We start from the raw sequence: 114262 nt of genomic DNA, 5'->3' as shown, positions 1-114262 counted from the left end.
CAGGCTTGGGTGCGCACCTTGCTGACCTTGAGATGCGTGCCGCTCCTCATCCAATACGCGTGTGAGCATTTGTTTTTCGGAAGGGGACAACCAGCTGGCATGCTCGGGTTTGTCGTCCAAATAGAAAAACACGAAGACACCCAATAGGCAGCTGGGCAAGCCTTCAATCACAAACATCCATTGCCAGCCACGCAGGCCCCAGAAGCCATCCATGTTTTGCAAAATCAAACCAGAAACAGGGCCTGCAATCATGCCGGTGACCACCAGCGATGACATGAATAACGCAATGACTCGGGCGCGGTAGGTGTTGGGTACCCAGAAGGTCAGGTACAAAATGATGCCGGGGAAGAAACCTGCCTCAAACAAACCCAGTAAAAAGCGGATGACGTAGAACTGTGTGGGTGTTTGAACGAACATGGTGGCGGCCGATGTCAGCCCCCACAGCACCATGATGCGCAGAATGGTTTTTCTGGCACCAATGCGTTCCAGTAGGATGTTGCTGGGTACTTCAAAGAAGAAGTAGCCAATGAAGAAAAGGCCTGCGCCCAAGCCATATACCGCATCAGAGAAGGCCAGGTGTTGCTTCATTTGCAACTGTGCAAACCCGACGTTGATGCGGTCAAGAAAGTTGAAGATATAGCAAATGAACAGGATTGGCACGATGCGCCAGATCACCTTTTTCATGGGGGCGTCTAATGCATGGGGTGCTATCGCGGGGGAGTGAGAAGTGGTCGGCATGGCTAGTCTCCTTGGGGGTGTTTTTTTGTCTTCTCTAACGCATAAGGGGGAAGGTCGGGCGCGCAATGGATGCGACTGACCGTGCCAGTCGCATCCATTGCGTTCCTCTCAAGTTGTTGGGTTTGAGTTTGCAACGGCACCTGAGTGGGTGACGGCGCCGCTGTGGGCTGAACCCACCAGACGCGCATATTTTTCGTCTATGCCATTGATGGCATGGGCGCGTGCTCGTGGCGTCCATTGCGCTTTGCGCTGTTGGATTTCTTGCTCAGGCACCAGCCATTCCATGATGCCTTTGACCGCATCGACGCGAATGCGGTCGCCGTTGCGCACCAGTGCGATAGGCCCGCCTTGTGACGCTTCTGGCGAGACGTGGCCAACGCACAGCCCGCGTGTGCCGCCAGAGAAACGGCCATCAGTAATCAGCACCACCGACTGCCCGCGGCCCTGACCCACAATTGCAGAAGTTACCGAGAGCATTTCCCGCATACCCGGGCCACCATGCGGGCCTTCATTGCGGATGACCAGAACATCGCCTTCGTCATAAGCGCGTGCCTGGATGGCTGCCACAGCTTCGGCTTCGCTTTCAAAAACGCGTGCCGGACCTTCCAACGCCAAGGTGCTCAAACCTGCGATTTTGATCACAGCGCCATCTGGGGCTAAATTGCCTTTGAGTACAACCAATGCACCAGTTTCTCGGAATGGGGTGTTGTGCGCACGCACGATCTCACCGTCCGGTTCTGGCGCTTCCGATAAGGCATCTTGCAGTAAGCGGCCATCGAAGGTGGGCACGTCGCCGTGCAAGTAGCCTCCTGCCAGCAAGGCTTTCATGACTACCGGAACCCCGCCGATGCGGTGCAAATCAAACGGCACATACGGGCCACCGGGCATCAGGCTGGCAATGGTGGGCGTGCGTCGCAAGATGTCTTGCATATCAATCAGCGAGAAGGCGATACCTGCTTCGTGCGCGATGGCTGGCAGGTGTAAGGTGGCGTTGGTGGAGCCGCCCGTTGCTGCAACGATGGCGACGGCATTTTCCAGACCTTTTCGGGTCACGAGATCGCGCGGCAGTGGGCGACCGTTGCTTAGTACATTGCGCATCAACTGCTGGGCCGCTTGTCGGGCGACGGCCTGGCGCACCGAGAATGCAGCCGGAATACCGCTGGAGCCTAAAGGACTGAAGCCCAACACCTCGGCAATACTGCCCGCTGTGCCGGAAGAAAACTGGCCAGGGCAAGCGCCAGAGGTGGTGACAATATCGCGACCCAATTGCTCCAAGTATTCTTCTGACCATTCCCCGGACTGTACTTTGCCAACCCCTTCAAACATGCGCAGTGGGTTGACTTGCTCACCTTGGTGCCAACCCACCAGCATTTGCCCGCCATGCAGGAACAGGCTGGGTAGATTCAGGCGAACCATGGCCATCAACAAACCGGGGATGGTTTTGTCACAGGCGCCAACTCCCACCAATGCATCGTAGCGTTGGGCGCGCATCACCAGCTCTACTGAGTCGGCAATCACTTCGCGCGACATCAGGCTGTAGCGCATGCCATCGTGTTGCTGGGATAGCACGTCTGAGACAGAGACGGTGGAGAACTCTCGGGCAGTTCCTCCGCCCACTTCAATGCCCAGTTTTGCGGCTTGAACTTGGGATTGCAACGATTGTGAGCAAGGGCTGACATCGCCCAATGTGTGGGCTACTCCAATAAAGGGTTGCGCGATGCTGTGGTCGTCCAGGCCCGTAGCGCGTAATTGCCAGCGGTGTGGTGCTCGTGCCAGACCTTGAGTGACTTCTTTGGATCGCCAGGCGGGGTCGTAGTGCTCTGATGCTGAATGGTCTTCGTGGTTTTTCATGGTGCAACTCGTGGGGTGATTCAACGTTTTTTTTGCCCGCAGAGTCCGGATGCAAACTCTGCTCTTTTGTCTCAAGATGTGGCGTGAATCAAGTCTAGGACGAGGTGCTGGCGCAAGAATGTCAAGCACTTGACATTTGCTTGGCCTATTGGATTAGCGTTTTCCCGTGTGCAGCATGTACAGAAGACTATTTGCGTCATTGATGGTGCAAAGCAGCCAAAAGAAAGGGAGCCACAGGGCTCCCAAGAAAGATCGTCAGTGGCTGATGGCCATGGCATCAAAATGGTTTGACAACCACCAATACCACAATGGCGGTAAACAGCAGCACAGAGACTTCATTGAACCAACGAAACCAACGGTGGCTGCGGCGGCTATTGCCTTGGATGAATTTGCGCAGTAATACCCCACAGCCGTGGTGGTAACCCACGACCAACAGCACCAAGCCCAGTTTGGCGTGCAGCCACCCATTGCCTGGGCCTTTGCCAATACCTTCGCCTAACCATAACCACAGTCCGAGGCCGATGGCAGGGATGGCCAGCAAGGTTGAGAAACGCAACAGGCGTTGCCCCATGCCAATCAGGCGCTGGCGTTCGGCCACCGAGCCTTCAGGCACTTGGGCCAGATTCACCAAAATACGGGGCAGGTAAAACAAGCCTGCAAACCAGGCAGCTATAAAAACAATATGAAATGCTTTGATCCAGAGGTAGAGCATGGAGGTCGTGAGGTAGTTATAGAGTGCAGGTGCTTGGGTTGCGCAGACCGGTAAGGAATGCGTTTTTGACCCAGTGCACAGGCGTAGCGTAGCGTATTTGCGCGGGGCTGCATGTCAATGCATTGTGGCTTCAGATAAGCCTTGTGCGGGCGAGCGCGTAAAATACCGCGTTTTCTTGCGTGGCCCCGTGTGCAGGTTGTTTCTTGCGTGGTCGGCAAGCTGGTATTTTTTCTATTTCAACTTTCTTTTTCTCTGCTGGAGTGATCCCTCATGGCGAATACCACCGCAATGGCCAACGCAATTCGTGCACTGGCCATGGATGCCGTTCAACAAGCCAATTCAGGCCATCCTGGTGCCCCTATGGGCATGGCTGAAATGGCCGTGGCCTTGTGGGGACGCCATTTGCGCCACAACCCAGCCAATGCGTTGTGGCCAGATCGTGACCGCTTCATTCTCTCCAACGGCCATGCGTCCATGCTCAACTATGCATTGCTGCATTTGACTGGGTATGACCTGTCGATTGACGAGTTAAAGAACTTTCGCAAGCTGCACAGCAAAACGGCGGGGCACCCTGAAGTGGATTTGACCCCGGGCGTGGAAACCACCACTGGCCCTTTGGGGCAAGGCGTGACCAATGCCGTGGGCTTTGCTTTGGCTGAAAAACTGTTGGCCGCTGAGTTCAACCGTAAAAACCACAGTATCGTGGACCACCACACCTATGTGTTCTTGGGTGATGGGTGTTTGATGGAAGGTATCAGCCACGAAGCGGCTGCATTGGCTGGCGCTTGGAAGTTGAATAAACTGATAGCGCTGTATGACGACAACGGCATTTCGATTGATGGCCAAATCACCCCTTGGTTTGTGGACAACACTGCCGAGCGCTTCAAAGCTTACCAGTGGAACGTGATTGGCCCAGTTGATGGCCACGATGTGGAGGCCGTTGATGCAGCGATTGCCCAAGCCAAGACCAGCGCAGACAAGCCAACACTGATCATTTGCAAAACCCACATTGGTAAAGGCAGCCCGAACCGTCAGGACACCTCCAAGGCCCATGGCGAGCCATTGGGCGCTGACGAAATTGCATTGGTGCGCCAAACCATCGATTGGGCCCATGCACCGTTTGAAATTCCCCAAGCTATCTACCAAGATTGGGATGCCAAAGCCGCTGGTGCAAAAGTTGAAAGTACATGGCAAAAAACATTCGATGCCTATGCCAAAGCTTACCCTGAGTTGGCTGCAGAGTTCACGCGTCGCATGGCTGGCCAGTTGCCTGCCAATTTCCATCAGGTGGTGGTAGATGCAGTGGTGGATGCGCACACCAAAGCAGAAAAAGTAGCCACACGTAAAGCCAGTCAGATTGCCTTGGAAGCGTTTACCAAAGCCTTGCCTGAATTGCTGGGTGGCTCTGCCGACTTGACAGGCTCTAACCTGACCAACACCTCAAGCACGCCCGCTTTGCGTGTGGACGATAAAGGCCAAGTGGTCAAAACGGAAGCTGGCCAGGTGGGGCGCCATATCAACTATGGCGTGCGTGAATTTGGCATGGCCGCAGTGATGAACGGCATTGCCCTGCACGGTGGCTACATTCCTTATGGCGGCACGTTCCTCACATTCAGTGATTACAGCCGCAACGCCATTCGCATGGCGGCATTGATGAAGCGCCGCGTGGTGCATGTATTCACGCACGACTCCATTGGTTTGGGCGAAGACGGCCCAACGCACCAATCTATCGAACACGCAGCCAGCTTGCGTCTGATTCCTAACCTGGATGTGTGGCGTCCTGCTGATACTGCTGAAACCGCGATTGCATGGGCAGAAGCGCTGCTGCAAAAAGACCGTCCAACGGCCTTGCTGCTCTCGCGTCAAGCGGTTCCTTACGCAGCCAAGAAAGACATTGAAGACATCAAACGTGGTGCCTATGTCTTGTCTGAGCCCGCTGATATCGGTTTCAAACAAGCTGCCCAAGCAGTCATTTTGGCCACCGGTACAGAAGTGGCACTGGCCATTGAGGCGCAAAAGCTGCTGGCTGAACGCAAGATCGCCGTACGTGTGGTTTCCGTGCCAAGCACCAATGCATTTGATCGGCAAGACACCAAGTACAAGAGCAAGGTCCTGCCAGAGAATCTGCCTCGTGTGGCAGTGGAAGCAGGCGTGACCGATTTCTGGTGGAAATATGGTTGCTCTGCCGTGGTTGGTATTGACCGTTATGGCGAGTCTGCTCCCGCTGGTGATTTGTTCAAATACTTTGGCTTTACGGCAGAGAACATCGCCAACACTGTGCAAGTAGCCTTGCAGAAACGCCGTTAATCAGTCTGCGGCGTCAAATGCAACAAGGGCCTCCCCATATGGAGGCCCTTGTTGCGTTTGAAATGCTATTGCTGCGTACGGCAGCGCTTTGGTTCAATATAAAACTAGCATGCTGTGCGATGTTGGTTGGGCCGTGCGGATGATTCTGCTTTACTTTTTGGGCTCCAACCCGAAGGAAACGGTCCCAAAAAAACGTATTGCGGCGTTGCCTTTTTTGAGTCTTGAGCGATTGATGGGATATCTTCAACGCATTAATCCCTCAAGCCCAGCAGCAAGATCGAGCTAGCGTACGGCTGCTTAGCAATAGGCAGGCCCTAGCGAAGCGGGACAGTAACAGGACCACCGCCTTGCAGATAAAGCGCAGGCATGGACGTTGATGCGTTTTTGTATTGTTGGAGCGGGTGACGAGAATCGAACTCGCGTATCGAGCTTGGGAAGCTAGCGTTCTACCATTGAACTACACCCGCATAAGGTGCGCTGTTACTCAGTTGTAGCAGGGCGCTACGCAACAGGTGGGCGCAATTATATGCGTGTTGTGGCATTTCGGTGGGCATATTGCAGGCGATCGATAGATCCGTTGGTAGCAAAAATCTATAATCAGCGGTTTCGCCTTGGGCAAATGGGCGGTCTTTATGGGCTGCTGAGTGCTTTGGCGCGCACCATCTCGCGGTTGAGATGAGAGCAGAACTGATTTTGTTATGACCACACCACGCTTTACCGTTGCAGAAATTCGCCAGTCCTTTCTGGACTTTTTCGCCGAGCGCGGCCACGCCATTGTGCCTTCCAGTTCACTGGTGCCGGGCAATGACCCGACGCTGATGTTCACCAACTCCGGCATGGTGCAATTTAAGGATGTATTCCTTGGCACCGACAAGCGCCCATACAACCGCGCCACTTCTGTACAAGCGTGCTTGCGCGCAGGTGGCAAACACAATGATTTGGAAAACGTAGGCTACACCGCACGCCACCACACGTTTTTTGAAATGCTGGGCAACTGGTCGTTTGGCGATTACTTCAAGAAAGAATCCATTCAGTGGGGGTGGGAACTGCTTACCAAGGTGTATGGCCTGCCTGCCGAAAAGCTGCTGGCCACCGTCTACCATGAGGACGATGAAGCCTACGACATCTGGAATAAGGTCATCGGTCTGCCGCCTGAGCGCATCATCCGTATTGGTGACAACAAAGGCGGCAAGTACAAGAGCGACAACTTCTGGATGATGGCCGATACAGGTCCATGTGGTCCGTGCTCAGAAATCTTCTACGACCATGGAGCGCACATTCCTGGTGGCCCTCCTGGCAGCCCTGACGAAGATGGTGATCGCTTCATTGAAATCTGGAACCACGTGTTCATGCAGTTCGACATGAAGGAAGACGGTTCTGTGGTGCCACTGCCGGCCCCTTGTGTGGATACGGGCATGGGCTTGGAGCGCTTGGCCGCCATCTTGCAACACGTGCACAGCAACTACGAGATCGACCTGTTCGAGGCGTTGATCAAAGCCGCAGGTCGCGAAACCAACACCGCTGATTTGAGCAACCCATCGCTCAAGGTGATTGCCGACCATATTCGCGCGACCTCGTTCCTGATTACCGATGGCGTGATTCCATCGAACGAAGGCCGCGGGTATGTGGAGCGCCGCATCGTGCGCCGCGCGATTCGCCACGGCTACAAGCTCGGCCAGAAAACACCGTTTTTCTACAAGCTGGTGCCGGATTTGGTTGCGCAAATGGGCGATGCTTACCCCAAGCTGAAAGAGCAGCAAGAACATATTGCCAATACGCTGCGCCAAGAGGAAGAGCGTTTCTTCGAAACCTTGGCCAATGGCATGGACATTTTGGATAACGCGCTTGCGGGTGGCAAAACCACTTTGGCAGGCGATGTGGCCTTCAAATTGCACGATACCTACGGCTTCCCACTGGATTTGACGCAAGACGTGGCACGTGAGCGTGATGTGACGGTGGATGTGGCCGGTTTCGATGCCGCCATGAACCATCAGAAAGAACAAGCCCGCGCAGCCGGTAAATTCAAGATGGAAAAGGCGCTGGAATACACAGGTACCAGCACAACCTTTACCGGCTACGACAGCCTGCAAGAAAGCGCCAAAGTGTTGGCCCTGTATGCCAATGGCGTTGCTGTGAATGAGCTCAAAGAAGGCCAGAGCGGCGTGGTGGTGATTGATATCACCCCGTTCTATGCAGAGTCTGGCGGCCAGGTTGGCGACCGTGGTTATGTGCGTGCCAATGGCGCTTTGTTCCGTGTGGAAGATACACAAAAAATCAAAGCCGATGTGTTTGGCCAACATGGCGTGCTCGAAGCTGGCAGCCTGAAGGTGGGCGATAACGTCGTGGCTGAAGTGGATGAAGCCTTGCGCGCAGCCACCACACGCAACCACAGCGTGACCCACTTGATGCACAAGGCCTTGAAGGAAACTTTGGGTGAGCACGTGCAGCAAAAAGGTTCGCTGGTTGATGAAGACAAGACCCGTTTTGACTTTGTGCAAAACGCACCAGTGACCGACGAGCAAGTGCGCCAGATTGAGCAACTGGTGAACGCAGAAATTCTTGCCGATGGCGCCACCGAAATCCGCGTGATGGACATTGAAGCTGCCAAAGAAACCGGCGCCATGATGTTGTTTGGCGAGAAGTACGGTGAAACGGTGCGTGTGGTCGATATTGGCAACAGCCGTGAGCTTTGCGGCGGTACACACGTTAAACGCGCAGGCGAGATTGGTTTCTTTAAATTGGTCGCGGAAAGTGGTGTCGCTGCAGGCGTGCGCCGGGTGGAGGCGATTACGGGCCAGAAAGCGCTGGACTATGTGCAGCAGCTCGAAGCTACCGTGAACCAAGCCGCACGCACGTTGAAAGCCCCTGTGGCTGAGCTGCAAGCTCGCTTGGAAGCGCAGCTGGAACATGCCAAAGCGCTGGAAAAAGAAATCGCCGCACTGAAAGGCAAACTGGCCTCTAGCCAAGGCGATGAACTGCTCAGTCAAGCTGCAGACGTGAAGGGCATCAAAGTGCTGGCTGCAAAGTTAGAAGGGGCTGATGCGAAAACCCTGCGTGATGCGATGGACAAGCTCAAAGACAAGCTAGGCCATGCCGCTATTGTGTTGGCTGCGGTGGACGGCGACAAAGTGCAATTGGCCGCAGGCGTGACCAAAGACCTGATTGGTAAAGTCAAAGCCGGTGAGTTGGTCAATTTTGTGGCGCAGCAAGTGGGCGGCAAAGGCGGCGGCAAGCCTGATATGGCGATGGCTGGCGGCACCGATGCGGCCGCTTTGCCGCAGGCGCTGGAATCGGTGCAGGCCTGGGTAGCAGAGCGCGCTTGATCGTTTTGCCATACCTATGAACTAAAAAAACGGCCTCGTGATGTGGCCGTTTTTTTTGTGTGTACCTTCGTTCATCTGCACACTGTGCAGGCAGCAAACATTTTACAAACGTGTTTTATTTTTCCAGCGTGATCGCTTTGGCTGTGTACACGTTGGTGCCTGAGCGGTCAAATTCCACGCTGACCTTTTGGCCTTGTTTTAAGTTTGCAAATGAAGCAAGTGCTTCGTTGTAAGTGGTCTCAGCCGTAGTTTGGAAGGTGATGCCTGCCACCACCAAAGTTTTGTTGCTTTGGTTGGCTACGTCCACTTTGCCCTTAAGGGTTTCGGCAAAGACGCTGGGAGTGGCGCATGCTGTCAAGGCGACGCTGGCCAAAGCGGCCAGTTGCATTTTGGAGAGGAGTTTGGTCATGGTGCTGTCTTTCTCTGGTGCGTCGTGCACAAGCAGTACAAATCGGTTCAATTGGCGCTGATGGCGGTGACGAGGTAACGTGTGCCATCGCGGTTGAATTCAATGGTGATGCGGTCGCCTTGCTTGAGTGTATCCAAGCCAGCAATGCCATTGAAGGTGGTGCTACCGGTAGCTTGGAACGTGATGCCATTGAGCTGCACAGTGTTGGCGGCGCTGTTGACGGCATCGACACGGCCTTTCATGGTTTCGGCAAAGGCGCTGCCCGCGATGGCTACCGCCGAGGCCAACGCAGCGATGCGGATTTTCTGCATGGTGGAGGTGGTCATGGTGTGGTGTCCTTTCGGGGAATGGAAGTAGTCCCAGTGACAGGAAATTGTAGCGGCTCCATGCGCAGCGCATATGAAGCTGCCTGCGTCCCTTGCGTCTATAACGTAAAGCTGCGCATGGGGTTGACCATTGGTTGTTGTGGTGAGCCGGCTGCGTTACTCTTGGGCATCTGGGTAACGCACTTCGAGGTAGTTGGCGATCCATTCATGCAAGGGCGTGAGCATGTGTGTGGCCAAGGCTTCAAATTGGCCGCTGGCAAGAACTTCGTCAAATGCGGGCCATAAGCGAGACATATAAGGATTACGCTGGGCCTGGCCTGCAAAGTGCCCGCCGTCGTATGTTTGGCGGGCGGCTTGCAAGGCTTTGAAGGAGGTCTCCTCATCATCAGCCAGCACGGTCTGCCCGTTTGCTTCTGTGGATGAAGCCATCGTATTCCACCAACTTAGCGCAGTAGTGAAATCAAATGGCAATGGTTGTGTGATGGCCTGATTGGCTAGCGCAACAATGTCTGTCAGCCATTGCTGCGCCAGTGCGGGCGGCAGTGGCACGATGTCTACAACCGCATCTAAGGCCACGATGCGTGTTGGTTGCAGATGCGCATGCGCTGGGGCGCTGTGGTGGCTGCTGGCGTTGCCTACATCATGTGCGGACAGCAAGACGGCTTGTAACCACGGCACCAGTAAGCTGCGCACTTTCAGGGGACCACGTGCCTTTTGCAGAATGTTGTGCGGGTGTACGTTGAAGTAAATGCCTGAAGCGATCACTTGGGTGACCCTATCTGCTGAGGGCATGTAGCGCATAGGTGATGCCCAGTCTTCTACCAATGGGGCGCTGGTATGCGGCCATTGCAGGGGCGTGCGCTGCGCTAACAACTGAGGCCACGCTTGGAGGGTACTTTGCCATTCTTTCAGAAGGAAGGCGCATTCCTCTTGCCATTGGGTTTGCCATTGTTGCGCCAGCCCGCCTAGTGGCAAGTTGCCACTGCGTTGCAGGCGTTTGAAGTAGCTGCTGGTGATGTTGTGCAGATGCTCCGCAGATGCCTCTGGCTGCATGTGGGGGGCCAGTGTGTCAGTCAAGCCTTCAAAGATTTGCCAACGCTGTAAGCCATCTATCACCAATGGCTCTCGGTCGTCGAGCATTTCTGGCAATGGGTTAAAGCGGGTTTGCAGCCGCGTTGTAAACCATTTTTGAACCGGATTGCGCCACACTTCTGCTAATTCGCTTACGGTCCAGATGCGTGGGGTGTCGTCGGTTTGCCTTGCAGTGGTGGGTGGATTGTCTTGTGTAGCTGCGAGCGTGCTGCCTGCAGGTTTGGGGCGCCATTCTTCTGCCCAAGTATGCAATGGTGAGGTTGCTGTTGGTTCTGTGAAGTAGCGAATATTGAAGGGCTGCAACGGGTGTTCTGTGGTGCGCTCCTCCACCAACGCAGGGTTCCAGCGTTGGCTGAGATAGTCGCGCAACTGAGCCACCAAAAGAGAGGGTGGTCGTTCGGTGTTATCGCGTACGCTGCGGCCAACCCAACTGATGAGCAGTTGCTCGCGGGCCGAGAGCAGGGCTTCCAGCATGAGTTGTCGATCATCTTGGGCGCGGCTACGATCACCAGCGCGCAAAAGGCCGGGCAGGCGCATCAAATCCATTTCGTTCGGGGTGGCGCGGCGTGGGTAAACGCCCTCATTCATTCCCAGCAAGCACACGATTCGAAATGGAATGGCACGCATCGGCAATAAAGTGCAGAACGTCACTCCACCCGCATGAAAGCGTTGCTGACTTTGTGGGGCCTGCAGGTTGCTGAGCCATGCATGGCGAGCAACGGACAAGGGCACAGTGGCAGCATAGTTGGCTTGTTCGGTCGCATCCAGCCAGTGTTGCAGTGCAGCGTCGAGCAATTTCAAGGCAGCTTGGTCTGCGTCATCCACGGGTTTGAAGAATGCTGCCAACATGGCGCGCCAGCGTGCTGCCCATTCGATGGGGGTGGCGGGTTGGCTCAGTGTGTCCTGCCAATGCTGCAACTGACCAACGAGGTAAGCCAGTGCGCCGACATAGGCGGCAGCCAAACCGCCTACCTCTTCGTAAGGTTCGGTTTCGTTCCAGGGCGCATCGCTGGCAAACGCCAAGAGCATGCGCTGCAAACCGAACCAGGCAGTGTTTTGTGCGCCCATGGCGTGGATGCCCAATTGTTCGCGGTGCGCGGCATCAACGCCCCAGCGGATGCCGCTGCCTTGCATCCAGGCATGCAATTGGGCTACACCGTCTTCGTCGAGCCCTATGCGGGCAGCTACCGAGGGGACGCGCAGCAAATCAGCCAACTGCGCCAGGCTTGCGCGCTGCTCAGGTAAGTGGGCCAGCCAATCCATGGCTTGTACCAAGGTGCTGCTGCTTTGCGCATCCAAGTCGGCGATGTCGAAAGGGATGTGGCGACTGTCTTGCGGGCCGTATTGGCCAAAAATGGCTTCAATCAGCGGGGCATATTGGTGAATGTCAGGAACCATCACCACGACTTCACGCGGAGTAACGGGGGGGCTGGCGTGAGGTGCCTCGGTCGTTTGGCTAGGGCGCATCAAATCCAGCAGATGGTCGTGCAGGGCTTCGACTTCACGCACCGGGCTGTGGGTACATTGAAAGCAAATGCTGCGGTCTTCGCTGGGAATGTGCGTGCTGATTGGCTCACTGAGCGGGGTGAGTTCGCGAATGTGTTGTTGAACCTGTTGCAACAGGTTCGGTTGTGGCGTTTGCACATCGAAGAAGTCTACGCGGCGCAATTCTGCGTGTGTGGCCACATGCTCTTCATAGTGCTCCAGCAGGCGAATGAAGTCGCGCACTTGCCTGCCCCACATGGACAGCAGTGGGTTGGCATGGGCGTGCATGGAATGCAGAGGGGTATTGGCGATGGTTTCTGCGTGGTTTTTGCGCCCTTGTTGTGCCTGGCGATGTTGTTGTTTGCGCATGCGGGCAAACAGCTCTCGGCCATCCAGCGCGTCGCTCCAATATTCCTGGCAAGGGTTGGGAATGGCCAGTAACACTTGGCTGTGGTGCGCCATGTGCGAGAGCAGTTCCAGAATGGGCAGCGCGACATGCGACATGCCGAACAAACACACCCGTCTGGGCAGTGCCGCGACAGGTTGGCCTTGCTGGAGTGCTTGTAAGGCGCGTAGATGCAATTGGGGGCGAATCGCGCTGGCTTGTGCAGGGCTCTGGCTTGCTAACAGCAGGCGCCAAAGGGTAGGTTGCCAGAGGGCCTCTGCAGGCAGGGGCTGGTGCTCACCTTGGTTCGGCTGACTGAGTTGGTGTGGGCTGAATCTGGCCAATACATCGTGGCCTTGCGCCCAGTCTTGCAGCCAATCGGGACGGTAGACTTGGTATTGGTCTAACAGATCGGCGATACGCAAAGCCAGTTGGTAGGTGCTTTCAGACCTCTGGCCGTTTTGTTGCGCGACCACGTTGCTGGACCCCACGATGTGTAGCAGGGGTTGCCATACAGGAAGTGTGTGGCTGTCGCTGGCGAAAATCTCTGGCAGCAAGCGCATCAGTTGCCATAGCATTTCCTGCTTGTCCAGCGGGGTCTGGAAGGGCACTTGGTCGGCACCTAGAATCTGGCGGTACATGCGCCAGGCAAAACGCCCCGGCAATTCAACTTGAATGGACGCACTGATGCCGAGTTCTTGTGCCAGCACCATTTTTAGCCATTCGGCCATGCCGTTGCTTTGTACGAGAAACACCTCTTGCTCCAGCACTTGCAGTGGATGTTGTTGGGTCCAGTGCGCTAGGGCTTGCGCTAGCTTTTCTGTACGGTTGCTGTGCAGGGCCAGCAGCCCCGGGGCAATAGAAGACGTTTGTAGCATGAGCGAGCGTGGCGGGAATTTCAAGCAAAGAGACGGCAATAAGAAAAGGCCATGTGCGTGGATTGTGCCCGTGGTTTGCGCCATTGTGTGGCTATTGTCTGACCTGATACAGACGATGTTTTGTACGATACGGGCCCTTCACGACCGATGGAGAATGAACAATGAAGAGAAATTTTTGCGCTGCACTGGCTATCGCAAGCATGCTCGTGTTGCCGGTGTTTGCCGCCCATGCAGACGAGGCGAAGGCACAGGACCATGCCGCACATGTGCCTGTGCCAGCAGCCAATACCGCGCGTAGTGCTTACGACCAATCAATGGTGCGCATGCACGACGACATGATGCGTGGCATTGCCCATGACGATGCGGATGTGGCGTTTGCCGCAGGCATGTTGGCCCACCATGTGGGCGCAGTAGAGATGGCTCGCATTGAGCTGCAATACGGAAAAGATGCCATTTTGCGCAAGCTAGCTGAAGAGGTTATTCGTGCGCAAGAGGCGGAGATCGCGCTGCTCACTTCCTGGCTTCATGAAAAAGGGTTGTCTGCAGATGGCAGTGCGCTGCATAAAGCGGCTGATGCACATGCAGGCCACTGATGCATGAGTAGCGCGCCATGCCTGTGAACGAATACCCTTGTGGTGACGCCGTGCATGCGCACCAACACATGCGCTGGCAGGCCATGTCGGCGGCCGATTTGGAGAAGGTAATGGTGCTGGAGCAAGCCAGCCACAGCCACCCCTGGAGCCAAGGCAATTTTCGCGACAGTTTGCAAACGCCTGGTTTTTATTTACCCATGCTGCTTAAAGATCAGCGGTTATTGGGTTATTTGGTCGCGATGGCTGGTTTCGAAGAGGCGCATTTGCTCAATATCACGGTGGATCCACTCCTGCGAGGCAAGGGCTTTGGGCAATGTCTGATGCAGGTGCTCGATGTATGGGCTGTGCAGCACGGGGCACAGCAGATTTGGCTGGAAGTTCGTCAAAGCAATACCAATGCCCAAGGGCTTTATCGCAAGATGGGCTATGAACAAGTGGCCATTCGTAAAGACTATTACCCCTTGAATGCACAACAGAAAGAACATGCGGTGGTGATGCGAAAGGTGTTGCAGGCGCAAGCACTGTGATGCGCAGTTGGCCACGGTGTTTTCGCGCATCGGTGCGCGGGTGGTGTCAACACGTTCCAATGCCCGCCCCGGATTGAATGGCCATGCTTTTACAATGATGCTGGCAGTGCGTTCTGGCACTGCTTGTTCTCAGAACGTAAACACGTTCTTCACTGTCCTCCTCTTATCATCTTTGCCCAATGCAGACGTTGTCGCAGTCAATGGATTCCAGACGCCTTGCCATGCTTAAAGCCATGGGGGTGGAGTTGTGGTGGGCTAAAGCGCCTCCAGTCATCGCAGAAAAGGGCTTTGTTGCACCACAACAGATGTTGGCAGAACAGAATCTGCGCGTGCAAGCGATACACCCGGCGGTGGCGCCTACACAACCGCTTGCAGAAAGCGCTGCGTCAAAGGCGCAGCCACCAGTGGCACAGCCAGCGCAAGAGCACACCCAGCCAGCACGCGAGGCCAAACTTCGCAATGCCGTGCCTGAGGTGGTGTTGGGCCAGGCACGGTCAGCGGCAACCTCCATGGTGTGGACTGCGCCTGCGCGTTGGAATGCGCAAGCAGAAAAGACTGATACACCAGGTGTATTGCTGCTGGTTGATGATTTGCTGGTGCTGGGCGATACCGAGCCTGCTGCGCGGCAGTTGTTGGAAAACATGGTACGGGCCATGGGGCTCTCGCAGAGCAGCTCCGTATGGGTGAGCTGGGCACAAAAACAGGCCGCAACGGAAGACGTAGCGTCTAATGCAACACCGCCTTTGACACCGCAAGCGATGTTGATTTCTGGCGCTTTTCGGGTGGTGCTGGCCATGGGGCGGGACGCAGCCCAACATTGCTTGAATCAAACGCAGCCTCTGGGTGCCTTGCGACAAGAGGTCCATTCTGTGCATGGTGTGCCTACCGTAGTGACCTATAGCCCTGCTTATTTGCTGCGTGCTACGCATGCCAAGCGACAGGCTTGGGCAGATTTGCAGCGTGTGATGGTGTTGTTGGCCTCTCCTGTGTAAGTATTTCGCAACGGTTTTAATCAGTCGGCATGTATTGGGTGGTTGTGTTCTTAATGGCAGGTGATAGCGCTGTGATTGAGGAATAAAAGACAGCTTTTGTTTCCTTGCCACTGATGCATAGGGATGTTGCCCGCAGCTTGAGCAATCCAGTGCGATAATCCGCCCCTATTGCTGTGGCGTTGTGGTTGTTGCAGCGATAGTGAGCAGCAGCTTGGTGCTGTGTTCTAATTTTTATTGAAAGTCCTACCCAGTGGAAGCCATTCCGAGTTGGTAGCTTTCAGGCCTTGGCGAGCTCCCTGAAAGAGCGGTGTGGCTGAGGGCTGAAAGCACCCCCATTCCCCGCTTTTATCACCTTGCGCACAATTGAAGGGAGCATGTCGCATGCTGAACGTGTTCATTCTGGTCAACGGCCGCCTTGTACAAAAAGACATCGAAACGTTGCACGATCTGGCCCAGGTTCAGCCTGTCTGGGTTGATATGGAGTCGCCCACAGAAGAAGAAAAATTCTGGGTCAAGCAGCATTTTTCCTTATTGATTCCAGACGATGCGGTGGATGATGACATTGAGGAGTCTGCGCGTTTTTACGAGGAAGACAATGGCGAGCTGCACATTCGCAGCGACTTTTTGATTGATGATGAAAAACCGCGCTATGTGCGCGTGGCTTTCATCATGAATTTGCAGAACCCCAATTTGCGCAGCCACAACGTGTTGTTCTCGATTCGTGAAGACGATGTGCCTGTGTTTCGTCTGTTCCGTTTGCGTGCGCGGCGCATTCCTGGCTTGATTGAAGATTGCAAAGAAGTGCTGCTCAATCTGTTTGATACAGATGCAGAGTATTCGGCTGACTCGCTGGAATGGATTTATGACGAGCTTGATTCAGCGAGCCAAGGGATTTTGTCTGGCGTTCTCAGTGATGAGCAGGCCAGCGAAGTTTTGGGTAGCATTGCCCGCTATGAGGATTTGAACGGCAAAATCCGCCGCAACATGATGGATACGCGTCGCGCTGTCAGCTTCTTGATGCGCAGCAAAATCTTGAGTGCTGAACAGTTTGAAGATGCCCGGCAAATTTTGCGTGACATTGAGTCCCTTGACAGCCACACCGCATTCTTGTTCGACAAGATCAACTTCTTGATGGATGCCACGGTCGGTTTCATCAACATCAACCAGAGCAAGATCATCAAGTTGTTCTCGGTGGCCAGTGTGGCGTTGCTGCCTCCCACTTTGATTGCCAGCGTCTATGGGATGAACTTCCAGTTCATGCCTGAGTTGAGCTGGAAATACGGCTACCCTTTTGCAATTGCCATGATGGTAGCCAGCGCCTTGATCCCGATGATGTATTTCCGCAGCAAGGGGTGGTTGAAGTAAACGCGCTGCTGGCGCGCTTGTCTGTTGGTTCTTGGGTGAATCGTTTGGCTGGTGCCGCTCCTGTGCCCAGAAACTACCGTGCCATCCTTCATAGGCAGGAGGATGTCGCTATCATGGCGGCCCTTGCTCCCTAGTCTCTCTTTCAAGGCGTTGCCCGTATGTCAGTTGGTCTCAATCTTGCGCAAACACAAGCCGTTCACCATATCAGCGGCCCTTCGTTGGTGTTGGCAGGTGCAGGGTCGGGCAAGACGCGGGTGATCACCCAGAAGATCGCCCATTTGATTGAAAAAGGCCTGCAGCCAGGGCGTATCGCAGCCATTACGTTTACCAACAAGGCTGCTGCTGAAATGCGTGAGCGTGCCAAAAGCCTGATTGGGGGCAAGGCCGTCAAGGAAGTCATTATTTGTACTTTCCACTCGTTGGGAGTGCGCATGGTGCGTGAAGATGGCCAGGTGCTTGGGCTGAAAGAAAAATTCAGTATCTTGGACAGCGACGATGTGCTATCCATCATCAAAGAATGTGGCGGCACCACCGATAGTGCATTGGCACGGCAATGGCAGTGGACGATCAGCCGTTGGAAGAATGAAGGCTTGAGCGCAGACGATGCATTGAAAGTCGCCCAAGGGGATGTGGAGAAGGTTGCAGCTTTGGTGATGGCGCGCTACGAAGAGCGGTTGACGGCTTACCAAAGTGTGGATTTTGACGATTTGGTAGGTCTGCCGTTGCAGTTGTTGCGCCACCATGATGAGGTCCGTGAGAAGTGGCAAACCCGCTTGGGACATGTGCTGGTGGACGAGTACCAAGACACCAATGCCACGCAGTATGAATTGCTCAAACTGCTGGTGGGCGAGCGTGGCCATTTCACTGCAGTGGGGGACGATGACCAGTCCATCTATGGATGGCGCGGCGCCACTTTGGACAATCTGAAGAAGCTGCCGGTCGATTTTCCGCAGTTGCGCATTATCAAGCTTGAACAGAATTACCGTTCCACCAGCGCGATTTTGCGTGCAGCCAACAATGTGATTGGCCCCAATCCCAAACTGTTTCCCAAAACGCTGTATTCCGAGTTGGGGGAGGGCGAGCCAGTGCGTATCTTGGATTGCGATTCTGAGGACCACGAAGCTGAGCGGGTTGTGGCACGGTTGATGTCTTTGCGTGCAGGCAATCCGATGCCAGAGTGGCGTGACTTTGCCATTCTCTACCGTGCTAACCACCAAGCCAAACCGTTGGAAAAAGCGCTGCGCAAGGCGCAAATTCCGTACAAAGTCTCGGGTGGAACCAGTTTTTTTGATCGCTCTGAAATCAAGGATTTGTGTGCCTGGTTTCGTTTGTGGAGCAATGAAGACGATGACCCGGCATTCTTGCGTGCTGTGGCTGCACCGCGCAGAGGAATTGGTCACCAAACCCTGGCACAGCTGGGCGATTTTTCTGGGCAGATGAAAACCAGCCTGTTTGCAGCGCTGTTCAGCCCCATGTTGCCCACGCGTCTGAATGCCAGGGCTTTGGGCGGCCTTAATGAGTTTGGCCGTTTGCTTAACGATTTGCAGTACCGGGCCAGCCACGCGATTGGTCGCGAAGCAGCGCGTCAGTTTCTGACGGATTGGTTGGAAGAAATTAACTTCGAGAATTACCTTCTCGATAACTCTGATTCGCCCACGATTGCGTCCTCGCGTTGGGGCAACGTGCTGGAGTTTTGCGACTGGATGGCCCAGCGTGCGGGTGGCGATGTAGACCCTTCGGAAGGGGCGGGGGGAATCGCCACTGAGGCCAAAAGCCTGCTTGAAGTGGCACAAACCATTGCATTGCTGTCCACCTTGACCGAGCGGGAGAAAGACCAGAACGTAGTGACGCTGTCGACCTTACATGCCTCCAAAGGGTTGGAGTGGCCGCATGTGGTGCTGGCTGGCGTGAACGAGGGCATATTGCCATTCCAGCAGGGTGAAGAGACGCCAGTGGATTCCAGCCGTGTTGAGGAAGAGCGCCGTTTGATGTATGTGGGCATTACACGGGCGCAGCGCACGCTCGCAGTGAGTTGGGCCCGCAGGCGTAAAAAAGGCCGTGATTGGGTTGCAGGCAAGCCCAGCCGTTTTATTGGTGAAATGAATCTGGCTGCAGAAACGGCGCGAGAAGATCCTCGGGCAAAGTTACGTGCTTTGCGAGAAGAGTTTGCGAAAAAAGCGGCTCAAAGCGAACAACAAAACGTGCCTTGATGCGCGTTTGGCACGGCACCTTGCTGCGGTGCCGTAATCGTATCTCTTGGCGCAATTCCTGCGCCTTGCCCCTCTATTTTTCGGTATGCGGTCTGGATGGCAGAGGAATATCCAGGCGATAGTCTACAGAGCGTTTCTTTTTGCTTTGGCGCATCGTGCGTGTATCACTGAGCCAATGGATGTCGCAAATATCGATTTGGTGCTTTTCTTTGGCGTGCTCGATCAAGAATTCTTCGACTTGAATCTGGGGCTCTTCATTCAAGGACAGTGAAGGGTCTAAGCGAATCATGACCGAGACGGTATCAACTTGGTTGTTCACCGGGTTGATCCATACCTTGTATTGGTTGGTCATGGCTCCGGCGCGCACCATGGCTTCAGCCAATAAACTGCGAACTTGGGCTTTACAGGTTTGCCAGCGGTCATTGGTCAGCGTGCTGTCTTGGCCCTGTGGGGGAACGACGCTGCCATCATGGTCAATGAAGGCCACAGGTTTGGCTGTGTTGCTGGAGCGTTGCAGCAATGATCGCAGGGCACTGGTAATGGTCGCTTTCCACGGCATAGGATTGAACGGAATCAGTAGATTGTCATGGAAGCCGCGTGCAGGTGCTAGCGCGGGCGAATGTGGCAGTCAGCTTGGGTGAGCAGTGAAGATCGCATGCAAAGTCGTAGACCACGCACTTTGATTGGCTTGGGGGGCAGAATAATCTGTCTATCTACCCGGCGGTTTGGCTTGAATGCGCAGGCTTGATTCGATAAACGATGATTGTGAAAGAACATGAACGAGAACGGCTCGAATTCTCACATGTTTACAAAGAACTGTATAGGCCTCTGTAGCGCCAGGTGGACTATTCTTGCGCCTTATTTTTCATAAGCTTCCGAATGATTTCTAAGGAGAAGCCTCGACTGGTCATGAAGCGGATTTGTTTGGCCTGTCTTTTTTGCTTTTCTTGCCACTCCAGCGGTTCATCGGTGAGGTGCCCGAACTTTGATTCCCACAGGTCCTGAGCGCGCTGCCATTCACTCTCTTGTAAGGGGGCAATTGTTGCGTCAACCAGTTCTTTGCTGACGCCTTTTGCTATAAGCGCTTGTTGAATACGAGCGGTGCCGAGTCGGGCTGATTTTTGCCTGGCCATGGATTCCGCAGCACGCGCATCACTGAGAAAACCTTTGGATTGCATGGCATCTAGCACTTGCTCCAGTGCTTCAGGGGACTCGGCCCACACGCGAAGCTTGCGCTGAAGCTCCACTCTTGTGTATTCCCTGCGTGAGAGCGTGCGCAGCGCACGTGCTGCCAGTGAGGGCTCTTTGCGGGGATTAGGGGTGTTTGCTTTGGGTGGTAGCGCGGTATTTTCTGAGATTGATGCTTGCAGAGTCGGACTTTCCTCAGGTTGATGGTCATTGAGGAAATCTGACAGGGGAATGGGCCCACCTGGGGCCCATGTTTTAGGCGTGCGCACCATTACTCATCCAACAAAACGCCGTCTTCGTCGACGCCGTCAGGCAGTTCGGTGATCGCTGTGGCGACGACGCCTAGATTTTCACGAACCTTGTTCTCAATTTCGCGCGCCAACTCTGGATTCTCCTTGAGAAATTCCTTGGCGTTATCACGGCCTTGTCCAATTTTTTCACCACCGTAGGAGTACCAGGCACCAGCCTTTTCCACGATGCGCCCTGCGACACCCATGTCGATGATTTCTCCCTCGCGCGAGATACCGCTGCCGAACATGATGTCGAACTGCGCTGTCTTGAAAGGAGGCGAGACTTTGTTTTTGACAACCTTGACTTTGGTTTCGTTGCCGATGACTTCGTCGCCTTTTTTGATAGAGCCTGTGCGACGGATGTCCAGTCGCACCGATGCATAGAACTTCAGCGCATTGCCGCCTGTGGTGGTTTCAGGGCTGCCAAACATCACACCAATCTTCATACGGATTTGGTTGATGAAGATGACCATGCAGTTGGTTTTCTTGATCGTGGCAGTCAATTTGCGCAAAGCCTGGCTCATCAAACGTGCTTGAAGGCCTGGCAAAGAGTCACCCATGTCGCCTTCAATTTCAGCCTTGGGGGTTAATGCCGCCACTGAGTCAATGACCACCAAATCAACTGCGCCTGAACGAACCAGGCTGTCCACCACTTCGAGTGCTTGTTCGCCCGTGTCGGGTTGGGAGATCAGCAGCTCTTTGACATCTACGCCGAGTTTGCCGGCATATTGCACATCGAGGGCATGCTCCGCATCAACGAATGCGCATGTGCCACCCAATTTTTGCATTTCAGCAATCACTTGCAATGTCAGTGTTGTTTTGCCTGAAGATTCTGGGCCATAGATTTCAACCACGCGTCCACGGGGCAGGCCGCCGACACCCAAGGCCACATCCAGCCCCAGAGAACCTGTCGAGACCACTTGAATGTCCTGAGCGACTTCGTCTTCACCCAAGCGCATGATGGTGCCTTTGCCAAATTGTTTTTCAATTTGTGCCAATGCTGCTTGCAAGGCTTTGGCTTTTTCGCTGTTGGCGACGGTTGCATTCATGGTCTTACTCCTTGTGATGGGCGATGAGGTGGCCATCGGGTCAATGGTTTTTGAGGTATTGGCCAGCAATGGGTGCTGGGCTATTTGCACTGCGATGGAGAGAAGTGTAATGCCTTATATTTTTTAAAAATATATTTTTATAGTCAGTTTGGTTGACTATATGGCGGGTTTCTATTTTCTTTTTTAAGATAGCGACCATGCAAGAACATCTGATTCCGGTTCCTTGGGAGGAACCTGCTGCAGTAAGTGGCGCAACCCCTGCTGACGATATTTGGCGTCAAACTCATCTCGGGCGACTGCTTGGCCATGCCATGCGTTGTTTTGATGAGCGTGTGCTGCACTTGATGGCGCATGACGTTGATGTCCCATTGGCGTTGTCGAATTTGGCTGCACGCAACAAAGTCACGGCGGCGCATATTCACATCACCAGGCACTTGTCATTGCGTGGCGATCGCCTTGTGACCTTGGCACATCGGGCGGGCATGAGCAAGCAGGCCATGGCTGATTTGGTGGGGCAATGTGAAGCGTGGGGACTGGTGCAACGAGAGCCAGATCCCTTGGATCGGCGTGCCATCCGGGTGGTATTTACCCAGGATGGCCTGTTGTGGCTTCAGGCGTTTAAGCGCTCTGTTGCGCAGGCAGAGTGGGAATTCCGCGAGGCGGTTGGTCAAGAGGTGGCCGTGGTTGTGCGCATTGGCCTAGAGAGCTACGCTGGAGGTGCTTGAGTTGACAAAGATATTTAAACGGCAGCGCCCAGCGTGTGCTCGTACAAAATGATGGCGCCCACTGCGATGAGCACAATGCCTCCGGCGATCTCGGCGCGCCTGCCAAACACATTGCCAAGCGCTTTGCCAGCCATGATGCCAATCGTGACCATGACAAAGGTGCATGCACCAATGACTAGTGCTGCAACGAGAATATTGACGTCCACAAACGCCAAGCCTACGCCCACTGCCATGGCATCAATGCTGGTGGCCAGACCGGTCAACGCGGTTGACCATAAAGAGCGTTCCTTCGCCACATCTTCGGTGGCTGTGTCGTTGTGTGTAAGGGCGCCATGAATGGCATGGATGCCCAAACCTACGAGTAAGGCAAAGGCGATCCAATGGTCGTAGCTGTCGATTTGTTCTGCGGCCAGCGACCCCAGAAGCCATCCGATAACGGGTGTAATGGCTTCTACGATGCCGAAGATGGCGCCAATCTTCAAGGCCTGAGTAAGCCCTGGGCGGTTGAGGCCGGCGCCTTTTGCAATGGCCGCAGCAAAGGCATCGGTCGACATAGCCAAACCGAGCATTAAAAGAGAGAGGGGATTCATGGGGCGATTTGTAGTCATGATCGGTCAAAACAGCGAGCCCACTGCAGCCGATCGCGCCTGCGGTGGGCTCACTGGTCTCGCCTGGCCGATCAAGGCTGCCATCGCCACAGTCTATGAGACCGAGTATGTTGACGATGACGCTCCATCTGATTGCGGGCGGTTTGGCGCGCTGTATGTCAGAAGGTGCTGGCTACTCCCCAAAGAAGAGGTGCGATTGTAAGAGTAATTTGCAGAACGGGCGCAACATATCGGCACGAAGGCTAGGGTTTTCTCGCACTGTTGCGCAGCATGTTTGCAGTGGGGTTTTGGGGCCTAAATGGCGGGGAGTCGGCAACAAAAAAGCCAGCGTTGTGCTGGCTTTTTTTGTTCGTTTCAGTGCAATGAAAGTCTCATTGCCTCTGCAACATGGATTACTTGAGTTTGACTTCTTTGTATTCCACGTGTTTACGTGCTTTAGGGTCAAATTTCATGAAAGACAGCTTGTCTGGAGTTGTCTTTTTGTTTTTGGATGTGGTGTAGAAGTGACCGGTACCAGCTGTAGATTCCAGCTTGATTTTGTCGCGACCGCCTTTGGATGCCATGGTATTTCTCCTTCAGTCAATTAGGCCTGGCCACGAGCGCGCAGGTCAGCCAGCACGGATTCGATGCCGTTTTTGTCGATCAAGCGCAGAGCAGCGCTAGAGACGCGCAGACGCACCCAACGGTTTTCGCTTTCAACCCAAAAGCGCTTGTACTGCAGGTTAGGCAGAAAGCGGCGTTTTGTTTTGTTGTTAGCGTGGGAGACGTTGTTCCCCACTTGCGGGCGCTTGCCCGTGACATCACATACGCGAGCCATGGTAGTTTCCTTTTATATGCGGCAAAGCCAATCGATTCATGCGTTTGCCTCACCTCGCCAGATTCAGGGTGGCGGTATCCCTTGTAGCAACACATACCAACGATCTCATTTGGCATAGCGACAGCTACATGCGGAAAAGCGCAAGATTATAGCGTAAAACAGAATTTGCGCAATATTTGTGCAGCACGCTTATGGCAAGCGGTAGGTTACGTCAGCACGCTCTCCGCGTTAGTGCGCTTGCTCCATAAAGTTGCGCAGCATGGCGTGGCCATGTTCAGTCAGGATGGATTCTGGATGGAATTGCACACCCTCTATGGCCAGTGTTTTGTGGCGCACCCCCATGATCTCGCCATCTTCTGTCCAGGCTGTGACTTCCAACTCTTCGGGCAGACTGCTGCGTTCAATAGAGAGTGAGTGGTAGCGATTGACGGTGAACTGCTTTGGAAGGTTGGCAAATACACCTTGTTGCGTGGTAGTGATGACACTGGTTTTGCCATGCATCAACTCTTGCGCACGAATGATGTTGCCACCAAACGCTGCGCCAATGCTTTGGTGCCCAAGGCACACACCCAAGATGGGCACTTTGCCAGCAAAATGGCGAATAGCCGCCACAGAAATTCCTGCTTGTGCAGGGGATGATGGGCCGGGTGAGATGACCAGCCGGTCAGGGGCCAAGGCTTCGACTTCTTCAATGCTGATTTCATCGTTGCGATGTACGGCTACTGTTGCACCCAGTTCGCCAAAATATTGGACGATGTTGTAGGTGAAACTGTCGTAGTTGTCGATCATCAAAATGTTCATGGCTTCAATTTCTTGGTGTGGTCAAACACAGCATGCAAGAGCTCCAACATAGGAAATGGGCTCATTGATAATGAATTGTAGGCCTGTCTGTGCATAGCCGGTTGGCACGCATGGTGCATGCGTGGCCGCAAATCATGAAAAAAGCCATAAGGCGACTACCTTATGGCTCACGTGTGGGCATGTTTGCCTGCACCAGTTGGCGCTGCAGTTTGCAAAGACGCTGATTAGAAGTTCAAGGCGCGCTTGTCGACAGCCAATGCCGCTTCTTTGGTCACTTCAGACAAAGTGGGGTGTGCATGGCAGATGCGTGCGATATCTTCGCTACTGGCTTTGAATGCCATGGCAACAGCCGCTTCTGCAATCAATTCGCTCGCTTGTGGGCCAACGATATGTACACCCAAAATTTCGTCTGTGGTGGCATCCGCGATCACTTTGACCAAACCAGTGGTATCGCCCAGCGCGCGCGCGCGGCCGTTGGCCAAGAATGGGAAGCTACCAGCCTTGTATTGCACGCCTTCGGCTTTGAGTTGCTGCTCAGTGCGACCCACCCAAGAAATTTCTGGGCTGGTGTAGATCACGTAAGGCACGAGTGCCAAGTCCACATGGCCATGTTGGCCAACGATGCGCTCTGCTACTGCAACGCCTTCTTCTTCGGCTTTGTGTGCCAGCATTGGGCCGCGCACCACATCGCCCACTGCCCAGATGCCTGGCACGTTGGTGCGGCAATCGGCATCGACCACTACGCCACCACGTTCATCCAATTGAACGCCCACGGCTTCTGGCTTGAGGCCATTGGTGTTTGCGGTACGGCCAATCGAGACGATCAGCTTGTCTGCCTTGAGTACCTGTTCCTCACCTTTGGCGTTGGTGTAGTTGATGGTTACGCTGGTTTTGGCGGTTTTCACTTCGCCTACTTTGGCACCCAATTCAATTTTTAAGCCTTGCTTGTCGAAGGCTTTCTTCGCTTCTTTGGCAACCGCTTCGTCAGCTGCTGGCAGGAATTTGTCCATGCCTTCGAGAATGGTGACGTCAGCACCCAGACGGCGCCAGACAGAGCCGAGCTCCAAGCCGATTACGCCAGAGCCAATGATGGCCAATTTTTTCGGTGCGTTGGCGATATCCAAAGCTCCATCGTTGGAGAGCACTACTTGCTCGTCAAACGGCAGGTTAGGCAATGGACGGGCATTGGAGCCAGTGGCGATGATGACTTGCTTGCCCACCAAGGTTTCAGGCTTATCGCCAGCAACGTCCACTTCAAAGCCGCCTTCAACGGCTTTGCTGAAAGAAGCCAGGCCGTTGAAGAAGGTGACTTTATTCTTTTTGAACAAGTACAAAATGCCTTCGTTGTTTTGCTTGACTACCTGGTCTTTGCGCTCGAGCATTTTTGCAATGTCAATGCTCAATTTGCCAGTGGAAATGCCGTGTTCGGCAAAGTGATGGCTAGCGTGTTCGAAATGCTCAGACGATTGCAGCAGGGCTTTGGATGGGATGCAGCCGACGTTGGTGCAAGTGCCTCCAGGGGCGGGTTTACCGTCTTTGGTTTTCCAGGCGTCAATGCAGGCCACGCTCAGGCCCAATTGGGCAGCGCGGATGGCGGCGATGTAGCCGCCAGGGCCCGCACCAATAACGACGAGGTCAAAATTCTTGCTCATAAAAAATCTCCAGAAGAAGGGCCATGCGTGTTGTGCTAAAGAGCCATGAACAAAGCGCGCCCGCAACCTGATGGCTGTGAGGCGCGCTTGGACTCAATCAGTCAAGTGCATGGAAAAAAGCCAATGCAGTGACTGTTTGATTACAGGTCAAACAACAGACGTGCTGGGTCTTCCAGCGCATCCTTCATGGCCACCAGTGCCAGCACGGCTTCGCGGCCGTCGATGATGCGGTGGTCGTAGGACATGGCCAGATAGTTCATTGGGCGAACCACGACTTGACCGTTTTCCACCACAGCGCGGTCTTTAGTGGCGTGCACGCCAAGAATAGCCGATTGTGGTGGGTTGATGATTGGGGTGGACATCATCGAGCCGAACACGCCACCGTTGGAGATGGAGAAGGTGCCGCCAGACATTTCTTCAATGCTCAGTTTGCCTTCTTTGGCTTTGGCACCGAATTCAGCAATTTTCTTCTCAATGTCGGCAAAGCTCAGTTGGTCGGCATCACGCAGGATCGGCACGACCAGACCGCGTGGTGAGCCCACAGCGATGCCGATATCGAAGTAGCCGTGGTAGATGATGTCGTTGCCATCTACCGAGGCGTTGACCACAGGGTATTGCTTCAGCGCATGCACGGCAGCCTTGACGAAGAAGCTCATGAAACCCAACTTGACGCCGTGTTGTTTCTCAAATTTTTCTTGGTATTTTTTGCGCAAAGCCATCACGGGGGCCATGTTCACTTCGTTGAACGTGGTCAGAATGGCGTTGGTGGCTTGCGATTGCAGCAGGCGCTCGGCAACGCGGGCACGCAGGCGTGTCATAGGAACGCGTTGCTCTGGGCGCTCGCCGGCAATGGCTTGCACTACAGGTGCGGCGGGCTTAGCTGCAGTAGGTGTTGCTGCCAGTGCATCGCCTTTGGTTACTCGGCCGTCTTTGCCTGAGCCCGCTACGTCTGCAGCGTTGATGTTCTTTTCAGCTAGGATTTTGGCTGCTGCTGGCATGGCGATGCCAGCTTTGCTGTTCGATGTAGGAGCTGCGGCTGCAACTGGAGCTGCAGCAGGCGCTGGCGCGACGGCTGCCGGGGCTGGCGCAGCAGCAGCTTGTGCTGCACTGTCGATTTTGGCGATGACTTGGCCCGAGACCACCGTAGCACCGTCAGCTTGCACGATTTCAGCCAGCACGCCAGCGGATGGTGCAGGCACTTCGAGCACGACTTTGTCGGTTTCAATTTCAATCAGGATTTCGTCGGCGGCAACGGCTTCACCGGCTTTTTTCTTCCATTGCAGCAAGGTTGCTTCGGCAACGGATTCAGACAGTTCTGGAACTTTGACTTCAAAGATGGCCATGGGGTGTCTCTCGATCTGTAAAGGGAAAATTGGGAAATAGGATACTCAATAACCGATTTTGACAGGCAAGGCCATCGGGGTTAGCCGCTGGCCTGCTAGTATCAGACGGTTATTTGGTCAGCACAAAACCTTTGAGTTTGGCAAAGGCGGCGGCAACCAGCGCTTTTTGCTGCTCTTGGTGCAGGTGGGCATAACCGACTGCAGGCGATGCAGAGGCTGCGCGACCTGCGTAGCCGAGCTTTTGACCATCGAGCATGTTTTCGTGGATGTAATGTTGCACGAAGAACCATGCGCCTTGGTTTTGTGGTTCGTCCTGGCACCAAACGATATCTTTGGCGTTCGGGTAGCGCTTGATTTCAGCAGCGAATGCTTTGTGCGGGAAGGGGTAGAGCTGTTCGACGCGGATGATGGCCACATCGTCACCGCCCAGTTCTTCGCGCTTTTTCACCAAGTCGTAGTACACCTTGCCGGAGCAGGCGATGATGCGTTTGACTTTGGCTGCATTGGCCACGATGGCGCTGTTTTGTTCGCCAATGACCGTGCGGAATGTGCCTTCGGTGAACTCAGAAATAGGCGAAGTGGCGTCTTTGTTGCGCAGCAGGGACTTCGGTGTGAAGATCACCAGCGGGATGCGCAATGGGCGCACCACTTGGCGACGCAACAGGTGGAAGATCTGGCTGGCCGTAGTGGGCTGAACCACCTGCATGTTGGTGTCAGCTGACAACTGCATGAAACGCTCAATACGGGCAGAGCTGTGCTCTGGACCTTGGCCTTCATAGCCGTGTGGGAGCATCATGGTTAAGCCGTTCAGGCGACCCCATTTCACTTCACCAGACGCAATGAATTGGTCAACCACGACTTGCGCGCCGTTCAAGAAGTCACCGAATTGGGCTTCCCAGATCACCAGGCTGTGCGGGTCGTTGGAGGCGTAGCCGTATTCAAAACCCAGCACTGCTTCTTCAGACAGGATTGAGTCGATCACGTAGTAGGGCGCTTGGTTCTCCGCAATGTTTTGCAGCGGAATGTACACGCCTTCGTTGTAGACCTCGCGCTTTTGATCGTGAATGACTGAGTGGCGGTGGCTGAATGTGCCGCGGCCACTGTCTTCACCGGAAAGGCGAATGGGGTAGCCACTGGCCACCAAGGAGGCGAAAGCCATGGATTCACCCATGCCCCAGTCCACCGGAATCTCGCCACGGCCCATTGCGGCGCGGTCTGAGTAAACCTTTTTGACCAACTGGTGTGGTGTCACATCTTCTGGCAATGTGGTCAGGCGATCAGCCAAGCGCTTCCACTCGGTCAGCGGGATGGCTGTGTCGGCTTCGTCAGTCCACTTGCGGTTCAGGTAAGGAGACCAGTCCACAGCGTATTGGCGCTTGAAGTTGGTCAGCACGGGGTCAACCGTGTGTTTGCCTTCTTCCATCGCGGAGCGATAGGCCTTGGCCATCTCATCTGGACCTTCGGCCTGCAATACGCCTTGCTGCACTAACTTATCAGCGTACAGTTTGCGTGTGCCTGGATGCTGGCTGATTTTTTTGTACATCAGCGGCTGTGTCAGCGCTGGTGTGTCTTGCTCGTTGTGGCCCAATTTGCGGAAGCAAATGATGTCGACCACCACATCGCGCCTGAAGGCCATGCGGTATTCAAGGGCCAACTGGGTGGCCAGCACTACGGCTTCTGGATCATCGGCGTTGACGTGCAGCACTGGCGCTTCAATCATCTTGACGACGTCAGTACAGTAGTAAGTCGAGCGTGTATCGCGTGGGTCAGAGGTTGTGAAACCGATCTGGTTGTTAATCACGAAATGTACCGTGCCACCAGTGGTGTAACCGCGGGTCTGGGACATGGCCAGTGTTTCTTGCACCACACCTTGGCCGGCAATGGCAGCGTCACCATGCACCACTACAGGCAGCACTTGCTGTCCATGCGGGTCGTTGCGGCGGTCCATGCGTGAGCGCACAGAGCCTTCCACCACGGGGTTCACAATTTCCAAGTGCGAGGGGTTGAAGGCCAATGTCAAGTGCATTGGACCACCAGGTGTTGGTACGTCGGAGCTGAAGCCTTGGTGGTATTTCACGTCACCAGCGGGCAAATCTTCAGGCGCAGTGTGTTCAAACTCAGCGAACAGGTCCTTAGGCATTTTGCCCAAAGTGTTCACCAATACGTTCAAACGACCACGGTGGGCCATACCGATCACGACTTCTTGCACGCCGTTTTCACCGGCTGCATTGATCAAGGCGTCCATCGCAACGATGAAACTCTCGCCGCCTTCGAGTGAGAAGCGTTTTTGACCCACGTATTTGGTGTGCAGAAAACGCTCCAGGCCTTCAGCAGCAGTCAAGCGACCCAAGACGTGGATTTTTTCTTCTGCGTTCAGACGTGGGTTGGTTCTGGCGCTTTCGAGTTTTTCTTGCCACCAGCGTTTTTCAGTCTGGTCGGTGATGTACATGTACTCTGCACCAATGGTGGTGGTGTACGTCTCGCGCAGTGCGTTGAGCAGTTCGCGCAGAGGCATCGACTCTTTGCCGAAAAACGTATTGCTGGTGTTGAATACGGTTTCCATGTCTGCGTTGGTCAGACCATAGAACGCAGGGTCAAGCTCAGGAATGTTGGGGCGAGGAATGCGTTTGAGCGGATCCAGATCTGCCCAGCGCTGACCGATATTGCGGTAAGCGGCAATCAACTGCTGGACGGCAGTGCGCTTGCGACCCAGTTCGGTATCAGCGCCGCTGGCAACCACTACTTGTGTGTGGCCTTGGCGAGCACGCTCGGCAAATGCATTGATGACAGGCTGGTGTGCGATGTCGCGCCCCAGGGATCCGTCTGCACCAGGCGTGTTCTGCAGTGCATCGAAATATTCGCGCCAGCTGTCAGAAATGCTGTTGGGGTCGGCCAAGTAGCTCTCATACATTTCTTCAACGTAAGGAGCATTGCTGCCAAAAAGATAGGTGTTACCCTGGTATTGTTTATACAGGGATGATGAATCACTCATGATCCGCAAAACCTCCGCACTTCTTCAAAGTGCATTAGTTGGTTTAATAGTAACCTCCCGCGACACGGCTGGACCGATTGGCGGATGCGACAGTGGCGTTGGAAGGCGCCTGAAAGCCAGTCATTGTGCCACCAGCGGATTTGTTTTGTGTGGCGTTTTTTTGAATTTGTAGCTAAGGGCAAGGGTATTTGCGTGCGTTTCACGCAAATCACAACAGCCGGGCGGGGCTGTTGCAATGAAAAACAAGTCAGCGGTAGTGCCTCATATACAGTTCGTGTTGGCTTCGGTGTCAATGCAGGGAGCGCGAGTGCGGCTTGAGGTGCAGCCTTATTCTCCGTGGGGCATATGTCGTTGGGTGACCGTCGGGTTCAATGATTCAATGAGGGTGTATGGATAAGAATTCTTTACAAAGTCGCACGTTTTTGGCCATTCTCGTGGGGGTAACGATCGCGTTTTTTGTGGTCCTGCGGCCGTTTTATGGGGCGATTTTCTGGGCCGCCATCTTGGCTGTTTTGTTTTGGCCTGTGCACCAGCGCCTGTTGGCTCGAATGCCTGCACGACGCAGTTTGGCATCCGTTTTGACCGTGGTGATTTGTGTGCTTGTGGTGATTATTCCGTTGTCACTCATTGCTACCTCACTGATTCAGGAGTTGCTGCAGTTTTATGCGCGGATGAGCCATGAAGACAATTCTTTGCGTGACTACTACCAGCAAATCATTGGGGTGATTCCTGAGCGCGTGTGGAGTTTGCTTGATCGTGTTGGCTTTGGCTCTTTTGCTGAAATGCAACCGAAATTGCTGGAAGCTGCGAATCAAGCACTCAAATTTTTGTCTACGCAGGCAGTGTCATTTGGGCAGAACACATTGCAGTTTGGTCTGGCCTTTGTTTTGATGCTGTATTTGCTGTTTTTCTTCTTTCGTGATGGGGCTTCACTGATTGCGATGTTGCGCCATGCCATCCCCTTGGATAAGCGTTACTCCGGGCAATTGGCGAGCAAGTTCAGCGCGGTGGTGAAGGCCACTGTCAAAGGCAATATTGCGGTTGCTGCAGTGCAGGGCGCACTGGGCGGGCTGATGTTTTGGGCAATGGGCATCCAGGGGCCGGTGTTGTGGGGTGTGGTCATGGCCATTCTCTCGTTGCTGCCTGCTGTGGGAGCCAGTTTGGTTTGGGGGCCTGTTGCAATCTATTTGCTCAGCACCGGCGATATGGTCAAGGGCGTGGCGATGATTGTGATTGGGGTGGGCGTGATAGGCTTGGTAGACAATATCTTGCGCCCGATTTTGGTGGGTAAGGAAACCAAAATGCCCGATTATCTGGTGTTGCTGTCGACGCTAGGGGGGATTTCTCTGTTTGGTCTGACAGGATTCATTGCAGGCCCTGTGATTGCAGCACTGTTCATGGCTGTGTGGGCCATTTTTGTGACCAAGAAGGACGAGGGCAGCTTGGACCGATAAAGTTTTTGCAAGGGGGCATCACTCTGCAATGCATCAACGATGCTTTTGCATGGCCTTTGACATAGGTTTTGCGCTTTCTGTGAGGTGTGCTGGCACTTCGGTAATCGTTGACCAAATCCGGCCTCAAGGGTGAAATCAGGCAAAATGCGCGGTTGTTTTGATTTTTTGTCCATGGCGTAGGGGTGTCTGCGGGGTGTTGGGGGCGGCTGATAGTGTGTTTTACCTCTCTATTTCTAGCCCCGGGAAATCCTCGTGGTGGTGATCGCCAACGGATCATGAGACAGAAGTTGGCCAAGAGGCACAGGATGCGAGATGGAAACTGAAGTGGCGCTGTATGACTGGAGTCCGGTGCTGCATATGCTGCTTGTGGGCGGCCTGATTGCTGTAGTGCCTTTTGTGTGGGTGTGGCAGCGCAACCGTGAGCGAGGGCCAGGCGGGCTCATCCACGCTTTGGTTTTAATGACCTTGGTTTTGACCTTTGATTTGGTGATGTTTGGTGCCTTCACGCGCTTGACTGATTCGGGCTTAGGCTGCCCTGATTGGCCAGGTTGCTACGGCAAAGCCAGTCCTTTGGGAGCGCATCAAGAAATCAGTGCGGCCCAAGCTGCGATGCCTTCTGGTCCAGTGACGCACCAAAAAGCCTGGATTGAAATGGTTCATCGCTATTTGGCAACGTCGGTTGGCGCCCTGATTGTGGTAATCATGGTGCTGAGTTGGTTGCGCTGGAGGCGCACAAGAGCGACAAGCCATGCGCAAGCAGGCGCACGCGCAGGGCCTGAACTGGCGTTGCACCCGATTTGGTCCATAGTGACATTGGTATGGGTTTGTTTGCAGGGCGCATTTGGGGCGTGGACGGTCACGATGAGGCTTTTTCCTGCCATTGTGACCATGCATTTGCTTGGTGGCATGGTCTTGCTCATCTTGTTGTGCATGCAAAAAGAGCGATGGCGTCAGATTACCAGCCATACGCCTGCACGTGCGGTTTCGCGCGGGCTTAAGGTGCTGGTTGGCTTAGTGTTCGTGGTGCTCTTGTGCCAAATCGCTTTAGGCGGCTGGGTCAGTACCAATTACGCGGTTTTAGCTTGTTCGACATTTCCTGATTGCAACGGCGTTTGGTGGCCAGAAATGCAATTGCGCCAAGGATTCACGATTTGGCGTGAATTAGGATTACAGGCCGATGGCAGCTTATTGGAGTTCCCTGCTCTTGTCGGTATCCATTACGTTCATCGATTGTTTGCGATGGCGGTGCTGCTGCTGGGGGGGGGACTCGTTGTTCGCCTTTGGCAGGATGGGGTTCGCCTGCGTCAATTGGCCAAATGGTTGGGCATGTTGTTGGTGCTCCAGTTGTTGACGGGACTTTCGAATATCGTGCTCGATTGGCCATTGGTTGCGGCTGTTATGCACACTGGTGGGGCTGCCGCATTGGTTATTGTGATGACATTGATCTGGACTACGACACGTGTGCGTGAGCCGGTTGTGGTCACCCCTTTGTTTACTGAGTCGAATTTGTCTCAACAAATCGACACTTACCGAATTCGTGAGCACAAGCGAGGAGATATCGTGTCATGACACAAGCCGTCATGCCTGTGGCCAAGCGGTCAAAATGGTCTCAATTTTGGGTGCTGTCCAAGCCCCGTGTGGTGCAAATGATTGTATTTTGCGCCTTGATTGGCATGGTGCTGGCTGTGCCTGCGGTGCCCAGTCTGGCGCAATTGCAATTGATGGTGGTAGCCTGTGCAGGGATTTGGTTGGTGGCTTCGGCTGCGGCTGCTTTTAATTGCCTTGTTGAAAAAGCCATTGATGCACGCATGCACCGCACATCGTGGCGCCCCACGGCAAGGGGCGAATTGTCGGATTGGCAGGCCTTGTTGTTTTCAGGGGCTTTGTGCTCGGCAGGCTGTTGGTTGTTGTGGTGGTTTGTGAATCCGCTGACCATGTGGCTGACGTTTGCCACGTTTGTCGGGTATGCCGTAATTTACACCGTCATTCTCAAACCCTTGACGCCGCAGAATATCGTCATCGGTGGGGCCTCAGGGGCAATGCCGCCTGTTCTGGGGTGGGCGGCGATGCGTGGTGATTTGGCACCAGATGCATGGTTGCTGTTTTTGATTATTTTCTTGTGGACTCCTCCCCATTTCTGGGCCCTCGCACTCTATCGCGTAGAGGATTACCGTAAATCTGGTTTACCGATGTTGCCAGTTACACACGGTCAGCCGTTTACCGCGCTACAGGTGTTTTTGTATACCTTGGTATTGTTTGCCACGTGTTTGCTACCAGTGGTTTATGGCATGAGCAGCTGGTTTTACTTGGTGGTGGCAGTGGCGCTAAGTGGTGTTTTTTGCCTGTATGGATGGGCTTTATGGCGTAACTACTCTGACGCATTGGCCCGGCGCACGTTTCGCTGGTCGTTATGGCACTTGGCTGGAGTGTTCGGGGCTTTGCTGGTGGACCATTTTCTGGTGATTGGTGGGGTGCTGTAGTGCGTCTTCAGCTTCCTTTGTTGAGGTTTTGCTTTGTTGTTTTGCTGGCGGCAGGTTTATGGGGATGCCAACAAGACGATGCCCCGCGACCAGCCGCTTTTCATGGCATTGATGTCACTGGTGCCAGTTATGCCAAGGATTGGTCTATGCCTGATGCGAATGGACAGATTCGTTCTTTGGCTGACTTTGCTGGTAACGCGGTGTATGTGTTTTTTGGCTTTGCCCAATGCCCTGATGTATGCCCGACCACTATGCTGGAGATGGCTGAAGTCAAACGCCAGCTCGATAGCGATGCAGGGCGTTTTCAGGTGGTATTTGTGACCGTCGACCCTGAGCGCGATACACCAGATGTTATGCGCGCATACCTCTCCAGTTTCGATGAGCAAGCGGTCGCCTTGATTGGCAGTGCTGAGCAATTGGCACAAATGGCCAAAGACTTCAAGGTGATTTACCAGAAAGTACCGTCTGACCGTGGCGGTTATACGATGAACCACACGGCAGCAGGCTTTTTGTATGACCCTCAGGGTCGCTTGCGTTTGTATATGCGCTATGGAACGCCAGTCAGCGATGTGCTGGCCGATGTTCAGCAGCTGCTGGCAGGTCAGTGATGCGTTGCAGGCCGCATAGGCGTTTAATTTGCTGGGCGGTATTTGCGAATGCCTACAGACCCATTAGCTGTCCAGACGAATGTTTTGCTCCTGAATGATCGCTCCTAGTGCTTGTGCATCGGCTGCAATACGCTGGCGTAAGGCCTCAGCGCTGGTACCAGCTACTACCCAACCTTGGTCCAGCAATTTTTTCTGCGTGTCTGGTTCAGCCAGCACTTTGGTGATGGCGTGGCGCAATTGTTCTTGGATGGACTGCGGCATGTTCGCGGGGGCGGCTACAGCGTTCCATACTTCGAGGTCAAGGCCCTGCATACCCAATTCTTGCAGTGGTTTTAGGTCGCCAGTTAATGTATTGCGTTTGGCCGAGGTAATGCCAATCAGGGCCAGCTTGCCAGCCTTTTGCTGTGGCAAGGCCATTGCCAAGGGGAGTAGCGACATTTGAATCTCACCGCCAATGAGTGCCTGCATGGCTTGTGGGTTGCCTTGATAGGGCACGTGGATCGCTTGCAGCTGTGCGCGACTCTTGATCAACTCCATCCCTAAATGGGCAACAGTGCCCAAGCCTGGCGAGCCATAGTTCCAGGCGGAGCCTGCGTTTTGGGCTTTTGCCAGAAATTCTGCAGGTGATAAACCTTGGGCCAGTTCTGCATTGGCAGCCAATACATAGGGCGCAGAGCCGATCAGCGCAATCGGGGCAAAGTCCTTCAATGGATCAAAGTTGAGCTTGGGGTTGAGCAATTTGGCAATGGTGAGGTTGCCGTTGATCATCACGCTAATGGTGTGGTTGTCTGTTGCACGGGCCAAGGCAGAAGCTGCAATATTGCCACTGGCGCCTGCGCGGTTGTCAACTACAAATGCTTGGTTGTTCAGGGTTTGACTGAGCCGTTCCGCCAAGACGCGAGCGGTCAAGTCTGGTGACGATCCACCCGGAAAACCCACCAAAACATGCACGGGGCGTTGTGGCCACGCGGCGGCCCCTTCTTGTGCGATCGCAAACTGTGGAGTACCGACGGCCCATGCGGCCAGGCCGAGTGAACTTGCTTGCAAGAAATGTCTGCGGTTAGTGGTGGCGTGTGAAATGGACATACAAATTAAAAGAGAGGCTAAACAGCAATGCCCGTGAAGGTAAAAAGGCTACACGCATTGTGCAGCCTTTTGAAAGAAGAGGGCAAGTTGCTGTGGTGACTACTACAGCGCTGTATAGACCAGCCCGTGGTTCGGTGTGATTACGCGGCGGTTTCGGCTGACATGGCTTTTTTCATCTTCTTCATGGCTGCCACTTCAATTTGGCGAATGCGCTCAGCACTCACACCATACTCGTCGGCTAGCTCATGCAGTGTCATGCCACCTGTGCCGTCGTCATTCACGTTCAGCCAGCGTTCTTGCACAATGCGGCGACTGCGATCATCTAGCGTCTCCAAGGCCATTTGAATGCCATCGGTGGCAAGGTAATTGCGTTCACGTGTCTCCAGCACTTGGGAAGGCTCGTGTGCGCTGTCGCTCAAGTAAGCGATGGGGGCGATGTAGCTGCTATCCTCGTCGTTGGGAGTGGGATCAAGCATCACATCCCCGCCAGAGAGCCGTGTTTCCATCTCAATGACATCTTCGCGTTTGACATTGAGTTGTTGTGCGACCTGGTCGATTTCCTGCTCACTCAATGTGGCGCGGTAAATCTCGCCATCGGTCATGGCGTGGTTGCTTTTGATTTCTTGCTTGAGTGAGCGCAAATTAAAGAACAGCTTGCGCTGTGCTTTTGTGGTGGCCACTTTGACCATACGCCAATTTTTCAGGATGTACTCATGGATCTCGGCTTTGATCCAGTGCAGTGCATAGCTGACCAGACGCACGCCTTGCTCCGGATCAAAGCGCTTGACGGCTTTCATCAGGCCTACGTTGCCTTCTTGAATCAAATCACCCTGTGGCAGGCCATAACCCATGTATTGGCGTGATACGGCCACGACAACACGCAGGTGTGACATAACCAATCGACCAGCGGCATCCACGTCATTGTGTTCACGCAATTGTTTGGCGTAGCGCTGCTCTTCTTCAGGGGTGAGCATGGGCATCCGGTTGACGGCCGAGATGTACGCATCCAAATTGCCCAGCGCAGGAATGGTTGCCCACTTGGTTGAAGTGGCTGCCAGTGCGGTTGTAGCGGTTGCATTAGTCATCGTCGTATTCCTTTCATACCGTCCCCTTTGAAATACAGGGTTTTCACTCAGGGGAGCGCTATATTAGCACTCTATTGGATTGAGTGCTAAGGCAGAAGTTCCGTGTCCGGCTGCGGTGTAGGTGCTTGTCCAAATGCCATTTCACTGAGCAGGCACCAAGTAACCCAGACAGCCTAATACTGGCTAGAGTGACGGTGTAACGATTAGTTCAATGGGAACGGATCATGGTGCCGTACGGCGTATCGGTCAGGATTTCCAGCAGCATGGCGTGGGGCACGCGACCATCCACGATGTGCACAGAGTTCACACCGCTCTTGGCGGCGTCGAGTGCGCCCGAAATCTTGGGAAGCATGCCGCCAGAGATGGTGCCGTCGGCAAACAAAGCGTCAATTTCGCGGGCCGAGAGGTTGGTGAGCAATTGGCCTTGCTTGTCCAGCACACCCGGTGTATTGGTCAGCAACATCAGTTTTTCTGCCTTAAGGACGGAGGCAAGCTTGCTGGCAACAACGTCGGCATTGATGTTGTAGCTCTCGTTCTGGTCGCCATAGCCAATAGGGCTGATCACGGGGATGAAGGCATCGTCCTGCAGCGCCTTGACTACGCTCGGATCAATGCTCAGGATATCGCCAACTTGGCCGATGTCATGCATGATGCTGGGGTCTTTGTGGTCGGCCATCTTGAGTTTTTGGGCACGAATGAATGCGCCATCACGGCCAGTTAAACCAACGGCTTTGCCGCCAGCTTGGTTGATCAGGCCCACAATGTCTTGCTGCACTTCGCCAGCCAGCACCCATTCCACCACCTCCATGGTTTCGGAATCGGTGACACGCATACCTTGGATGAAATGGCCTGTTTTTCCCAGACGTTTAAGGGCTGATTCAATTTGAGGACCACCACCATGCACCACCACTGGATTGATACCGACCAGTTTCAGCATGACCACATCTTCGGCAAAAGCCGCTTGCAGGGCTGGCTCGGTCATGGCGTTGCCACCGTATTTGATGACCATGGTTTTGCCATGAAACTTGCGGATGTAGGGCAAGGCCTGCGAGAGGATGTTGGCCTTGTCTGCGGGGGCAATTTTGAGAGGTTCAGTCATGGTGCTCAGCCGTTCAATGGGTTGCAGAAATGATGCGTACGCATTGTGCATGAATTGGCCGCACTTCAAAGCCTGTTAACAATCACTTGGCTTTGCATGGTGGTGCGTTATTGCAGCCTTATTGCTCGTTTCGGTTTGAGGGATGCTCTTCATCGCCTTGCAATGGATTCCAGCGTAAAAAGACAGGTACTTTGAAGCGAATGATGCTCAGGTAGGCGAAGGTGTAGAGCATGGAAAAACCCAGGCAAAACAGTATCAAAACCCAAGTGGTGTGCCAAAACAAAACCGCAGGCAACACAGTCAGCAGTGTGTAGCCCCATAAATAGGGCGATGTGCGGTTGTTGCGCTTGAGCATGTCACGTGCCTCATCATCGTCAAACACGCGCTGCACGATGCGGCGATAGATCAGTTGGTGGATATGCAGAGCATCGGCCACGCCCGGTGAGCCGCCGCGGGCCCACTTACGGTACATGGAAAACAAGGTTTCCCAGACGGGATAGATCAAAAGCAGGATAGGAAACCAGGGAGACACCGAGGGGTGGCGTTGCACCAAAAGCACTGAGCCAATGGCCAATACGCTACCCCATAAATAGGCGCCGCAGTCTCCTGCAAAAATCCTTCCTAATGGGTAATTCCACAGTAGAAATCCTCCGCTAGCCGCGGCAGTGATCAAGAAAATCACAGCCATCGAACGGTCATTGACTTGAATGCTGACATGCGTCAGCGCCAGCGCCACAATGATGGCCACCATGCAGGCCAGCCCGTTGTATCCGTCAATGATGTTGAAGGCATGAGGCAGTCCAGCAATGGCAAACAGCGCAATGGCTATGCCCAGCCAAGGCCAAAGCCATGGTAATTGGTCGATCCAGGGGATGCCGATTCGTGGCACTTGGATGCCAAGCCAGAAAACCGCCAACGCAGCACTGGCAAAGGTGAGCAGGAAACGCCACCGGACAGTGAGTTTTTGGGTTAAGTCATCCAGGAGCCCGCCGAGAACGGCAGGAACCATGCAAACGCCCCAAATGATGACCCACCAACCCAGTTGTAGACGGGCCAGATCGTCGTGGTAGGCACTCCATAAACCAGCGCAGATGGCGGCGCCCATGCCTGCGGCCATGGCGACCCCGCCAATGCGAGGAATATCACCTTTATGCTGGCGCTGCGGCATATCTTTAGGGTAACGCCTGGCATGGCGGCGCGCCATGCGTCTGAGTAGGCCACAGACCAGGAATGAAACGAAAAAGGCAATTACACAAGGCCACAGCATGGAGCGTCCAGTTCGTTTTTATTCAATAGCCGAGCGTATGACTGGGCTGGGATTGCGTAGCGCCCAGCGGAAGCTGGGCAGGTGCCACAGCCGCCACAGACTTTGCAGATGCCAGGCCAGGTGCTTATATTGGCGGTGGCTGGCGCGTTGTGCGCTGTGTGCCATGCGGGTCTGGGCGCGCACCAGAGCACCTATATCGCGCCGAGCACGCAGGCTCAAGTCGACATCTTCGCAGTACATGTGGAACTGCTCATCAAACCCCCTTAGGCGCAGCCAGTCATTGGCACGCAGCATCATGCATGCGCCGCTGACCCAGTCTACCCGTTGTTCTGTGCGCTTGAAGAGGCGGCGCAGTAACAGTTTGCGAAAGCTCGGCAGCTCGCGCTCATTGTCTTGCCTGGTACCATCAGCATCGACCAATAGCGGATAGGCAAGTGCTGTCGCAGGAGTGTTCAACGCTTGCGTTAATGCGGCCATGGGGTGGGCATCAAGTAGGCTGATGTCTGGATTGAGGATACAAACATGGCTTGCCGGGGATGTGACTGGGTGCGATAGGGCTGTTTGCAGCGCTGCGTTGTGGTTGCAGCCAAACCCTTTGGGCGTTGTGTTTTGGATGATCTGCAGCACAAATGAAGCGCTGGCTACATGTTGTAACTGCGCCATGAGTTCAGGCTCCTCAATATTCAATGTCACAATCACGCGTCGCAAGCACGGCTCCGCAAGGGCTTGCAATTGTTGAATCAAATCCAGAATCAAGCGGCCATGCCCATGGCTGACAATGGATGCCACGACATGAGGCTCTTTGCCAGAGGTGGCGCAAGCGGACATGGCTGCTGCATCGGCAGGGGTAGAACTAAGCATGCGGATGTGGGGTAGATGGACAAATCACCTGAGGCTGGCGCCAAACACAAACCAAGGTTTGGGCCATGGCATCGGCCACTGATTGAATCAAGACAATGACACTTTCAAAAGACGAACTACACGTTTATTTGCGCAACATTGATGAGGGCGAACGCACGTCGCTGTCGACGTTGGTTGGCATGATCTCACATGGGGCGCATGTGCTGGATGTAGGCTGCGGTAGTGGTGCATTGGGGCAGTATCTTAGTGCCCAAAAGCAATGCACCGTTGATGGCGTGACATTTAATGAGGCTGAAGCGGCCTTGGCACGCGCGCATTATCGCCAGGTTGAGGTGGCGAATTTAGAGCAAACCCCTCTGACGCAGCTGTTTGGGCAACATCGTTACGACTTTGTGGTGTGTGCCGATGTGCTTGAGCATTTGCGCGAACCTCAAAAACTCCTGCAGGATATGCCTGCTTTGCTGACGCAGCAGGGGCGCTTGCTGATCTCTATTCCCAACAGTACCTACGCAGGCTTGGTGGCGGAATTGATGGGGGGCGAGTTTCTCTACCGGCAAGAGGGCTTGCTGGATGCCACTCATGTGCGCCACTTCACGCGAAAATCGCTGCTGCGGTTATTGCAAGACAGTGGCTGGCAAGTAGAGGGCTTTGAGACGATTGAGCGCCATTTGCAGGAGTCGGAGTTCAAACAACCCTTTGACCTGTTACCTCCTGCCGTGGCGCGCCACCTGCTGGCAGGCGAGGATGCTCTGACCTACCAGTTCATCGTGTGTGCCAAGGCCCCGGCTGTCGGGGCTGAGTCTGCAGCAGACAATAGCCGTTTTGTTACGCAACGCGATGGCTGCGCAGCCCAGGCGCAGGCCATGTTTTCCAGCCAGTTGTACTGGGACGATGGCACAGGCTTTTCTGAAGAACACAAGCAAGTGCAGCCAGGCGCTATTGGAGTGGCCAGGCAAACCTTGCATTTCACGCTGCCTGCGCAGCTCAAACAGCTGCAGGCACTCAAGTTTGACCCGGCTGATCGCCCTGGTATCTTGTACCTCTACCGTTTGACGGTGCAAAGCACTGCAGGCGTGGTGTGGCAGTGGCGTGTGGAAGACGATGGTGCAGGGGCATTGCTACAGCAAGCACCTACGCATGAAATGGCTTGGGGCGGCCCCTTGTTGGGTGGCGCGCCTATGGCCCCAGCTGTGCTCACGGGGAGTGACCCGTGGCTCAAACTCCCGATTGATGCGCAGGTGCTGCAACAAGCGGCGCAGCAAAGCCCGCTGCATGTAGAAGTTGAGCTGGGTTGGCCCATGTCGGCTGACTACATCAGTTTGGTTCAGTTGGTTGGACCACTGCAGGCAGAGCAACAGTTCTTGCGTGCGCAAAGTGTGGCTCAAGTGCAGCGTATTGCTGAGGTTAGCCAGGACCATGAGAAATTGGCGCTCGAGCATGCGCAATTGCATCGTTTGCATGCTGAGTTGCATCAGGAAAGTCGAGCTCAGGTTGATGCTTTGCAGTTGGAAAACCGCTATCTCTTTACTGAGCGCGATCGCTCTCAGGTGGAAATTGCCGACCTGCACCAGCAATTGCGTGGCATGGCCGACCATTTAAGCAATATGCGCAACTCGCGCGTTTTTCGCTACACCCGCCCTTTGGTGCAATTGCGTGATGTGCTCAAAGGTCGTGCCAAGCTGGGTTCTTTACTGGGTGGGGCAGTGACTCCTGCGCAGGCTACTCCCATTGTCTCAACCCATGCGGATGTTCAAGCTGCGGTGCAGACATCGTCTGGCATGACCGCAGTCGTGCCAGATCCAGTGAGCGAAATCGTCGATATCATCGTGCCAGTCTATAAAGGCTTGGCCGATACCCAGTTGTGTGTGGAGTCGGTGTTGGCCAGTGAGGTGGGCGTTGCGTACCGCCTGATTGTGATCAACGATTGCAGCCCAGAGCCTGAGGTCACCCAATGGCTGCGTGACAAGGCTGCCCATGAACCGCGCATCACCTTGCTGGAAAATGAAGTGAATCTGGGGTTTGTGGGCACCGTCAACCGCGGTATGCGCTATTCAGATGCCAATGACGTATTGCTGCTCAATAGCGATACTGAGGTTGCCAATGACTGGTTGGGCAGGTTGCGCAAAGCCGCTTACCGCAGCGCTAACGCCGGCACCGTTACCCCGTTTTCCAGCAATGCCACCATTTGCAGCTACCCCGTGTTCTGCAAGGACAACCCCTTGCCTGAAGGCTACAGTACGGCGCAACTGGACGCATTGTTTGCGCAAACCAATCCGGGGCAAAGTGTGGACGTACCCACGGGTGTGGGTTTTTGCATGTACATCCGCCGTGATTGTTTACAGGATGTGGGCTTCTTTGATGAAGCGAACTTTGGCAAGGGGTATGGCGAGGAAAACGATTTTTGCCAGCGTGCCATTGTGAAGGGCTGGCGCAACCTGCATGCGTTGGACACGTATGTGCTGCATACAGGCGGAGTCAGTTTTGGTGAAAGCAAAAGTCCGCGCGAACAAGCTGCGATGGAAACTTTGCGCAGGCTGCACCCAACTTATGAAAGCCAGGTGCATGCCTTTTTGCAGCGCGATCCTGCTCAGCAAGCGCGCTTGGCTGCTGACTGGCAACGCTGGACGGCGCGAGGTGCGTTGCCTGTGATTCTGGCCATCCACCATCAACGCGGTGGCGGAACTGAGCGGCATGTGCTGGAATTAGCCCAAACATTGAACGGTCAGGCAGTTTTCCTGTCCTTGCGGCCAACTTCTGGCCAGCATGTGTTGTTGCAAGTGGTAGAGCACGACGCTTCGACGGACACGTGTATGTTGTCTAAAACTTGGTCGGTAGTATTCGATACCGTCCATGAAAGAGACAAACTGCTGGCGCTGCTCAAAGCAATGGGGGTTTCGCATGTGCATTACCATCATTTGCTTGGCCACGGCAAGCTGGCGTGGGAGTTGCCCCAGTTGTTGGGTGTGGGGTATGACTTCACCACGCATGATTTCTACAGTTTCTGTACGAACATTACGATGACTGGCCGCAAAGGCCACTATGACGTCGATGCCCAAGGGGAATGCTGTGGCGGCGTGCACCCAACCCCCATCCCTCCAGTCGATGAATCAATCCAGGCGTGGCGTATTCGCAACCGTTTGTTGCTTGAGGGCGCGCGCTTTGTTTTATCCCCTGGACTGGATGCTGCAGACAGAATCCATCGCTTTGCACCTCAAGCGAACTTGCGCTTTGCACCCCATACCGATATCGACTTGATGGCGTTGCCACAGCCGCAACCGCGTCAACTGCAACCCCATCAGCCTTTGCGCATTGCTGTCATCGGCGCCATCAGCGTGATCAAAGGAGCTGATGTTTTGGAAGAAGCGGCGTTGTTGGCCAAAAAGCAAGGCTTGCCATTGGAATTCCATTTGATTGGATTTGCGTACAGGCATTTGCAGACAGCCCCTGCCAGTGCACTCAAAGTGCATGGGCAGTACGACGACAAGGATTTGCCTGCCTTGCTGCAGCGCATTGCGCCCGATTTGGTTTGGTTGCCTGCGCAGTGGCCTGAGACTTACAGCTACACGCTGAGCTCAGCATTGCAGGCAGGCCTGCCGGTCGTTGTACCGGATTTAGGCGCCTTTGCCGAGCGAGTGGCGAATCGACTATGGAGTTGGGTGTTGCCATGGGATTTGACTGCGCAGCAATGGGTTGACCAGTTCATGCAGATGCGCCAAACGCATTTTGAACAGGGTTCTTCGCCTGTTGAACCGCCTCTTCCTGCGCATTTGGTTGCACATGCGCAAACATGGGGCCATTGGAGTTATGCGAATGAGTACCTCCCTAAAGCCACTGCGCGTGACGCACATGGGGTGGCACAGGGCGCACAGGCAGTGGCTCAGTGTGTGGCCAGTGCTGAGCACCGTAGCGTTTCGCAACAGGTAGCAGATGGCGTGCGTGGTCAAGTCTTACAGCAGTTGGTGCGTTTGCGCTCGTTACCGTTGCTGCGGCCAGTGGCTCGTGCCATTCCTCCACAAGTGCAAGCGCGTGTCAAAAGCTGGTTGCAGCGCTAACTGGACTTGAATTGTGCTTGGGGTGCTGAGGTGGGCCGATGTGGCCCCCTCTTTTTGAACCAATGCATAAAAGAGTACAAGGCAAGCAGCCCGAGGCTGGCCGCTTAGGCAGACCAGTCAAGCCTTTGGAACGTGTTTATACAGCGGTAGCAGCCAACTCGTGTGTGACGGCAGCAAACTCTTGCAGCTTGTCTTTGGCCGCACCTGTGTCAATGGCTTGGCGTGCCAGTTCAATGCCGTGACCGATGTCGCTGGCAATGTCTGCAGCATACAAAGCGGCTGCCGTATTGAGCAGCACGATGTCGCGTGCCGGGCCTGTAGCCCCTTCCAGTACGCCGCGCAGCATCTGTTGTGACTGCTCTGGTGACTCTGCGCGGATGGCTCTGGTGCTGGCCATGGCGAGGCCAAAGTCTTCCGGGTGGATTTCGTATTCACGTACTTTGCCGTCTTTGAGCTCACCCACCAACGTGGCGGCCCCCAGGCTGATTTCATCGAGTCCATCTTTTCCAAACACGACCAAGGCATGTTGTGCGCCTAGGCGCTCCAATGCACGAATCTGGATGCCGACCAAGTCGGCATGAAAGACCCCCATCAGAATGTTTGGCGCCCCAGCTGGGTTGGTCAAGGGGCCAAGGATGTTGAAAATGCTCCGCACGCCCATTTCCTTGCGGATGGCAGCGACATTTTTCATGGCTGGATGGTGGTTGGGGGCGAACATGAAGCCGATGCCGGTGCGCTCAATGGAGGTGGCAATGGCGTCTGGTTGCAGGTTTATGTTGACGCCCAGCGCCTCCATCACATCAGCGCTGCCGCTTTTGCTGGAGACGCTGCGCCCGCCATGTTTGCTGATTTTTGCACCTGCTGCTGCTGCCACAAAGACGGAGCAGGTTGAGATATTGAACGTATGCGCCCCATCACCACCAGTGCCCACAATATCAACCATGTGGTCGGTGTTTTTCGGGGTGACTTTGCGCGATAGTTCGCGCATGACAGAAGCGGCCGCAGTGATTTCGCCGATGGTTTCCTTTTTCACACGCAAGCCGGTGATGATGGCTGCTGTCATGAGCGGGGAGATTTCCCCTTGCATGATCAATCGCATCAAATGCAGCATTTCGTCATGAAAAATTTCTCGGTGTTCAATCGTGCGCTGCAGGGCTTCTTGAGGGGTAATCGGCATAACAGTAGTTGGTGAAAGGCGTGCTGGTACGACGCCATGGGCAAACGGAAACGGTAAATATACACCCCACAGCATGTGCACAAAGGACTTGCGGCACAAGAAGAAAAGGGCCAATCCCAATGGGGTTGGCCCTTCTTTCACAGCATGGCACAGTCCTGTTCAATCAGGTCTGGGCATGTTGGAGCAATTATTTTTTCAACTGAATGCGTGTGACGCTATTGCTTTCTGCGTGCTCGCCTTGGCCTTTGTTGACCACGTAGACCACGCCGTTGGCGCCAACGCTGATGTGGTTTGGCATTGGGCCTGCATTCAGGTTCGCAACGATGTCGCCGTTGCTGTTCAATACAGTGACGGTGCTGGAGCCACGGTTGGCCACATAGGCGAGTTTGCTGACAGGGTCAAAAGCCACGTTCAAGCTGCCTGCGCCGACCAGAACATTTTTGAGTGTTTTGCCGGTTGCTGCATCCACAATCGCAACGTTGTCAGAGCCTTGCGAAGACAGGAACACGCGGTTGGTGCTGGCGTCGTAGGCAATGCCGGAGCTCGAGTTCACGCCTGCGACGGCGAAGACGTTTTCAACAGCATTGTTTTGGGTGTTGACAATGGCAATCTCACCAGTGCCGCTGACTACGAACAATTTGCTCGAAGCGGCATCGAGTGCCAAGCTCATAGAGCCAAATGGGCGGGCATTGGGGCCGCGCACGGTGCTTTGTGGCTCGATGGTGCCTACTTTTTCCAATGTGCGGGTGTCAAACACTTCGATGTTTGGCGTGAAGGACGTGGACACGTAGGCCTTGCCTTGTTTCGAGTCTACGGCGACATCACGGCCATGGCCAACTTCACCAGGAGCGAACTGTTTGATCAGACTCAGATCGGATTGTTTGTACACCGCAATGGTGTTTTGACGTGTGTTGGTCACCCAGATCGTACCGTTTTGCTCGTCCAAGCCAATCCCATAGACCGCAAATACTCCGCCCGGTTGCTCCTTGCCATCTTGGCCTTTGCGTGCGGGCGCTTCGGCCGGGCTCACAGCTTGCAGAACTTGCAGTGTGTCCGGGTTGACCTTGACGATCTGCGACTCTTTCACTGGTGGGCGGCCTACTGCTGCAGCGGCAAATACCACATTGTTTTTGGCGCTGTAAGCCGATTGGTACAGACCAGTCACGAGTTTTTTGCTCTCGATAGAGAACTTGTCTTCACCGCTCAAAGGTATTTGAGGGGAGATTTTCAAGGGGTAGACTGATGCTGCGTTAGGATTAGTCGCGCTCACCACCACAGAGTGGCGGCCTGGTTGTGCGCCTGCAGGAATGGCTGTTTCTGTAGCGAACTTGCCCTCTGCGTCGGCCACAACGGCGTCTTTCAGAATAGGAGTGCCTTCATAGAAGAACTGCACTTGTTGACCGGGCTTGAAGTTCGCGCCAGCCAATTTGACCGTATTGCCTGCGTAAACGACAGGGGCGTCCACCACGCGAACTTGGCCGTTGAAAGAGTCGTCAGCTTGAGAGAATTGAGGCCCACTACCGGTGGATGCGCAAGCAGCCAACATGGCTGCAGCTGCAAAGCTAACGGCCAAACGGCCGAGTGATGGAGTGATGAACCGATTTTGCTTCATGAGTAATTCCCAAGCGACAGGTTGAAATAATGAGAAGAAATGGACCACTTTCACCGCATTAGTACGACCCGATAGAGCAGGTGCGATGTGGATGCGGGTAAGCGCCCAAAGAAATCCTTGAAATAATATCAAAAATAATTCTCATTAAACTTTTGTGGGGTGCTTGATCAAAACAAGTTGTGTAATTTGTTTGTAAAGTTGCGGCGATGGGGCTATTTTGTGCCATTGAGTAAGCCTTTGGCGTTTGGGGTGTCCGCAATGATTTCGCCATGCGTCTTAGGAAACTGCGGGATTGCGTTGACAATTCAGCGTGCGGATGACTTCTGATGTTTGGTTGGCTCTGTCGCAAGAGTTCTTTCGCGCCAGGTGGTCCAATTAGGGTTCTGACGCTTCGTCCCAGAGGCGACTATTGCCCCACGTACATGGTTATTTTGATGATTTTTCGCTGCTGATCGTGAGCAAAGCATGTCTACCTTTTTGAGTCTGATGCACCGATTGCCTTTTTGGGCATGGCTGCGTCCTTCACCGACCCAGTTGCGACAAGATGTTTTCGCGGGCTTGACTGTTGGCTTGATGTTGGTGCCCCAAGCCATTGCGTATGCCAGTTTGGCCGGAATGCCCTTGGAGACTGGACTGTATGCCGCCATTTTGCCGTTGTTGTTGGTTACCCTTTTGGCTTCCTCTCCTCGGCTTGGGGTAGGGCCAACAGCCTTGAGTTCGTTGATGATCGCTGCCGCGCTCGCTCCGATGGCAGCGGCAGGCAGTGCGCAATGGGTGACATTGGCGGTATGGCTGGCGTTGTTGGCTGGTCTGATTCAAATTGCCTTGGGTGCAGCGCGCTTGGATTGGCTGCTCAATGTGGTCACCGTACCGGTGCTGAGCGGATTTACCCAAGCTGCAGCGATCTTGATCATGGCTTCGCAAGTACCTGCGTTAACGGGCGTTTCATGGGATGCATGGCTGACCGTAGCATCCGTGCAGGACATTTGGAACTTGCTGAGCTCCATGGACCATCGTGCGCTGCTGTTTGGTACTGTAGGGATCGCAGCTTTTATTTACACACGCCGTTTTGGCGCCACTATTCCATGGGCCGCTTTGATTTTGGCTGCTGCTGCTGTTGTCAGCGCATTGACGGGCTATGCAGCCAGCGGTAGCGCTGTGATTGGGGAGTTGCAGGTGCAGTTACATGGCTTGAGTATTCCTGTGTGGCCTGGCTTGCAGGTCTTGGGCCAGTTGGTGGTGCCCGCTGTTGTGATTGCGTTGATGAGCTTTGTGGAGGTGGCGACATCGGCCAAGACGGAGCATGCCTTAGCCGGCACCCAGTGGAGACCTGCGCAGGACTTGATTGCGCAAGGGGTTGGCAAAGTCGTTTCTGGCTTGTCTGGCAGCTTTTCGACCAGTGCTTCTTTGTCGCGTTCTGCTGTTATGCACTATGCAGGGGCCGCTACAGGATGGGCCAACCTTTTTGCCGCAGCGTTGGTATTGGCAGCTGCATTGTGGCTCACCCCTTTGCTCAAGCATGTGCCGCTGTCGTTGCTGGCGGCGTTGGTAGTGGTGTCCGTGATGGGCCTGATCAAGCCCCGCGCGTTCCAGAAGTTTTGGGCTTTCTCTCGTGTGGAAGCGGGGATTGCGTTGCTCACCATGGCGGTGACTTTGGTTTCTGCGCCACGTATTTATTGGGGTGTTTTAGCGGGTCTTTTGGCCAATTTGGCCTATTTCATGCACCAGCGTTTACACCCGCGCATCATTGAAGTGGGCGAGTTTCCTGAAGATGGTCGCTTGCGTGACCGCTTTTTGTGGCACTTGCCGCCTTTAGCTGAAAACGTTCTGGCGTTGCGCCTGGATGCTGGGTTGGACTTTGCTACGGCCACTGCATTGGAGCGGCGGGTCGTCGCCAGTTGGGATGCCTTTCCGCACATGCACAGCATTTGTCTGGTGGCTTCCTCCATCAATAATATTGATGCAACAGGCTTGGAGACGCTCTACCAATTACGCACGATGGTGGCCAAGCGCAAAGGAAAACTGTATTTGAGCGGTATGAAACTGCCACTGGAAAAACGTTTAACAACCGCGGGCTTGCTGGCCGATAAGCAGTATGTGCATGTCTTTAAAACAGAGGCGCAGACCGTGCAGCAGTTGCGGTTATTGCAGCATCCAGATAGCGCAGCTCCCCAGGGGCTTATTGCCTACACTGCCAAGCACGATGCAGTGCTAAATAAAACGTCGCAGCAACAATAGGTGCGGCTCAATTGGATTGGATCAGGACGAATGTTGACCGTTTTCGATATCTTCCACCACAACAGTCAATGCGTTGGTGGAGATAATGACTTCAATCAACGACAGCAGCAAAGACAGCATCAGTGAAAGGATGCTGATCCCGAAGAGCCATTTGCCTAGCGATTGCGCCTCCAGAAACAACGCGAACATGGATACAGCGCAGAGTAAAAAGCTCAGCACACCGAAGCCCTGCATATACTGGATCAAGCTGATGCGCCTGCGCAGACCAGGCACCTGGCGGTGCACCAGTGGCGTATCGTGCTGAGGGGATGCGTGCAATTGCCTGATGACTTGTGCCAAAACCAGAAAACGGTTGGTATAGGCCAAGAGCAGCAACGAGATGGCAGGAAACAACAGGGCAGGGGTAGTGATGTCCATGGCATTCATGGGAAAGTTGGTGAGGCGCTGCGCCAGTATAAAAGCACTCATGTTTAAGCCGAGCGTGTACTCGGCGTTTTTGGCCAGTGAACCAAAATACAGACAAGGAACTCCTAATCGTTTATGAAAACATTGCCATTGCTTTCTTCTTTGTGTTCGTTTGCCCGCTTGGGCTCTTCGGCGTTTTCGGTGACGGCGCTGTCTCTTGCCTTGGCATTTGGTGCTGGTCTGGTCGCCAAACCTGCCGTAGCGCAGCAATTGCCATCACTGGGAGAGGTCGACGGCTTTACCGTTGGTGACGAGCGCCGCATCGGTGACCAAATTGCCCGTCAGCTTTACCGTGACCCAGATTACATCGATGACCCAGTCCTACAAGAGTATGTAGAGGGTATTTGGCATTCGCTGATGACGGCGGCCCAGAAAAATGGGGCGCTAGGCGATTCGCTAGAGGAGCAGTTTGCGTGGCAAGTGTTTTTGGGCAAAGACCGCACCATTAACGCGTTTGCCTTGCCCGGCGGGTATTTCGGCTTGCATTTGGGGCTGATCAATGCCGTGGACTCTAAAGATGAGCTGGCGTCTGTCATGGCTCATGAGTTGTCACACGTGACCCAGCGGCATATTTCACGGGTGGTTGCCCAGAACGCACGCCAAACACCATTGGTGATTGCCAGCATGATTTTGGGCGCTATCGCGGCAAGTCAAAGCCCGGAAGGGGCGCAGGCGGTAGTGGCCGGTGGGCAGGCGTTGGCCATTCAAAACAGTTTGGATTTTTCTCGAGCGATGGAGCAAGAGGCCGATCGCATAGGTTTTGGCTTGATGGTGCCTGCTGGCTTTGATCCCAATGGTTTTGTGGGCATGTTCAACAAGCTCAACCAAGCCAGTAGCCTCAACGACCGAGGCGCTTTTCCCTATTTACGCACTCACCCGCTATCCACTCAGCGCTTGTCTGATATGCAGGCCAGATTAGGTCAGGAAGGACGTAATGTGCCGGTGCGTATGACCTTGGAACATTCCATAATCGTCGCTCGTTCGCGTGTGCTGTCGTTAGGCAAGGTGGATTTTTTGCGTACAGCAATGCAAGCGGGTTCTGAAGTGCTAGCCAATCGTACCAATGCTACGCCGGCTGAGCAGGCCGGCCGCTTGTATGCCGCAGCCATGGCGGCAGGGCAGTTGCGTGAGGCGGATCAGGCGCGGCAGTTTGCCAATGCGTTACTGCCTTTGACGCAAGGTGATGCCAGTGCACACCGCTTAGCCTTGTTATTGAATCTGGAGTTGGCACTGGCATCCCGAGATGCACAATGGGGTGCTCAAGCCATGGCCCAGCTGGGCGACCATGCACGTTTGCGGCCAGAGTTGTTCTTACGCACCCAGTATGCTGTCGACATGCCAAGCAGCGCTGATACTGCCTTGGTTGAGGGCCTCACTAGCCAATGGCAGAGCTGGCTGACAGATCACCCGCGCGATGCTGGCGCCTGGCAGCAGTTGGCCAGATTGTGGACGGCGAAAAATCAACCATTGCGCGCGATTCGTGCTGAAGCTGAAGCGCAGGTGGCCAGGCTCGATTACGAGGCTGCAATAGACCGTTTCAAGGCTGGGCAGAACATGGTGCGCCAAATGGGCGGCAAGGCAGACCATGTCGACGCGTCCATTTTGCAAAGCCGTTTGGGTGCTGTGATGCAATTGCAGCGCGAGCGCGATGCGGCACTGAAAGCCTTGAAATAACTTACAGTCAGCCGCTGTTTAAGCATGGTGAAGGCTGCCGTAATGCTTCTTGACAGGTTCTGAAGGGTTCAGAGCAAGTGGGTTGAGCTATTTGCCTTTAGCTAGCGATTGATTGCACGAACCAGTGCCAGTTTGATGCGGGCGAATGGGAAGTAGAGCGCAGGCTAGAGTTGTATTAGTAAAGGGGGGATAGCTGTGGCCAACGCTGATAGAACTACGCTATCGTGGCTTTGGCCGACAGCCATGCGGATGTGTCAGGCTTGCGCGTTGAAGATTTTTCCTGGATTGAGGATGTTTTTCGGATCCAGGGCTTGTTTGATGCTGCGCATCACTGCCACAGCACCTGCCCCAGTTTCTTGCACCAAGTAATCCATTTTGTGAATGCCAATGCCGTGCTCACCAGTGCAAGTTCCGCCCATTTCAATGGCTCTGGCCACCAATGCTTGGCTCAAGGCTTCGCCGCGTGCGCGCTCTGCTTCGTCATCAGGGTCAATCAGGTAACCGAAGTGGAAATTGCCATCACCCACGTGGCCCACCAAGAAATAGGTGATGCCAGAGGCCTGCGCCTCTGCTACAGAAGCCAGCAAACAATCGGCCAATCGGCTGATCGGCACGCAGGTGTCCGTTGTGATCACGCGGCAGCCTGGGCGTGATTGCACGCCTGCAAAGTAAGCGTTATGGCGGGCAGTCCACAAGCGCGTGCGTTCTTCTGGCGTGTGGGCCCATTCAAAGGCCTGACCAGCGTACTCGGCCGCGATTTCCTGCACGGTTTCAGCTTGTTCTTTGACCGATGCTGGCGAGCCGTGAAACTCCATCAGCAGCATCGGCTCTTCTCGCAAAGACAGTTTGCTGTATTGATTGACCAAGCCCACTGTTGGCCCATCGAGCAATTCGACCCGCGCAATAGGCACACCCAACTGGATGGTGGCAATCACGGTGCGCACCGCTTCTTCAATGCTGGGGAATGAGCAAATAGCGGCAGATACCGCCTCAGGCAGCGGGTACAGCTTGAGCGTGATTTGGGTAAAGATGCCCAGTGTGCCTTCACTGCCGACAAACAGGCGAGTGAGGTCGTAGCCTGCAGCAGATTTTTTGGCGCGTGTGCCAGTATGGATGGTCTCGCCGTTGGCCAGAACCACTTCCAGAGCCAATACATTTTCGCGCAAGGTGCCATAGCGCACAGCGTTAGTGCCTGAGGCTCGCGTGGCTGTCATTCCTCCAACGCTGGCATCGGCTCCTGGGTCTATCGGGAAGAACAGGCCTTGGTGTTTGAGCGCTTCGTTGAGCTGTTTGCGGGTAATGCCGGGCTCCACGGTCACGGTCAAGTCATCGGCATCGATGGAGATGATTTTATTCATGCGGCTGACATCAATGGTGATGCCGCCTTGAATGGCCAGCAGGTGCCCTTCCAGCGATGAACCTGCGCCATAAGCAATGACAGGGGTGTTGTGGTCATGGGCCAAGCGAACAGCGTCCGCGACATCTTTGGCGTTTTCGGCAAAAACGACGGCATCGGGAGGCGGCGCCTGAAGCGAGCCTTCGTCGCGGCCGTGCTGTTCCCGAATGGCTTGGGCGGTAGAGACTTGGGCGCCAAAGCGCAGGTTGAGTGCGTCTAACAACGAAGCGCTGGCAGCGCGTTGAGGAGCGGTTGTGGTGTTCATCGCGAATGGGTCGAGAAGCGCAGTCTGGCCTGTGGCAAGCGGCGTGCCATACAGGTTGCTGCGGGGATAAAACAAAACGATTGTCAATGGTACTCCACTCGTTGCATCTTCATAGTGGGATGTTGCCGCAAACGCGCCAGAGTGTTGAGCCAGGCGAAACAATGCGCTTTGACAAACAATGGGACAATAACGTGCACAACACAAGCGAGCGCATCTGCGCAAATAGTTGTTTGAAAGTGTGAACTTCTGGCGTAATGTGGGCTCTCAAAGCCCGTTACCGTTGAGGTCTTGAATTGTTGCTGCCGTGAGGCTGCGTTTCCCCAAACATAGGAGTGCTCTGTGTCTCTCAATCGCCGTCATTTTTCTCTCTCTGCCGTTGCCTTGGGCGCTGCAGGCACTATGGGTGTTGCTCCGGTGTGGGCGCAATCTACTGCTCCAGTTGAAGGTGAGCAATACGTCACGTTGGCCAAGCCCGTTGATCTGGGTACTCCTGCAGGCAAAGTGGAGGTGTTGGAGTTCTTCTGGTATTCCTGCCCACACTGCAATGCGTTTGAGCCGATGTTTGACAAATGGAAGCGTGCCCAACCTGCCGACGTGATCGTTCGCCGTGTGCCTGTGGCATTCCAGCAAAATGGCAATTTTGTGCCGCAGCAAAAGCTGTACTACGCGCTGGAAAGCATGAACTTGCTGGACAAGCTGCATACCGCGGTTTTCAATGCTGTTCACAACGAGCGTAAGCGCTTGACTTCTGATGACGCGGTGTTTGACTGGATCAAAACACAAGGTGTGGATGTAGAAGAGTTCAAGAAGACCTACAACTCGTTCTCTGTGGCCAGTTCAGTGCGTCGTGCTTCTCAGCTGCAAGATGACTACCGAGTGGAAGGGGTTCCTTCTTTGGGCGTGGCTGGCAAGTATTACACCGATGGTCCTAAAGCGCGCAATTTGGCCAATGCCTTGCAAGTGGTTGAGTACTTGATCGAGCAAGAGCGCAAGGCTGCAGGCAAATAAGTCGCCGCAGAGTGTGCTGTGCGCAATCCTTTGATTTGCGCATAGCTTCACAAGCCATGCATATGAAATAAAAAAAGAGGCAGGTATTCACCGCCTCTTTTTTTATTGCTTACGCGGAAGGCGCCGCTGTGCGGTTTGCGATAGCGCGCTGCAATTGTTTGGGTTATGTCGACAAGACTTCTTGCACCACGCGGGCAACGCCCTGTTGCCAAGCAGGCAGTGTCAAACCAAATGTGGTTTGAAAGTGTTGGGTGTTCAGGCGTGAATTCAAAGGGCGCTGCGCTGGCGTTGGGTAGTCTGCGGTAGGGATGGGGGTAGTTCTGGCGAACTGGCGTTCGGGCAATAAATTGCGCGCCTGGTCAAACACGAACTCGGCATAGGCTCGCCAATCGGTGTAGCCGCTAGCGGCAACATGGTAAATACCGCTCAAGGCAGGGCTGCCTGCCAGTGCTTGGCGCAACGCGTGTGCCGTGGCATCGGCCAGCAACTCTGCCCCAGTGGGCGCGCCAATTTGGTCGTCGACGATTCGCAGCTCTGGCCGTTCAGCGCCCAAACGCAGCATGGTCTTCAAAAAATTGTTGCCATGCGCGCCATATACCCAGCTGGTGCGCAATACCAAATGCTTGGCACCACTGGCAGTGATGTATTTTTCGCCTTCCAGTTTGGATTGACCATACACCGACAGGGAGGCAGTTGCGTCTTCCTCGCTCCAAGGGGTATTGCCGCTGCCATCAAACACATAGTCTGTGCTGTAGTGCACGAGCCAAGCATCGCGTTGGGCAGCTTCTTGTGCGAGCAGCGCAGCAGCAGCGGCATTGATGGCGTGGGCTTGTTCTGGCTCTGTCTCGGCTTTATCCACTGCGGTATACGCTGCTGCATTGACAATGGCATGGGGCTCCACTTGCGCAATCGTCGCCTTTAATGCACCAAGGTCTGACAAGTCGCCGTTGAGGGCAGGGTTTCCCCTTTCAGGCGCGATCACCTCGCCTAGTACGCTGAGGCTGCGTTGCAGCTCCCAGCCGACTTGCCCATTTTTTCCGAGTAAGAGTATTTTCATGGCATGGCTCCTAGCAGCTATAAACCACCGTGATGCGGTTGGGTGTGTGGTGCTGCGTGAAGTTCAAGCATACTGCTTTTGCACCCACTCGCGGTACGCGCCGCTTTGGACATTCTCTACCCAGGCGGTATTGTCCAGATACCACTGCACGGTTTTGCGTATGCCGCTGTCAAAGGTTTCTGCAGGTTTCCAGCCTAATTCGCCTTGCATGCGGCTGGCGTCAATTGCATAGCGTCTGTCGTGCCCGGGACGGTCTTTGACGAAGGTGATTTGCTGGGCATAACTTTGGCCGTCAGTACGGGGGCGCAGCTCGTCAAGCAGGGCACAAATGCGTTTGACGATGTCGATGTTGGCCATTTCGTTGTGGCCACCAATGTTGTAAGTCTCGCCTAACTGGCCCGCTTCCAGCACTCGGCGAATGCCGCTGCAATGGTCTTTGACAAACAACCAGTCACGGATTTGCTGACCATCGCCGTATATGGGCAGTGGCTTGCCTGCCAAGGCGTTGGTGATGACCAGCGGAATGAGCTTTTCCGGGAAATGCAGCGGGCCGTAGTTGTTGCTGCAGTTGGTTGTGAGCACCGGCAAACCGTAGGTGTGGAACCAAGCGCGTACGAGATGGTCGCTGGCGGCTTTGCTGGCGCTGTACGGACTGTTGGGTTCGTAAGGATGTTGCTCGGTAAAGGCTGGCGCCTGCGGTGCTAAAGAGCCATAGACCTCGTCGGTAGAAACGTGCAAGAAACGGAAATCCGTTTTGCGGTCCTCTTCCAATCCATTCCAATAGCTGCGAGCCGCTTCCAGTAAACGGAAGGTGCCAATCACATTGGTTTGGATGAAGTCTTCCGGGCCATGGATGGAACGGTCTACATGGCTTTCTGCAGCGAAATGCACAATGGCGCGAGGGCTGTGCTTGGCCAGCAATTGGTCTAGTAACGCAGCATCGGTGATGTCACCCTGCACAAAGGTGTGGCGGCTATCGCCTTCGAGCGAAGCCAAATTGGCCCGGTTGCCTGCGTAGGTGAGTTTGTCGAGTGTGACAACAGGCTCGCCTACTTGCGCGATCCAATCGAGAACGAAGTTGGCGCCAATAAAGCCTGCGCCGCCAGTTACAAGAATCATGGTGTATGGGGAGGAGGGTTAATAGACTTCTGCTTCGGGGTTGGTCTGCTCCAACTCGTAGCTGGCAGCCAGCATGGCCAAGCGGCCAATCACACCATACATATAGAAGCGGTTGGGCAGCAACTCGCCCGGGTGGCCTTGCGCGTCCATCACGTGTTCTGGCTCAAACGCCAGCGGTAGGAAGGTGGCACCGGGTGCGTTGAGGTTTTCATCAGCGCCTTTGCTGGCATGGGTGCGGTAGAAGCCACCGACTACGTACCGATCCATCATGTACACCACGGGCTCCGCTGTGGCGCCATTAATGTTCTCAATGGTGGGAACACCTTCCTGGATGATGAGGTCGCTGACTTCTTGTCCATCCTTGATGACTGACATCTTGTTTTTGGCGCGACGGTTCAGGCTGGCCAGTTCAGAGGCGTCTTGCACCATCATCACGCCCATGCCATAGGTGCCGTTGTCTGCTTTGACGGCCACATAAGGCTTATCGCTGATGCCATATTCTTTGTACTTTTTGCGGACTTTGGTCAATACTGCGTGGGTGCTTTCCTGTAGTGCTTCCAGGCCTTGGCTTTCTGCAAAGTTGACTTTGTTGGCATGTCCAAAAATGGGGTTGATCAGCCATGGGTCGATCCCCAGCATTTTGCCAAAACGTTTGGCGACCTCTTCATAGGCTTTGAAGTGGTTGGTTTTACGGCGTACATTCCAGCCCGCGTGTAATGGTGGCAGCAGAAACTGTTCGTTGATGTCCTCCAGAATGCCTGGTGCACCAGCAGAGAGGTCGTTGTTGAGCAAAATGGTGCAGGGGTCAAAGTGTTTGACTTCCAAGCGGTATTGGGTGCGGTTTACCGGCTCCAGTACGAGCTCTTCCCCGTTAGGCAGGGTGATGGCTGTGTCTTCCGTGATTTCAGGGCTAATAGAGCCAATGCGTACATTGAGGCCAGCGGCGCGGAAGATGCGCGCCAAAGTGGCCACATTCATCAGGTAAAACTGGTTACGAGTGTGGTTCTCAGGAATCAGCAGCAAGTTACGCGCTTCGGGGCAAATTTTCTCAATTGCGGCCATGGCCGCCTGCACCGCCAAAGGCAGCATTTCTGGGGTGAGGTTGTTCCAGCCACCCGGGAAGAGATTGGTGTCAACCGGGGCTACTTTGAAGCCCGCATTGCGTACATCAACAGAGCTGTAAAACGGTGGCGTGTGCTCCATCCATTCCAAACGAAACCAGCGCTCGACAGCAGGCATGGATTCGAGAATGCGTTGCTCCAGTTCGCTGATGGGGCCAGTCAGTGCGGTGACGAGGTGGGGAACCATAGGTGTCCTCAGAAATAAAACCGTTCAATTGTAGGAGAGGTGGGCAATCTGGCGTGAATTCGCCCAATGCGCTACGCCCCGCATACAGGGAGGAGGTGGCTCGTGAGAGGGACGTTGGCAGGCCCAGCCCTATGTGGGGCAGGGGCGGCACAACGCTGCAAGCTCAACGCCGAGAAGTTGGCGCCTGCGCGACGCGGCACATTTGCATGACCAGGCGTTGCAGGGCGCTGGGGGCATCTTGGGGCCAAGCGGGGAATTTCAAGCCCTTGTTAATGCCATCGACAATATGTGCCGATTGCACTAGGCGTGACAACATGGGCAAACGCATGCGTGGCAACAGACGTTCAAACCATTTTTCTTTAGGGCCCCAAACTCTGGCTTGACGCAGTGCCTGGGGCAAAGGCACGCCGTCTTCAAGTGCACGTTTGGCGTGGTAAAGGCTTAAGACATCGCCGGTGAGTACGCTGTGCAGGCGCACAGGGGCTTCGCCTTCGGCCAGCAGGCCCTCAAGCACTTTCTGACTGCGTAGAGTTTGCCCTGACAGAATGGCTTCGGATAAGTCGTTGATGCTGTAGCGCGCCACGTTCAATACGCTGGCTTCAATTTGGCTTTGCGTCAGCAGGCCTTCAGGGTAGAGCAGCCCTAGTTTTTGCACCTCCTGGTGGGCGGCCATCAGGTTGCCTTCCACGCAATCGGTGAAGAAGGCCAAGGCGTGCTGCCCTTCTTCTGTGTTGGCGACGTGCTGGCCTTGTGCTTTGAGGCGCTGAGCCAACCAAGCGGGCATGTCGCGGCGGGCAATAGGGTCAATGCGCACGACTTCGCCTGCGCGTTCCAGTGCGGCAAACCATGGTGTTTGCTGCATGGTGCGATCAGCACGGGGTAACAAGATGATGAGTAGGGTGTCTTGGGCTTGTGTGCTTTGGCCTGCTTGTTCTGCGAGTTTCTGCAGGATGGAGCCGCCTTCTTTGCCGGGTTTGCCGGTGGGTAGACGGATTTCGACAATTTGCTTGTCCGCAAACAAGCTTTGACTGGCACTGGCGGCTAATACAGCAGACCAGTCAAATTGCGTGGCTGCGCCTACAAAAGCCGTGCGCTCACTGAAGCCTTGCGCGCGCGCTGTGCTGCGAATCGTATCCAGTGCTTCTTGTTCCAGCAAGGGTTCATCACCGTGCAGAACATACAGCGGCGCAAGGCCTTTTTGCAGGTGTGGTGCCAGTTGTTGCAGCGTCAGTGCCATTGGTCAATCGCCTTCAGGTTTGCCGCGCAGCAGGCGCCAGTGCACTGAGTAGCTTGTCATGGATGCCACCAAAACTGCCATTGCTCATGCACACGATATGGTCGCCGGGGCGTACTTGATTGGCAATGGTGTTTACCAACGCATTGAGGTCATCAAAGGTGCTGGCGTTGCTGCCCAGCGGGGCCAGCGCAGCAGCAACATCCCAGCCCAGTTGATGGGTGTATGCGAACACCTGATCCGCTGCTTGCAGGGCAGCAGGCAATTGCGCAGCCATGGTGCCCAGCTTCATGGTGTTGCTGCGCGGCTCAAAGACGGCCAAGATACGCGCTTGTGCAGGCAATGTGCGACGTAAACCTTCTAGTGTGGTGGCAATGGCCGTGGGGTGGTGGGCAAAGTCGTCATACACCGACACGCCTTGTACGGTGCCGCGCAATTCCATGCGCCGGCGCACATTCTCAAATGTAGCCAGCGCTGCGGCGGCGTTTTCTGGGGCTACCCCAATGTGCTCTGCGGCAGCAATGGCGGCTAACGCGTTGAGTTGGTTGTGCCGCCCAGTGAGTGCCCATTGCACAGTGCCCACTTCGCGGCCGTCATAGTGCACAGTGAAATGCTGATCAGTTCCTGTGGCGGTAAAGCTGGTTTGGGCTAGTGCTGCGGTAGTGGGCAGACCAAAGCCGCGCAGTTCACTCCAGAGGCCTTGCTGCATTACGCGGGCTAGGTTGGTGTCTTCGGCATTGGCGATGACACGGCCATGACCCGGCACGGTACGGATGACATGGTTGAATTGCCGCTCAATGGCAGCCAGGTTCTCAAAAATGTCGGCGTGGTCAAACTCCAGGTTATTGAGCACCAGTGTGCGTGGCCGGTAGTGCACAAACTTGCTGCGCTTGTCGAAGAAGGCGGTGTCGTATTCGTCGGCTTCGATTACGAAGAAACTGCTTCGCTCTTTCTGCAGGGGGCGCCCCAGACGCGCGGAAATACCAAAATTTTGCGGAATCCCACCAATAAGGAAACCGGGATTGAGACCATTGGCCTCCAAAATCCAGGCCAGCATGGATGTGGTGGTGGTTTTGCCGTGTGTGCCTGCTACAGCCAGCACATGTCGGCCCGGCAGCATATGTTCGGCTAGCCACTGTGGGCCACTGGTATAGGGTAGGCCTTGGTTGAGAATGGCCTCCATCAGTGGGTAGCGTGGGCTGCCATCGGTCAGGCGAGCCCGGCTGACAACGTTGCCAACGACAAAGCAGTCCGCCCCAATAGCTGCTTGCTCGGCACCATAGCCTTCCATCAGTTCAATACCCAGCGCACGAAGCTGGTCGCTCATAGGCGGGTAAACCTGTGCGTCGCAACCAGTGACGGTGTGGCCACTGGCTTTAGCTAGTGCTGCCACGCCTGCCATGAAGGTGCCGCAAATGCCGAGGATGTGAATATGCATGAATAAGCAAACTGGTGGAGATGTGGTGACCGGGGCAGCTTAGGCGCCGAAGGCACTGGCGTCAAGGCCATCCAATGTGTAATTTTGTGGTCCGCGTGCGGCCACTTTTCGCGCTGCCACCGCATTGCCCAAGCGTGCACATTGCGGCAGGCTCCAGCCTTTTTCCAGCCCGTAGAGCAGGGCCGAGCGCCAAGCGTCGCCGCAACCGGTGGGGTCCACTGCAGCCTCAACGGTGACAGCTGGGATATGTTCTTTTTGACCATCTACCCAGATGTCGCAACCTTCTGCACCTAACGTCACGATCAGGCCTTTGACTTGCTTGGAAATGGCCTCCAATGGCAGGCCGGTGCGATCGACCAGCATCTGACCTTCGTAGTCGTTGACCGTGACCCAACTGGCCTGTGCGATGAACTGTTGCAACTCTTGACCGCTGAACATAGGCAAGCCTTGACCTGGGTCGAACACCCATGGGATGTTGGCAGCGGTTAATTGCTGGGCATGTTCGATCATGGCGTCGCGACCATCGGGCGAGATGATGGCCAGACGAATATCGCTAGGCAAATTTTCGATCACGTTCTGGTGTGCCTGCGCCATAGCGCCCGGGTGAAAAGCGGTGATCTGGTTGTTGTCCAGATCGGTCATGATCATGGCTTGTGCCGTGTAGGTATCAGACAGTTGCAGCACTTTGCTGCGGTCAATACCCAGCTGGTCCAGACGCGTCAAATACTCTGCACCGTCTTGGCCCACTGCGGCCATGGGAACGGCGTGCCCGCCAAGCAACTGGAGGCCATAAGCGATATTGCCTGCGCAACCACCAAAGTCTTTGCGCAATGTGTTGACCAGAAATGAGACGTTCAGAATGTGCAATTGCGTGGGCAGAATTTGCTGACCAAAGCGGCCGTCGAAGTTCATGATGGTGTCAAATGCGACGGAGCCACAAATCAATACGGCCATGGAGGAAGTCCTTTCAATTGGTGTCAATAAAGAGCTGCAGCCGTTGTTTGAGGTACTGTCGAACTCTCTGTTTTGAACGGCTGAGCGAGCTCTCTGCTCAGATTGCTTTGCAGTCGTGCAGGCTAGGGTGTGTTGGGATAAAAAATCTGCAGTTGATAGCCCGTAATGGCGTCTGCGTAGGTATTCAATACCAGGCTTTTTTCAGCTTTCCAAGCTGTACCAGGTGCCAACTCAAGCGGTACTTGGTTGATCTCGGAGGCCTCGATGGTGCGGCGAATCAGGGTTTTACCATTTTCGTCGCGCAAACTCAGCGACAGAGCAGGTGTTTGAATCCATTGGCTGCTGCGGTTGCGCACACTCCAAGAGAGTGTGTAGCGATTGTTGCCCTCGGATTGAAAGGTGGAGCCGTCAAGCACTAAATCTTCAAGGGCTTGCAATGGCGTGATCGTGCAGCCTAAAGCGTTGCAGGCGGTCTGCATGCGGGCCTTCCATTGGGGGGATATGGCTGCGATGCTGTCTCGCTGGTAGTACGTGTACTGAGCTGTCAAAAGTGCCAGTAGCAGCAGTGCGAGCAAGCCCATGAGTGCGCGTATGGCGGGGCGGCGCCAGAAAGCTTTCTGTTCAGCTTCGCGAATAAAACGCAGCTCTTGGGTTTCGCTGAATGCCGCGTTGTATTCATCCAACTGCTCTTGTGTTGGATAGCCCACCATGCCATCACTGTCTTGTGGGACTGGTTCATAAGGGGCAAGTTCAGCTTCGTTGGCAAGGGGCAGTTCCCCCTCAGTGTGTTGGGCTGAATCCAATGGTGCAGCTTGTGCTGGGGCGAGTGTGGATTCAGGTTCTGGCGCAGCAGTTGGTGCGCTTTCTACACTGGGCCTCTTGAGTGAGGCGGCTAGGCTTTCTTGCTGGTCGGTATGGTCTTGCCCACCGATACTCTGCGTTACATCAGTGCTGGCGTCTTCAGTCGCAGGTACGTGTGAAGGCTGTGCGGGTGTGGCCGATTGCTTGGCTTGCCAGCGTTCTAATTCATCTTGGAAGCTGCCCAGATCATCCGGGGCATTCTCAGAAGGCGTTGCGTTTGCGTCATCCGCTGGCTCGATCTCGGGGCCAATGTCTGTCGTCGGTTCTTGAGCCTCCGCTTGCGCCGCATGGACTAAGGCATCGGATTGGCTGCTGCCGTCTGATGGTGTCGCTGTGGGTGAAAATGTTTCTGAAAGCTCTTTGAGCCAACGCTCGGAAGGTCTTTCATGATCTGCACCATCAGAAGATGGTGTTGTGCTGTTATCGAGGTTTGATGCAGGAACCGTGCTGCCCGACTGCTCATCTGCTGGTGGGGGGATTTGCCCTTCAAGCAGATGATCTGTTGCATCGAAAATATTGTTGCAACGACCGCAGCGTACCCAGCCTTCAGAGACGCGCAATTGCTCAGGCGTGACCTTGAATTTGGTTGCGCAACTGGGGCATCGTGTGATGAGGCTCATACGGGGAACGGTGTCAACAGCGGAAAGCTTGGGGTGCGGTGCTAAAGAGTGGACGCGTTATTGTGCCTGAGAACGTGTTGGTGATGGCCGCCGCTTGCGGTGCAACGTCGCAGGCACTGAACTCCATTGTCTGCAAGCAGATAGAGTCGAATCATTGGGAGCGGTGCTATTCTTCGAGCTTGATGCCGTTAGGCCTTCTTGGCTGTCATCAAAATCCAGCCATCTTCACTGTCAGTGACCTCTAACTGAACCCATGGGGCATAGGCTGTTTTAAGCAGATCTGCCTGGCGTTCCAAAATGCCAGCCAGCACCAGATGCCCTCCAGCAGCCACATGGTTGCACAGCAGCGGGGCGAGGACTTGCAGTGGGTTGGCCAGAATATTGGCAAGCACCACTTGGTATGTGTCTGCAATGATGTCAGGCATGCCGCTGCGCAGTGCGACTTGGTTCTTTTCGGCATTGTTGGCTGTTGCAGCAATGGCTGCTTCGTCAATGTCTACTGCATCAACGGGCGCAGCACCAAATTTGGCCGCTGCGATGGCCAGAATGCCAGAGCCACAGCCGTAATCGAGCACCGATTGATTGCGCAGTGTGTGTTGTGCCTGGTTTTGCTGTGCCAACCAACGCAGGCACATGCGTGTGGTTGGGTGTGTTCCGGTGCCAAATGCCATGCCCGGATCCAGTTCAATGCTCACCTTGGCTTGGGCAGGGATGTCGTGCCAGCTGGGCACAATCCAGAATTCTGGCGTGATTTCAACGGCCGCAAATTGCGATTGGGTCAACGTCACCCAATCTTGGTCGGGGACTTCCTGCAGAGACTGGAGTTGGCAGCCTGCATAAAAATCTTGCACCGCCAGAATTTGCTGTGCTTGATGTGCTTTTTGTTGGTCAGGAAATAGGGCACTGATGACGCTGCGGTTCCAGGCTAGACGTTCTGGCTCCATGCCCGGTTCGCCAAACAGGGCTTGTTCGTCGGCAGTTTGGGCGTCGGCATCTTCAACAGATACGCTCAGGGCGTCCAATGCTTCAAGTGCCTCGCTGACGATGTCAACATTGTCTTGGGGGCACAAAATGGTCAGGGCAAACATTGGTGGCTTTCAAGCTGAAGCGGCAAGGGATGCGATGAATCCAACTTGCCGCTTTGGTGGGAGATGGCTGCTAATTTGTGCAGCTTAGGTACGGTCAGGGCGCTGTTCGAGCCACTTTTCCAGGTAATGAATGTTGGTGCCACCTGTAGCGAAATTGGCATCGACCAGCAATTCACGGTGCAGAGGAATATTGGTTTTGATGCCTTCAACCACGGTTTCCAGCAGAGCGCTGCTCATGCGGGCCAAGGCTTCTTCACGCGTGTCGCCATGCACAATGACCTTGCCGATCATAGAGTCGTAGTTGGGCGGCACGGTATAGCCTGTGTACATGTGCGAGTCCACCCGAACTCCTGGGCCACCAGGGGCATGCCATGTGGTGATCTTGCCTGGCGATGGGGTGAACTTGTAAGGGTCTTCAGCGTTGATGCGGCACTCGATGGCGTGGCCACGAATTTCAATATCGCGCTGTGTGAAACCTAACTTTTGACCTGCTGCGACCAAAATTTGGTTTTTCACAACATCGACGCCGGTGATCATCTCGGTCACAGGGTGTTCCACTTGCACGCGAGTGTTCATTTCAATGAAATAGAACTCGCCGTTCTCGTACAGGAACTCAAAGGTTCCTGCGCCACGGTAGCCAATGCGTTTGCATGCTGCAGCACAACGGTCACCGATTTTTTCGATCAAGCGGCGGGGAATGCCAAATGCAGGCGCTTCTTCAATCACCTTCTGATGGCGACGCTGCATGGAGCAATCGCGCTCGCCCAAATACACGGCATTGCCATGGGTGTCGGCCAGCACCTGGATCTCGATATGGCGAGGGTTTTCCAGGAATTTTTCCATGTACACAGCAGGGTTGCCGAATGCTGCCTGGGCCTCACTCTTGGTCATTTGTACTGCGTTGACCAGTGCTGCTTCTGTATGGACTACGCGCATGCCGCGTCCGCCGCCGCCTGCGGCTTTGATGATGACCGGGTAGCCTACAGCACGCGCAGTAGCGCGCATCTCAGTCGGGTCATCCGACAGCTCGCCTTCAGAGCCGGGTACGCAGGGCACGCCAGCCTTGATCATGGCTTGCTTGGCCGACACTTTGTCGCCCATGATGCGGATGGATTCTGCAGTGGGGCCGATGAAGGCGAAGCCGCTGCGTTCAACCCGTTCGGCAAAGTCGGCGTTTTCGCTCAGGAACCCGTAGCCAGGGTGAATCGCTTCTGCATCGGAGACTTCTGCTGCAGAGATGATGGACGGCATTTGCAAATAGCTCGCTCCTGCAGGTGCGGGGCCAATGCAGATGGCTTCGTCAGCCAAGCGAATGTATTTAGCGTCCCGGTCTGCTTCGGAGTAGACCATGACGGATTTGATGCCCAGTTCGCGGCAAGCGCGTTGAACACGAAGGGCAATCTCGCCACGGTTGGCGATCAAGATTTTTTTAAACATGGGTAGACCTCGTGAGTCTTGTGGCGGTTGCCTCTTGGCTGGGGCTGTGCGCCGTCAACCGTTTACTCAATGATGAACAAGGGTTGGCCGTATTCGACGGCTTGTCCGTTGTCTACCAAAATTTGTTTGATGGTGCCGGAGCGATCGGCCTCGATTTCATTGAGGATTTTCATCGCTTCAATGATGCAAACGGTTTGGCCTTCTTTGACTTGCGTGCCCACTTCCACGAACGGGTCGGCGGAAGGATTGGGGGAGCGGTAGAACGTGCCCACCATGGGGGCGGTGATGGAGGCGCCTGCGGCAGCAGTCGGCGCTGCCGCAGCGGATTCTGCGGCAGGTGCAGCGGCCAAAGGGGCGGCCACAGTCAGGGCGGCGGCATTCGCTGGGGCCTGAACATAAACAGGGCCTGCGCCGCCTTTAACGATGCGCACTTTGCCTTCTGCTTCAGTGATTTCGAGCTCGGTCACGTTTGATTCTGATACGAGGTCGATCAGGGTTTTGAGTTTCCTGAGATCCATGCTGGTCTAGCTCCAGAGATGTAGCGATAAGAAAGAAATTAAGTGGCATTTGCCATTATCTTTTCTTATTTTATGCTAATTGTTTATAAGTTGTATGATCGCAGGGCGTTTTTGTGCTTGTGTTTGCAAAAAACCTAAGACTACGGTCGTGATGCCCTATACGCAATACTTGTTCGCTTTAGATTGGTATTGCGATGCAGTTGACAACAAATTGGGTGAAATGTCGTCTTTTAAGTGCTGCGCAGCTTAGCCATTAATTGGTGCGCATAGCAGAGCAAATTGCCATCGCTGATTGCCCCTTGGGTGGCGCATTCTACGGGAACTTAAGCCAGCGACTCCCAATGGCTTAAATCGGTTGGGGCAATCTGACCGATTTTACGCTCGCGAATCAGGCCTTTGCGATCAACTACCAGTGTGAAGGGGAGTCCGCCTGTATTGCCTAGTTCTTTGGCTATGCCTACGCCGGGAGCACCAGCAATGCCAATAGGAAAGCCGAGGTTAAAGCGTTGAATAAAACGTTGCACGTTGGCGGGCGTATCAACCGCAATACCAATAGTGGTCCAGCCGTTGGCGCGCGCATGAAATTCATTGAGTAGTGGTAGCTCTTCGATACAGGGCGCGCACCAAGTCGCCCAGAAATTAATGATCAGTGGCTCTCCAAAGTGCTTGGACAGATGCAGGGTGGTTCCGTCCGGGCTGGGAAAGAATAGCCCCCATAATGGGTCGTTGGTTAAATTCGCGACATCTGTGTTTGCTTGGCGTTGTTGTAGCCAATAACTTGCTCCAGCGATAGCCGCCAAACCAACGGCACCTGCACTGTAGGTTAGCCAGAGCCTGCGCTGTGCATCGGGAGGAATGCTTTTGCGATCGTGTGTATGAGGAGATTCTGCGGGGTTCATGGTGCTGCGCATTCTGCCATGAGCGATTCCAATGCAGATAAAGGCCCGCGTAATGCCCGCCCATCTGGACCAGGTTGAAGGGCTCCGCGTTGCGCTGTGCTGGCGTTATTCCATAAGCAGATGAGTACTGTGGAGTCCAAACAGGGTTCGGGCGTGGGCTCCTCTAAAATCAGCACCTCCGTTGAGAGGCCAGAAATGCCAGAGGTTTCTTCGGTCTCGAAATGCAGGCCTTGGTTGAGTAGCCAGATTGGGAGTGCCTTAATGTCATCGCAAAAGAGCTGCAGATGAATATTGCTAAAGCGTGTTGCCGTTCCATTCCACACTGCACCACCTAGTAAAGGGGCAAACTCTTGCAGGCGCAGCATCCAATTGTGCGCAATGCAGCGCAGTGCGTAGAGTTCCTGCGGTTGTTCTTCTGCCTTGAATAGAGCAATGTACTCACGCACAGCTTCTTCAACCAGTACATTGTCTGGCAGCGCAGTGTTGGTGCGCAGGCCAAGTTGTTTTGCGGCACGTTTTTTCGCAGGGCCAAACTCCATGCCCTCTTCCACAATCAAAGCAGCTGCAGCTTGGGCAATATCGGTGAGGGAGTAGTGGTGCATTGTCGTACTCTATGAGATAGCCATGGTCTCATATTATTATTGCGCCGGGTCTCGCCGTTGGCGTGAGATTTCGCCGTTTGTATGTTGGCCCTTTTTTTGTTGGCAAGCGTGTCTTGGTCTTTTGATGTACAAAGCACGGTTTTTCTTGATGAAGGCGCCTTGCCCATTTCCTTCTTGTGTAGTGTCTTTTTATGAATACTTCTAGTGCATGGAGAAATCAATTTCAAACTTTGAAAGGCATTGTGGACCAAATGCCTGTTGATTTTCCTGCGCTGGAAGGCTGTGCAGTGGTTGATGTGTCGACCGGGGTAGTCGTGCATGGTGTTGGCCGGTTGGTGCAAGAGGGGGCTTTGGCAGAAGCGTCTACGGATTACTGGCGCCATTACCAGCGGCACGGCAGTTTCTTTGAGGAACTCGGGCCGTTGCGCTATTGCGTGTTGATTCACCAGGAAATTCGCATCACCATGTTCCCCTGTAGCCAAGAAATGATTTTGATTTTTTTTACCCAAGAAGGGCAAGCCGTGGACTGGAAGGATGCCTTGGGTCGAGCGGCTCACATTCGGGAATTGGCAGCCAGTTTGTGACTGCTGCTCTCGTTTAGTGACCAGTGAAAAAATCAGGAATAAGTATTTGTATGAATTTGTTGTTTGTCATTGATCCCCTGAATAGTTTCAGGATCTATAAAGATACGACCTATGTGATGATGCGCGAAGCACAGCGAAGAGGGCATCAGGTCTCGGTTTGTCTTCCCTCTGATCTGTATTGGGTGCATGGTGGGCGTGTGACGGCGGCTGTGCAAACCATAGAGTTGCTGGATGTTGACCCTGCACGCTACGCAAAAGGCGATGATGCGCAGCCTTGGTGGCGTCAGGTCGCAGCAGGAGAGCAAGCGCTGGCAGATTTCGATGCCGTACTGATGCGCAAAGACCCTCCTTTTGATAATGAGTTTTTCTATACCACGCACTTGCTTAGCCAAGCTGAGCGTGAAGGCGCCAAAGTCTTTAATCGGCCTGCGGCATTGCGTGACCATCCAGAAAAGTTGGATATTCTGGAGTTTCCTCAATGGACGGGCCCCACATTGGTGACGCGTGATCCTGCGCGTATTCGTGCTTTCCATGCTGAGCATGGCGACATCATTCTCAAACCCTTGGATGGCATGGGCGGCATGGGGATTTTTCGCGTGGCCGCTGATGGACTTAACTTGGGCAGCATCATTGAGACGCTTAATGACAATGGGCGCACTTCTGTCATGGTGCAGCGCTATATCCCTGCGATCAAGCAAGGCGATAAGCGGATATTGTTGATCGACGGCAAAGCTGTTCCGCATGCCCTAGCTCGTATTCCGCAAGGCAATGAAATTCGCGGCAACATGGCCGTTGGCGGAAAAGCCGTGGCACAACCATTGACGGCGCGCGACCAAGACATCGCTAGCCATATTGGCCCTATTTTGGCTGCGCGCGGCTTATTGCTGGTTGGCTTGGATGTGATTGGCGACTTTGTGACTGAGATCAACGTCACCAGCCCAACCGGTTTTCAAGAAGTGTTCAACCAGACTGGATGTGACGTGGCAGCGCTGTTTATAGACGCGCTGGAGCGCCGTCAACCAACTTGGCTTGCCCCATGATCGCCTACCGCGGCTAACTGATGAGAGCCTTTGTGCTTTCAAGTCGCTTGGCTGCCAAGCAGGTAGCTGAAAAATCTCTCACGATGAAAGCAGCATATAACCTGAAGTATTAAAAAAACAGGGAAAATCAAAGCTTTTGTACGTTAATTGCCTATTCTGATTCGATGGGTGGTTGTGCGTGCAAAAGATGACTGCCTGCGTGCTGCAGCGGGCCCATCGTGTATCAATTACTGAAAGCGCAACATGGCTGCATTCAACGAAGAGAAAATTCTCTCCATCCACCACTGGAACGACACCTTATTCAGTTTCAAAACCACGCGTGATCCGTCGCTGCGTTTCTCTAACGGGCATTTCACCATGATCGGTTTGCCTGTCGATGGCAAGCCTTTGTTGCGTGCCTACAGCATTGCCAGCGCCAATTATGAAGACCATTTGGAATTCTTCAGTATCAAGGTGCAAGATGGCCCGTTGACATCGCGTCTGCAACATATTCAAGTGGGCGATACCCTGCTGGTAGGTAAAAAACCAACGGGAACGCTGTTGCTTGACTACCTGTTGCCTGGCAAACGTTTGTATTTGCTCTCAACCGGCACAGGCTTGGCCCCATTCTTGAGCACCATTCGCGACCCTGAAACTTATGAGCGCTTTGACCAAGTTATTCTGGTGCACGGTACGCGTTTTGTGAATGAGCTGGCCTATCAGGAGCTGATTCATCAAACGCTGCCAGAGCATGAGTTTCTCGGTGAGTTCGTTAAAGGTAAATTGTTGTATTACCCAACCGTGACGCGTGAAGATTTTCGCAATCAAGGCCGCATCACTACGTTGATTGAAAACGGCAAGTTGTTCAGTGATCTGGGATTGCCGCCTCTCAATCGTGAGGAAGACCGAATCATGATTTGCGGCAGTCCTGCGATGCTGTTCGATTTGAAGAATCTGTTCGAACACCGAGGCTTCATTGAAGGTAACACCTCAACCCCTGGCGACTTTGTTGTCGAGCGTGCTTTTGCCGAGAAGTAATTAGGATAATAGACATTCAGGAAAGACGCCCATCTGGGCGTTTTTTTCTGTCTGTGTTGCGCCCATTCCTGCTTCAAACATGAAAAAGATGAGGCCGTTACGTGTATTCTCGCGGGCGACAGTTAAATGGCTCGTTGTGTATGGTTTTGACAAGAGGACATCATGTTTCAATGGACTGAAAAATCCGCGCAAGCGTTAAAAAATGGCGGCATCATTGCGCCCGATGAAAGGCTTCCTTGGCCGCAGACGGGCATCATGGGGGTGCAGCATGTGATTGCCATGTTTGGCTCAACCATCCTGGCGCCTATTCTGATGGGTTTTGATCCCAATATCGCGGTTTTGATGAGTGGGATCGGAACGCTGATTTTCTTTTTAATCACGGGGGGCAAAGTGCCGAGCTATCTGGGCTCTAGCTTTGCTTTTATTGCTGTGGTGGTAGCCGCTACGGGGTATGCAGGCCCGGGGATCAATGCGAACATCGGTTTGGCGCTGGGTGGCATCATTGCGTGCGGTCTGGCTTATACGATCATTGGGCTGGTGGTGCATGCAATTGGAACGGCATGGATTGAGCGCTTGATGCCGCCTGTCGTGACTGGGGCCATTGTGGCGGTGATTGGTTTGAATTTGGCTGCGATTCCCGTGAAAAACATGGCCAGTAACAACTTTGAGGCTTGGATGCAGGCCTTGACTTTTGTCTGCGTGGCATTGGTTGCGGTGTTCACCCGTGGCATGGTCCAGAGGTTGCTGATTTTGATTGGCCTGATCGTGGCAACACTGAGTTATATGGTGTTGACCAATGGCCTGGGGCTTGGTAAACCCGTTGATTTCACGGGTATTGCCAATGCTGCCTGGTTTGGTATGCCAAGTTTCACGGCGCCTGTTTTTGATAGCAAGGCGATGTTGTTGATTGCGCCGGTGGCTATCATTTTGGTGGCGGAGAACTTAGGGCATATTAAAGCTGTGACGGCAATGACGGGGCGCAATATTGATCAATACATGGGGCGTGCATTCATTGGGGATGGTGTGGCCACGATGGTGAGTGGCAGTGCTGGTGGCACAGGCGTAACTACGTATGCTGAAAACATTGGCGTGATGGCCGCTACCCGTATTTATTCCACCGCCATTTTCTTGGTTGCAGCGGTGGTGGCGATGTTGTTGGGTTTTTCGCCAAAATTTGGTGAGGTGATTCGGGCTATTCCTGTGCCGGTGATGGGGGGCGTCTCGATTGTGGTGTTTGGCCTGATTGCCGTTGCAGGCGCCAAAATCTGGGTGGATAACAAAGTCGATTTTTCTCAGAATAAGAACCTGATTGTGGCTGCGATCACGTTGATTTTGGGGACAGGAGATTTCACACTGCACTTTGGCGATTTTGCGATGGCAGGCATTGGTACGGCAACGTTTGGTGCAATCTTGCTGTATGCCTTGTTGAATCGCAAATCGGCATAGAGGCCGGTGGGTATCGATCGATTGATAAAAAAAGGTCCTGATTCAGGACCTTTTTTTATGGTGCAGACGCATTTTGGATATACGCGGCCTCGGTTGTTTAGCGATCGAAACGAGGATCGAAATTGGCTTGCACTTCTTCTTCGGTCGGTGGCTTTTGTGCGTGCAGGTGTTGGTAAATGTCGCGAATCAAGGTTTCGCAGCCCTCGCGTGCCAGGGCTGAAATTTCGTAGACCGGGCCCTTCCATTTCAAGCCTTTGGTCATTTTCTTGCGAATGTCCTGGCGCGCCGTTTCATCGAGCATATCGATTTTGTTCAATACCAGCCAGCGTGGTTTTCCATGCAATTCGTCGTCGTATTTGCGTAGTTCCTCAACGATGGCCTGCGCCTGCGCAACCGGGTCGACACTGTCGTCAAAAGGTGCGACGTCCACAATATGCAGCAACAAGCCAGTGCGCTGCAGGTGTCGCAAAAACTGGTGTCCCAGACCTGCCCCTTCAGAGGCTCCTTCAATCAGCCCGGGAATGTCAGCGACGACAAAGCTTTGCTCCGGACCCACCCGCACTACGCCTAGGTTGGGGTGGAGTGTGGTGAAGGGGTAGTCGGCCACTTTCGGTCGTGCGTTTGAGACAGCGGTAATAAAGGTCGATTTACCTGCATTGGGCATGCCCAGTAGCCCTACGTCAGCCAATACCTTGAGTTCGAGCTTGATGCTGAAACGGTCACCCTCGCGGCCCATCGTCTTTTGACGTGGTGCACGATTGGTTGAGCTTTTGTAGTGCATGTTGCCAAAGCCACCGTCACCGCCTTTAGCCAGAATTTGCTGCTCACCTGGAACAAGCAGTTCCATCATGACTTCGCCTGTGTCGGCGTTGCTGATGATCGTACCCACTGGCATGCGCAGTACCAAATCATCGCCCGCCGAGCCAAACATATCCGAGCCCATACCATGTTGGCCGCGTTTGGCTTCGTGGCGGCGCGCATAGCGAAAATCAACCAGTGTATTGAGGTTGGTATCTGCTACGACGTAGACATGCCCGCCTCGGCCGCCATCGCCTCCGTCAGGGCCGCCATATTCTTTGTATTTTTCGTGTCTGAATGAGGCGCAGCCGTTGCCGCCGTCGCCTGCTGCGACATCAATATATGCTTCGTCGACAAACTTCATGATGACTGTCCTTGTATCAAACCTGTGTTGCAGATGGGCGCTATGGCGTGGTCTGCATCAACATCGCGCAAATAAAAAGCCCCGCAAGCGGGGCTTTTATTGCACTGTCGTGAAATGGGCTCTACCTGTGATTAGGCAGAAGTCACTTCAACAGTGTGCTTGTTCAAAGCGCCTTTGTTGCGGAAAACCACGTGGCCATCCACCAAAGCGTAGAGAGTGTGGTCTTTACCAATGCCGACGTTAGAGCCAGCATGCATGCGAGTGCCGCGTTGGCGTACGATGATGGAGCCTGCGCTCACCAGTTCGCCGCCGTAGGCCTTCACACCCAGCATTTTTGGCTTGGAATCACGTCCGTTGCGCGTAGAGCCGCCGCCTTTTTTCTGTGCCATTTTAAAACCTTTCGTGCTGCTGCATTAAGCAGCGATATCGCCGATTTGGAGCTCAGTGTAGCGCTGGCGATGACCTTGGTGTTTGACGTAATGCTTACGACGACGCAGCTTGAAGATGCGCACTTTGTCGTGCTTGCCATGAGACACCACAGTTGCCTTGACGCTGGCACCGGAAACCAAAGGCGTGCCGATTTTCAGATCAGCGCCACTGCCGATGGCAAGCACTTGATCGAGCACGATTTCCTGGCCTACGTCCGCAGCAATCTGTTCTACTTTAATTTTTTCGCCAGCAGCAACGCGATATTGCTTGCCACCGGTTTTTACGACTGCGTACATTGAATTTCACCTTTAGAGAAAATACTTGATGCAGCTTGGCTGCAGCGGACTAAACCACGCCAGACAAATCTGCTAACAAGCTATACCAATTCGCCCCAATGCCTACTTATGAAAGTTTGCACTAATGAGCGAACCGCGCATTATAGTGGATAACTGGAGAAACACAAAATCATTGCGCAAGCTGGGTTTTCAGGCTTGCTGGAGAATGCCTCTATGAATGCATCAACTCCAACTTTTGATTTGGCAACACTGTCTTTTGCGCCTAACGCGCAGAAAGTGATGGATTTCTGGATGGCTGCGGGCCCTGAGCAATGGTTTCGTAAAGATGATGTTTTCGACGCGCGTTTTCGAGTCCAATTTTTTGAAGCACATTTGGCTGCTGCGCGCCAAGAATATGGTCATTGGCTTGAGCAGCCTTTGTCTGCGCTGGCCTTGCTGATTTTGTTAGACCAGTATCCTCGCAACAGCTTTCGCGGGACTGCGCATATGTTTGCTACGGATGCCTTGGCGCGGCAATACGCTGCGCAGGCGATTTCAGTTGGCCTTGATCGCCTCGTGCCTGATGTATTGAGGCCCTTTTTTTATTTGCCACTCATGCATTCGGAAGATCTGGCAGATCAGGAGCGCTGTGTAGTGTTGTGCCAAGGCTTGGCAGCGGGTAATACCTTGGCATTTGCCATTGAACATCGGGACATTATTGCGCGCTTTGGCCGCTTTCCTCATCGCAACACCCAGTTGCTGCGTGAGACCACTGCGCAAGAGCGTGCCTTCCTTGATGCAGGTGGCTTTGCCGGGTGAAGTGTGATGGCATGTGTTGTTTTTTTTGGCGTCGCTTTGAAGGCCTAACCGTTAAAATGCCTGTTTTGGGCTGACTTGCCCGGTTCTGCTTTGAAGGCTTGATGAGCACATGTGCCTTGTTTGTAGCCGTCAGACCAGATGCTTGCACCCTGTATGCGACGGCTAATACGTGTAGGCCGTCAGCAGGGGCGATAGGTTGAATGAGCCCATTCACACAGTATGACAATAGACTCCCTTCAGCCCGGTGGCAACGCATCTTTGGTGCGTATTCAACGGCTCAATTTCGGCTACGGTGAGCGTCTTATCCTCAAGGACGTGACACTGGAGATTCCGCGTGGAAAAGTCACGGCCATTATGGGGGCCTCTGGCGGTGGAAAGACGACTTTATTGCGTTTGATAAGTGGGCAAAACATGCCTGCACAGACAAGTGTCTATTTCGACGGAGTGGATGTCGGAGCGCAAAACACCAAGGGCTTGTATGCCTTGCGCCGACGCATGGGCATGCTGTTTCAGTTTGGCGCTTTGTTTACGGATATGTCCGTTTTTGAGAACGTAGCATTTCCTTTGCGCGAGCACACCAATCTGACAGAGGATTTGGTGCGTGACGTGGTGCTGATGAAGCTCAATGCGGTCGGGCTGCGGGGCGCGCGTGACCTGATGCCCAGCGAGATATCAGGCGGGATGGCTCGGCGTGTGGCATTGGCGCGGGCGATTGCGCTGGATCCGGAGCTGATCATGTACGACGAACCTTTTGCCGGCCTTGATCCGATTGCACTGGGCACTACTGCGCGTTTGATTCGCCAGCTCAACGATGCGTTGGGGACCACCAGTGTGCTGGTTTCGCATGATCTTGATGAAACATTTGCGATTGCTGATCATGTGGTGATTTTGGCCAACGGCTCCATCGCTGAGCAAGGTACACCTGAGCATATTCGCCAAAGCCAAGATCCATTGGTGCGGCAGTTTGTGCAGGGGGCATTTGATGGACCAGTCAAATTCCATTACCCAGGGCAATCATTAGTGGATGATTTTTTGGGGCATGGGCAGCAAAGGGGGGTGTCCTCATGAAGTGGTGCAATCCTGCTGAGTTGGGCTTTCATGTCCGTCAATTGACCGCTAATTGGGGCTTTGCTACCCGTTTGTTTGCATTGTTGTGGCTGCCTGGCGTTTTGGCGCTCAAGCGTTTTTCGCTGGTTGTTGATCAGATTTATTTTCTAGGTAATCGCTCGTTGAGCATCATTGCTGTCTCAGGCTTGTTCGTTGGTTTGGTGCTGAGCTTGCAGGGGTTCTATATCTTGCAGCGTTTCGGTTCTGCAGAGATGCTGGGTTTGATGGTGGCTTTGAGCTTGATCCGCGAGTTGGGGCCTGTGGTTGCGGCACTGCTATTTGCAGGCCGTGCGGGCACATCGTTAACGGCAGAGATTGGCTTGATGCGTGCGGGAGAGCAACTCAGTGCCATGGAGATGATGGCAGTCGATCCTGTGCAGCGCATTTTGGCACCGCGTTTTTTGGCTGGTGTGATGGTGATGCCCATCTTGGCTGGTATCTTCAACGCTGTAGGGATTGTGGGTGGCTGGCTGGTCGGTGTCGTGATGTTGGGTGTCGATGCCGGGGCCTTTTGGAGTCAAATGCAATCTGGGGTTGATTTGTTGTCTGACTTGGGCAATGGATTTATTAAAAGCGTGGTTTTTGGCATAGCCGTGACATTCATTGCGTTGTTACAGGGCTATGTGGCCAAACCAACGCCAGACGGCGTTTCGCAAGCAACAACCCGTACGGTGGTGATGGCGTCACTGAGTGTTTTGGCACTGGATTTTTTGCTCACAGCCGTGATGTTCACGATTTGAGCGCTTTTGTGCAGCTAACACGCAGTAGAGAATAAATAGATAGGATAAAGAACCATGCAACGATCAAAAATGGATATCTGGGTGGGTTTGTTTGTCATTGTTGGTTTTGCTGCGCTGACGTTTTTGGCACTGCAAGCGGCCAATTTGCTGCAAATCAACTGGCGCACCAGCACCTACCAAGTCTCGGCTTATTTTGACAACATTGGAGGCTTGAAGCCCCGCGCAGCAGTGCGTAGCAGCGGTGTGGTTGTGGGGCGGGTGCATTCCATTGTCTATGACGATCACGTCTACCGCGCCAAAGTGGTATTGGATATGGATGACAAATACGCGTTCTCCAAAGACAGCGCCCTGAAAATTCTCACTAGTGGTTTGTTGGGCGATCAGTACGTTGGTATTGAGCCGGGTTATGAAGACGCCAACTTGAAACAGGGTGACTCGATTTCAGCGACGCAGTCGGCCATGGTTTTGGAGAACTTGATTTCTGCATTCATGTTCAACAAAGCATCTGATGGCAGTGGTGGCAAATCTGGTGAGGGTGCTGTTCCTGCGGAAGAATCTGGTAGCGGTAGCGATGGTCGCATTGATTGAACATGCGCAGGATGCGGATGGTCGTGTTCTTAGATGATCGGCCAGATGTAGTTGCATCCAGGCGGCATGCAAGTTAAGGAAAGATAAGGGTTTCACACGATGCAAATGACACACCAACAGACCACTAGTGGACGGATTGATTTCACTGTTATCAGTGGCTTGCGGTTTGGCGTAACGGCACTGCTGGCCTGTGCGGTTTTGGCTGGCTGCTCTACCACTGGCTCTCAGGGGCATGGCCAATCTCCCCAAGATCCCTATGAATCATTCAATCGCAGCATCTATAGCTTCAATGAAGGCTTGGATCGCAATGTGCTTCGTCCTATTGCGCGAGGCTATGAACAGGTTGTGCCTACGCCTGCGCGAACAGGGGTCAGCAACTTTTTTGGAAATTTAGGCGATGCATGGTCGTTCGTCAATAACACGTTGCAGTTCAAGGGCGAGGCTGCGATGAGTAGCTTTTTCCGTGTGGCTGTCAACTCCACTTTTGGCTTGGGTGGCTTGCTGGATGTCGCCACAGAAATGCGACTTGAGCGCTATAAAACAGACTTTGGTATGACGCTGGGGCACTGGGGAGTGCCAACGGGACCTTACTTGATGCTGCCGTTATTGGGGCCGTCAACTGTGCGCGACACAGCAGCCTTGCCTGCGGACTACTATGGCAATCCTTTGACACATTTAAGTCCGTCGAGCCATCGCTATGCCCTGACGGGTTTGCGCATTGTCAATACGCGTGCCAATTTGTTGGGGACGACCGATTTGCTCGAAGAAGCCGCGGTGGATCCGTACATCATGATGAGGGACTTTTATTTAGCGCAGAGAGTCTCTGGAGAGGCCAGTGATGGCAAGCTCGATGATGATTACTACGACGAAGATGACGGTGTGCTGCCTGACGATTCTGCCGAGATCAAGGTACCTGCTGTTCCAGAGGTAAAAACTCAGTAAATGTATCGTTTTGCAGGGGTGGTGGTTTGTTGATGGGGCTGTATGGGGCGTAACCTGTTAGCCTGGGAACTATCGCGCCGCTTGCGCATTCAAAACGTGATTCATGGCCCTTGGGCTAGAACGTAAAGCTGAGAATGCTTTTAAAGAATAGGGAGAACTGCTTTATGCTGACTCATAAAATCAATCAATGGCTAACAGCTGCTTTTTTTAGCGGTTGTGCATTTGTCTTGAGTATGCCTGGTAGCGCACGTGCGCAGGATATGGCGCCTAATGAAATGGTGGAAAAGGTCACCACAGATGTGCTTAAGGAAATCCATGACAACAACAATGTGCGATCAGGCAATATTGATGCTGCACGCGAAGCGGTTGATCGTCTAGTAATGCCGCACATCAACTTTTCTCGAATGACGGCTGCCGCTGTTGGGCCTGCTTGGCGCAATGCTACTGCGGAGCAACGCACCCAAGTGGTTAATGAATTCAAAGCCATGCTGATTCGCACCTATGCTGGTTCGCTGGATCAAATTGGTGATTTGAAAGTGGTGGTGCTACCTATGCGTGCGCAGCCTGATGACAGCGATGTATTGGTGCGCTCGGAAGTGCGTGGGGGAGATCAACCCATCAAATTGGATTACCGGTTGCAAAAAACACCCGGTCAAGGTCTTGGTTGGAAGGTCTACAACGTCAATGTGATGGGCGCTTGGATTGTGGACTCTTACCGTTCGCAATTCCAGCCGATCGTCAATTCCAGCGGGATTGACGGTTTGATTGAATCATTGCGCAAAGGCGAGGCCAAGTAACAAGTCATACGGGGGAGCCTGTATACAGGCATTCCTGATGCGACCTAAGGCGTTTTCTGGCACGATTTTTTGTTTTGATTAAACGGACATTTTCATGCTCAACTTGCAATTGCCGCTTCGATTAACGCGTGATGAAGTCGTGAACTGGGTGCGCTCTATTGAACCTCAGCTCAAACAGGCCAAAGCCTCTGGCCAAGCGATTGCTGTTGATGCTTCGGCACTTAAGCAATTCGACTCCTCTGCTTTGGCGGCTATTTTGGCTGTGCATCGTGAGGCACAAAGCCTTGGCTTGGCGTTTGCTGGGGTGCAAGGTATGTCGGCAACGTTGCAGTCGTTGGCACAGGTGTATGGGATTGAAGAGCTGTTGCCAAGCGCCAAGCAATAGCGAAAAATTACGGACACAAGAGGCGGTAGAGGGTGATCTGACCGCGTATGTTTGGTGTATTTAAAAGACAAAGCCTAAAGTATTTGATGTGCTTTAGGCTTTGTCTTTGGGGCCTGCTCTCTTGGGGGGAGCCCAAAAGGCGCGCTGCTGTGTTAAAAGTTCTCGTCGGACAAGATAGTCTGACAGCGGTTTTTGCCGCATATCGCATCCTTTTGGACTCCAACGTGGTCAGCGTGGAAATACTAAACACGTTCTCAGGGCTGCGTGAGTATTAAATCAGCACCAGATTGTCACGGTGCACCATTTCTGGCTCAGCTACGTAGCCCAGAATGGTTTCGATGGCATCGGACGGTTGGCGGCAGAGTTTGCGTGCTTCTTGGTCGTTGTAGTTGGCTAGGCCGCGGGCGATTTGCTTACCTGTTTCGTCTTCAATGGCAATGACTTCGCCACGTGTAAAGCTGCCTTTGACGCTGGTGATGCCAACGGGTAGCAGGCTCTTGCCTTCGTCTCTGATCTTGCGGATAGCGCCTGCATCAAGGATTACGGAGCCATGAAATTGCAGGTGGTCTGCAATCCATTGCTTACGCGCTTGTAATTTGTGCATGGGAGCGTACAACAGCGAGCCAATGTTTTTTTCTCCAGACATCAGGCGCGGCAGGATGTTGGGTTCACGTCCCCAGGCAATGATGGTTGAGGCGCCTGAACGAGCGGCACGTTTGGCCGCCAGAATTTTGGTCAGCATACCGCCAGTTCCAATGCTAGATCCTGCGCCGCCCGCCATGGCCTCCAATGTTTCATCACCAGCTTGTGCTAAATGAACTTTGGTCGCATTGGGGTGCTTGCGCGGATCGGCTGTGTAGAAACCGTTTTGGTCGGTCAAGATGATGAGTAAATCGGCCACAACGAGATTGGCGACCAGTGCGCCTAGGGTGTCATTGTCGCCAAAGCGAATTTCATCGTTGACAACGGTATCGTTTTCATTGATGACGGGAACAATGCCACGCTTGAGCAATGTCAACAGTGTGATGCGGGCATTCAAGTAGCGCTCGCGGTCTGCCATGTCGGCATGGGTGAGGAGCACCTGTGCGCTGCCCAGTTGGTAGTGGCGCAGCATTGATTCGTACATTTGTACCAACCCCATTTGCCCAACAGCAGCTGCCGCTTGTAATTCATGCAGCTCTTTGGGGCGCTTGCTTAGGCCCATGCGCTTCATGCCTTCGGCAATCGCGCCGGAGGACACCATGATGACCTCACGCTTGCCTTGGCCGTGCTCATCGCCGTGCACGATATGGCTTAACTGACGCGACCATTCGCTGATGGCTTCAGCATCCAAGCCCTGGCCTTGGTTAGTCACCAAACTCGAGCCAACTTTAACCACGATGCGTTTGGCACGACGCACGCTGTCCCAAGGGGAGATGTCAGAAGAATCGGCGGTGACCATATACACGTACAAATCAATGAAACTGTAAATTGTGGCATAAAGCCAGCGCGGCGCTTGTCTCGCTGTGCTTCTGTGCGGCCAATGGCCAGCAGAGCTAACAAGCTTGCTTTTTGATTGGACATAAAGGGGAGAAGGATGCCGCCACCACAAGAGATGCCATACATCACACGCCGCAGGGCTTTGTTGCGTGGGACGTATTTATTGAGTCTGGCTGGTTTTATCAGCTTGGCGGCTTGCGGCAAGAAAAAACTGCGTGTGCAGAGAGTGCCTGCTGGTGCGGTAGTGTTGGCATTAGGTGATTCGCTGACACAAGGTGTTGGTGCTTGGCCTGCAGAGTCATTTCCTTCTTTATTGGCGCAAGCTACAGGCTGGAATGTGGTGAACGCCGGTGTGTCAGGTGATACCTCCGCACAAGCCTTGGCGCGTTTGCCTGCATTGTTGGCAGAGCACCATCCTTCGTTCGTGATTGTGAGTATTGGCGGCAACGATTTTTTGCGCCGGAATTCAGCCCAGGAAACGCAACGCCATATTGAGGCGATCATTCGGGCTTGTTTGGATGCTGGTGCGCAGGTCTTGTTGGTGGCGGTTCCTGCCGTCACGTTGTTGGCTACAGCAGGGCTGTTGAGTGACCATGCCATGTATGCGACGATTGCGCGCACCCAGGAGGTTCCGTTGCTGGAGGGGGCTTGGGCCGATGTGCTTGCTGATGAGTCTTTGCGTTCGGACCAAGTGCATGCTAATGCGCAAGGCTACGCGGTGTTTGATCAAAAGCTGCAGGCGCGTTTGCGTGAATTGGGTTTTTGGAGTTAATGGCTATTGCCTTGGTTCTTGGGTATGCACGTTTTTGTTCAGGCACAGACCGGCTCATGGGACAATCTGCGCCCATGACCCCACAGCAGTACGTACAGCAAAAGGCCGCAGAATCCGGCAGTAGTTTTTATTACGCATTCCGGTTTCTTCCGCAAGAGCGACGCGACGCCATCACGGCGTTTTATGCGTTTTGCCGCGAGGTGGACGACGTTGTTGATGAAGTCAGTGATACCGGCGTTGCTGCGACCAAACTGGCTTGGTGGCGCTCAGAAGTCAACAAGGCGTATGCAGGCCAAGCCACGCACCCAGTGATGCAGGCGATGATGCCCGCTGCCCAGCGTTTCGGGATCGAGGCGGGGCAGTTGTTGGCTGTGGTGGAGGGCTGCGAGATGGATTTGCAGCAAACGCGTTACTTGGATTTTGTTTCGCTTGAGCGCTATTGCCACCTTGTAGCTGGAGTGGTGGGAGAAGTTTCTGCGCGAATTTTTGGCCAAACACATGCGCAAACAACCGAATATGCCCATACCTTGGGGTTGGCGTTCCAGTTGACCAACATCATTCGTGATGTTGGCGAAGACGCGTTGCGTGGTCGCATTTATTTGCCAGTCAATGAACTGCAGCAGTTTGATGTGCGTGCCCATGAAATCACCAAGCGCGAATATTCTGAGCGTTTTGTGGCTTTGATGCGCTTTCAGACGAGCAGAGCGCACCAGTTGTATGACCGCGCTTTGCAACTGTTGCCTAAGCAGGATTTACGCAGTCAAAAACCTGGCCTGATGATGGCCAGCATCTATCGCACCTTGCTGCGGGAAATTGAGCGCAGTGATTTTCAGGTGTTGCACCAACGTATTCAATTGACGCCTTTGCGCAAGCTGTGGCTGGCGTGGCAAGTGCAGGCGCTCGGACGCATTCCGCAGTAAGAGACTCAATGGCGCAGCGCATGCTTAGGGAGCTATACGGACACCAGCGGGACCCCGTGCGGGTCGCTGTGGTGGGGGCTGGCTGGGCAGGGCTTGCGGCGGCGGTTGCCGCCACCCAGGCTGGAATGCGGGTCAGTTTGTATGAGGCTGCACGTGAACCGGGCGGGCGTGCACGCAATGTGGCTGTTCGGGCCAAGACGCCACCTGCGACGGCGGCTATTTCAGGTGTTACGCCAGACACATGGACGCTCGATAACGGCCAACACATTTTGATTGGCGCGTATCGGGCTTCGCTTGCACTGATGCGGACCGTAGGTGTTTCAGTGGAGCACGCGTTGCTTCGACTGCCCTTGGATTTACGAGATGCGCATGGCTGCGGTTTGGCACTGCCGCAGTGGCCTGCTGCGTTACAGGCTGCTGCGGGTGTTTGGGGTATTGCCACAGCCAAAGGTTGGTCATGGCCTGCTCGCTGGGCATTGTTGCGCAAGGCCGCGCAATGGCAACGACAACACTTTGCTGCGCAAGAGGGTATGACGGTGGCGCAGTTGTGCGCGGGCTTGCCTGCAGAGCTGGTGCAGCAATTCATAGAGCCGTTGTGCATTGCTGGTTTGAATACGCCTATTGACCAAGCCAGCGCCCAGGTTTTCTTGCGTGTTCTGCAAGACAGCTTGGCGGGTGGGCCAGGCAGCGCCGATATGCTGTTGCCCACCCAACCATTAGGGGATGTGCTGGCTAAGCCTGCTGTGCAGTGGTTGCAGCGCCAGGGAACGCATGTTTTTCTGGGGCAAAGGGTTGAGCGTTTGCGAAGGCTGCTGCGCTCGGGCACTTCTCAGGCAGCCCCTGGTTGTGGGCAGTGGCAGTTGGATGATGCGGTCTTTGATGCCGTTGTCATCGCTTGCCCTGCGTGGGAAGCGACGCGATTATTGGCTGACTGCGCAGAAGATGCGCTGCGTGTGCGAGCTGGTGAAAGAGCGCGTGTCGATTTGGCGTCGCTAGACAATGTCGCTGGCTCGGCTACACATTGGTTGCATTTGGCGCGTCAACTGCGTTATGAAGCGATTGCTACGGTGTATTTGCAGGCTGATGTGGGGAGCCATGGCACTGCAGATTTGCCTCGCCCTATGTTGGCGGTGCATGATGGACCTGCACAATTTGTGTTTGATCGTCATCAGCTTGCAGGCCAGCGCGGGCTGACCGCATGGGTGGCCAGCACTTTGCAGGAAGGCAAGGAGGCTTTGACGCAAGCGGTGCTGCAGCAATCTCAGCGTTTGCAACAGGCGCTACCCCTGTTTTCAGGTGGGGCAGATGAAAAGCCTAAGGCATGGCTGCCTATTGCCACGGTGGTTGAGAAGCGTGCAACCTTTCGCTGTAGTGCTGGGTTGGTGCGCCCGCCCATGCGCATGCACGCTGACTGGCCAACACTCGTAGCTTGCGGGGATTACATTGACGGTCCTTACCCGGCCACTTTGGAGGGTGCTGTCTTGAGCGGGCAGAACGCCGTAGCGGCATTGCGTGCCACCTTGGGAGCGGGTCGTTAAATCTCCCAGATATTGACCACAAGAGAAAAGAGCGGTTTTCCTACGGCGGTGGTTATTGCCTGCCGATAGAATGCATGCCCATGCAATCAAATGTTAAAACTCTGGTGTGGTTGGTCGCTGCCGTCAGTGTGTTGATGGTGGGCTACTACAACCGTGGCTGGGCAGGCTTTATGCTGGTGCTGGGGGCGGTGGTCTTTTTCATACTGCTGCACCTCACGCGTGTGATGAAGATATTGAAAGTGGCCTCTGGGACACCCAAGGGGCGTATTTCTAGTGCAATCATGCTCAATTCCAAGTTAAAGCAAGGCATGACATTGTTGCAAGTTGTGCAGCTCACGCGTGCAATTGGTGAGGTTCAGGGTGATCCTAATGCGCCGCAGGTATGCCACCGTTGGACAGATCCGGGTGGCGCGTGGGTTGATGCCGTGTTTGTGAATAGCAAACTCCAGAATTGGCAATTTGGACGCACAGAGAATCCTGTAGAGACCTCTCCAGAGAGCAGAGAAGCAACATAATTTCACAGCTGGTAAAGTAAAAAGCACCAGTCTGGTGGTGCTTAGTCTGATAATGGGCAGCTTTGTTTTGTCATAAAAAATATAAAGTGGTGCGTTATGAGGGGAAACCCACTTGCATGTCCCTTGCATGTTGATATCCGCCACGATTGAACTTTTGCCACGCGTGCCTTCAGCTATTGAACAACCCAACATTGATGCTGCGCCTTCGAGTGATACTCCAAGGCCGCGCTTGAGCATCGCCATTTTGGCGTTCAACGAAGAACGCTTGATTGGCCAATGCATAGACAGTGCGGCGTTTGCCGATGAGGTGGTGGTGGTGGATGCCGGTAGTGCCGACCGCACGGTAGAGATTGCACGCACTAAAGGTGCCTGCGTGCATATTTACCCTGATTGGCGCGGTTTTGCTGTGCAACGCAACCATCTGCTTTCGCATGTCAGTGGCGATTTTGTCTTCTTTCTTGATGCTGATGAGGTCATCACGCCAGCGTTTCGCGAAGAACTGCTGCGCATCGTGTCCGACAATGACCAGCACAGCATTTGGCGCATCCGTTGGCAATTGGTGGCGTTTGGTCGGGTACTACCCAAGAGCATGTCGCGCACACGGGTGGCGCGGTTGTTTCCCCGCCGTTTGATTGAGCGCTTTGACGGTGTCGTGCACGAAGAGGCCATTTTGCGGGAAGCAGAAGTCGGCCGACAGGATATCCAAAGTCTGTTGATTCACTACACCAACCCTGATGTCAGCACCTCGATGGCGAAGATGGTGCAATACGCCATGTTGGGTGCGACTAAGCGCAAAGAGCAGGGCAAGCGTGGAGGGGTCTTGCGTGGCTTGGCTGCGGGTGCCATGGCCTTCATTCGTTACTACGTCATTCGCATGGGTTTTTTGGGGGGCGGGGCTGGTTTCTTGTACTGCCTGTTTAAAGCGTTGGAAAGCTTTTTCCGTTATGCCGCGCTGCGATACGATTACGAGCAGCTCAGCGACGATGTCCAACGTCGTATTGGATGATTTTGCGCTACTATGGCTTTGATTCCTGATGATGTGGCGCTATCTGGCGCAAGTCATAGCCTAGTCGTGCGTCACTGGCTGGGTGTGCCTTTGTGCATGAATACGCTGACCAGTTTGGCTGGTTTTATGCTGCCTGGCTTGGCGTTGTGGTTGCCATCGGGCTATTCGTGGGGCGCTGTGCTGCTGCTGTTAGCGAGCTTGGGGAGTTTGCACCGATGGCCTATGCACCGCTTTGACCGTGAAACCCTGTGGCTGGCCGCAACCATTATGGCGGTGGGTTTGTTGTGGCTCTTTCAAAGTGATGGGCAAGGTGGTTCAGGGCGCTGGGATCGTTTTTCTAAATACGCATTGGCTATTCCGTGCCTGCTGTATGCCGTGGCTTACCCGCCTTCCGTCAAAGCGCTGCGGCTAGGGGGTGTGGTTGGGGGGCTGGGTGCTGGTGCCATTGCGTTGTGGCAGGTTTATGGCCAAGGCATGGTCCGTGCGGCAGGCCATACCAATGCCATTCAGTTCGGTAATTTGGCATTGATGCTGGCTGTGTTGGCTGCTCTGCAATTGGCTGTGGGCTGGCGTGCACTCTCTTTGCGTTGGCGCATAGGGTCTGCTGCCGCCGTATTGTTGGCCATGGAGGCTTCGGTACTGTCTCTCTCCAGGGGCGGTTGGTTGGCTTTGATTTGGCTGCCTGTCTTATGCTGGCCATTGCTGCGTCAAATCCAGCTTCAGCAAAAGACTATACCGTTGCGGTGGCTGCTGGTCGTTGCTTTGCTGTTAACGGTTCCGCTGCTGAGTAATATGCATGTGATCAAAGAGCGGTTTGATTTGATGAGCACAGAAGTCGCGGCATACCAAGCCGATGGCCAAGCCCAATCTTCAGTGGGGCACCGTTTGGAGCATTGGCGCCTCGCATGGCATTTAGGGCTGGAAAAACCTCTGCTGGGTTGGGGGGACGTCGGTTACAAGCAAGAAAAAAACCGCTTGGTAGAGTTGGGCCTTTTTGATGTGTCCACAACCTATTTTGACCATGCACACAACGAAGTGCTGGACATGTTCGCTAAGCGTGGTGGACTTGGGGTGGTAATGCTGCTGGTTTTTTATGTTGTGCCATTGGCATTGTTTTGGCCTACGGCATCACGTATGCGCGGTATTGCCGCCACGAGCGATGGACAAAACGTGGCTGCTGTTCAGGCCGTCTTATGGCTGCGTTTGAGTGCGTCTGCCATCATTTTGATGTACATAGCATTTGGCTGGACGCAAGTTTTCTTTGCGCATAACAGTGGCACGATGTGTTATTTGTTTATGTTGGTTTTTTTCTGGGCTGCGTTGCATGGACTGGAGTGTTCGCTTCAGAAATATGGCCGAAGGCCTCTACAATCGACCTGATCAGCAGCGTGCAGGATGTAAGGACGTGTTTACGGACTCCAACCTGAAGGGCAAGGCCGAAAAAGCACCTTGCACTACCTTTTTTTCAGTCTTGCTCGACTGGGTGGAGATCGCAGACACGTTCTAAATACTTGTTTTGTCTTGTCATGGTCAGTAGAGTGCATCTGGATTCGTGATTTCTTTTTTCAATTATGAGCAACGCAACAACAACTACTTCTGCCAGTATTGAACTGCTGGCCAAAGACCTCAATGAAAATGGCGGCGTTTTCTGCCCTAGCCCTAAAGCTGGAATGCAGTTGTGGGACAACCACCCGCGCGTATTTTTGGATGTTGCACACACAGGCAGTGCACGCTGTCCTTATTGCGGCACGGCATACCATCTGCGTGCAGGCGAAGTTTTTCGCGGCCATTGAATTGCGTTAACCCCTATCAGGTGCTTGTCCGTGCTGCGTGATGCCTATACCTCTGTTGTGACTGCGGTCTGTGGTGCGGCGCGTGCGCTATGCTTGGTAGGTTCGGCGCCTTCTTATTTTTGCGTGTGCAAGGGATGAGTATGGTGCTGGCGGGCACACTTCCTCAGCACGCTACGCACGAGGCTGCAAGTCGCCCGAAAGTTCTGCACTTTGTGACGGGGGGTTTTTCCGGGGCCACGCAGGTTGCGCTCGATTTGGTGCTGGCGCATGCACAAAGTGGGCATTTTGATGCGCTTTTGGTGCTGCGCCGCAAACCCCAAACCGATATGCGGCGGGTAGATGCTTTGCGCGCCCGTGGCGTGCAGGTGGAAGTAGTCACGCATTGGCCTCATATGGCCACCATTTGGCAGCTGCGCAAGCTCTGTTTGCAATGGCGGCCAGATATTTTGGTGGCGCATGGTTTCAGTGACCATATCTGGGCGCGCTATGCCGGAGTGTGGGCGGGTGTGCCGCACATGGTGCATGTCGAGCACAACAGCCGCGAGCGCTACACCTGGTGGCGGTTGAAGCAGTCGTTGTGGCTGGCTGAGCGTACTGACCGCATCATTGGCTGTTCGCAAGGCGTTAAGGCCAGTTTGCTGGCACTGGGCTTTCCGGCCGAGAAGACGATCGCGATTTCCAACGGTGTTCGTCTGGAACCCTATGGCGAGGCTGGCCCTGTGCCACTGCACATGCGTGAGCCAGGGGTGGTCATGGCCGCGCGGTTTGGCAATCAAAAAGACCATGCGACATTGATTCAGGCTGTGGCCTTGCTGCGTAGTCGTGGCGTGACACCTCCTGTTTGGTTGGCCGGTGGTGGTAGTGCCCATTTACGCCGTCAGGCTGAGCGCCTAGCCAAACGGTTGGGCGTTGAGACGCAAGTGCATTTTCTGGGCTTTCACCCCGATGTGCCGAGCCTGCTGATGCGCAACCAAGTGTGTGTGTTGTCAAGCCATTATGAAGGTATGCCCTTGTCTGTGATTGAAGGGATGGCCGCAGGCTGCGTGGTCGTGGGCAGCCGTGTGCCCGGCGTGCAAGAGGTTATCGCCCATGAACACAACGGCCTGCTGGTAGAGCACCAGTCGCCACAGTCTTTGGCAGATGCCTTGCAGCGCGTGCTGACCGATGGCGCTCTGGCGCAAGCACTGGCTACCCAAGGCCGGAACGACGCCTCCTTGCATTACAGCCTTGAACAGATGACGTCTGCATATGAGACGGAGTTTGCAGCTTTGCTGGGCCAAGAGGATTGTGCACACGCTGCGCAGATGCTCCGAAAAGAGGGCTGAAGCGATGGGAGAGCAAACCAGTGAGCAGGCGCCGAACGCGATTCAAGCACAAGTGCGCAGCATTGATGCGCAGTCACTGCAGCAGGACGGTTCTGTCTGGCTGAGTGTGTTGATACCGGTTTATAACGTTCAAGCGTATTTGCGTGAATGTGTGGAATCCATCATGCAGCAAGCCAGCACTGGGGTTGAGGTGTTGCTGTTTGATGATGCGTCTACCGATGACTCGGCCCACATTGCCCTGCAACTGCAGCAGCAGTGGCCACAGGCTATTCGGATTTTGGGGCACGAGCGTAACCTAGGAATCAGTGCTGTACGCAATGCTTTGTTGTGCCATGCACAAGGCGAGTATTTGTGGTTTGTGGATTCTGATGATGCCTTGCAGCCGGGGGCAATCAGGGCTTTACAGCAGGTGGTTCAGCAATCCAGCCCTGATGTGGTGCTGTGTGATTTTCGGATGTGGCGCAATAGGGAAAAGTTTAAGCACCGTCTTCGGGGCGAGCGCCATTGCCGTAGCTTTGTTGGTCCGCATGGACGATTGGTGCACGATACAGCGGCGTTGATTGAGGGGCTGTTCCTCGCAGGTCAAATGCACCCATGGTCCAAAATCACCAAACGCAGTCTGTGGCAAGCCGATGCGACGAGTGACCCCTTGCAGTTTCCTGTGGGGGCCTATTTTGAGGATATGGCTACCATGCCCAGAGTGCTGTTGCGGGCACAAAGCTTTGTGTATGTGCCTGAAGTATGGGTGGCCTATCGCCAGCGAGAGGGCAGCATTCTTTCCAGCCTGAGTCCAGCGAAAGCGTTTGATTTGGGAATGGCATTAGATGCATTTGGTGCAGACTATCTGCGACAGGTGAAGGTCAACGGCGCTTTGGCAGCTCCTGGTGTGCAGTTTGCAATTGCCCATTTAGCCGCGCGAAATTACATGAGTGCATTGCGTATTGGTGAGCGCGGTCAGGTGGCTTTTTCAGCAACGCAGCGTAACCGTATGGTTGAGGTGTTTTTGCAAGCCAGTGCTTTGTCTGTGCCGCAGTTGTTTCAACACTATCTCAGGCGAGGCTGGTGGGCGCGTTACTTGCGCGCGCGCCGACCGCTGGGGCAGTTGCACCGCATGCAGGGAGCCGTTCGTGGCTGAAATTACCATACAGAAATTGGGCTGGCGCGCACGTGGGGAGTTTGTGCTGGCTGGTTGGGTAAAGGCATGGAGCCGTTGGTTTCCCTCCGCACTGCCAAACTACCAGCCCGCTGTGGTGTGCACGGTGGCTTTTGGTCCGTGTGCGCAGGCGCAGCGCCAACCTCTCCCACAGAGCAGCATTCCGCGGATTATTTGGGCGTATTGGAATGGTGCCACATTGCCATTGGTTGTTGCCCGGTGTATTGACGGGTGGCGCAAGCTTCACCCGCAATGGCGTGTGGAAGTCCTCAATGATGAAACGGCGCTGCAGCATATCCATGCTTGGCCAGCAGCGCTGGCGCGGGTATCCGTTCAGCAGCGCTCAGACTGGCTGCGCCTTGAGTTGCTGCGCCTACATGGTGGGATTTGGGTCGATGCCAGTACGATTCTGACCGAATCCCTCGATTGGGTACTACAGCAGCAAGCGCGCACGGGCAGCGATTTTGTAGGGTTCTATTTGCAGCGGTTCACCCATTTGCCCCAGTACCCGATTGTGGAGAATTGGTTCATGGCGGTGCCGCCAGCCACTGCGTTGGTGGCTGATATTCAAGCAGAATTTACCCAGCAAGTGCTCGAAAAGAGTGCGCTGCATTACGTTGACCAGCTTCAACAGCTGGGGGTGTATGAATCCGTGGTTCAGGGCATCGACAGTCCTCTGTACTTGAGTATGCACCTGGCAATCCAACGGGTGCTGCAACGGGCTGATGCCAACTACCGTTTGGATTTGCTGCAAGCGGAAGAGAGCGCTTTTTTGCTGCATGAACAAGCAGGTTGGAACCGTGCTGGACTGAAGCGGCGCTTATTTTTTATGCCTGTACAAGGGCGCGTCCCGCCTCTAATCAAACTGCGGGGGCCTGATCGCAAGAAACTCGATGAATACCTGACTCGAGGTTTGTATGGTGCAGACAGTCTTGCCGCCCATTACCTGGTGGATCAAGGCGCCCTCAACCGCGCGAAGGAGCAATGATGACAAGCACATGGAGCATCGCCTTAGTGGTTTTACTGGTGTTGATTGGGTTGGGGCTGTTGGCTTTAGGCGCTGCTGTGTGGGTGAGGCGGCATAGCCGCTTGCAAAGCTTGCCTGCTGTGCAGGAGGTGGTGCTCGATGATGGCTGCGTCCATGCGCAGCAGGAAATTCCACGTACGATCTGGACATACTGGCACGAACCCACTCCCCCTTATATCGTGCAGCGCTGCATTGCCGGTTGGAAACGGTTAAACCCGGGGGTTGATGTGCATGTCTTGCATCCAGGCAATCTGGCGGAATTTTTACCATACGTACCCGATACGCTGGCACGACTGAACATTGCCAAGCAAACCGACTGGATTCGTTTGGCATTGCTGCATCGCTATGGTGGCATGTGGCTCGATGCATCCATCATCTTGACCCAGCCGCTCGATTGGGTTGATCGTGCGCAAAAGGCAGAGCAGGCAGAATTTGTGGGGTTTTATTTGCAGGGCTACACCACGCGTGCAGCCTTCCCAGTGATAGAGAGCTGGTTTCTGGCCGCTGCACCTGGTAGCCGGTTTATAACGCAATGGCTTGAGCGATTTGAGGCAGCAGCCGTCACTGGTGACACGGCTGATTACTTGGAGCAGCTGCGCGCGCAAGGGCGGTATGAAGCGCTGACACAGAAAATTGGTGACCCTAGCTACCACACCATCCATGTCGTTGCGCAAGAGGTGCTGCAAAGCCAACCGCGCGAACACACGCCGATGCGCTTATGCTTGTTGCGTGCTGAAGACAGTGCGTATTGGTTGCATGTGCAATCGGGCTGGAAGCGGCGCCCATTGTTTGCGCGGCTTTTATGGGCACAGGGCAGCGCTGCAGTATGGCCACCATTGGTCAAATTGCGGGGTGGTGAACGCAGCAAACTCAATGCCTGGCTGGTGAAGCGGCATTACCGACAAGGCAGTTTGGTGGAACGCCATTTGGCTGCACACAGCGACCAACCCAACGGGGCCTGAATCAATCGTTTAGCGCAAACTTGTCTCAGGTTTGCCGTAACCCTGCGGATTGCGCGATTGCCAATGCCACGCATCGCGCACCATCTCCTCTAAGCCTAGTTGGGCATGCCAGCCCAATTGCTGCGCAGCCAAGCTGGCATCAGCCCAGAAGGCAGGCAAATCACCCTCGCGCCGCGGCGCAATCGCGTAGGGGATTGTCATGCCATTGATGCGCTCAAAAGTGCGCACCATCTCTAGTACGGACGTTCCTTTGCCAGTGCCTAAATTCCAAGCTTGCAGACCACGGCCATGCAAGGCGTTTGCCTCTCCAGTAAGGCTCAGCGCATTCAGTGCAGCCAAATGTCCTTGTGCTAAATCCATTACGTGCAAATAGTCGCGCAGACAAGTGCCATCTGGCGTGTCGTAATCTCCTCCGAAAATCGACAGCTGGGCGCGTCTGCCCACTGCAACTTGCGTGATGAAGGGCAAAAGATTATTGGGAATACCTTGTGGATCTTCGCCAATCAAGCCACTTGGGTGGGCGCCTATTGGATTGAAATAGCGCAGTGCCGCTACAGACCAGCGTGTATCGGATGCGCACAAATCAGCCAAGCATTGCTCCACCATGATTTTGCTGGTTCCATAAGGGTTTGAGGCGACCCCTAGCGGCATGGTTTCTTGGTATGGCACAGGCGCCAAAGGCCCATACACAGTGGCCGAAGAACTGAAGACCAAAGTGCGCACTTGCGCTGCTTGCATCGCTTTGAGCAGGCTAAAGCTGCCAGCCACATTGTTGTCGTAGTAAGCCAGTGGGCGCTGCACACTCTCACCTACGGCTTTAAGTCCCGCGAAATGGATAACCGCATCAGTCGCATCTTGCTGCAACAGGGCTGTCATGGCCTGTGTATCGCGTACATCCGCTTGGGTAAAAGCTGGGCGAACATGGGCAATCTCAGCAATCCGCTCTATCGCGCTGGCATGGCTATTAGACAAATTGTCCACGACATGAACGGCATGGCCGGCTTGCAGTAAGGCAACAACTGTGTGTGCGCCGATATAACCAGCGCCCCCGGTGACAAGTATTTGCATACGAAAGAAAACGATATTCGAGAGGATGCTTATGGCGAACATTGTGCCTTAGAGGCGAGCTACAACCAGCCGGACTGAGAGTGCATATGCCAAATCACTTTATACGAGAGCAAATGTTTCTGGAGCGATTTTTTTATTCCAATAACTGATTCTGTGTGCGCAGAAGTAAAGCTCGTCATTGAGCAAAAGTTGTTGTTAGAGCGTCAAGCATTCAATGCTCGAATGGTGATGGCGCCTACGACACAAAAACCTTTGTGAGTCTTGCCATAACATGCACAGAATGCCAATCATTCCTCCTCGCAACGTGCAGCCTTTGTCTTTGTAGCGCGCAATGACGTGATCTCAGCATGTTGTTCTAGAGGAGGCGGTATCTGGAAAGATTGGAGTGGCTTCCACTGTAGATCGCTGGTGGAGGCGAAGATGAATTGCGTTCAAAACGTTCGGTGAAAAAGGCAAGGCGAGAACCTTTGAAAGGCAACTCGTGGCGCTCAATGTTCGAGCAGCCACATTGAGTTGATTCACCTAGTGCGGATACCCAGACGGCCACCATGGGATAGCTACGTCTGGGGTTGGGGTATCGGCTTGGGTTTGGTTTATGCAGCAAAACCGAGTTGATGCGATTAACGTGCAAGCCTTTGGTTTCAATCTCTCTGATATTGACCAATAGGTTGATGAAGGCAAGCCAGGCACGGAAGGCGGTTTGCGCTGCCATCTTGCATATGCCTTTGCTGCTGCGTTTATTGGTTGATGGCTCGAACCTTTGCTTTTCTTGGCAAAGGTTTATTTGGATCTATTGCGGCATTGAAAGAGGAGCATTAAAAATGATGCCGAATCCCAATGGCGTAGCTGGTGCCGCTGTTGGTGCCAGTGAAGCGGTCATGCATCACGATGGAGTAGACGTCGGTGCGTTTAGACAGTGCATAGTCGTAGCCAAGGGATAGGGTTTTGCGTGTCAAGTCTGATGCACTAGATACTTCGTATTTGGTTTGTGCATAAGAGGCCAGCACCTTGCCTGAACCCAGTGGAATGGAAACACCGGCTTGAACCGTGGCGGCTTCATCGTCTTGCTGGGCCATGTCTTCAGCGGCGCCGTAGCTGGCAAAAGCTTTGAGGAATTTCAGATCATACGCGCCGCCCAGCATCCAATCTTTGGCTTTGAGTGCACGCATGGTGACGGTGGGGTTGTTCAACTCGGCTTGTTCATAAAAACCTGACAGTAGAAGCGGCCCGCTGGCATAGGTGGCGCTAATAGCGGCATTGTTTTTGTCGTCGTTGGGGGAAGGTTGGTTACTGAATTGGTAGTGCAAGTTCACCGTTAAGCCACCGAAGATTTTTGGGGTGCTGTAGACCACCTGATTGCTCCATCCAGTGTCTGCTTGGGCGGTTTTGGTGTAGCCCGGCACGTTGGTCATGTCCATGTGCTGAATCAAGGGGGAGAATGCAAATGATGCGCCAAATGGGTTGACCAGCAGTGAGGGCACAAAATTGGGTGAGCTGCTGCGCCCGAGCTTGAGACTACCAAAGCTGCCGGAGAGACTCACATTGGCATCGCGTGCATAAGAGGTGTCACCATTAAAGCGCCCCAATGCGCCCGAATCAAGCCGCATGAACGAGCCTAATGCAAAGCCTGCTTTGAGTCCGCCGCCCAAATCTTCTGTGCCAGAAAAGCCAATCCAACTGGTGGTCATGCCGCCACTGCCTAGTTTGTTCTGGCGCTCAGTTCCTGCATATTGGATAGAGCCGACGTACATGTCGGCGGTTCCCGATATCGTGACGGTGTTTTGAGCCCATGTGGCCGAGCAGGCTGCAAGGGCAATAACAGAAAGGGCGAATTTGGGAAACATGGGGCAAGCTCCTGATGAAGTAAAAAACACAATGCTGGCCGCGCTCGGGCCGCTGCGCTAACACAAGCGCAAATTGCACGCAGTTTTTGTGCCAACTTGATACAGCTTGTTGCCACTGCCTTACGCCCAATTGCGGCGCATGCCACTGATGCATTTGTACTTTTGTGGGGCATGTACGGTCGTCAAATGAGCGTGTGCTGGGGCAGTACGAGTAAACATGGTGCGCAGGCTAGTGTTGCAGGTTTGTATGTTCAGCGAGAAGGATGGGCATGGCAATGCATACAGCTGAAATTAAGAGGTGTATGCAATTTTCGGCATCGATTTTGCTTATGGATACGCTTTACATCGTGTGTTGCAAGCTGCAATCGTGCGCTTGTGGCCTGATCAACAGGAGCCTATACCCATGACTTTACGAATCGCCGCCAGATGGTCTTTGTCTGCAATAGCCATGGTTTGTTTGAGCGCTGCAGTGCAAGCGCAAACCCCTATTAAATTTCAGCTTGATTGGCGGTTTGAAGGCCCCGCTGCATTATTTACCCACCCTGCTGCAAAAGGGTATTTCAAACAGGAGGGGCTGGATGTTACGGTGGATTCAGGCAATGGTTCTGGTGGTGCTGTGACACGAGTAGCCTCAGGCTCGTATGACATGGGGTTTGCAGATTTGGCCGCGCTCATGGAGTTCAATGCCAATAACCCCGATGCACCCAACAAGCCTGTGGCGGTGATGGTGGTCTACAACAACACACCGGCAGCGGTGCTGGCGTTGAAGAAAACCGGTATTGCAACGCCTCAGGAACTTGAGGGCAAGAAATTGGGCGCGCCTGTGTTTGATGCTGGGCGCCGGGCATTTCCGTTGTTTGCGCAAGCCAATAGCATCAGTAAGGTGGAGTGGACCACGATGGATCCGCCGCTGCGCGAAACCATGCTGATGCGTGGCGATGTTGATGCGATTACGGGTTTTTCTTTTACTTCTCTGCTGAACCTGGAGACACGGGGTATCAAGGCTGAGGATGTGACTGTCTTCAGCTATCCGGACTATGGCGTGAAGCTCTATGGGAACGTCATCATTGCATCGCCTGAATTGATCAAGAGCAATCCAGCTGCGGTAACGGCATTTTTGACGGCTTTTTCCAAAGGAGTCAAAGAAGTGATGGCAGATCCGAAGACAGCGATTGAGTCAGTCAAGGCGCGCGATGGTTTGATCAATGTGCCTATGGAAGAGCGGCGTTTGGTTATGGCCTTGGATGCAGTGGTCAACACCGCTGATGCACGCAAAGAAGGCTTTGGCCGCTTGGATAAGGAACGTTTGGCGCAGGTCGCCAAACAAGTTGAGCAGGTCTTTGAGACCAAGCAACCGATTGTGCTGGATGAGGTGTGGAATGGCAGCTTGCTGCCTGACGCTGCATTGCTGGATACGGTGCTGCCTGCGCGGTAAATGCTGTGCTGATCGAAGGGCGAACTTGTGCCTTATGGCGCACAAGTTCGTTCAGTGCAGACACGACCGTTGAAAGAAGAAAAGGATTGTTATGAACGCGCACCCCACCCAAGCAGCCCAAACAACAGAGTCTGATGCGCGGCCATTTGTGGAGTTTCGAGATGTATGGCTGGCTTACAACGAGGAGCTGCTGCAGGCGAACCAATTCGCTGTTGAGGCCATTGACTTGCATATTCGGCAAGGCGAGTTCATTGCTATTGTGGGTCCTTCGGGTTGTGGAAAATCGACCTTCATGAAGCTCACTACAGGTTTGAAAATGCCTTCAATTGGGCGTATCCGGATTGATGGTCAGCCTGTAACAGGGCCTTTGAAAATCTCTGGTATGGCGTTCCAGTCGCCCTCATTACTGCCTTGGCGCACCACTGTAGACAACGTATTGCTCCCCTTGGAAATCGTGGAGCCTTACCGTTCCAGCTTCAAAAAAAATCGCAAGGAATACGAAGCACGTGCACGCAGGTTGCTGCAAAAAGTGGGTTTGGCAGGCTACGAGGACAAGTACCCTTGGGAGTTGTCGGGCGGAATGCAACAGCGCGCCAGCATTTGTCGCGCGCTGATTCATGAGCCTAAGATGCTGCTGCTCGATGAGCCGTTTGGGGCACTTGATGCGTTTACCCGTGAAGAACTGTGGTGCATTTTGCGGGACTTGTGGACGGAGCAGCAGTTCAACGTGATTCTGGTCACGCATGATTTGCGAGAGTCGGTTTTTTTAGCCGATACCGTGTATGTGATGAGTAAAAGTCCGGGGCGCTTTGTGGTCAAGCGTGAAATTGACTTGCCACGCCCACGCGAGTTAGAGGTGACCTACACCAAGGACTTTACCGATCTTGTGCTGGAGCTGCGTGGCCATATTGGCGCGATTCGCCAAGGCAGCCCAGCTGCAGCAGGCCAAGCCGTGATTAGTCAATAAAAAGAGGAGATGAGCAGGATGAAAAACTTCAAGCAGTTTGAACGCTGGTCTCCTTGGATGTTGTTGGTTGGCATTGTGGTGCTGTGGCAAATCATCTGCTCAGCATTGCAGATCAGTGAGTTTATTTTTCCCAGTCCGGTACGGATTTGGGAGCAGTTCTGGCAATTCAAAGAAGTCATTGCAGGGCACGCATGGCGGACCTTCTGGGTCACGATGGCAGGCTTTGGGCTGTCCATTGTGGTGGGCGTGCTGTTGGGGTTTTTGATTGGATCATCGCGCTTGGCATATGCCGCTGTATACCCGTTGATGACGGCTTTCAATGCCTTGCCAAAAGCCGCCTTCGTGCCTGTTTTGGTGGTGTGGTTTGGTATTGGGGTTGGGCCTGCCGTGCTGACCGCTTTTCTCATCAGCTTCTTCCCCATTACGGTCAACATTGCAACGGGTTTGGCAACTCTGGAGCCTGAGCTGGAGGATGTGCTACGTGTACTGGGCGCCAAGCGCTGGGATGTGCTGATGAAAATAGGCTTACCGCGCTCATTGCCGTATTTTTTCGCTTCTTTGAAGGTGGCAATCACATTGGCTTTTGTGGGCACTACCGTTTCAGAGATGACCGCGGCCAATGAAGGCATTGGTTACTTGTTGATGGCGGCGGGTTCATCCATGCAAATGGCTTTGGCATTTGCGGGGCTGATGGTGATTGGCGCGATGGCCATGGCCATGTATGAGTTGTTCAGTTTGATTGAAAAGCACACCACAGGCTGGGCGCGCCGTAATTCACAGGGGTGATGGCTTGCGGGAGTGACGTCCGCTAGCTGTAAACGGGCACTCTTATTCTGGCGCGTTGGCTAGGCGCTGTTTATGGTGTCTTAAGCACGATTGGCCAGCAATGCCTCCAGTGCGGTAGAGAGCCCGCTCCAGCGAACAGCTGCGCCAGTACATGGCTGCGGTGATTGCGTTGGTGGTTCGCATCGCATCTGGTGCGAGATATGGCGCGCTGCGGCGTGCACACTGTCGATCAATGGAACGGCCACATGCGCTTGAATCTCTGCGGCCATGCCAGTCAAGGCGGCGCCGCCGATGATGATGGCATCAACCTCGTGCGTTTGCAGTTGTTGCTGGCAGGCTTGGCGCAACATCTCCAATGCCGCAGGGCGGTTTGCCATTAGCTGCGCCCCTGTGAGTTCTACGGTTGCAATGTCCTTCAGGGTATGGTCGCAGTGCAGCGCCTGCGCAAGGCGCTGCAGCATGGGGCGCCAGCGTTCCCCTCCTGTGACGATGCCAAAATTTCCATGCTGTGCCGCTACCGTAAAGGCGCCTTCGGCCAAGCCCGTTACCGGGATAGGCGCCAACTCACGCATGGCCAGCAAGCCGGGGTCACCAAAGCAGCCAATCACGATGCCGTCCCACGGTAAGAGGGCGCCGTTGTGTCCGGCGACTTTGCCTGCCCAAGCATCCAGGCAAGCATGGCTGGCAATGGTGTACGCCACTTCAGAGGAAATGTAGGCAGGCCCAAAGTGTGCGGTGGTGGCCTCGACTTCATACGCAGGGCCGGGTTGTGCACTGTTGTGTAGCAACTGGGTGCGAATGTGCTGCTGCAGCAGTGCGGTGACTTCGACACTGGTGTTGGGGTTGATGACCAGTAAACGTTTGGTCTGGGTGGGTGCGCTGCGCATGGTGTTGGATTACCCCAGAATGCTGGATAAATCGGGCTTGCTGTCTTGCTGCCGGGAGAACTGCAGGGTTGCTTCCAGATCTTGCAGATGCTCCAGAATCAGCTGCTTGGCCATGTTGGCATCGCGTAGCGCAATCGCATCGACCAGGCGTTCATGCTCACGGCATGACTCTTGATAATGGCTGGGGGTGCTGTGCTGGTTGTGCAATGTCGAAAGACCTGGGCCGCCATAGAGCATGAGTACCAAAGACGTGCGCGAAATCAAGTCGTGCAAGATATCGGCCAGCGTTTGTTGCTTGGCGCCCGCAGCAATGGCCAGGTGGAACTGGCCTGAGAGGCGAATAGCGCTATGCCGGTCTCCTTTGAGCAAGGCGGCATGCTCTTCGCGAATGCATTGGCGCAGGGTTTTGACTTGGGCCTCTGAGGCACAATCAATAAAGCCTTGTACCAAACGGGGCTCAATCAAACGACGTGCTTCAAAGACTTCCAGCGCATCTGTTTGCGTTGGGCTGGCCACTTCAGGACTGCGATGCGGGCGCAGAACAATCAGTCGGTCGTGTGCTAGGCGCGTCAAGACAGGACGAATGCGTGTGCGTGAGACGCCGAATATTTGCGCCAGGCGGTCTTCGGCTAAGCGCGTTCCCGGGGGTAAACGGTGCTCCAAAATGGCGTTGACCATGCGTGCATGCATGGTTTCATCGCTCAATGGGGCCTCGGCAGGGGCCGGTTGTAAGGGCTCAGTTGCTGTTTTGCCGCGTTCTGTGGTGCTCAACATAAAGAATGGCTCGCCTTTTTTCGCTGGAGCGAAATTGTGGCACGGTATGCGAGGTTGTTGTGTGCAGTGCTGGTTTGTTATGGTCGCGCGGTGCGACGTGCGTTCAGTAGGCGGATCAATAACAGCGTCAGACCAATGGCGGCCAACGACACCAAAGTGGTGACGGTGCCTAATGCGTAGATGGCTGGTGTGGTGACGGTGGTGGTCAGTCCTTGGAGTTCCAGGGGAAGTGTGTTGACGGAGCCAATGGCTTGTGAGGTGCGCGCAATTTCATCCCACGAGAGAGTAAAACCAAACATGCCGATGCCAATGACAGAAGGCGCAATCAACGGCAGCACCACATGGGCAAAGCGCTGCCATGGTGAGGCGCCTAAATCATTGGCCGCTTCTTCGTAGGCGCGGTTGAAACGGTTGAACACGGCAAACATGATCAACAGCCCAAAGGGCAAAGTCCAGGTCAAATGCGCGCCCAGTGCAGAGGTGAAAAGCCCTAGACTGGTATTGAAGTTGTCCAGCGCATGCGTGGCATTCAATATCTCCAGCAGTTGGCGAATCCAGCCGTCCACCAAGCGAAATTCAAGCGCGATGCCCAGCGAAACGATGATGGAGGGCATGATCAGGCTGGCGATGACTACCAGAAACAGGATATGGGCGCCTTTGAATCCACGGCGAAAAGCCAGCCCTGCAAGTACTGAGAACACCACGGTGATCAGCATGACCGCAGTGCTTAATGCGAAGGAGCGCTTGAGCGCAGCGCCAATATCTACGACGCCTAGGCCTTGGGCCAATTGGCCAAACCAATGTAAAGAAAACCCCCGCATGGGGAAGGTAAGGCCGCCTTCAGGCCCTTGGAGGCTCAAAGCGAAAATCACCATCGTTGGGCCGTACATGAAGGCCACAAACAGCGCGAAAACAAAGGCCAGTAGCCAAAAGCTAGCAGGGCGTGTATCAACAACTCGCATCAACGCGTCTCCTTTTCACAATTCTTTGCGGATATCGACCAGGCGCGTGAGTGCCCAGATCATCATCATGACCACCACCAACAGAATGACCGCGTTGGCCGCAGCCAGTGGAAATTGCAGGTATTGCGTTTGCACTTGAATCACTTTGCCCACGGATGCGATTTGCTGGCCACCCATGACACCAATCGTGACGAAGTCGCCCATCACAATCGTGATAACGAAAATGGAGCCGATGATGATGCCTGTTTTGCACAAGGGAATGATCACATTCCATAAGGTTTGCCAGCCACTGGCGCCACTGTCATTGGCCGCTTCAATCAGACTGCGATCAATGCGCATCATGCTGTTGAAGATGGGCACGATCATGAACATGGTGTAGAGGTGGACGAAGGCCAATACGACAGAGAAGTCAGAGTACAGCAGCCAGTCCAGCGGGGTTGAAATGATGCCCAGCTCGATCAGGCTCTGGTTCACCAGTCCATTGCGGCCCAGCAGTGGCATCCAGGAAATCATGCGGATGACATTGGACGTCCAGAACGGAATTGTGCAGAGCACAAACAACAGGGTTTGCATGGTGGTGCTGCGCACATGAAAGGCCAGAAAGTACGCAACGGTAAACCCCAACACCAAAGTGATGAGCCAGACCAGCAGGCCAAACTTCAGCGTAGACCAGTATGTGCGCAGTGTGACGCAGGGGTCACTGAGGTTGCTGCAGCCACGAAAAATGGCGCTGTAGTTGTCTAGCGTGAAACCAGGAATCAACTCGTACTGGTTGTAATTCCAGAAGCTCACCATGCCGATCAGGCCCAAAGGAATCAAGAAGAACAGCAAAAAAACAATGCTGATGGGCAAAGCCTGAAACCAGGCAACCCAACTGCGGGTTAAGGTCCGTCGCTGGATAGGGGGGGGGCTAGATGCGTTCATGGTGTGTGCTGCCATCGCAGAATGAGTCTGCAAAAAGTGGGGAGCAAGGCTGCCATGCGAGCAGAGTCTTTTGGAGGGGCTCTGCTTGCGCGCAACGTTTTTCCGCGTGCGCGTCAAGGTCAAGTCTTGCGTGATGCTGGTTTAAGCCGCCACGAATTCATTCCATTTCTGCACCATGTAGTTGTTTTCATCCATCACCGCGTTCCAGCAGGCGATGGCACCCATGCGGTCTTCGTAACTGCCGCCATCGCGAATTTCACCTGCCTGGGCAATGACCGATCCCTGTGGGCTCTTGATGTCTTGGGTGGCTGCTTTGCCTTCCATCCAATAGGCCCATTCGTAGGGTTCCATATGGGCCTGTGCGGTCTCCAGCACTGCGCTGTAGTAGCCCTGGCGGTTGAGGTAGGCACCAGCCCACCCATCGAGAAACCAATTGATGAATTCATACGCAGCATCGAGCTTGGCGCCTGAAAGCGTGCTGGGCAACCCGAAACCTGACGCCCAGGCGCGATAGCCTTCTTTGAGTGGTTGGAAGAGGCAGTCAATACCTTGGCTGCGCACTGCGGTGACAGCAGGGCTCCACATGGATTGGATGACCACTTCGCCGGACGCCATCAGGTTGACCGATTCATTGAAGTCTTTCCACAGTGCACGAAACTGGCCTGCACGCTTGGCTTCGATCAAGGTTTTGATCGTCAGGTCGATCTCGGCTTTGGTCATGTTGCCTTTGTCACCATATTGGTGAATGCCTTTGGCCTCCACCACCATGGCAGCGTCCATGATGCCAATGGAAGGAATGTTCAGAATGGAAGCTTTGCCTTTGAATTCTGGGTTGAGCAGTTCTGCCCAAGACTCCACGGGACGGCCAATCAGGTCGGGGCGAATGCCCAGTGTGTCGGCGTTGTACGTGGTGGGAATCAGTGTCATCCATTCTGTCGGCGCCGAGGCGAAAGTTTTGCTGCGCTCACCTTCGAGGAAGATCACCTTTTTCGGTGCGGTGCCTTGGTCACCAACGGCTTTGCCGTTGACAGTGCCGTTGGTAAATAGCGATGTGATCTTGCCTGCGTTTTTCACGCGTTTGACATCAATACCCTTGAGGTTGCCTGTAGGAACGATGTTGCGTAGCGAGAAATATTCGGTGTCGATCAAGTCAAAGCTGTTGGGCTGTGTGACTGCACGGCGTGAGACTTCATCGGTGGTCACGGCCACATATTGCAGCGTGATACCAGTATCTTGTTTGAATTTTTCGGCAATTGTTTTGTCTTGGTTGACGGCCGTGCCCAAGTACCGCAGTACAGGTTTTTCCTGTGCGTGAATCGCGGGGAACAGACCTGTAGCCAATATGGCTGCGGTTCCTTTCAGAACGCTGCGGCGTTGCATTGGTAAAAGTTTCTTGGCATTGGACATGGCACTAACTCCTATAAATAAAAAGGAAAGGCAAAACGAAAGAGCAAAGAGAAACAGGCAATGGGTGAAGTCGTTGGCACGATTGGGCGTGGCGTGTTTACTGGGGCAGTGGATGTGCCTGCTCTGGCTGCCAATGCATGACTGCACGTTGGCCTACCCCGAACGGGGTGCGCGTGAATTGGTGCTCCGGAACCATGGCAGAGAACTCAGCTGTGGCGTGCAAGGCGCGTTCACGGCCCTCTTGTTGCATACCCAGCAGGATGTAGGTGCCCTGATATTCGACATCCGTGATTACCACGGGCAAGCGTGCTGTAGTGGTGTTGAAACTTGAGTTTGGTGCGCTGACCTGCACATGGTCGGTGCGCACGCCGATCTTGCCTTGGGCAGTCTCAATGATGTTATGCCCACCCATGAAGCGAGCAACAAATTCCGATGCGGGCTGGTTGTAGACGGTATGGGGGCTGCCTACTTGCTCGATCACGCCGTTGTTCATCACGACCATTTGATCGGCCAATGCCATGGCCTCTTCTTGTGAATGGGTGACGTGGATGAACGTCAGCCCTAGCTCTTTTTGCCAGCGCCGTAATTCCGCACGCATCTGAATGCGTAAGAAGGGGTCAAGTGCAGAAAGAGGCTCATCCAGTAGCAACACCCTGGGCTGCGTGATCAGGGCACGAGCCAAGGCCACGCGCTGCTGTTGTCCGCCAGACAGTTCTGCAGGTTTACGCTCAGCCAAATGTCCCATGGCTACGCGTTCTAAAAGCTCTTGGGCTTTTGCATGCCGCTGGGGCTTGGGCATGCCTTTCATCTTCAGGCTAAAAGCCACATTGTCGAGCGCACTCAAGTGGGGGAACAGCGCAAAGCTTTGAAACATCATGGCCGAACCGCGGGATGAGGCAGGAAGGTCGGTGATGTTTTTGTTACCCAGCAAGATGTCTCCGCCACTGGCGCTTTCATGACCTGCAATCATGCGCAAGGTTGTACTTTTGCCGCAACCTGAAGGCCCAAGAAGACAGCAATAACTCCCGCCTTCGACATAGAGATTGATCGCATCGACGGCCGGTTTACCAACGCCGTAGCGTTTGGTCAGGGCGACGACTTCGATGGAGGCGGGTTGCGTATTGATGGTGTCCATGGCAGAGAGCTATGCAAACACCATGCCAGAATTGTATGCAGTATTTATTGTAAAACTGTATGCAGTTTTTTTTGGGGGGGAGGGGATGATTTTCTGATTACTTGCACAACGGCAGGCCTATCTTGCGGGTGCATGCGGCGCTTTGCGTCGTGCGTGGCTGCAGGGCTTGCTTCGCTGGTACTAAGGAATACGGCACAATCTCAGTTTTGAGATGTGCTTGCAACTGCGCAGAAGGGATGGGACTTTTTATGTTCAACCATTCGCGTTGTTTCAAGCCTTAGCTGCCTTACTGCGATGACTGCAGACCAAACCAATCTTCCTTCTTCTTCCGTGCCCGATTCTGAGGCACCGCCGCATTTCAAACGCATTCGTAGTTTCGTCGTGCGTGCCGGGCGCACCACAACGGGGCAACAGCAGGCCATTGATGCACTGGCCAGTCGTTACGTCTTGCCATTCAATCCTCAGTCCTTAGATTTTGATGCCGCCTTTGGGCGCCATGCTCCTGTGATTATGGAAATTGGTTTTGGCATGGGCGATGCCACTGCCACTATTGCCAAAGCTCGGCCAGAAGACAATTTTTTGTGCTGCGAGGTTCATACCCCTGGCGTTGGGGCTTTGCTCAAACGCATTCAGGAAGAGGGTATTGAAAATATTCGTATTCTTCAACATGATGCCGTAGAGGTTCTACAGCACATGGTTGCGGCCGAGAGTTTGGCCGGGGTGCATATTTATTTTCCTGATCCCTGGCATAAAAAACGCCATCACAAGCGCCGTCTTATTCAGGCCCCTTTTGTAGAGGCTTTGATCAAGCACATTGCACCAGACGGATACCTGCATTGCGCCACTGACTGGGAAGAATATGCCTACCAAATTCGCGACGTTTTGCAAGGCTTTCCTGCACTTGCGAATGCAGGCGAAGAAGCCGACGAAGGTTTTGCTCAGCGCCCTTGGTATCGCCCCATCACGAAATTTGAAAAGCGTGGCCTGCGCTTAGGCCATGGCGTATGGGATATCGTCTTTACAAAGCGTAATCAAAGATTGAATGACACTGTTTGAGCGGTATTCAAGTGGTTACGGTAGACTGGATTTCATCCTTGTTGGCTGTCTCCATATGTTGATTGCCTGTTTTTATGTCTGAGTCTGCAACTATCGCGCCCATTCTGCAAGACCTGGCCCGAATGACCGGCCAGCGCAACCACTTGCGCTTGGAGATTTCAGTGGTGACGACACTTTCGCGCCTACCGCGTGTGTTGGATGTCACGATGATGGACCTGCTGCAGGAAAAAGGCATAGATTACGTGCTTGTTAAGCATCACGAGTCAGGTCAAGGGGATCAGGATTGCCCTCACTATGCAGCAGGCAAGAAGCTGGAAGAGATGCTCCCTTTGGCCCAGTACTCACATGTTCGTCAGGCGATTCTCGAAAACCGCGGGCACGCTGTAGCAACATGGCAAGACGGCGTCCATCAAGGCCACTGTATTTGGTTGATTGTCTGGCACCAGCAACAGGCTATGCAATGCATTGAGCTGCGCCAGCTTGAGCCTTTTGATGCGGCGCGTATCGAGTTGATTACTTCGGTTTTTCAGGTCTATCAAAACTACCATGATCTGTTGGACTATAGCGAGCGTGATTCACTCACGGGCTTATACAACCGCAAAACATTTGATGATTTACGCTTTAAATCGGTGAATGCGATTCCTTTGAGTCCGCAAGCCCGTGCTGCTGCCCAGCGTCGGCACTCCGATCAGGATCAACTTGCCTGCGAATCATCTCAGCGTGCGTTGTCTGATTGGCTGGCCATTATCGATATTGATAACTTCAAGCAAATCAACGACCAGTTCGGGCATTTGTATGGCGATGAAGTCCTGATCTTGGTAGCCAATTTATTGAGGCAGAACTTTCGCAATACTGATCGTGTATTTCGCTATGGAGGCGAAGAGTTTGTCGTGTTGTTGCGCGCTGCTGATCAAGCTACAGCGGTTGGCGTTTTGGAGCGTTTAAGGCTATCGGTAGAGGGATTTCGCTTCCCTCAGGTCGGTTTGGTGACGGTCAGTATCGGTTTTTCGCACGCGGGTAACTTCATGCTGGCGGATCTGCTCGATCAGGCCGATCGTGCGCTTTACTATGTCAAGCGCAATGGGAAAAACCAAGTGGCATACTACCAAGAGTTGCTGGCCTCTGGTAAGGTACACGGCCCGGTGCAAAACAGTGAAGTCGATCTCTTTTAACTTGCTTGAGCACGTTTGTCTTTGTGACGTTGTCAGCAAGGCAATTAGCCCAGATTGATATCCTGCCTTCTTGGCTGCGGGGCATACATTTTTAGGTTATAACGCCTGCGTATTGACATGCATCAGCGTGCGTGGTTTGTGTTGGGCTGTATGCCTGCAGCGATTTGTTTCGCTCAAGCATGGTTGTATGCGATAGTCCCTCCGGTTTTATGTTTCAAAGGTATTGTTTGAATGGCTGAGAAGAAAAATCCTTCTGGCGAAAAAACGCTCTATTGCTCGTTTTGCGGCAAGAGCCAGCATGAAGTCAAGAAACTCATTGCAGGCCCTTCTGTGTTCATTTGCGATGAGTGCATTGATCTGTGCAATGAAATTGTGCACGATGAAATGAAAGAGGTAGGTGCTGAAGCGGATGCGCGCCCTAACTTGCCAGCACCGACAGAAATCAAAGCCAATCTGGACAATTACGTTATTGGGCAAGACAAGGCCAAACAGGCATTGGCGGTTGCTGTGTACAACCACTACAAGCGCTTATGGCACAAAGACCAAGGTGGCGCCAAAGATGATGTGGAACTGTCCAAAAGTAATATTTTGCTTATTGGCCCGACAGGCTCAGGCAAAACCTTGTTGGCTCAAACACTGGCCAAAATGCTCAATGTTCCTTTTGTGATGGCCGATGCCACCACATTGACCGAGGCCGGTTATGTTGGTGAAGACGTTGAAAACATCGTCCAGAAGCTCCTGCAAAGCTGCGATTACAAGGTTGAAGAAGCCCAGCGTGGCATTGTCTATATTGATGAAATCGACAAAATTTCCCGCAAGGCAGATAACCCGTCGATCACACGTGATGTCTCCGGTGAGGGGGTGCAACAAGCGCTGCTTAAGTTGGTAGAGGGTACGATCGCCAGTATTCCCCCGCAAGGTGGACGTAAGCATCCAAATCAAGACTTTCTGCAAGTCGATACAACCAATATCCTGTTTATCTGCGGTGGTGCTTTTGCTGGGCTTGAGAAAGTCATTGAGAATCGCACAGAAGCCTCGGGTATTGGCTTTGGTGCTTCTGTGAAATCGAAAGCAAGCCGCAGCATTACGGAGCTGTTCTCTGAGATTGAGCCAGAGGATCTGATCAAATACGGCATTATTCCTGAGTTGATTGGGCGCTTGCCTGTGGTAACGGCTCTGACTGAGCTCGATGAAAGTGCTTTAGTACAAATTCTGACTGAGCCGCGCAATGCGTTGGTCAAGCAATACGCCAAGTTGTTCGGCATGGAAGACGTCGAGCTTGAGATTCGCCCTGACGCCCTTGTTGCCGTTGCACGCAAAGCGATCGCTCGTAAAACGGGTGCTCGCGGCTTGCGCTCAATACTTGAGCAGGCCTTGCTCTCTACCATGTATGAGTTGCCTTCTATGAGCAATGTTCAAAAGGTGGTTGTGGAAGAGGCAACCATCACTGAAGGAAAAGCGCCTCTGATGGTGCTTAGAGATGAGGTCAAAAAAGCCTGATTAGGACAAACTTGGTTTCATCGTTCTCTTATCCGCAAAGATGCCTTGAGTCCATCAGGTTTGAGTTTTTAGGGCGGAATACAGCTAAGTAAGCACCAAGCCTGCGTAAAGGCAAAAAGTTGTGTAGAATCCGCTTTTCTGTAGAAAACTTGCAGAGTTTGGCGCGATAGCAAAGAGGTTATGCAGCGGATTGCAAATCCGTTTAGCCCGGTTCGATTCCGGGTCGCGCCTCCAAATAAATCAAGGGCTTACACGGTTTTCCGGTAAGCCCTTTTGTACACCTGATGTACACGCTTCTATCTCAAGCGCAATGGCATCACTTTTGTGCCTTGGCGGGAGCGGACATAGTGCTCTGTCATATCCCGTTTGCTGTGGCCTAAAAGCTGTTGAGCGTGGGTGAGATCGCCAAGATCGGTAGCAGCCTTGGCGCGTATGTCGCGAAACTGAAAAAACACGCCTGCCGCTTGTCGTGCCTTTTCAAAGCCTTGAAACAAGGCTGCATAGCTGATGGGCTCGCCGTTATCACGCTGCAAAATCCAATCACCTTTCTTTGTCACCTCTCGGTTGTTGATGCGTTCGATGACCGCAGCAAGATCGCCAGATAGATCAATCGCCAAACGTGCACCGGTTTTGTTCTGTCGCACATGCAATGCACCGCGATACACATCAGCCCATTTCATTTTCAGTAGATCGGCTGGACGTTGTGCGGTCAGATAAGCCAAATCCATGGCATCGGCTACCACCGGGCTTGCAGCACGTTTGACAGCGGAAAACTCATCATCCTGCACATAGCGTGTGCGACCAGTCTCACGGAAGCCGCGCACGCCTTGGCATGGATTTGCGGCATTGGTGTAGCCCCATTCCCGTGCTTTGTTGAAGATGTGCGAGAGCAGGGCTTTTTCTCTGTTGGCACGAACTGGAGCAGATTCGCCGCGTTCATCCATGTACTTGCGCACATGAAAAGGCTGTACATCGCCAATGCGCATCGCTCCAAAAGCACGCAAGAGGTTAGGCATTTCCGCTTCATTGTCTTTGCGCGTGCGTGGGGCTTTTTTGGGCATCACGTCTCGCATGTAGCGCTTGATGACTTCTGCCACCGAATCAGGCGCGTCTATGGTGGTATTGGCTTCAACTTGGCTTCTTCCAGATTGCTGGATAGCGGTGTCCAGATGCGGTTGCGGCCTTTGGTCGTGTGAAACCACATGCGGCCCTTTTGGTTCAAGCGTGGGGGAACCTTCTCAGGCATGTGACTCTCCCAACATGGAGTAGGGGCCGTGGTAGTCGATGCCGCCAATAATGTCGAAGACCTGATAGACAAAAATTTTGCCTTCAGCAACCAGAACTTGCCATGGACTGCGCAGCACTTCACCGCTTGCCATGTTGACTAGGCCAAGCCCTTTGATGCGTTTGATTGGTGTATTGACACCGGCTATGCGTTTAAGCCAACTGGCGTAATTGATCCAACGGCAGATGGCGCGTGCAGAAGCGTCTAAACCACCACGCCCACTGAGCCTGCATCCTTTTGGAAAGCTGCCTTGGCTGTCCATCTTCGATAGGTACTTGACCATGTAGCCTACCGCGTTGCGTGCCCATTCAATCTTGGTCATGCCATGCGGCCACCAGCCTTGTTTATCGGGCTTTGGCAGGGTCAAGCCTTTGGGTAGCCAGATCAACACATGGTAGTGGAGCGCACCACGTTTTTGTAGCTCTGCCACCCACACGTAATGCAGCTTGTAGCCACGTCTTGCCATCCACTTGCGGGCTAAATCCAAGAACCGTGAAATGTGCTTAGGCTCGAAGTCGTCAACGCCCCGATAGGTCAAAGTGACCATAGCCGCTTTGTAGCGTTTTGGGCCTAGTGCTTGTTGCAGTAGGTTGGCAGCCGAGGGGATTGTTTTTCTGAGTCTTTGGACTCTTGTCTTTTTGGGGTCAATTTCAAGAAAGTCACGATAGGTCGTCGCACTTGTTGATATTTTGACAAGCCCAGAAGCAGGCGTTCCGCCCGCTTCTTGCAAGCGCCCCGATGCCGCGCCAGTCTCCCCGCAAGCGGGGCCCCTCTGCGCGTCATGCGAGGCGCTTGCAGATGCGGGAGCAGCGCTAGGCGCTGGTTGTGTAAAACGAATAGGGAATTTCATACTCCCTATTTAAAGGGAATATAAAATTCCTGTCAAGGAATTTAAAGTTCCTTAATCCTGAATCGTACGCTTATCCAACTGGATCGGCGGGCGCTCGTCGCCTGAAACCAACTTCCAGAAGCTGGAAACAGACTTGATCAGCTTGAAGGCGTTGGTACGGTCTGCATCAGGCCCGTACTCTGGGAAGGCTTCCCGTACCTTGATGCCTAGGATGCCTTCGTACTTGGCAATGGTCTTTTTGCTATGGATGACATGCAGCACTTTCCAGCCAAAGTGAAAGCCCACCATGTACATGCCTAGCGCGGATTCAAGCTCGTCAATTTGCAGCCCTGTTTGGCGGATGGCCTTGTCCATCACCGCATAGCGCTCTTGCATCTCTTGCTCATTGGCCGGAGGTGTTTTGGTATGAATGGGGGTAGGTGCAGTCATAGGCGAAGCATAGCAGGTAAGGGAACTTGAAACCACTGTCACCTAGTCGGTGACCTGGAGGCGGAGCCCCGCCCCCAACGCCGTTGACCATGGATAAGCCGTCCTGACCACAACACGTTACCCACCGGCTATGCCCGTGGATAACCTGATGTGGACAGCCCTTCGGGTTCGACGGTTTACCCACCGTCTAAGGGCTCCCCTCACCCATTTTTATATTAGATAATTTAAGAAGTAATATTTAATTCTTATGGTTAATTGAAATGATTTGTTTTTTTAGATGATTTTTATTTAATGTTTATTAGATTGAAATTGCTTTCATTTCTAATGCACATTTCTTTGGTTTTCATATTAGTGAAAACGACGGCTGATCCAATCCGTTCGATATAAACCCATGTCGAGGGATGGTTTGTATTGCATATTTCGCTTTGCACTAGAATTTTTGCATTTAAGTTATTGTTGTTTAATGATTTTTTTCCGTTCCAGTATCCAAAAGATGCTGATAGAGATGCTAGAGATAGTAAGGCGGCTATAAAAATTGAACTAGAAGATTTGTTTTTTATATAGTCAAGTATTGAGGTTAATAAGAATGTTGTTGATAATAATATTATTATGATTGTTCGAGCCTCGGTGGTCGAATTTTCTGGGTTCAACCCGTAGTTCTTTATTATTAAGTATATAAAATAAGTTGTGGCTAATGTGAAAATTGCGAGACATGTAAAGCTAAGTATTTCTATGTTTTTTTGTGATTTAAAGTTGTCTTTATTTATTAATGAAAGAGATATTACTAATGGATATAGAATTATGTAAAGAATTGATGATAATGGCAGGGATATTATATCCTTGATGCTCAAATATGGTATGACGTTGATGTTGAATGGAGCCCAAAATGCGATCGTGTAAATGAGGCTGTTAGCTACAGCAAGACCATACAAGACGATTGATGGGGCTAGTTTTTGTGATTGCATGGATTCTTGATTTGACGTATCTTGTTGAGTTATAAGTATATCTTTTTAGATTGCAAATCCGTTTAGCCCGGTTCGATTCCGGGTCGCGCCTCCATATAAATCAAGGGCTTACACTATAAAAGGTGTAAGCCCTTTTCTACATCTCTTCTACACACGATCTACAGCGTCACTACCTCAGGCGTAGCGGCATGACTTTGACGCCTTGCCGTGACCGTACATAGTGCTCTGTCATATCGCGTTTGCTGTGGCCAAGCAGTTGCTGTGCGTGGGCTAAGTCGCCTAGGTCGGTTGCTGCCTTGGCGCGAATGTCGCGGAACTGGAAGGACACGCCAGCAGACTTACGTGCTTTCTCAAACGCCACAAACAAACCGTGGTAACTGAGCTGGTGGCCGCAGTCGCGCTGTAAGACCCATTCGCTACGCTTTTCAACAGGGCGAGATTGGATTCGTTCCAGTACATGCGCCAGATCGCCTGATACCTCAATAGCCAGTAGTGCCCCCGTTTTATTCTGGCGGATGTGTAAAGCACCGCTGTGTATATCTGCCCATTTCATTTTGAGCAGATCGGCAGGGCGCTGCGCAGTCAGATAGGCTAAATCCATTGCATCCATGACAAATGGCTTTGCAGCTTGTTTGACAGCCGCAAACTCTCCATCAAGCACGTAACGAGAGCGTCCTTTCTCGCGGAAGCCCCGTACACCTTGGCATGGGTTGGCTGCGTTGGTGTAGCCCCATTCACGGGCTTTGTTGAAGATGTGCGATAGCAAGGCCTTTTCACGATTGGCACGCACTGGCGCTACTTCGCCCCGTTTGTCCATGTAATTGCGTACATGGAAGGGTTGTACATCGCCTACGCGCATAGAGCCGAATGCGTTCAGCAGATTTGGAATCTCTGCTTCGTTGTCCTTGCGTGTGCGTGGTGCTTTCTTGGGCATGACTTCGTGCCTGTAGCGCTTGATGACTGCGGCCACAGAATCGGGATGCTCAGGTGATGATGCGGCCTCAGCTTGAGCCCATAGGATCAATGACTCTTGAAAGTCGCGAGATAGTGCCGTCCAGATGCGGTTACTCCCTTGCGTGACGTGGTACCAGACCGAACCCTTTTTGTGCATGCGTTTAGGTGTGGTTTCAAGCATGGGCTTTCTCCAGCATAGAGTAAGGGCCGTGGTAGTCAATGCCACCGACAAGCTCGAAGACTTGGTAGACGATGATTTTTCCTCCCGCAACGATTACTTGCCAAGGACTGCGCAGCACTTCCCCGCTTGCCATGTTGACCAGGCCAAGCCCTTTGATGCGTTTGATGGGGGTGTTGACACCGGCTATGCGTTTGAGCCAGCTTGCGTAATTGATCCAGCGGCAGATGGAGCGTGCCGAAGCGTCTAGACCGCCACGACCGCTGAGTCTGCAACCTTTTGGAAAGCTGCCTTCGCTGTCCATCTTCGATAGGTACTTGACCATGTAGCCTACCGCGTTGCGTGCCCACTCAATCTTGCTCATGCCATGCGGCCACCAGCCTTGTTTATCGGGCTTGGGCAGGGTCAAACCTTTGGGCAACCAAATCAACACATGGTAGTGGAGTGCACCGCGTTTTTGCAGCTCTGCAACCCACACGTAATGCAGCTTGTAGCCGCGTCTTGCCATCCACTTGCGGGCTAAGTCCAAGAAGCGTGAAATGTGCTTGGGCTCGAAGTCGTCAACACCCCGGTAGGTCAAGGTGACCATGGCCGCTTTGTAGCGTTTTGGACCTAGGGCTTGTTGCAGCAGATTAGCAGCCGAGGGAATTGTTTTTCTGAGTCTTTGGACTCGTGTTTTTTTGGGGTCAATTTCAATGAAGTCACGATAGGTCGTCGCACTTGTTGATATTTTGACAAGCCCAGAAGCAGGCGTTCCGCCCGCTTCTTGCAAGCGCCCCGATGCCGCGCCAGTCTCCCCGCAAGCGGGGCCCCTCTGCGTGTCATGCGTGGCACTTGCAGATGCGGGAGCTGCGCTAAGCGCTGATTGTATAAAACGAATAGGGAATTTCATGCTCCCTATTTAAAGGGAATATAAAATTCCTATCAAGGGATTTAAAGTTCCCTAATTTTGAATTGTGCGTTTATCGAGCTGAATCGGCGGGCGCTCGTCGCCTGAAACCAGCTTCCAGAAGCTGGAAACAGACTTGATCAGCTTGAAGGCGTTGGTGCGGTCCGCATCAGGTCCGTACTCTGGAAAAGCCTCGCGCACCTTGATGCCTAGGATGCCTTCGTACTTCGCAATGGTCTTTTTGCTATGGATGACATGCAGGACTTTCCAACCAAAGTGAAAACCCACCATGTACATGCCTAGCGCGGATTCAAGCTCGTCAATCTGCAGCCCTGTTTGGCGGATGGCCTTGTCCATCAACGCATAGCGCTCTTGCACCTCTTGCTCAGTGGCCGGAGGTGTTTTGGTATGAATGGGGGTAGGTGCGGTCATAGACGAAGCATAGCAGGTAAGGGAACTTGAAACCACTGCTACCTAGTCGGTAGCCTGGAGGCGGAGCCCCGCCCCCAACGCCGTTGACCGTGGATAAGCCGTCCTGACCACAACACGTTACCCACCGGCCATGCCCGTGGATAACCTGATGTGGACAGCCCTTCGGGTTCGACGGCTTAACCACAGTTTAAGGCTCCCCTCACCCTGATTGACCTTAAGCGACGAATTGCAAAGGCATGCAAGATTAGATATGATGCATTGCAATTGCAACGCAAAAGGTAATTTTATGAAAACAGCCTCATTCCCATCTTTACGCGTAGATCCTCAGCTCCGCCAAGATACTGAAAGCGTTTTACAAAATGGCGAAAGCCTATCGCAGTTCATCGAAAAGGCAGTTAGGAGTCAAGTCGAAGTCAGAAAAGCCAATGCCGAATTTCTTGCCAGAGGCTTGGCTTCACGTGATAAGGCTCGCATTAGTGGTCAGTATGTGAGTGCTGATGCGGTGCTAGAAAAATTAAAAACCAAACTTGCAACCGTCAAAGCGAAAAGCGACTAATGATGCATTACACGGTTCGCTTAACGCCGGAAGCAGAGGAAGATTTGTTGCGCTTATATGAGTTCATACTGGAGCGCGATCTGGATGGATACGAAACCGCTGAATGTGCTTTGACGGCAATTCAAAAAGGATTCGATTTTTTAAAAATATTGCCCTATAGCTGCCGTAAAGCAGATGTTAGTAGACCATATTTGCGCGAATTGGTTATTTCATTTGGTGCATCAGGATATGTGGCACTCTTTGAAATTGAACCAGATCAAATAGTTACCATCATTGCTGTACGACATCAAAGAGAATCAGATTTTCATTAGAAATGAAAAACGTTTGCTAGGGAGACTCTGCAAAAGCCTAAAAATCAACACAGCA

The 114262-nt window shown here is 53.8% G+C and carries 103 protein-coding genes and 2 tRNA genes (1 of these 105 cut by a window edge); 48 read left to right on the top strand and 57 right to left on the bottom strand.

Annotated features, from left to right (window positions below):
* The 3 genes from E9531_RS09225 to E9531_RS09215 form a co-directional block, all read right to left on the bottom strand.
* Positions 1 to 738 carry the 5' portion of an MFS transporter gene (locus E9531_RS09225; RefSeq protein ID WP_136573465.1) on the bottom strand. Its footprint begins 594 nt before the window's first position, so 738 of the gene's 1332 nt are visible here — the first part of the coding sequence; it begins with the start codon at positions 736 to 738; its stop codon lies beyond the left edge, outside the window.
* 108 nt (positions 739 to 846) lie between these two features.
* On the bottom strand, positions 847 to 2589 hold the full coding sequence (locus E9531_RS09220; RefSeq protein ID WP_136573464.1) for a dihydroxy-acid dehydratase: 1743 nt from the start codon (positions 2587 to 2589) through the stop codon (positions 847 to 849).
* Positions 2590 to 2866: 277 nt separating this feature from the next.
* Positions 2867 to 3301 (bottom strand): CopD family protein, encoded by a 435-nt coding sequence (locus tag E9531_RS09215; RefSeq protein WP_136573463.1) that lies wholly within the window; start codon positions 3299 to 3301, stop codon positions 2867 to 2869.
* Positions 3302 to 3571: 270 nt separating this feature from the next.
* Here E9531_RS09215 and tkt point away from each other — a divergent pair, with 270 nt between their 5' ends.
* Positions 3572 to 5608 (top strand): transketolase, encoded by a 2037-nt coding sequence (gene tkt, locus E9531_RS09210; protein WP_136573462.1) that lies wholly within the window; start codon positions 3572 to 3574, stop codon positions 5606 to 5608.
* Between the two features lie 393 nt (positions 5609 to 6001).
* Here tkt and E9531_RS09205 read toward each other — a convergent pair.
* Positions 6002 to 6075: transfer RNA gene (locus E9531_RS09205), tRNA-Gly, on the bottom strand.
* A 231-nt stretch (positions 6076 to 6306) separates the two neighbouring features.
* On the opposite strand from E9531_RS09205, the gene alaS reads away from it, so the two are divergent.
* Positions 6307 to 8931 (top strand): alanine--tRNA ligase, encoded by a 2625-nt coding sequence (alaS, locus tag E9531_RS09200; RefSeq protein WP_136573461.1) that lies wholly within the window; start codon positions 6307 to 6309, stop codon positions 8929 to 8931.
* 115 nt (positions 8932 to 9046) lie between these two features.
* On the opposite strand, the gene E9531_RS09195 is transcribed toward alaS, so the two are convergent.
* From E9531_RS09195 to recC, 3 genes are all read right to left on the bottom strand, one after another.
* Complete coding sequence (locus E9531_RS09195) at positions 9047 to 9340, bottom strand: DUF5666 domain-containing protein (RefSeq protein ID WP_136573460.1); 294 nt, start codon at positions 9338 to 9340, stop codon at positions 9047 to 9049.
* Positions 9341 to 9387: 47 nt separating this feature from the next.
* Complete coding sequence (locus E9531_RS09190; protein ID WP_136573459.1) at positions 9388 to 9666, bottom strand: DUF5666 domain-containing protein; 279 nt, start codon at positions 9664 to 9666, stop codon at positions 9388 to 9390.
* Positions 9667 to 9822: 156 nt separating this feature from the next.
* Positions 9823 to 13506, bottom strand: a complete 3684-nt coding sequence (gene recC / locus E9531_RS09185; RefSeq protein WP_158291750.1) for an exodeoxyribonuclease V subunit gamma — start codon at positions 13504 to 13506, stop codon at positions 9823 to 9825.
* A gap of 161 nt (positions 13507 to 13667) precedes the next feature.
* Between recC and copM the strand changes: the two genes are divergently transcribed.
* The 5 genes from copM (at position 13668) to E9531_RS09160 (ending at position 19193) form a co-directional block, all read left to right on the top strand.
* Positions 13668 to 14099, top strand: a complete 432-nt coding sequence (gene copM / locus E9531_RS09180) for a CopM family metallochaperone (protein WP_211343405.1) — start codon at positions 13668 to 13670, stop codon at positions 14097 to 14099.
* A gap of 17 nt (positions 14100 to 14116) precedes the next feature.
* Positions 14117 to 14626: a ribosomal protein S18-alanine N-acetyltransferase gene (gene rimI / locus E9531_RS09175; protein WP_136573457.1), complete on the top strand. Its 510-nt coding sequence runs from the start codon at positions 14117 to 14119 to the stop codon at positions 14624 to 14626.
* A gap of 200 nt (positions 14627 to 14826) precedes the next feature.
* The gene (locus E9531_RS09170; RefSeq protein WP_158291749.1) at positions 14827 to 15618 is read left to right on the top strand and encodes a uracil-DNA glycosylase family protein; all 792 of its coding nucleotides are present in this window, start codon (positions 14827 to 14829) and stop codon (positions 15616 to 15618) included.
* Positions 15619 to 15999: 381 nt separating this feature from the next.
* Positions 16000 to 16983 (top strand): magnesium/cobalt transporter CorA, encoded by a 984-nt coding sequence (corA, locus tag E9531_RS09165; RefSeq protein ID WP_136573455.1) that lies wholly within the window; start codon positions 16000 to 16002, stop codon positions 16981 to 16983.
* Positions 16984 to 17141: 158 nt separating this feature from the next.
* Positions 17142 to 19193: a UvrD-helicase domain-containing protein gene (locus tag E9531_RS09160; RefSeq protein WP_136573454.1), complete on the top strand. Its 2052-nt coding sequence runs from the start codon at positions 17142 to 17144 to the stop codon at positions 19191 to 19193.
* Between the two features lie 73 nt (positions 19194 to 19266).
* On the opposite strand, the gene E9531_RS09155 is transcribed toward E9531_RS09160, so the two are convergent.
* The 3 genes from E9531_RS09155 to recA form a co-directional block, all read right to left on the bottom strand.
* A complete protein-coding gene (locus E9531_RS09155; protein WP_136573453.1) occupies positions 19267 to 19752 on the bottom strand; it encodes a hypothetical protein in 486 nt (161 codons plus the stop codon).
* A gap of 286 nt (positions 19753 to 20038) precedes the next feature.
* Positions 20039 to 20653 carry a recombination regulator RecX gene (gene recX, locus E9531_RS09150; RefSeq protein WP_136573452.1) on the bottom strand — a complete coding sequence of 205 codons (615 nt, stop codon included), beginning with the start codon at positions 20651 to 20653 and terminating at the stop codon, positions 20039 to 20041.
* Positions 20653 to 21720: a recombinase RecA gene (gene recA, locus E9531_RS09145; protein WP_136573451.1), complete on the bottom strand. Its 1068-nt coding sequence runs from the start codon at positions 21718 to 21720 to the stop codon at positions 20653 to 20655. Before recA ends, recX begins: the two co-directional genes overlap by 1 nt.
* 197 nt (positions 21721 to 21917) lie before the next feature.
* On the opposite strand from recA, the gene E9531_RS09140 reads away from it, so the two are divergent.
* The gene (locus tag E9531_RS09140; protein WP_136573450.1) at positions 21918 to 22445 is read left to right on the top strand and encodes a MarR family winged helix-turn-helix transcriptional regulator; all 528 of its coding nucleotides are present in this window, start codon (positions 21918 to 21920) and stop codon (positions 22443 to 22445) included.
* Positions 22446 to 22459: 14 nt separating this feature from the next.
* Here E9531_RS09140 and E9531_RS09135 read toward each other — a convergent pair whose 3' ends face one another.
* Positions 22460 to 23035 carry a manganese efflux pump MntP gene (locus tag E9531_RS09135; RefSeq protein ID WP_136573449.1) on the bottom strand — a complete coding sequence of 192 codons (576 nt, stop codon included), beginning with the start codon at positions 23033 to 23035 and terminating at the stop codon, positions 22460 to 22462.
* Here E9531_RS09135 and E9531_RS09130 point away from each other — a divergent pair.
* Positions 23034 to 23255 (top strand): hypothetical protein, encoded by a 222-nt coding sequence (locus tag E9531_RS09130; RefSeq protein ID WP_136573448.1) that lies wholly within the window; start codon positions 23034 to 23036, stop codon positions 23253 to 23255. The two genes, E9531_RS09135 and E9531_RS09130, sit on opposite strands and share 2 nt — an antisense overlap.
* A 190-nt stretch (positions 23256 to 23445) precedes the next feature.
* Here the strand turns inward: E9531_RS09130 and rpmG are convergent, their stop codons facing one another.
* From rpmG to E9531_RS09100, 6 genes are all read right to left on the bottom strand, one after another.
* Positions 23446 to 23616 carry a 50S ribosomal protein L33 gene (gene rpmG / locus E9531_RS09125; RefSeq protein ID WP_136405434.1) on the bottom strand — a complete coding sequence of 57 codons (171 nt, stop codon included), beginning with the start codon at positions 23614 to 23616 and terminating at the stop codon, positions 23446 to 23448.
* A gap of 20 nt (positions 23617 to 23636) precedes the next feature.
* Entirely contained in the window at positions 23637 to 23870 is a 234-nt protein-coding gene (gene rpmB, locus E9531_RS09120; RefSeq protein ID WP_136405433.1) for a 50S ribosomal protein L28, read from the bottom strand.
* Positions 23871 to 24098: 228 nt separating this feature from the next.
* On the bottom strand, positions 24099 to 24671 hold the full coding sequence (locus tag E9531_RS09115) for an anthranilate synthase component II (protein WP_136573447.1): 573 nt from the start codon (positions 24669 to 24671) through the stop codon (positions 24099 to 24101).
* Between the two features lie 224 nt (positions 24672 to 24895).
* A complete protein-coding gene (lpdA, locus tag E9531_RS09110) occupies positions 24896 to 26323 on the bottom strand; it encodes a dihydrolipoyl dehydrogenase (RefSeq protein ID WP_136573446.1) in 1428 nt (475 codons plus the stop codon).
* Positions 26324 to 26463: 140 nt separating this feature from the next.
* Positions 26464 to 27666, bottom strand: a complete 1203-nt coding sequence (odhB, locus tag E9531_RS09105) for a 2-oxoglutarate dehydrogenase complex dihydrolipoyllysine-residue succinyltransferase (RefSeq protein ID WP_136573445.1) — start codon at positions 27664 to 27666, stop codon at positions 26464 to 26466.
* Positions 27667 to 27775: 109 nt separating this feature from the next.
* Positions 27776 to 30658, bottom strand: a complete 2883-nt coding sequence (locus E9531_RS09100; protein ID WP_136573444.1) for a 2-oxoglutarate dehydrogenase E1 component — start codon at positions 30656 to 30658, stop codon at positions 27776 to 27778.
* Between the two features lie 389 nt (positions 30659 to 31047).
* On the opposite strand from E9531_RS09100, the gene E9531_RS09095 reads away from it, so the two are divergent.
* The 4 genes from E9531_RS09095 to E9531_RS09080 all read left to right on the top strand — a co-directional run bounded on the left by E9531_RS09095 (position 31048) and on the right by E9531_RS09080 (position 35200).
* The gene (locus E9531_RS09095) at positions 31048 to 32112 is read left to right on the top strand and encodes an AI-2E family transporter (protein WP_136573443.1); all 1065 of its coding nucleotides are present in this window, start codon (positions 31048 to 31050) and stop codon (positions 32110 to 32112) included.
* Between the two features lie 312 nt (positions 32113 to 32424).
* Positions 32425 to 33681, top strand: a complete 1257-nt coding sequence (locus E9531_RS09090; RefSeq protein ID WP_136573442.1) for a COX15/CtaA family protein — start codon at positions 32425 to 32427, stop codon at positions 33679 to 33681.
* Positions 33678 to 34592 (top strand): heme o synthase, encoded by a 915-nt coding sequence (gene cyoE / locus E9531_RS09085; RefSeq protein ID WP_136573441.1) that lies wholly within the window; start codon positions 33678 to 33680, stop codon positions 34590 to 34592. The genes E9531_RS09090 and cyoE overlap by 4 nt, the downstream gene beginning before the upstream one ends.
* Positions 34523 to 35200, top strand: a complete 678-nt coding sequence (locus tag E9531_RS09080) for an SCO family protein (RefSeq protein ID WP_136573440.1) — start codon at positions 34523 to 34525, stop codon at positions 35198 to 35200. Before cyoE ends, E9531_RS09080 begins: the two co-directional genes overlap by 70 nt.
* A gap of 63 nt (positions 35201 to 35263) precedes the next feature.
* Here the strand turns inward: E9531_RS09080 and E9531_RS09075 are convergent, their stop codons facing one another.
* The 5 genes from E9531_RS09075 to E9531_RS09055 form a co-directional block, all read right to left on the bottom strand.
* On the bottom strand, positions 35264 to 36286 hold the full coding sequence (locus E9531_RS09075; RefSeq protein WP_136573439.1) for a Bug family tripartite tricarboxylate transporter substrate binding protein: 1023 nt from the start codon (positions 36284 to 36286) through the stop codon (positions 35264 to 35266).
* 140 nt (positions 36287 to 36426) lie between these two features.
* Positions 36427 to 37371, bottom strand: a complete 945-nt coding sequence (gene rpoH, locus E9531_RS09070; RefSeq protein ID WP_136573438.1) for an RNA polymerase sigma factor RpoH — start codon at positions 37369 to 37371, stop codon at positions 36427 to 36429.
* A gap of 208 nt (positions 37372 to 37579) precedes the next feature.
* Entirely contained in the window at positions 37580 to 38470 is an 891-nt protein-coding gene (argB, locus tag E9531_RS09065) for an acetylglutamate kinase (RefSeq protein ID WP_136573437.1), read from the bottom strand.
* Between the two features lie 118 nt (positions 38471 to 38588).
* The gene (locus E9531_RS09060; RefSeq protein WP_136573436.1) at positions 38589 to 39737 is read right to left on the bottom strand and encodes a glycosyltransferase family 4 protein; all 1149 of its coding nucleotides are present in this window, start codon (positions 39735 to 39737) and stop codon (positions 38589 to 38591) included.
* Between the two features lie 18 nt (positions 39738 to 39755).
* Positions 39756 to 40598, bottom strand: a complete 843-nt coding sequence (locus E9531_RS09055) for a glycosyltransferase family protein (protein ID WP_136573435.1) — start codon at positions 40596 to 40598, stop codon at positions 39756 to 39758.
* A gap of 95 nt (positions 40599 to 40693) precedes the next feature.
* Here E9531_RS09055 and E9531_RS09050 point away from each other — a divergent pair, with 95 nt between their 5' ends.
* Entirely contained in the window at positions 40694 to 44650 is a 3957-nt protein-coding gene (locus E9531_RS09050; protein ID WP_136573434.1) for a methyltransferase domain-containing protein, read from the top strand.
* Between the two features lie 136 nt (positions 44651 to 44786).
* Here E9531_RS09050 and trpD read toward each other — a convergent pair whose 3' ends face one another.
* A complete protein-coding gene (gene trpD / locus E9531_RS09045; RefSeq protein WP_136573433.1) occupies positions 44787 to 45827 on the bottom strand; it encodes an anthranilate phosphoribosyltransferase in 1041 nt (346 codons plus the stop codon).
* A 187-nt stretch (positions 45828 to 46014) separates the two neighbouring features.
* Complete coding sequence (locus tag E9531_RS09040) at positions 46015 to 47439, bottom strand: YncE family protein (RefSeq protein WP_136573432.1); 1425 nt, start codon at positions 47437 to 47439, stop codon at positions 46015 to 46017.
* A 465-nt stretch (positions 47440 to 47904) separates the two neighbouring features.
* Between E9531_RS09040 and E9531_RS09035 the strand changes: the two genes are divergently transcribed.
* Positions 47905 to 49677, top strand: coding sequence for a SulP family inorganic anion transporter (locus tag E9531_RS09035; RefSeq protein WP_136573431.1), 1773 nt, complete (start codon positions 47905 to 47907; stop codon positions 49675 to 49677).
* Between the two features lie 21 nt (positions 49678 to 49698).
* Here E9531_RS09035 and E9531_RS09030 read toward each other — a convergent pair whose 3' ends face one another.
* Entirely contained in the window at positions 49699 to 50145 is a 447-nt protein-coding gene (locus E9531_RS09030) for a DUF2721 domain-containing protein (RefSeq protein ID WP_244610055.1), read from the bottom strand.
* 72 nt (positions 50146 to 50217) lie between these two features.
* Between E9531_RS09030 and E9531_RS09025 the strand changes: the two genes are divergently transcribed.
* Entirely contained in the window at positions 50218 to 51816 is a 1599-nt protein-coding gene (locus tag E9531_RS09025; RefSeq protein WP_136573430.1) for a M48 family metalloprotease, read from the top strand.
* A gap of 254 nt (positions 51817 to 52070) precedes the next feature.
* Here the strand turns inward: E9531_RS09025 and E9531_RS09020 are convergent, their stop codons facing one another.
* Positions 52071 to 53477: an FAD-binding oxidoreductase gene (locus E9531_RS09020; protein WP_136573496.1), complete on the bottom strand. Its 1407-nt coding sequence runs from the start codon at positions 53475 to 53477 to the stop codon at positions 52071 to 52073.
* A gap of 399 nt (positions 53478 to 53876) precedes the next feature.
* Between E9531_RS09020 and E9531_RS09015 the strand changes: the two genes are divergently transcribed.
* Positions 53877 to 54485: a thiol:disulfide interchange protein DsbA/DsbL gene (locus E9531_RS09015; RefSeq protein ID WP_136573495.1), complete on the top strand. Its 609-nt coding sequence runs from the start codon at positions 53877 to 53879 to the stop codon at positions 54483 to 54485.
* A gap of 163 nt (positions 54486 to 54648) precedes the next feature.
* Here the strand turns inward: E9531_RS09015 and rfbD are convergent, their stop codons facing one another.
* From rfbD to E9531_RS08955, 12 genes are all read right to left on the bottom strand, one after another.
* The gene (gene rfbD, locus E9531_RS09010) at positions 54649 to 55542 is read right to left on the bottom strand and encodes a dTDP-4-dehydrorhamnose reductase (protein ID WP_136573429.1); all 894 of its coding nucleotides are present in this window, start codon (positions 55540 to 55542) and stop codon (positions 54649 to 54651) included.
* 63 nt (positions 55543 to 55605) lie between these two features.
* Entirely contained in the window at positions 55606 to 56661 is a 1056-nt protein-coding gene (gene rfbB, locus E9531_RS09005; RefSeq protein WP_136573428.1) for a dTDP-glucose 4,6-dehydratase, read from the bottom strand.
* An 18-nt stretch (positions 56662 to 56679) separates the two neighbouring features.
* Positions 56680 to 57969, bottom strand: coding sequence for a glutamate--cysteine ligase (gene gshA / locus E9531_RS09000; RefSeq protein ID WP_136573427.1), 1290 nt, complete (start codon positions 57967 to 57969; stop codon positions 56680 to 56682).
* 163 nt (positions 57970 to 58132) lie between these two features.
* Complete coding sequence (gene holA, locus E9531_RS08995) at positions 58133 to 59206, bottom strand: DNA polymerase III subunit delta (RefSeq protein WP_136573426.1); 1074 nt, start codon at positions 59204 to 59206, stop codon at positions 58133 to 58135.
* Between the two features lie 13 nt (positions 59207 to 59219).
* Complete coding sequence (gene mpl, locus E9531_RS08990) at positions 59220 to 60641, bottom strand: UDP-N-acetylmuramate:L-alanyl-gamma-D-glutamyl-meso-diaminopimelate ligase (RefSeq protein ID WP_136573425.1); 1422 nt, start codon at positions 60639 to 60641, stop codon at positions 59220 to 59222.
* A gap of 39 nt (positions 60642 to 60680) precedes the next feature.
* Positions 60681 to 61595, bottom strand: coding sequence for a carbohydrate kinase family protein (locus E9531_RS08985; protein WP_136573424.1), 915 nt, complete (start codon positions 61593 to 61595; stop codon positions 60681 to 60683).
* A 122-nt stretch (positions 61596 to 61717) separates the two neighbouring features.
* Positions 61718 to 63076 (bottom strand): zinc-ribbon and DUF3426 domain-containing protein, encoded by a 1359-nt coding sequence (locus E9531_RS08980; RefSeq protein ID WP_136573494.1) that lies wholly within the window; start codon positions 63074 to 63076, stop codon positions 61718 to 61720.
* A 188-nt stretch (positions 63077 to 63264) separates the two neighbouring features.
* Complete coding sequence (prmA, locus tag E9531_RS08975; protein WP_136573423.1) at positions 63265 to 64164, bottom strand: 50S ribosomal protein L11 methyltransferase; 900 nt, start codon at positions 64162 to 64164, stop codon at positions 63265 to 63267.
* A gap of 84 nt (positions 64165 to 64248) precedes the next feature.
* Complete coding sequence (accC, locus tag E9531_RS08970) at positions 64249 to 65601, bottom strand: acetyl-CoA carboxylase biotin carboxylase subunit (RefSeq protein WP_136573422.1); 1353 nt, start codon at positions 65599 to 65601, stop codon at positions 64249 to 64251.
* Positions 65602 to 65663: 62 nt separating this feature from the next.
* A complete protein-coding gene (gene accB / locus E9531_RS08965) occupies positions 65664 to 66119 on the bottom strand; it encodes an acetyl-CoA carboxylase biotin carboxyl carrier protein (RefSeq protein WP_136573421.1) in 456 nt (151 codons plus the stop codon).
* A gap of 323 nt (positions 66120 to 66442) precedes the next feature.
* Positions 66443 to 67018 (bottom strand): TlpA family protein disulfide reductase, encoded by a 576-nt coding sequence (locus E9531_RS08960; protein WP_158291748.1) that lies wholly within the window; start codon positions 67016 to 67018, stop codon positions 66443 to 66445.
* The gene (locus E9531_RS08955; protein ID WP_136573419.1) at positions 67015 to 67620 is read right to left on the bottom strand and encodes a hypothetical protein; all 606 of its coding nucleotides are present in this window, start codon (positions 67618 to 67620) and stop codon (positions 67015 to 67017) included. The genes E9531_RS08960 and E9531_RS08955 overlap by 4 nt, the downstream gene beginning before the upstream one ends.
* A gap of 191 nt (positions 67621 to 67811) precedes the next feature.
* Between E9531_RS08955 and E9531_RS08950 the strand changes: the two genes are divergently transcribed.
* The 4 genes from E9531_RS08950 to E9531_RS08935 all read left to right on the top strand — a co-directional run bounded on the left by E9531_RS08950 (position 67812) and on the right by E9531_RS08935 (position 71707).
* Positions 67812 to 68204: a hypothetical protein gene (locus E9531_RS08950; protein WP_136573418.1), complete on the top strand. Its 393-nt coding sequence runs from the start codon at positions 67812 to 67814 to the stop codon at positions 68202 to 68204.
* A 50-nt stretch (positions 68205 to 68254) separates the two neighbouring features.
* A complete protein-coding gene (gene gshB / locus E9531_RS08945) occupies positions 68255 to 69244 on the top strand; it encodes a glutathione synthase (RefSeq protein WP_136573417.1) in 990 nt (329 codons plus the stop codon).
* A gap of 243 nt (positions 69245 to 69487) precedes the next feature.
* On the top strand, positions 69488 to 70261 hold the full coding sequence (locus E9531_RS08940; RefSeq protein ID WP_136573416.1) for a ferredoxin--NADP reductase: 774 nt from the start codon (positions 69488 to 69490) through the stop codon (positions 70259 to 70261).
* Positions 70262 to 70423: 162 nt separating this feature from the next.
* The gene (locus E9531_RS08935) at positions 70424 to 71707 is read left to right on the top strand and encodes a solute carrier family 23 protein (RefSeq protein ID WP_136573415.1); all 1284 of its coding nucleotides are present in this window, start codon (positions 70424 to 70426) and stop codon (positions 71705 to 71707) included.
* A gap of 97 nt (positions 71708 to 71804) precedes the next feature.
* Here the strand turns inward: E9531_RS08935 and cgtA are convergent, their stop codons facing one another.
* The 3 genes from cgtA to rplU all read right to left on the bottom strand — a co-directional run bounded on the left by cgtA (position 71805) and on the right by rplU (position 73594).
* Positions 71805 to 72869 carry an Obg family GTPase CgtA gene (cgtA, locus tag E9531_RS08930; protein ID WP_136573414.1) on the bottom strand — a complete coding sequence of 355 codons (1065 nt, stop codon included), beginning with the start codon at positions 72867 to 72869 and terminating at the stop codon, positions 71805 to 71807.
* A gap of 131 nt (positions 72870 to 73000) precedes the next feature.
* A complete protein-coding gene (gene rpmA, locus E9531_RS08925) occupies positions 73001 to 73258 on the bottom strand; it encodes a 50S ribosomal protein L27 (protein ID WP_136405572.1) in 258 nt (85 codons plus the stop codon).
* Positions 73259 to 73282: 24 nt separating this feature from the next.
* Positions 73283 to 73594 (bottom strand): 50S ribosomal protein L21, encoded by a 312-nt coding sequence (rplU, locus tag E9531_RS08920; protein ID WP_136405573.1) that lies wholly within the window; start codon positions 73592 to 73594, stop codon positions 73283 to 73285.
* A gap of 213 nt (positions 73595 to 73807) precedes the next feature.
* Here rplU and E9531_RS08915 point away from each other — a divergent pair, with 213 nt between their 5' ends.
* The 7 genes from E9531_RS08915 (at position 73808) to E9531_RS08885 (ending at position 78951) form a co-directional block, all read left to right on the top strand.
* Positions 73808 to 74392 carry a DUF924 family protein gene (locus E9531_RS08915; protein ID WP_136573413.1) on the top strand — a complete coding sequence of 195 codons (585 nt, stop codon included), beginning with the start codon at positions 73808 to 73810 and terminating at the stop codon, positions 74390 to 74392.
* A 219-nt stretch (positions 74393 to 74611) separates the two neighbouring features.
* Complete coding sequence (locus tag E9531_RS08910; protein WP_136573412.1) at positions 74612 to 75460, top strand: ABC transporter ATP-binding protein; 849 nt, start codon at positions 74612 to 74614, stop codon at positions 75458 to 75460.
* Positions 75457 to 76239: a lipid asymmetry maintenance ABC transporter permease subunit MlaE gene (gene mlaE / locus E9531_RS08905; RefSeq protein WP_136573411.1), complete on the top strand. Its 783-nt coding sequence runs from the start codon at positions 75457 to 75459 to the stop codon at positions 76237 to 76239. Before E9531_RS08910 ends, mlaE begins: the two co-directional genes overlap by 4 nt.
* Positions 76240 to 76293: 54 nt before the next feature.
* Positions 76294 to 76827, top strand: coding sequence for an outer membrane lipid asymmetry maintenance protein MlaD (gene mlaD / locus E9531_RS08900; protein ID WP_136573410.1), 534 nt, complete (start codon positions 76294 to 76296; stop codon positions 76825 to 76827).
* A gap of 99 nt (positions 76828 to 76926) precedes the next feature.
* Complete coding sequence (locus E9531_RS08895) at positions 76927 to 77769, top strand: MlaA family lipoprotein (RefSeq protein WP_342210854.1); 843 nt, start codon at positions 76927 to 76929, stop codon at positions 77767 to 77769.
* Positions 77770 to 77933: 164 nt separating this feature from the next.
* Complete coding sequence (locus E9531_RS08890; RefSeq protein WP_136573409.1) at positions 77934 to 78566, top strand: MlaC/ttg2D family ABC transporter substrate-binding protein; 633 nt, start codon at positions 77934 to 77936, stop codon at positions 78564 to 78566.
* 94 nt (positions 78567 to 78660) lie between these two features.
* The gene (locus tag E9531_RS08885) at positions 78661 to 78951 is read left to right on the top strand and encodes an STAS domain-containing protein (RefSeq protein WP_136573408.1); all 291 of its coding nucleotides are present in this window, start codon (positions 78661 to 78663) and stop codon (positions 78949 to 78951) included.
* A gap of 271 nt (positions 78952 to 79222) precedes the next feature.
* On the opposite strand, the gene proB is transcribed toward E9531_RS08885, so the two are convergent.
* Positions 79223 to 80392, bottom strand: a complete 1170-nt coding sequence (gene proB / locus E9531_RS08880; RefSeq protein WP_136573407.1) for a glutamate 5-kinase — start codon at positions 80390 to 80392, stop codon at positions 79223 to 79225.
* Between the two features lie 135 nt (positions 80393 to 80527).
* On the opposite strand from proB, the gene E9531_RS08875 reads away from it, so the two are divergent.
* From E9531_RS08875 to E9531_RS08825, 11 genes are all read left to right on the top strand, one after another.
* Positions 80528 to 81202, top strand: a complete 675-nt coding sequence (locus tag E9531_RS08875; RefSeq protein ID WP_136573406.1) for a GDSL-type esterase/lipase family protein — start codon at positions 80528 to 80530, stop codon at positions 81200 to 81202.
* A 74-nt stretch (positions 81203 to 81276) separates the two neighbouring features.
* Entirely contained in the window at positions 81277 to 82122 is an 846-nt protein-coding gene (hpnD, locus tag E9531_RS08870) for a presqualene diphosphate synthase HpnD (protein WP_136573492.1), read from the top strand.
* 20 nt (positions 82123 to 82142) lie between these two features.
* A complete protein-coding gene (gene hpnE / locus E9531_RS08865; RefSeq protein WP_136573405.1) occupies positions 82143 to 83660 on the top strand; it encodes a hydroxysqualene dehydroxylase HpnE in 1518 nt (505 codons plus the stop codon).
* Positions 83661 to 83740: 80 nt separating this feature from the next.
* The gene (locus tag E9531_RS08860; RefSeq protein WP_136573404.1) at positions 83741 to 84175 is read left to right on the top strand and encodes a glycerate kinase; all 435 of its coding nucleotides are present in this window, start codon (positions 83741 to 83743) and stop codon (positions 84173 to 84175) included.
* Positions 84176 to 84302: 127 nt separating this feature from the next.
* A complete protein-coding gene (locus E9531_RS08855; protein WP_136573403.1) occupies positions 84303 to 85181 on the top strand; it encodes a glycosyltransferase family 2 protein in 879 nt (292 codons plus the stop codon).
* 12 nt (positions 85182 to 85193) lie between these two features.
* Positions 85194 to 86561 (top strand): O-antigen ligase family protein, encoded by a 1368-nt coding sequence (locus tag E9531_RS08850; RefSeq protein WP_244610054.1) that lies wholly within the window; start codon positions 85194 to 85196, stop codon positions 86559 to 86561.
* 191 nt (positions 86562 to 86752) lie between these two features.
* Positions 86753 to 86974, top strand: a complete 222-nt coding sequence (locus tag E9531_RS08845) for a zinc-finger domain-containing protein (RefSeq protein WP_136573402.1) — start codon at positions 86753 to 86755, stop codon at positions 86972 to 86974.
* A gap of 140 nt (positions 86975 to 87114) precedes the next feature.
* A complete protein-coding gene (locus E9531_RS08840) occupies positions 87115 to 88299 on the top strand; it encodes a glycosyltransferase family 4 protein (RefSeq protein WP_136573490.1) in 1185 nt (394 codons plus the stop codon).
* A 4-nt stretch (positions 88300 to 88303) separates the two neighbouring features.
* Positions 88304 to 89434, top strand: coding sequence for a glycosyltransferase family 2 protein (locus tag E9531_RS08835; protein WP_136573401.1), 1131 nt, complete (start codon positions 88304 to 88306; stop codon positions 89432 to 89434).
* Positions 89427 to 90440 carry a glycosyltransferase family 32 protein gene (locus tag E9531_RS08830; RefSeq protein WP_244610053.1) on the top strand — a complete coding sequence of 338 codons (1014 nt, stop codon included), beginning with the start codon at positions 89427 to 89429 and terminating at the stop codon, positions 90438 to 90440. Before E9531_RS08835 ends, E9531_RS08830 begins: the two co-directional genes overlap by 8 nt.
* Positions 90440 to 91441, top strand: coding sequence for a glycosyltransferase family 32 protein (locus E9531_RS08825; protein ID WP_158291747.1), 1002 nt, complete (start codon positions 90440 to 90442; stop codon positions 91439 to 91441). Before E9531_RS08830 ends, E9531_RS08825 begins: the two co-directional genes overlap by 1 nt.
* Positions 91442 to 91450: 9 nt before the next feature.
* On the opposite strand, the gene galE is transcribed toward E9531_RS08825, so the two are convergent.
* The 3 genes from galE to E9531_RS08810 all read right to left on the bottom strand — a co-directional run bounded on the left by galE (position 91451) and on the right by E9531_RS08810 (position 94353).
* Entirely contained in the window at positions 91451 to 92509 is a 1059-nt protein-coding gene (galE, locus tag E9531_RS08820) for a UDP-glucose 4-epimerase GalE (protein ID WP_136573399.1), read from the bottom strand.
* A gap of 355 nt (positions 92510 to 92864) precedes the next feature.
* A complete protein-coding gene (locus E9531_RS08815) occupies positions 92865 to 93221 on the bottom strand; it encodes a hypothetical protein (RefSeq protein ID WP_136573398.1) in 357 nt (118 codons plus the stop codon).
* Positions 93222 to 93324: 103 nt separating this feature from the next.
* Positions 93325 to 94353, bottom strand: coding sequence for a porin (locus tag E9531_RS08810; RefSeq protein WP_136573397.1), 1029 nt, complete (start codon positions 94351 to 94353; stop codon positions 93325 to 93327).
* A 448-nt stretch (positions 94354 to 94801) separates the two neighbouring features.
* On the opposite strand from E9531_RS08810, the gene E9531_RS08805 reads away from it, so the two are divergent.
* The 3 genes from E9531_RS08805 to E9531_RS08795 all read left to right on the top strand — a co-directional run bounded on the left by E9531_RS08805 (position 94802) and on the right by E9531_RS08795 (position 97541).
* Complete coding sequence (locus E9531_RS08805) at positions 94802 to 95788, top strand: ABC transporter substrate-binding protein (RefSeq protein WP_244610058.1); 987 nt, start codon at positions 94802 to 94804, stop codon at positions 95786 to 95788.
* A 91-nt stretch (positions 95789 to 95879) separates the two neighbouring features.
* Entirely contained in the window at positions 95880 to 96755 is an 876-nt protein-coding gene (locus E9531_RS08800) for an ABC transporter ATP-binding protein (protein WP_136573395.1), read from the top strand.
* 18 nt (positions 96756 to 96773) lie between these two features.
* Entirely contained in the window at positions 96774 to 97541 is a 768-nt protein-coding gene (locus E9531_RS08795; protein WP_136573488.1) for an ABC transporter permease, read from the top strand.
* An 80-nt stretch (positions 97542 to 97621) separates the two neighbouring features.
* Here E9531_RS08795 and E9531_RS08790 read toward each other — a convergent pair whose 3' ends face one another.
* The 6 genes from E9531_RS08790 to E9531_RS08765 all read right to left on the bottom strand — a co-directional run bounded on the left by E9531_RS08790 (position 97622) and on the right by E9531_RS08765 (position 103630).
* Complete coding sequence (locus tag E9531_RS08790; protein ID WP_136573394.1) at positions 97622 to 98428, bottom strand: aspartate/glutamate racemase family protein; 807 nt, start codon at positions 98426 to 98428, stop codon at positions 97622 to 97624.
* 9 nt (positions 98429 to 98437) lie between these two features.
* Entirely contained in the window at positions 98438 to 99202 is a 765-nt protein-coding gene (locus E9531_RS08785) for a GntR family transcriptional regulator (RefSeq protein WP_136573393.1), read from the bottom strand.
* Positions 99203 to 99279: 77 nt separating this feature from the next.
* Positions 99280 to 100164, bottom strand: coding sequence for an ABC transporter permease (locus E9531_RS08780; RefSeq protein ID WP_211343404.1), 885 nt, complete (start codon positions 100162 to 100164; stop codon positions 99280 to 99282).
* Positions 100165 to 100179: 15 nt separating this feature from the next.
* Complete coding sequence (locus E9531_RS08775) at positions 100180 to 101088, bottom strand: ABC transporter permease (protein WP_136573391.1); 909 nt, start codon at positions 101086 to 101088, stop codon at positions 100180 to 100182.
* 141 nt (positions 101089 to 101229) lie between these two features.
* Positions 101230 to 102495, bottom strand: a complete 1266-nt coding sequence (locus E9531_RS08770) for an ABC transporter substrate-binding protein (protein ID WP_136573390.1) — start codon at positions 102493 to 102495, stop codon at positions 101230 to 101232.
* Between the two features lie 97 nt (positions 102496 to 102592).
* Positions 102593 to 103630 (bottom strand): ABC transporter ATP-binding protein, encoded by a 1038-nt coding sequence (locus E9531_RS08765; protein ID WP_136573389.1) that lies wholly within the window; start codon positions 103628 to 103630, stop codon positions 102593 to 102595.
* Between the two features lie 294 nt (positions 103631 to 103924).
* On the opposite strand from E9531_RS08765, the gene trmB reads away from it, so the two are divergent.
* The 4 genes from trmB to E9531_RS08745 all read left to right on the top strand — a co-directional run bounded on the left by trmB (position 103925) and on the right by E9531_RS08745 (position 107592).
* Positions 103925 to 104686: a tRNA (guanosine(46)-N7)-methyltransferase TrmB gene (gene trmB / locus E9531_RS08760; protein WP_136573388.1), complete on the top strand. Its 762-nt coding sequence runs from the start codon at positions 103925 to 103927 to the stop codon at positions 104684 to 104686.
* A 74-nt stretch (positions 104687 to 104760) separates the two neighbouring features.
* Complete coding sequence (locus E9531_RS08755; RefSeq protein ID WP_244610052.1) at positions 104761 to 105858, top strand: GGDEF domain-containing protein; 1098 nt, start codon at positions 104761 to 104763, stop codon at positions 105856 to 105858.
* Positions 105859 to 106089: 231 nt separating this feature from the next.
* The gene (gene clpX, locus E9531_RS08750; RefSeq protein ID WP_136573387.1) at positions 106090 to 107358 is read left to right on the top strand and encodes an ATP-dependent Clp protease ATP-binding subunit ClpX; all 1269 of its coding nucleotides are present in this window, start codon (positions 106090 to 106092) and stop codon (positions 107356 to 107358) included.
* 160 nt (positions 107359 to 107518) lie between these two features.
* A tRNA-Cys gene (locus E9531_RS08745) sits at positions 107519 to 107592 on the top strand.
* A 62-nt stretch (positions 107593 to 107654) separates the two neighbouring features.
* Here the strand turns inward: E9531_RS08745 and E9531_RS08740 are convergent.
* From E9531_RS08740 to E9531_RS08715, 6 genes are all read right to left on the bottom strand, one after another.
* Complete coding sequence (locus tag E9531_RS08740) at positions 107655 to 108560, bottom strand: tyrosine-type recombinase/integrase (RefSeq protein ID WP_244610051.1); 906 nt, start codon at positions 108558 to 108560, stop codon at positions 107655 to 107657.
* A gap of 36 nt (positions 108561 to 108596) precedes the next feature.
* The gene (locus E9531_RS08735) at positions 108597 to 109493 is read right to left on the bottom strand and encodes a rolling circle replication-associated protein (RefSeq protein ID WP_136573386.1); all 897 of its coding nucleotides are present in this window, start codon (positions 109491 to 109493) and stop codon (positions 108597 to 108599) included.
* Between the two features lie 51 nt (positions 109494 to 109544).
* Positions 109545 to 109922 (bottom strand): hypothetical protein, encoded by a 378-nt coding sequence (locus tag E9531_RS08730; protein ID WP_136573385.1) that lies wholly within the window; start codon positions 109920 to 109922, stop codon positions 109545 to 109547.
* 1134 nt (positions 109923 to 111056) lie between these two features.
* Positions 111057 to 112022: a tyrosine-type recombinase/integrase gene (locus E9531_RS08725; RefSeq protein ID WP_244610050.1), complete on the bottom strand. Its 966-nt coding sequence runs from the start codon at positions 112020 to 112022 to the stop codon at positions 111057 to 111059.
* The gene (locus E9531_RS08720; RefSeq protein WP_136573384.1) at positions 112015 to 112911 is read right to left on the bottom strand and encodes a rolling circle replication-associated protein; all 897 of its coding nucleotides are present in this window, start codon (positions 112909 to 112911) and stop codon (positions 112015 to 112017) included. The genes E9531_RS08725 and E9531_RS08720 overlap by 8 nt, the downstream gene beginning before the upstream one ends.
* A gap of 51 nt (positions 112912 to 112962) precedes the next feature.
* Positions 112963 to 113340: a hypothetical protein gene (locus E9531_RS08715; protein ID WP_136573383.1), complete on the bottom strand. Its 378-nt coding sequence runs from the start codon at positions 113338 to 113340 to the stop codon at positions 112963 to 112965.
* 286 nt (positions 113341 to 113626) lie between these two features.
* Here E9531_RS08715 and E9531_RS08710 point away from each other — a divergent pair, with 286 nt between their 5' ends.
* Positions 113627 to 113896 carry a YlcI/YnfO family protein gene (locus tag E9531_RS08710; protein WP_136573382.1) on the top strand — a complete coding sequence of 90 codons (270 nt, stop codon included), beginning with the start codon at positions 113627 to 113629 and terminating at the stop codon, positions 113894 to 113896.
* Between the two features lie 2 nt (positions 113897 to 113898).
* Entirely contained in the window at positions 113899 to 114207 is a 309-nt protein-coding gene (locus E9531_RS08705) for a type II toxin-antitoxin system RelE/ParE family toxin (protein ID WP_136573381.1), read from the top strand.
* Positions 114208 to 114262: the final 55 nt, after the last annotated feature.

Origin of the sequence: Lampropedia puyangensis (assembly GCF_004833285.1) — a bacterium.
In the GTDB taxonomy this organism is placed as follows: domain Bacteria; phylum Pseudomonadota; class Gammaproteobacteria; order Burkholderiales; family Burkholderiaceae_C; genus Lampropedia; species Lampropedia puyangensis.
The sequence above is the reverse complement of the archived record's forward strand: the minus strand, read 5'-3'. Positions and strand labels throughout refer to the sequence as shown.

Excerpts from the sequence above, each read along its gene's own strand:
- mpl (WP_136573425.1), bottom strand. The coding sequence starts at position 60,641 with ATGCATATTCACATCCTCGGCATTTGCGGCACCTTCATGGCAGGCGTG.
- E9531_RS08755 (WP_244610052.1), top strand. The coding sequence starts at position 104,761 with ATGTCTGAGTCTGCAACTATCGCGCCCATTCTGCAAGACCTGGCCCGA.
- corA (WP_136573455.1), top strand. The coding sequence starts at position 16,000 with ATGCTGAACGTGTTCATTCTGGTCAACGGCCGCCTTGTACAAAAAGAC.
- E9531_RS08890 (WP_136573409.1), top strand. The coding sequence starts at position 77,934 with ATGCTGACTCATAAAATCAATCAATGGCTAACAGCTGCTTTTTTTAGC.
- E9531_RS09080 (WP_136573440.1), top strand. The coding sequence starts at position 34,523 with ATGGCACTTGGCTGGAGTGTTCGGGGCTTTGCTGGTGGACCATTTTCT.
- E9531_RS09195 (WP_136573460.1), bottom strand. The coding sequence starts at position 9,340 with ATGACCAAACTCCTCTCCAAAATGCAACTGGCCGCTTTGGCCAGCGTC.
- hpnE (WP_136573405.1), top strand. The coding sequence starts at position 82,143 with ATGCTTAGGGAGCTATACGGACACCAGCGGGACCCCGTGCGGGTCGCT.
- E9531_RS09135 (WP_136573449.1), bottom strand. The coding sequence starts at position 23,035 with ATGAATCCCCTCTCTCTTTTAATGCTCGGTTTGGCTATGTCGACCGAT.
- trpD (WP_136573433.1), bottom strand. The coding sequence starts at position 45,827 with ATGCCGATTACCCCTCAAGAAGCCCTGCAGCGCACGATTGAACACCGA.
- rimI (WP_136573457.1), top strand. The coding sequence starts at position 14,117 with ATGCCTGTGAACGAATACCCTTGTGGTGACGCCGTGCATGCGCACCAA.
- E9531_RS09015 (WP_136573495.1), top strand. The coding sequence starts at position 53,877 with ATGGGTGTTGCTCCGGTGTGGGCGCAATCTACTGCTCCAGTTGAAGGT.
- E9531_RS08980 (WP_136573494.1), bottom strand. The coding sequence starts at position 63,076 with ATGAGCCTCATCACACGATGCCCCAGTTGCGCAACCAAATTCAAGGTC.
- E9531_RS08785 (WP_136573393.1), bottom strand. The coding sequence starts at position 99,202 with ATGTTGAGCACCACAGAACGCGGCAAAACAGCAACTGAGCCCTTACAA.
- E9531_RS08735 (WP_136573386.1), bottom strand. The coding sequence starts at position 109,493 with ATGAAATTCCCTATTCGTTTTACACAACCAGCGCCTAGCGCTGCTCCC.
- E9531_RS08710 (WP_136573382.1), top strand. The coding sequence starts at position 113,627 with ATGAAAACAGCCTCATTCCCATCTTTACGCGTAGATCCTCAGCTCCGC.
- E9531_RS09050 (WP_136573434.1), top strand. The coding sequence starts at position 40,694 with ATGACACTTTCAAAAGACGAACTACACGTTTATTTGCGCAACATTGAT.
- cyoE (WP_136573441.1), top strand. The coding sequence starts at position 33,678 with ATGACACAAGCCGTCATGCCTGTGGCCAAGCGGTCAAAATGGTCTCAA.
- E9531_RS08765 (WP_136573389.1), bottom strand. The coding sequence starts at position 103,630 with ATGGACACCATCAATACGCAACCCGCCTCCATCGAAGTCGTCGCCCTG.
- E9531_RS08985 (WP_136573424.1), bottom strand. The coding sequence starts at position 61,595 with ATGGCCGTATTGATTTGTGGCTCCGTCGCATTTGACACCATCATGAAC.
- lpdA (WP_136573446.1), bottom strand. The coding sequence starts at position 26,323 with ATGAGCAAGAATTTTGACCTCGTCGTTATTGGTGCGGGCCCTGGCGGC.
- E9531_RS09095 (WP_136573443.1), top strand. The coding sequence starts at position 31,048 with ATGGATAAGAATTCTTTACAAAGTCGCACGTTTTTGGCCATTCTCGTG.
- E9531_RS09020 (WP_136573496.1), bottom strand. The coding sequence starts at position 53,477 with ATGAACACCACAACCGCTCCTCAACGCGCTGCCAGCGCTTCGTTGTTA.
- E9531_RS09035 (WP_136573431.1), top strand. The coding sequence starts at position 47,905 with ATGTCTACCTTTTTGAGTCTGATGCACCGATTGCCTTTTTGGGCATGG.
- recC (WP_158291750.1), bottom strand. The coding sequence starts at position 13,506 with ATGCTACAAACGTCTTCTATTGCCCCGGGGCTGCTGGCCCTGCACAGC.
- holA (WP_136573426.1), bottom strand. The coding sequence starts at position 59,206 with ATGGCACTGACGCTGCAACAACTGGCACCACACCTGCAAAAAGGCCTT.
- E9531_RS08840 (WP_136573490.1), top strand. The coding sequence starts at position 87,115 with ATGGTGCTGGCGGGCACACTTCCTCAGCACGCTACGCACGAGGCTGCA.
- proB (WP_136573407.1), bottom strand. The coding sequence starts at position 80,392 with ATGGTCACCGCCGATTCTTCTGACATCTCCCCTTGGGACAGCGTGCGT.
- E9531_RS09155 (WP_136573453.1), bottom strand. The coding sequence starts at position 19,752 with ATGCCGTGGAAAGCGACCATTACCAGTGCCCTGCGATCATTGCTGCAA.
- E9531_RS09220 (WP_136573464.1), bottom strand. The coding sequence starts at position 2,589 with ATGAAAAACCACGAAGACCATTCAGCATCAGAGCACTACGACCCCGCC.
- E9531_RS09190 (WP_136573459.1), bottom strand. The coding sequence starts at position 9,666 with ATGACCACCTCCACCATGCAGAAAATCCGCATCGCTGCGTTGGCCTCG.
- rpmB (WP_136405433.1), bottom strand. The coding sequence starts at position 23,870 with ATGGCTCGCGTATGTGATGTCACGGGCAAGCGCCCGCAAGTGGGGAAC.
- E9531_RS09130 (WP_136573448.1), top strand. The coding sequence starts at position 23,034 with ATGGGGCGATTTGTAGTCATGATCGGTCAAAACAGCGAGCCCACTGCA.
- E9531_RS09160 (WP_136573454.1), top strand. The coding sequence starts at position 17,142 with ATGTCAGTTGGTCTCAATCTTGCGCAAACACAAGCCGTTCACCATATC.
- E9531_RS08955 (WP_136573419.1), bottom strand. The coding sequence starts at position 67,620 with ATGCACCACTACTCCCTCACCGATATTGCCCAAGCTGCAGCTGCTTTG.
- clpX (WP_136573387.1), top strand. The coding sequence starts at position 106,090 with ATGGCTGAGAAGAAAAATCCTTCTGGCGAAAAAACGCTCTATTGCTCG.
- E9531_RS08885 (WP_136573408.1), top strand. The coding sequence starts at position 78,661 with ATGCTCAACTTGCAATTGCCGCTTCGATTAACGCGTGATGAAGTCGTG.
- E9531_RS08805 (WP_244610058.1), top strand. The coding sequence starts at position 94,802 with ATGGTTTGTTTGAGCGCTGCAGTGCAAGCGCAAACCCCTATTAAATTT.
- mlaE (WP_136573411.1), top strand. The coding sequence starts at position 75,457 with ATGAAGTGGTGCAATCCTGCTGAGTTGGGCTTTCATGTCCGTCAATTG.
- rfbD (WP_136573429.1), bottom strand. The coding sequence starts at position 55,542 with ATGAAAATACTCTTACTCGGAAAAAATGGGCAAGTCGGCTGGGAGCTG.
- E9531_RS08915 (WP_136573413.1), top strand. The coding sequence starts at position 73,808 with ATGAATGCATCAACTCCAACTTTTGATTTGGCAACACTGTCTTTTGCG.
- rpmA (WP_136405572.1), bottom strand. The coding sequence starts at position 73,258 with ATGGCACAGAAAAAAGGCGGCGGCTCTACGCGCAACGGACGTGATTCC.
- E9531_RS08910 (WP_136573412.1), top strand. The coding sequence starts at position 74,612 with ATGACAATAGACTCCCTTCAGCCCGGTGGCAACGCATCTTTGGTGCGT.
- trmB (WP_136573388.1), top strand. The coding sequence starts at position 103,925 with ATGACTGCAGACCAAACCAATCTTCCTTCTTCTTCCGTGCCCGATTCT.
- E9531_RS08845 (WP_136573402.1), top strand. The coding sequence starts at position 86,753 with ATGAGCAACGCAACAACAACTACTTCTGCCAGTATTGAACTGCTGGCC.
- gshA (WP_136573427.1), bottom strand. The coding sequence starts at position 57,969 with ATGGTTCCCCACCTCGTCACCGCACTGACTGGCCCCATCAGCGAACTG.
- galE (WP_136573399.1), bottom strand. The coding sequence starts at position 92,509 with ATGCAAATACTTGTCACCGGGGGCGCTGGTTATATCGGCGCACACACA.
- E9531_RS09140 (WP_136573450.1), top strand. The coding sequence starts at position 21,918 with ATGCAAGAACATCTGATTCCGGTTCCTTGGGAGGAACCTGCTGCAGTA.
- E9531_RS08720 (WP_136573384.1), bottom strand. The coding sequence starts at position 112,911 with ATGAAATTCCCTATTCGTTTTATACAATCAGCGCTTAGCGCAGCTCCC.
- recX (WP_136573452.1), bottom strand. The coding sequence starts at position 20,653 with ATGGTGCGCACGCCTAAAACATGGGCCCCAGGTGGGCCCATTCCCCTG.
- E9531_RS08835 (WP_136573401.1), top strand. The coding sequence starts at position 88,304 with ATGGGAGAGCAAACCAGTGAGCAGGCGCCGAACGCGATTCAAGCACAA.
- E9531_RS08935 (WP_136573415.1), top strand. The coding sequence starts at position 70,424 with ATGTTTCAATGGACTGAAAAATCCGCGCAAGCGTTAAAAAATGGCGGC.
- E9531_RS09075 (WP_136573439.1), bottom strand. The coding sequence starts at position 36,286 with ATGTCCATTTCACACGCCACCACTAACCGCAGACATTTCTTGCAAGCA.
- rpmG (WP_136405434.1), bottom strand. The coding sequence starts at position 23,616 with ATGGCATCCAAAGGCGGTCGCGACAAAATCAAGCTGGAATCTACAGCT.
- E9531_RS08960 (WP_158291748.1), bottom strand. The coding sequence starts at position 67,018 with ATGAACCCCGCAGAATCTCCTCATACACACGATCGCAAAAGCATTCCT.
- argB (WP_136573437.1), bottom strand. The coding sequence starts at position 38,470 with ATGACTGAACCTCTCAAAATTGCCCCCGCAGACAAGGCCAACATCCTC.
- E9531_RS09090 (WP_136573442.1), top strand. The coding sequence starts at position 32,425 with ATGGAAACTGAAGTGGCGCTGTATGACTGGAGTCCGGTGCTGCATATG.
- E9531_RS08725 (WP_244610050.1), bottom strand. The coding sequence starts at position 112,022 with ATGCTTGAAACCACACCTAAACGCATGCACAAAAAGGGTTCGGTCTGG.
- E9531_RS08800 (WP_136573395.1), top strand. The coding sequence starts at position 95,880 with ATGAACGCGCACCCCACCCAAGCAGCCCAAACAACAGAGTCTGATGCG.
- tkt (WP_136573462.1), top strand. The coding sequence starts at position 3,572 with ATGGCGAATACCACCGCAATGGCCAACGCAATTCGTGCACTGGCCATG.
- E9531_RS09060 (WP_136573436.1), bottom strand. The coding sequence starts at position 39,737 with ATGCTGTGGCCTTGTGTAATTGCCTTTTTCGTTTCATTCCTGGTCTGT.
- E9531_RS09040 (WP_136573432.1), bottom strand. The coding sequence starts at position 47,439 with ATGAAGCAAAATCGGTTCATCACTCCATCACTCGGCCGTTTGGCCGTT.
- recA (WP_136573451.1), bottom strand. The coding sequence starts at position 21,720 with ATGAATGCAACCGTCGCCAACAGCGAAAAAGCCAAAGCCTTGCAAGCA.
- E9531_RS08780 (WP_211343404.1), bottom strand. The coding sequence starts at position 100,164 with ATGCGAGTTGTTGATACACGCCCTGCTAGCTTTTGGCTACTGGCCTTT.
- E9531_RS08790 (WP_136573394.1), bottom strand. The coding sequence starts at position 98,428 with ATGCGCAGCGCACCCACCCAGACCAAACGTTTACTGGTCATCAACCCC.
- E9531_RS08855 (WP_136573403.1), top strand. The coding sequence starts at position 84,303 with ATGTTGATATCCGCCACGATTGAACTTTTGCCACGCGTGCCTTCAGCT.
- E9531_RS08705 (WP_136573381.1), top strand. The coding sequence starts at position 113,899 with ATGCATTACACGGTTCGCTTAACGCCGGAAGCAGAGGAAGATTTGTTG.
- E9531_RS08715 (WP_136573383.1), bottom strand. The coding sequence starts at position 113,340 with ATGACCGCACCTACCCCCATTCATACCAAAACACCTCCGGCCACTGAG.
- prmA (WP_136573423.1), bottom strand. The coding sequence starts at position 64,164 with ATGTTTGCCCTGACCATTTTGTGCCCCCAAGACAATGTTGACATCGTC.
- E9531_RS09055 (WP_136573435.1), bottom strand. The coding sequence starts at position 40,598 with ATGCTTAGTTCTACCCCTGCCGATGCAGCAGCCATGTCCGCTTGCGCC.
- rpoH (WP_136573438.1), bottom strand. The coding sequence starts at position 37,371 with ATGACTAATGCAACCGCTACAACCGCACTGGCAGCCACTTCAACCAAG.
- E9531_RS08770 (WP_136573390.1), bottom strand. The coding sequence starts at position 102,495 with ATGTCCAATGCCAAGAAACTTTTACCAATGCAACGCCGCAGCGTTCTG.
- accC (WP_136573422.1), bottom strand. The coding sequence starts at position 65,601 with ATGTTTAAAAAAATCTTGATCGCCAACCGTGGCGAGATTGCCCTTCGT.
- E9531_RS09215 (WP_136573463.1), bottom strand. The coding sequence starts at position 3,301 with ATGCTCTACCTCTGGATCAAAGCATTTCATATTGTTTTTATAGCTGCC.
- mlaD (WP_136573410.1), top strand. The coding sequence starts at position 76,294 with ATGCAACGATCAAAAATGGATATCTGGGTGGGTTTGTTTGTCATTGTT.
- E9531_RS09025 (WP_136573430.1), top strand. The coding sequence starts at position 50,218 with ATGAAAACATTGCCATTGCTTTCTTCTTTGTGTTCGTTTGCCCGCTTG.
- E9531_RS09170 (WP_158291749.1), top strand. The coding sequence starts at position 14,827 with ATGGATTCCAGACGCCTTGCCATGCTTAAAGCCATGGGGGTGGAGTTG.
- E9531_RS08730 (WP_136573385.1), bottom strand. The coding sequence starts at position 109,922 with ATGACTGCACCTACCCCCATTCATACCAAAACACCTCCGGCCAATGAG.
- E9531_RS09115 (WP_136573447.1), bottom strand. The coding sequence starts at position 24,671 with ATGAACATTTTGATGATCGACAACTACGACAGTTTCACCTACAACATC.
- gshB (WP_136573417.1), top strand. The coding sequence starts at position 68,255 with ATGAATTTGTTGTTTGTCATTGATCCCCTGAATAGTTTCAGGATCTAT.
- odhB (WP_136573445.1), bottom strand. The coding sequence starts at position 27,666 with ATGGCCATCTTTGAAGTCAAAGTTCCAGAACTGTCTGAATCCGTTGCC.
- alaS (WP_136573461.1), top strand. The coding sequence starts at position 6,307 with ATGACCACACCACGCTTTACCGTTGCAGAAATTCGCCAGTCCTTTCTG.
- E9531_RS08795 (WP_136573488.1), top strand. The coding sequence starts at position 96,774 with ATGAAAAACTTCAAGCAGTTTGAACGCTGGTCTCCTTGGATGTTGTTG.
- rfbB (WP_136573428.1), bottom strand. The coding sequence starts at position 56,661 with ATGATTCTTGTAACTGGCGGCGCAGGCTTTATTGGCGCCAACTTCGTT.
- accB (WP_136573421.1), bottom strand. The coding sequence starts at position 66,119 with ATGGATCTCAGGAAACTCAAAACCCTGATCGACCTCGTATCAGAATCA.
- E9531_RS08875 (WP_136573406.1), top strand. The coding sequence starts at position 80,528 with ATGCCGCCACCACAAGAGATGCCATACATCACACGCCGCAGGGCTTTG.
- E9531_RS08940 (WP_136573416.1), top strand. The coding sequence starts at position 69,488 with ATGGCTGCATTCAACGAAGAGAAAATTCTCTCCATCCACCACTGGAAC.
- copM (WP_211343405.1), top strand. The coding sequence starts at position 13,668 with ATGAAGAGAAATTTTTGCGCTGCACTGGCTATCGCAAGCATGCTCGTG.
- rplU (WP_136405573.1), bottom strand. The coding sequence starts at position 73,594 with ATGTACGCAGTCGTAAAAACCGGTGGCAAGCAATATCGCGTTGCTGCT.
- E9531_RS09100 (WP_136573444.1), bottom strand. The coding sequence starts at position 30,658 with ATGAGTGATTCATCATCCCTGTATAAACAATACCAGGGTAACACCTAT.
- E9531_RS08825 (WP_158291747.1), top strand. The coding sequence starts at position 90,440 with ATGACAAGCACATGGAGCATCGCCTTAGTGGTTTTACTGGTGTTGATT.
- E9531_RS08950 (WP_136573418.1), top strand. The coding sequence starts at position 67,812 with ATGAATACTTCTAGTGCATGGAGAAATCAATTTCAAACTTTGAAAGGC.
- E9531_RS08810 (WP_136573397.1), bottom strand. The coding sequence starts at position 94,353 with ATGTTTCCCAAATTCGCCCTTTCTGTTATTGCCCTTGCAGCCTGCTCG.
- E9531_RS09030 (WP_244610055.1), bottom strand. The coding sequence starts at position 50,145 with ATGAGTGCTTTTATACTGGCGCAGCGCCTCACCAACTTTCCCATGAAT.
- cgtA (WP_136573414.1), bottom strand. The coding sequence starts at position 72,869 with ATGAAGTTTGTCGACGAAGCATATATTGATGTCGCAGCAGGCGACGGC.
- hpnD (WP_136573492.1), top strand. The coding sequence starts at position 81,277 with ATGACCCCACAGCAGTACGTACAGCAAAAGGCCGCAGAATCCGGCAGT.
- E9531_RS08815 (WP_136573398.1), bottom strand. The coding sequence starts at position 93,221 with ATGGCAGCGCAAACCGCCTTCCGTGCCTGGCTTGCCTTCATCAACCTA.
- E9531_RS08850 (WP_244610054.1), top strand. The coding sequence starts at position 85,194 with ATGGCTTTGATTCCTGATGATGTGGCGCTATCTGGCGCAAGTCATAGC.
- E9531_RS08775 (WP_136573391.1), bottom strand. The coding sequence starts at position 101,088 with ATGAACGCATCTAGCCCCCCCCCTATCCAGCGACGGACCTTAACCCGC.
- E9531_RS08895 (WP_342210854.1), top strand. The coding sequence starts at position 76,927 with ATGCAAATGACACACCAACAGACCACTAGTGGACGGATTGATTTCACT.
- E9531_RS08860 (WP_136573404.1), top strand. The coding sequence starts at position 83,741 with ATGCAATCAAATGTTAAAACTCTGGTGTGGTTGGTCGCTGCCGTCAGT.